Annotated in this window: 114 protein-coding genes (1 of these 114 only partly in view); 56 read left to right on the top strand and 58 right to left on the bottom strand. The window is 69.0% G+C overall.

The features are described from left to right. The 5 genes from EAH89_RS13570 to EAH89_RS33770 all read left to right on the top strand — a co-directional run. Window positions 1-258, top strand: the final stretch of a protein-coding gene (locus tag EAH89_RS13570) for a hypothetical protein (RefSeq protein ID WP_161993578.1). 270 nt of this gene lie to the left of the window's left edge; 258 of the gene's 528 nt are visible here — the last part of the coding sequence; the start codon falls outside the window, past its left edge; the stop codon is at window positions 256-258. A 12-nt stretch (window positions 259-270) separates the two neighbouring features. Then, window positions 271-813, top strand: coding sequence for a hypothetical protein (locus tag EAH89_RS13565; protein ID WP_140883917.1), 543 nt, complete (start codon window positions 271-273; stop codon window positions 811-813). Window positions 814-899: 86 nt separating this feature from the next. Continuing rightward, a complete protein-coding gene (locus tag EAH89_RS13560; RefSeq protein ID WP_241667013.1) occupies window positions 900-1,325 on the top strand; it encodes a hypothetical protein in 426 nt (141 codons plus the stop codon). A gap of 5 nt (window positions 1,326-1,330) precedes the next feature. Beyond that, entirely contained in the window at window positions 1,331-2,011 is a 681-nt protein-coding gene (locus EAH89_RS13555) for an HNH endonuclease signature motif containing protein (RefSeq protein ID WP_140883915.1), read from the top strand. After that, the gene (locus tag EAH89_RS33770; protein WP_241667012.1) at window positions 2,008-5,070 is read left to right on the top strand and encodes an ATP-binding protein; all 3,063 of its coding nucleotides are present in this window, start codon (window positions 2,008-2,010) and stop codon (window positions 5,068-5,070) included. Before EAH89_RS13555 ends, EAH89_RS33770 begins: the two co-directional genes overlap by 4 nt. Before the next feature lie 54 nt (window positions 5,071-5,124). Here EAH89_RS33770 and EAH89_RS13545 read toward each other — a convergent pair whose 3' ends face one another. After that, the gene (locus tag EAH89_RS13545; RefSeq protein ID WP_140883914.1) at window positions 5,125-5,334 is read right to left on the bottom strand and encodes a hypothetical protein; all 210 of its coding nucleotides are present in this window, start codon (window positions 5,332-5,334) and stop codon (window positions 5,125-5,127) included. Window positions 5,335-5,427: 93 nt separating this feature from the next. Between EAH89_RS13545 and EAH89_RS13540 the strand changes: the two genes are divergently transcribed. The 14 genes from EAH89_RS13540 (at window position 5,428) to EAH89_RS13475 (ending at window position 18,023) form a co-directional block, all read left to right on the top strand. Next, window positions 5,428-5,901, top strand: a complete 474-nt coding sequence (locus EAH89_RS13540; protein ID WP_140883912.1) for a DotD/TraH family lipoprotein — start codon at window positions 5,428-5,430, stop codon at window positions 5,899-5,901. Beyond that, entirely contained in the window at window positions 5,894-6,859 is a 966-nt protein-coding gene (locus EAH89_RS13535) for a type IV secretory system conjugative DNA transfer family protein (protein ID WP_140883910.1), read from the top strand. Before EAH89_RS13540 ends, EAH89_RS13535 begins: the two co-directional genes overlap by 8 nt. Continuing rightward, the gene (locus EAH89_RS13530; protein WP_140883908.1) at window positions 6,856-8,022 is read left to right on the top strand and encodes a type IV pilus twitching motility protein PilT; all 1,167 of its coding nucleotides are present in this window, start codon (window positions 6,856-6,858) and stop codon (window positions 8,020-8,022) included. Before EAH89_RS13535 ends, EAH89_RS13530 begins: the two co-directional genes overlap by 4 nt. After that, a complete protein-coding gene (gene icmT / locus EAH89_RS13525; protein ID WP_140883906.1) occupies window positions 8,022-8,270 on the top strand; it encodes an IcmT/TraK family protein in 249 nt (82 codons plus the stop codon). Before EAH89_RS13530 ends, icmT begins: the two co-directional genes overlap by 1 nt. After that, window positions 8,267-8,707: a hypothetical protein gene (locus EAH89_RS13520; RefSeq protein WP_140883904.1), complete on the top strand. Its 441-nt coding sequence runs from the start codon at window positions 8,267-8,269 to the stop codon at window positions 8,705-8,707. The genes icmT and EAH89_RS13520 overlap by 4 nt, the downstream gene beginning before the upstream one ends. Then, a complete protein-coding gene (locus tag EAH89_RS13515; protein ID WP_140883902.1) occupies window positions 8,704-9,213 on the top strand; it encodes a lytic transglycosylase domain-containing protein in 510 nt (169 codons plus the stop codon). Before EAH89_RS13520 ends, EAH89_RS13515 begins: the two co-directional genes overlap by 4 nt. Before the next feature lie 130 nt (window positions 9,214-9,343). Next, on the top strand, window positions 9,344-9,835 hold the full coding sequence (locus EAH89_RS13510) for a hypothetical protein (protein WP_140883900.1): 492 nt from the start codon (window positions 9,344-9,346) through the stop codon (window positions 9,833-9,835). After that, a complete protein-coding gene (locus EAH89_RS13505) occupies window positions 9,832-11,082 on the top strand; it encodes a secretion/conjugation apparatus DotM-related subunit (protein ID WP_140883898.1) in 1,251 nt (416 codons plus the stop codon). The genes EAH89_RS13510 and EAH89_RS13505 overlap by 4 nt, the downstream gene beginning before the upstream one ends. Next, the gene (locus EAH89_RS13500) at window positions 11,082-11,579 is read left to right on the top strand and encodes a hypothetical protein (protein WP_140883896.1); all 498 of its coding nucleotides are present in this window, start codon (window positions 11,082-11,084) and stop codon (window positions 11,577-11,579) included. Before EAH89_RS13505 ends, EAH89_RS13500 begins: the two co-directional genes overlap by 1 nt. Window positions 11,580-11,589: 10 nt before the next feature. Continuing rightward, entirely contained in the window at window positions 11,590-13,905 is a 2,316-nt protein-coding gene (locus tag EAH89_RS13495) for a type IV secretory system conjugative DNA transfer family protein (RefSeq protein WP_140883895.1), read from the top strand. Then, complete coding sequence (locus EAH89_RS13490; RefSeq protein WP_140883893.1) at window positions 13,902-14,819, top strand: winged helix-turn-helix domain-containing protein; 918 nt, start codon at window positions 13,902-13,904, stop codon at window positions 14,817-14,819. Before EAH89_RS13495 ends, EAH89_RS13490 begins: the two co-directional genes overlap by 4 nt. 270 nt (window positions 14,820-15,089) lie before the next feature. Next, complete coding sequence (locus EAH89_RS13485; RefSeq protein ID WP_140883891.1) at window positions 15,090-15,632, top strand: AAA family ATPase; 543 nt, start codon at window positions 15,090-15,092, stop codon at window positions 15,630-15,632. Between the two features lie 188 nt (window positions 15,633-15,820). Then, complete coding sequence (locus tag EAH89_RS13480) at window positions 15,821-17,344, top strand: AlbA family DNA-binding domain-containing protein (protein WP_140883889.1); 1,524 nt, start codon at window positions 15,821-15,823, stop codon at window positions 17,342-17,344. Window positions 17,345-17,567: 223 nt separating this feature from the next. Next, the gene (locus tag EAH89_RS13475) at window positions 17,568-18,023 is read left to right on the top strand and encodes a hypothetical protein (protein WP_140883887.1); all 456 of its coding nucleotides are present in this window, start codon (window positions 17,568-17,570) and stop codon (window positions 18,021-18,023) included. A gap of 253 nt (window positions 18,024-18,276) precedes the next feature. Here the strand turns inward: EAH89_RS13475 and EAH89_RS13470 are convergent, their stop codons facing one another. The 3 genes from EAH89_RS13470 to EAH89_RS13460 all read right to left on the bottom strand — a co-directional run bounded on the left by EAH89_RS13470 (window position 18,277) and on the right by EAH89_RS13460 (window position 19,686). Next, a complete protein-coding gene (locus EAH89_RS13470) occupies window positions 18,277-18,759 on the bottom strand; it encodes a c-type cytochrome (RefSeq protein ID WP_194152330.1) in 483 nt (160 codons plus the stop codon). 22 nt (window positions 18,760-18,781) lie between these two features. Continuing rightward, window positions 18,782-19,255: a GlcG/HbpS family heme-binding protein gene (locus tag EAH89_RS13465; protein WP_140883885.1), complete on the bottom strand. Its 474-nt coding sequence runs from the start codon at window positions 19,253-19,255 to the stop codon at window positions 18,782-18,784. 83 nt (window positions 19,256-19,338) lie between these two features. Further along, window positions 19,339-19,686 (bottom strand): DUF983 domain-containing protein, encoded by a 348-nt coding sequence (locus tag EAH89_RS13460; protein WP_161993577.1) that lies wholly within the window; start codon window positions 19,684-19,686, stop codon window positions 19,339-19,341. Between the two features lie 132 nt (window positions 19,687-19,818). Between EAH89_RS13460 and EAH89_RS13455 the strand changes: the two genes are divergently transcribed. Then, on the top strand, window positions 19,819-21,234 hold the full coding sequence (locus tag EAH89_RS13455; protein ID WP_140883881.1) for an aminotransferase-like domain-containing protein: 1,416 nt from the start codon (window positions 19,819-19,821) through the stop codon (window positions 21,232-21,234). Window positions 21,235-21,433: 199 nt separating this feature from the next. On the opposite strand, the gene mobF is transcribed toward EAH89_RS13455, so the two are convergent. Further along, window positions 21,434-24,541, bottom strand: a complete 3,108-nt coding sequence (gene mobF / locus EAH89_RS13450; protein ID WP_241667011.1) for a MobF family relaxase — start codon at window positions 24,539-24,541, stop codon at window positions 21,434-21,436. After that, window positions 24,541-24,858, bottom strand: a complete 318-nt coding sequence (locus tag EAH89_RS13445; RefSeq protein WP_140883877.1) for a hypothetical protein — start codon at window positions 24,856-24,858, stop codon at window positions 24,541-24,543. Before EAH89_RS13445 ends, mobF begins: the two co-directional genes overlap by 1 nt. Before the next feature lie 802 nt (window positions 24,859-25,660). Between EAH89_RS13445 and EAH89_RS13440 the strand changes: the two genes are divergently transcribed. From EAH89_RS13440 to EAH89_RS13420, 5 genes are all read left to right on the top strand, one after another. After that, entirely contained in the window at window positions 25,661-26,470 is an 810-nt protein-coding gene (locus tag EAH89_RS13440) for a DEAD/DEAH box helicase family protein (protein WP_140883875.1), read from the top strand. Next, complete coding sequence (locus EAH89_RS13435) at window positions 26,470-27,126, top strand: hypothetical protein (protein ID WP_140883873.1); 657 nt, start codon at window positions 26,470-26,472, stop codon at window positions 27,124-27,126. Before EAH89_RS13440 ends, EAH89_RS13435 begins: the two co-directional genes overlap by 1 nt. 520 nt (window positions 27,127-27,646) lie before the next feature. Continuing rightward, window positions 27,647-28,051, top strand: a complete 405-nt coding sequence (locus EAH89_RS13430; RefSeq protein WP_140883871.1) for a hypothetical protein — start codon at window positions 27,647-27,649, stop codon at window positions 28,049-28,051. A 13-nt stretch (window positions 28,052-28,064) separates the two neighbouring features. Next, complete coding sequence (locus EAH89_RS13425) at window positions 28,065-28,481, top strand: hypothetical protein (protein WP_140883869.1); 417 nt, start codon at window positions 28,065-28,067, stop codon at window positions 28,479-28,481. Window positions 28,482-28,616: 135 nt separating this feature from the next. After that, window positions 28,617-28,814, top strand: coding sequence for a hypothetical protein (locus EAH89_RS13420; protein WP_140883867.1), 198 nt, complete (start codon window positions 28,617-28,619; stop codon window positions 28,812-28,814). Here EAH89_RS13420 and EAH89_RS13415 read toward each other — a convergent pair. Together EAH89_RS13415 and EAH89_RS13410 are read right to left on the bottom strand one after the other, a co-directional pair. After that, a complete protein-coding gene (locus EAH89_RS13415; RefSeq protein ID WP_241667010.1) occupies window positions 28,783-28,989 on the bottom strand; it encodes a helix-turn-helix transcriptional regulator in 207 nt (68 codons plus the stop codon). The two genes, EAH89_RS13420 and EAH89_RS13415, sit on opposite strands and share 32 nt — an antisense overlap. 494 nt (window positions 28,990-29,483) lie before the next feature. Continuing rightward, window positions 29,484-30,227 carry a hypothetical protein gene (locus tag EAH89_RS13410; RefSeq protein ID WP_140883865.1) on the bottom strand — a complete coding sequence of 248 codons (744 nt, stop codon included), beginning with the start codon at window positions 30,225-30,227 and terminating at the stop codon, window positions 29,484-29,486. 1,338 nt (window positions 30,228-31,565) lie between these two features. Here EAH89_RS13410 and EAH89_RS13405 point away from each other — a divergent pair. Then, window positions 31,566-33,431, top strand: a complete 1,866-nt coding sequence (locus EAH89_RS13405) for a reverse transcriptase domain-containing protein (RefSeq protein WP_140883864.1) — start codon at window positions 31,566-31,568, stop codon at window positions 33,429-33,431. 174 nt (window positions 33,432-33,605) lie between these two features. Here the strand turns inward: EAH89_RS13405 and EAH89_RS13400 are convergent, their stop codons facing one another. Further along, on the bottom strand, window positions 33,606-33,866 hold the full coding sequence (locus tag EAH89_RS13400) for a hypothetical protein (RefSeq protein WP_140883862.1): 261 nt from the start codon (window positions 33,864-33,866) through the stop codon (window positions 33,606-33,608). A gap of 136 nt (window positions 33,867-34,002) precedes the next feature. Between EAH89_RS13400 and EAH89_RS13395 the strand changes: the two genes are divergently transcribed. After that, window positions 34,003-34,563 carry a hypothetical protein gene (locus EAH89_RS13395; protein WP_241667009.1) on the top strand — a complete coding sequence of 187 codons (561 nt, stop codon included), beginning with the start codon at window positions 34,003-34,005 and terminating at the stop codon, window positions 34,561-34,563. Between the two features lie 40 nt (window positions 34,564-34,603). Here EAH89_RS13395 and EAH89_RS13390 read toward each other — a convergent pair whose 3' ends face one another. From EAH89_RS13390 to EAH89_RS13355, 8 genes are all read right to left on the bottom strand, one after another. Next, window positions 34,604-34,810, bottom strand: coding sequence for a hypothetical protein (locus tag EAH89_RS13390; RefSeq protein ID WP_140883860.1), 207 nt, complete (start codon window positions 34,808-34,810; stop codon window positions 34,604-34,606). 156 nt (window positions 34,811-34,966) lie between these two features. Further along, complete coding sequence (locus EAH89_RS13385; protein ID WP_140883858.1) at window positions 34,967-35,365, bottom strand: hypothetical protein; 399 nt, start codon at window positions 35,363-35,365, stop codon at window positions 34,967-34,969. A gap of 2 nt (window positions 35,366-35,367) precedes the next feature. Then, on the bottom strand, window positions 35,368-35,571 hold the full coding sequence (locus EAH89_RS13380; RefSeq protein ID WP_140883856.1) for a hypothetical protein: 204 nt from the start codon (window positions 35,569-35,571) through the stop codon (window positions 35,368-35,370). Window positions 35,572-35,647: 76 nt separating this feature from the next. Next, on the bottom strand, window positions 35,648-35,926 hold the full coding sequence (locus tag EAH89_RS13375; RefSeq protein WP_140883854.1) for a hypothetical protein: 279 nt from the start codon (window positions 35,924-35,926) through the stop codon (window positions 35,648-35,650). Between the two features lie 105 nt (window positions 35,927-36,031). Next, window positions 36,032-36,556: a single-stranded DNA-binding protein gene (gene ssb, locus EAH89_RS13370; protein WP_140883853.1), complete on the bottom strand. Its 525-nt coding sequence runs from the start codon at window positions 36,554-36,556 to the stop codon at window positions 36,032-36,034. Window positions 36,557-36,964: 408 nt separating this feature from the next. Beyond that, window positions 36,965-37,987 carry a deazapurine DNA modification protein DpdA family protein gene (locus EAH89_RS13365; RefSeq protein ID WP_140883851.1) on the bottom strand — a complete coding sequence of 341 codons (1,023 nt, stop codon included), beginning with the start codon at window positions 37,985-37,987 and terminating at the stop codon, window positions 36,965-36,967. Window positions 37,988-37,989: 2 nt separating this feature from the next. Beyond that, window positions 37,990-38,502, bottom strand: coding sequence for a hypothetical protein (locus EAH89_RS13360; protein WP_140883849.1), 513 nt, complete (start codon window positions 38,500-38,502; stop codon window positions 37,990-37,992). Window positions 38,503-38,684: 182 nt separating this feature from the next. Beyond that, window positions 38,685-39,179: a hypothetical protein gene (locus EAH89_RS13355; RefSeq protein ID WP_140883847.1), complete on the bottom strand. Its 495-nt coding sequence runs from the start codon at window positions 39,177-39,179 to the stop codon at window positions 38,685-38,687. A 129-nt stretch (window positions 39,180-39,308) separates the two neighbouring features. On the opposite strand from EAH89_RS13355, the gene EAH89_RS13350 reads away from it, so the two are divergent. Further along, entirely contained in the window at window positions 39,309-39,860 is a 552-nt protein-coding gene (locus tag EAH89_RS13350) for a hypothetical protein (RefSeq protein WP_140883845.1), read from the top strand. A gap of 21 nt (window positions 39,861-39,881) precedes the next feature. Here EAH89_RS13350 and EAH89_RS13345 read toward each other — a convergent pair whose 3' ends face one another. From EAH89_RS13345 to EAH89_RS13325, 5 genes are all read right to left on the bottom strand, one after another. Then, window positions 39,882-40,220: a hypothetical protein gene (locus EAH89_RS13345; RefSeq protein WP_140883843.1), complete on the bottom strand. Its 339-nt coding sequence runs from the start codon at window positions 40,218-40,220 to the stop codon at window positions 39,882-39,884. A 157-nt stretch (window positions 40,221-40,377) separates the two neighbouring features. Continuing rightward, window positions 40,378-42,186, bottom strand: a complete 1,809-nt coding sequence (locus EAH89_RS13340; RefSeq protein WP_140883841.1) for a DNA cytosine methyltransferase — start codon at window positions 42,184-42,186, stop codon at window positions 40,378-40,380. A 103-nt stretch (window positions 42,187-42,289) separates the two neighbouring features. Continuing rightward, window positions 42,290-42,994 carry a hypothetical protein gene (locus EAH89_RS13335; RefSeq protein WP_140883840.1) on the bottom strand — a complete coding sequence of 235 codons (705 nt, stop codon included), beginning with the start codon at window positions 42,992-42,994 and terminating at the stop codon, window positions 42,290-42,292. A gap of 228 nt (window positions 42,995-43,222) precedes the next feature. Further along, a complete protein-coding gene (locus EAH89_RS13330; protein ID WP_140883838.1) occupies window positions 43,223-43,504 on the bottom strand; it encodes a hypothetical protein in 282 nt (93 codons plus the stop codon). 150 nt (window positions 43,505-43,654) lie between these two features. After that, window positions 43,655-44,377, bottom strand: coding sequence for an LPD29 domain-containing protein (locus EAH89_RS13325; protein ID WP_140883836.1), 723 nt, complete (start codon window positions 44,375-44,377; stop codon window positions 43,655-43,657). Window positions 44,378-44,576: 199 nt separating this feature from the next. Between EAH89_RS13325 and EAH89_RS13320 the strand changes: the two genes are divergently transcribed. Beyond that, window positions 44,577-44,837 (top strand): hypothetical protein, encoded by a 261-nt coding sequence (locus EAH89_RS13320; protein ID WP_140883834.1) that lies wholly within the window; start codon window positions 44,577-44,579, stop codon window positions 44,835-44,837. Between the two features lie 37 nt (window positions 44,838-44,874). After that, entirely contained in the window at window positions 44,875-45,198 is a 324-nt protein-coding gene (locus EAH89_RS13315) for an HU family DNA-binding protein (protein WP_140883832.1), read from the top strand. 52 nt (window positions 45,199-45,250) lie between these two features. Here EAH89_RS13315 and EAH89_RS13310 read toward each other — a convergent pair whose 3' ends face one another. From EAH89_RS13310 to EAH89_RS13245, 14 genes are all read right to left on the bottom strand, one after another. Beyond that, the gene (locus EAH89_RS13310; protein WP_140883830.1) at window positions 45,251-45,439 is read right to left on the bottom strand and encodes a hypothetical protein; all 189 of its coding nucleotides are present in this window, start codon (window positions 45,437-45,439) and stop codon (window positions 45,251-45,253) included. 251 nt (window positions 45,440-45,690) lie between these two features. Continuing rightward, window positions 45,691-45,999, bottom strand: a complete 309-nt coding sequence (locus EAH89_RS13305; protein ID WP_140883828.1) for a hypothetical protein — start codon at window positions 45,997-45,999, stop codon at window positions 45,691-45,693. A 64-nt stretch (window positions 46,000-46,063) separates the two neighbouring features. Then, window positions 46,064-47,818, bottom strand: a complete 1,755-nt coding sequence (locus EAH89_RS13300; RefSeq protein WP_140883826.1) for a ParB N-terminal domain-containing protein — start codon at window positions 47,816-47,818, stop codon at window positions 46,064-46,066. 410 nt (window positions 47,819-48,228) lie between these two features. Beyond that, a complete protein-coding gene (locus tag EAH89_RS13295; protein WP_140883824.1) occupies window positions 48,229-53,313 on the bottom strand; it encodes an N-6 DNA methylase in 5,085 nt (1,694 codons plus the stop codon). A gap of 378 nt (window positions 53,314-53,691) precedes the next feature. Further along, window positions 53,692-54,351, bottom strand: a complete 660-nt coding sequence (locus EAH89_RS13290) for a hypothetical protein (RefSeq protein ID WP_140883822.1) — start codon at window positions 54,349-54,351, stop codon at window positions 53,692-53,694. 286 nt (window positions 54,352-54,637) lie between these two features. Then, entirely contained in the window at window positions 54,638-55,282 is a 645-nt protein-coding gene (locus tag EAH89_RS13285; protein ID WP_140883820.1) for a DUF6927 domain-containing protein, read from the bottom strand. A gap of 52 nt (window positions 55,283-55,334) precedes the next feature. After that, window positions 55,335-55,799: a DUF6876 family protein gene (locus EAH89_RS13280; protein WP_140883818.1), complete on the bottom strand. Its 465-nt coding sequence runs from the start codon at window positions 55,797-55,799 to the stop codon at window positions 55,335-55,337. A gap of 169 nt (window positions 55,800-55,968) precedes the next feature. Next, window positions 55,969-56,979, bottom strand: coding sequence for a phosphoadenosine phosphosulfate reductase domain-containing protein (locus EAH89_RS13275; protein ID WP_206667548.1), 1,011 nt, complete (start codon window positions 56,977-56,979; stop codon window positions 55,969-55,971). Next, window positions 56,976-57,950, bottom strand: a complete 975-nt coding sequence (locus tag EAH89_RS13270) for an ArdC family protein (protein WP_140883816.1) — start codon at window positions 57,948-57,950, stop codon at window positions 56,976-56,978. Before EAH89_RS13270 ends, EAH89_RS13275 begins: the two co-directional genes overlap by 4 nt. A 143-nt stretch (window positions 57,951-58,093) precedes the next feature. Next, window positions 58,094-58,429 carry a DUF5983 family protein gene (locus EAH89_RS13265; protein ID WP_140883814.1) on the bottom strand — a complete coding sequence of 112 codons (336 nt, stop codon included), beginning with the start codon at window positions 58,427-58,429 and terminating at the stop codon, window positions 58,094-58,096. Window positions 58,430-58,439: 10 nt separating this feature from the next. Then, entirely contained in the window at window positions 58,440-58,787 is a 348-nt protein-coding gene (locus EAH89_RS13260; RefSeq protein WP_140883812.1) for a hypothetical protein, read from the bottom strand. Between the two features lie 158 nt (window positions 58,788-58,945). Continuing rightward, entirely contained in the window at window positions 58,946-59,329 is a 384-nt protein-coding gene (locus EAH89_RS13255; RefSeq protein ID WP_140883810.1) for a hypothetical protein, read from the bottom strand. A gap of 116 nt (window positions 59,330-59,445) precedes the next feature. Then, window positions 59,446-59,775: a hypothetical protein gene (locus EAH89_RS13250; RefSeq protein WP_140883808.1), complete on the bottom strand. Its 330-nt coding sequence runs from the start codon at window positions 59,773-59,775 to the stop codon at window positions 59,446-59,448. Beyond that, a complete protein-coding gene (locus EAH89_RS13245) occupies window positions 59,772-60,167 on the bottom strand; it encodes an XF1762 family protein (RefSeq protein WP_140883806.1) in 396 nt (131 codons plus the stop codon). The genes EAH89_RS13250 and EAH89_RS13245 overlap by 4 nt, the downstream gene beginning before the upstream one ends. A 155-nt stretch (window positions 60,168-60,322) precedes the next feature. Between EAH89_RS13245 and EAH89_RS31235 the strand changes: the two genes are divergently transcribed. The 3 genes from EAH89_RS31235 to EAH89_RS13235 are packed head-to-tail and all read left to right on the top strand — an operon-like array spanning window position 60,323 to window position 64,871. Then, window positions 60,323-61,732 (top strand): site-specific integrase, encoded by a 1,410-nt coding sequence (locus EAH89_RS31235; RefSeq protein ID WP_161993576.1) that lies wholly within the window; start codon window positions 60,323-60,325, stop codon window positions 61,730-61,732. After that, entirely contained in the window at window positions 61,729-64,317 is a 2,589-nt protein-coding gene (locus EAH89_RS13240) for a site-specific integrase (protein ID WP_161993575.1), read from the top strand. The genes EAH89_RS31235 and EAH89_RS13240 overlap by 4 nt, the downstream gene beginning before the upstream one ends. Then, window positions 64,314-64,871, top strand: coding sequence for a hypothetical protein (locus tag EAH89_RS13235; RefSeq protein WP_140883802.1), 558 nt, complete (start codon window positions 64,314-64,316; stop codon window positions 64,869-64,871). The genes EAH89_RS13240 and EAH89_RS13235 overlap by 4 nt, the downstream gene beginning before the upstream one ends. 166 nt (window positions 64,872-65,037) lie before the next feature. Here the strand turns inward: EAH89_RS13235 and EAH89_RS13230 are convergent, their stop codons facing one another. The 8 genes from EAH89_RS13230 to EAH89_RS13200 form a co-directional block, all read right to left on the bottom strand. Beyond that, window positions 65,038-65,490: a hypothetical protein gene (locus EAH89_RS13230; RefSeq protein ID WP_161993574.1), complete on the bottom strand. Its 453-nt coding sequence runs from the start codon at window positions 65,488-65,490 to the stop codon at window positions 65,038-65,040. A gap of 3 nt (window positions 65,491-65,493) precedes the next feature. Continuing rightward, complete coding sequence (locus EAH89_RS13225) at window positions 65,494-66,084, bottom strand: hypothetical protein (RefSeq protein WP_140883798.1); 591 nt, start codon at window positions 66,082-66,084, stop codon at window positions 65,494-65,496. 56 nt (window positions 66,085-66,140) lie between these two features. Further along, the gene (locus EAH89_RS13220) at window positions 66,141-66,509 is read right to left on the bottom strand and encodes a hypothetical protein (RefSeq protein WP_140883796.1); all 369 of its coding nucleotides are present in this window, start codon (window positions 66,507-66,509) and stop codon (window positions 66,141-66,143) included. Continuing rightward, complete coding sequence (locus EAH89_RS31230) at window positions 66,506-66,679, bottom strand: hypothetical protein (protein WP_161993573.1); 174 nt, start codon at window positions 66,677-66,679, stop codon at window positions 66,506-66,508. The genes EAH89_RS13220 and EAH89_RS31230 overlap by 4 nt, the downstream gene beginning before the upstream one ends. A 200-nt stretch (window positions 66,680-66,879) precedes the next feature. Beyond that, window positions 66,880-68,121: a hypothetical protein gene (locus tag EAH89_RS13215; RefSeq protein ID WP_140883794.1), complete on the bottom strand. Its 1,242-nt coding sequence runs from the start codon at window positions 68,119-68,121 to the stop codon at window positions 66,880-66,882. 59 nt (window positions 68,122-68,180) lie between these two features. Further along, entirely contained in the window at window positions 68,181-70,232 is a 2,052-nt protein-coding gene (locus tag EAH89_RS13210) for an ATP-dependent helicase (RefSeq protein WP_140883792.1), read from the bottom strand. Then, complete coding sequence (locus EAH89_RS13205; protein ID WP_140883790.1) at window positions 70,216-70,554, bottom strand: hypothetical protein; 339 nt, start codon at window positions 70,552-70,554, stop codon at window positions 70,216-70,218. Before EAH89_RS13205 ends, EAH89_RS13210 begins: the two co-directional genes overlap by 17 nt. Next, window positions 70,551-71,504 carry a DUF3991 and TOPRIM domain-containing protein gene (locus tag EAH89_RS13200; protein ID WP_241667008.1) on the bottom strand — a complete coding sequence of 318 codons (954 nt, stop codon included), beginning with the start codon at window positions 71,502-71,504 and terminating at the stop codon, window positions 70,551-70,553. The genes EAH89_RS13205 and EAH89_RS13200 overlap by 4 nt, the downstream gene beginning before the upstream one ends. Before the next feature lie 840 nt (window positions 71,505-72,344). Here EAH89_RS13200 and EAH89_RS13195 point away from each other — a divergent pair. Then, entirely contained in the window at window positions 72,345-74,018 is a 1,674-nt protein-coding gene (locus EAH89_RS13195) for a recombinase family protein (protein ID WP_140883788.1), read from the top strand. Here the strand turns inward: EAH89_RS13195 and EAH89_RS13190 are convergent. From EAH89_RS13190 to EAH89_RS13150, 9 genes are all read right to left on the bottom strand, one after another. Beyond that, window positions 74,015-74,344, bottom strand: a complete 330-nt coding sequence (locus EAH89_RS13190) for a hypothetical protein (RefSeq protein ID WP_140883786.1) — start codon at window positions 74,342-74,344, stop codon at window positions 74,015-74,017. The genes EAH89_RS13195 and EAH89_RS13190 overlap by 4 nt on opposite strands. Beyond that, window positions 74,341-75,027, bottom strand: coding sequence for a ParA family protein (locus EAH89_RS13185; protein ID WP_140883784.1), 687 nt, complete (start codon window positions 75,025-75,027; stop codon window positions 74,341-74,343). The genes EAH89_RS13190 and EAH89_RS13185 overlap by 4 nt, the downstream gene beginning before the upstream one ends. A 278-nt stretch (window positions 75,028-75,305) precedes the next feature. Continuing rightward, window positions 75,306-78,596: an error-prone DNA polymerase gene (locus tag EAH89_RS13180; RefSeq protein ID WP_140883782.1), complete on the bottom strand. Its 3,291-nt coding sequence runs from the start codon at window positions 78,594-78,596 to the stop codon at window positions 75,306-75,308. A gap of 7 nt (window positions 78,597-78,603) precedes the next feature. After that, window positions 78,604-80,064 carry a Y-family DNA polymerase gene (locus EAH89_RS13175; protein WP_140883780.1) on the bottom strand — a complete coding sequence of 487 codons (1,461 nt, stop codon included), beginning with the start codon at window positions 80,062-80,064 and terminating at the stop codon, window positions 78,604-78,606. A 43-nt stretch (window positions 80,065-80,107) separates the two neighbouring features. Continuing rightward, the gene (locus EAH89_RS13170) at window positions 80,108-80,344 is read right to left on the bottom strand and encodes a hypothetical protein (RefSeq protein WP_140883778.1); all 237 of its coding nucleotides are present in this window, start codon (window positions 80,342-80,344) and stop codon (window positions 80,108-80,110) included. Window positions 80,345-80,497: 153 nt separating this feature from the next. Continuing rightward, complete coding sequence (repC, locus tag EAH89_RS13165; RefSeq protein WP_161993572.1) at window positions 80,498-81,772, bottom strand: plasmid replication protein RepC; 1,275 nt, start codon at window positions 81,770-81,772, stop codon at window positions 80,498-80,500. 364 nt (window positions 81,773-82,136) lie between these two features. Beyond that, window positions 82,137-82,520: a hypothetical protein gene (locus tag EAH89_RS13160; RefSeq protein ID WP_140883774.1), complete on the bottom strand. Its 384-nt coding sequence runs from the start codon at window positions 82,518-82,520 to the stop codon at window positions 82,137-82,139. Window positions 82,521-83,066: 546 nt separating this feature from the next. Further along, the gene (locus EAH89_RS13155) at window positions 83,067-83,498 is read right to left on the bottom strand and encodes a type II toxin-antitoxin system VapC family toxin (RefSeq protein WP_140883772.1); all 432 of its coding nucleotides are present in this window, start codon (window positions 83,496-83,498) and stop codon (window positions 83,067-83,069) included. After that, window positions 83,498-83,752 (bottom strand): type II toxin-antitoxin system Phd/YefM family antitoxin, encoded by a 255-nt coding sequence (locus tag EAH89_RS13150; protein WP_140883770.1) that lies wholly within the window; start codon window positions 83,750-83,752, stop codon window positions 83,498-83,500. The genes EAH89_RS13155 and EAH89_RS13150 overlap by 1 nt, the downstream gene beginning before the upstream one ends. Before the next feature lie 211 nt (window positions 83,753-83,963). Here EAH89_RS13150 and EAH89_RS13145 point away from each other — a divergent pair, with 211 nt between their 5' ends. From EAH89_RS13145 to EAH89_RS13130, 4 genes are read left to right on the top strand one after another with little or no spacing between them, the layout of a single operon-like run. After that, a complete protein-coding gene (locus EAH89_RS13145) occupies window positions 83,964-84,419 on the top strand; it encodes a nuclear transport factor 2 family protein (protein WP_241667007.1) in 456 nt (151 codons plus the stop codon). An 8-nt stretch (window positions 84,420-84,427) separates the two neighbouring features. Next, window positions 84,428-84,976, top strand: a complete 549-nt coding sequence (locus tag EAH89_RS13140) for a sigma-70 family RNA polymerase sigma factor (protein WP_140883767.1) — start codon at window positions 84,428-84,430, stop codon at window positions 84,974-84,976. Next, window positions 84,973-85,839 carry an anti-sigma factor family protein gene (locus tag EAH89_RS13135; protein ID WP_206667547.1) on the top strand — a complete coding sequence of 289 codons (867 nt, stop codon included), beginning with the start codon at window positions 84,973-84,975 and terminating at the stop codon, window positions 85,837-85,839. Before EAH89_RS13140 ends, EAH89_RS13135 begins: the two co-directional genes overlap by 4 nt. Window positions 85,840-85,858: 19 nt before the next feature. After that, a complete protein-coding gene (locus EAH89_RS13130; RefSeq protein ID WP_140883765.1) occupies window positions 85,859-86,848 on the top strand; it encodes a YncE family protein in 990 nt (329 codons plus the stop codon). A 56-nt stretch (window positions 86,849-86,904) separates the two neighbouring features. Here EAH89_RS13130 and EAH89_RS13125 read toward each other — a convergent pair whose 3' ends face one another. Then, the gene (locus EAH89_RS13125) at window positions 86,905-87,453 is read right to left on the bottom strand and encodes a hypothetical protein (RefSeq protein WP_140883763.1); all 549 of its coding nucleotides are present in this window, start codon (window positions 87,451-87,453) and stop codon (window positions 86,905-86,907) included. A 221-nt stretch (window positions 87,454-87,674) separates the two neighbouring features. On the opposite strand from EAH89_RS13125, the gene EAH89_RS13120 reads away from it, so the two are divergent. The 7 genes from EAH89_RS13120 (at window position 87,675) to EAH89_RS13090 (ending at window position 94,286) form a co-directional block, all read left to right on the top strand. Further along, window positions 87,675-88,880: a molybdopterin-dependent oxidoreductase gene (locus tag EAH89_RS13120; protein ID WP_140883761.1), complete on the top strand. Its 1,206-nt coding sequence runs from the start codon at window positions 87,675-87,677 to the stop codon at window positions 88,878-88,880. Between the two features lie 11 nt (window positions 88,881-88,891). Beyond that, entirely contained in the window at window positions 88,892-89,281 is a 390-nt protein-coding gene (locus tag EAH89_RS13115) for a hypothetical protein (RefSeq protein WP_206667546.1), read from the top strand. Window positions 89,282-89,568: 287 nt separating this feature from the next. Beyond that, on the top strand, window positions 89,569-90,645 hold the full coding sequence (locus tag EAH89_RS13110) for a molybdopterin-dependent oxidoreductase (RefSeq protein ID WP_206667545.1): 1,077 nt from the start codon (window positions 89,569-89,571) through the stop codon (window positions 90,643-90,645). 38 nt (window positions 90,646-90,683) lie between these two features. Then, window positions 90,684-91,217: a DUF4142 domain-containing protein gene (locus EAH89_RS13105; RefSeq protein WP_161993571.1), complete on the top strand. Its 534-nt coding sequence runs from the start codon at window positions 90,684-90,686 to the stop codon at window positions 91,215-91,217. A 520-nt stretch (window positions 91,218-91,737) separates the two neighbouring features. Continuing rightward, the gene (locus EAH89_RS13100) at window positions 91,738-92,547 is read left to right on the top strand and encodes a universal stress protein (protein ID WP_140883756.1); all 810 of its coding nucleotides are present in this window, start codon (window positions 91,738-91,740) and stop codon (window positions 92,545-92,547) included. A 58-nt stretch (window positions 92,548-92,605) separates the two neighbouring features. After that, the gene (gene crcB, locus EAH89_RS13095) at window positions 92,606-92,992 is read left to right on the top strand and encodes a fluoride efflux transporter CrcB (RefSeq protein WP_140883754.1); all 387 of its coding nucleotides are present in this window, start codon (window positions 92,606-92,608) and stop codon (window positions 92,990-92,992) included. A 187-nt stretch (window positions 92,993-93,179) separates the two neighbouring features. After that, window positions 93,180-94,286: a YeiH family protein gene (locus EAH89_RS13090; RefSeq protein WP_140883752.1), complete on the top strand. Its 1,107-nt coding sequence runs from the start codon at window positions 93,180-93,182 to the stop codon at window positions 94,284-94,286. Between the two features lie 31 nt (window positions 94,287-94,317). Here EAH89_RS13090 and EAH89_RS13085 read toward each other — a convergent pair whose 3' ends face one another. The 3 genes from EAH89_RS13085 to EAH89_RS13075 are packed head-to-tail and all read right to left on the bottom strand — an operon-like array spanning window position 94,318 to window position 97,023. Then, on the bottom strand, window positions 94,318-95,208 hold the full coding sequence (locus tag EAH89_RS13085) for a LysR family transcriptional regulator (protein ID WP_140883750.1): 891 nt from the start codon (window positions 95,206-95,208) through the stop codon (window positions 94,318-94,320). A gap of 25 nt (window positions 95,209-95,233) precedes the next feature. Then, window positions 95,234-95,710 carry a hypothetical protein gene (locus EAH89_RS13080; RefSeq protein ID WP_140883748.1) on the bottom strand — a complete coding sequence of 159 codons (477 nt, stop codon included), beginning with the start codon at window positions 95,708-95,710 and terminating at the stop codon, window positions 95,234-95,236. Window positions 95,711-95,721: 11 nt separating this feature from the next. Next, on the bottom strand, window positions 95,722-97,023 hold the full coding sequence (locus tag EAH89_RS13075; protein WP_140883746.1) for a sulfite oxidase: 1,302 nt from the start codon (window positions 97,021-97,023) through the stop codon (window positions 95,722-95,724). A 100-nt stretch (window positions 97,024-97,123) separates the two neighbouring features. Here EAH89_RS13075 and EAH89_RS13070 point away from each other — a divergent pair, with 100 nt between their 5' ends. The 7 genes from EAH89_RS13070 to EAH89_RS13040 all read left to right on the top strand — a co-directional run bounded on the left by EAH89_RS13070 (window position 97,124) and on the right by EAH89_RS13040 (window position 102,931). Further along, window positions 97,124-97,633, top strand: a complete 510-nt coding sequence (locus tag EAH89_RS13070; RefSeq protein WP_206667544.1) for an RNA polymerase sigma factor — start codon at window positions 97,124-97,126, stop codon at window positions 97,631-97,633. Continuing rightward, on the top strand, window positions 97,630-98,310 hold the full coding sequence (locus EAH89_RS13065) for a hypothetical protein (RefSeq protein ID WP_140883741.1): 681 nt from the start codon (window positions 97,630-97,632) through the stop codon (window positions 98,308-98,310). Before EAH89_RS13070 ends, EAH89_RS13065 begins: the two co-directional genes overlap by 4 nt. Before the next feature lie 213 nt (window positions 98,311-98,523). Then, complete coding sequence (locus EAH89_RS13060; RefSeq protein WP_140883739.1) at window positions 98,524-99,525, top strand: tyrosine-type recombinase/integrase; 1,002 nt, start codon at window positions 98,524-98,526, stop codon at window positions 99,523-99,525. A gap of 164 nt (window positions 99,526-99,689) precedes the next feature. Continuing rightward, a complete protein-coding gene (locus EAH89_RS13055; protein ID WP_140883737.1) occupies window positions 99,690-100,280 on the top strand; it encodes a hypothetical protein in 591 nt (196 codons plus the stop codon). Next, a complete protein-coding gene (locus tag EAH89_RS13050; RefSeq protein ID WP_140883735.1) occupies window positions 100,277-101,071 on the top strand; it encodes a segregation and condensation protein A in 795 nt (264 codons plus the stop codon). Before EAH89_RS13055 ends, EAH89_RS13050 begins: the two co-directional genes overlap by 4 nt. Window positions 101,072-101,543: 472 nt before the next feature. Next, the gene (locus tag EAH89_RS13045; protein ID WP_161993570.1) at window positions 101,544-102,182 is read left to right on the top strand and encodes a tetratricopeptide repeat protein; all 639 of its coding nucleotides are present in this window, start codon (window positions 101,544-101,546) and stop codon (window positions 102,180-102,182) included. Between the two features lie 71 nt (window positions 102,183-102,253). Beyond that, window positions 102,254-102,931, top strand: a complete 678-nt coding sequence (locus EAH89_RS13040; RefSeq protein WP_140883731.1) for a hypothetical protein — start codon at window positions 102,254-102,256, stop codon at window positions 102,929-102,931. A 31-nt stretch (window positions 102,932-102,962) separates the two neighbouring features. Here the strand turns inward: EAH89_RS13040 and EAH89_RS33080 are convergent, their stop codons facing one another. After that, window positions 102,963-103,088, bottom strand: coding sequence for a hypothetical protein (locus EAH89_RS33080; RefSeq protein ID WP_277753820.1), 126 nt, complete (start codon window positions 103,086-103,088; stop codon window positions 102,963-102,965). A gap of 803 nt (window positions 103,089-103,891) precedes the next feature. Between EAH89_RS33080 and EAH89_RS13035 the strand changes: the two genes are divergently transcribed. The 4 genes from EAH89_RS13035 to EAH89_RS13020 all read left to right on the top strand — a co-directional run. After that, window positions 103,892-104,134, top strand: a complete 243-nt coding sequence (locus EAH89_RS13035; protein WP_206667543.1) for a hypothetical protein — start codon at window positions 103,892-103,894, stop codon at window positions 104,132-104,134. Window positions 104,135-104,208: 74 nt separating this feature from the next. Beyond that, on the top strand, window positions 104,209-105,705 hold the full coding sequence (locus EAH89_RS13030) for a DUF6880 family protein (RefSeq protein WP_241667006.1): 1,497 nt from the start codon (window positions 104,209-104,211) through the stop codon (window positions 105,703-105,705). Between the two features lie 417 nt (window positions 105,706-106,122). Continuing rightward, window positions 106,123-109,320 (top strand): DISARM system SNF2-like helicase DrmD, encoded by a 3,198-nt coding sequence (drmD, locus tag EAH89_RS13025; RefSeq protein WP_277753819.1) that lies wholly within the window; start codon window positions 106,123-106,125, stop codon window positions 109,318-109,320. Continuing rightward, on the top strand, window positions 109,320-112,401 hold a 3,082-nt coding region (locus EAH89_RS13020), incomplete at its 3' end, for an Eco57I restriction-modification methylase domain-containing protein (protein WP_140883727.1). The genes drmD and EAH89_RS13020, both read left to right, overlap by 1 nt.

The following is a 112,401-nucleotide window of genomic DNA, read 5'->3' as shown; positions in this document are numbered from 1 at the left end:
CAAACTGCCACTCCCATCGCCGTCCGCGCGTCGTCGCCGGCAGCACCGGCCGCGAACGACGGTGTACGGCGACGCTACCGGGTCCAGGCAGCATCGCCCGGCCTGGCGATGCTGTCGGAGGTGGACCGCACCGGAGAAACCGGATCGCAGCTGCAAGTGGCCGTCGGCGACGATGTGCCGGGTTACGGCAAGATCACGGCTATCGCTCAGCAGGGCAGCAGCTGGGTGGTCCGCGCCGAGCGCGGCAGCATCCAGTAGGAGGGGCCGCACATGCAGGGCTTCGTCAACTTCGCGGCCGACGTCGGTGTTGCGATTGCCTACCTGGTGCCGGCCTTTGCCTACCTCATGGCGATCGGCACCTTCCTGTTCGCAGGCTGGGGCTTCTGGCAGCAGGCCCAACCCGCCAGTCCGTTCCGCGGCAAGCCCTGGATCCCCGTCGTCTCGCTGTTGCTGAGCGGCGTCTTCGCGGCCTTTCCGCGCATCCTGACGCTGGCCAGCAACTCGGGCGGTGGCTCCGTCACGATCGGGACCGGGGGTGCCTTCGGCTACGTTCCGGCGGCGGGGGCTGGTGGCGTGCTCGGCAGCACGCCTGCCGAAACCGTCGTCAACGTGGTGCAGGTGTTCCAGGGTTTCTTCCAGGCCTTCGGCGCCATGATGGCGCTCCTCGCCGTGTTCGCATGGTGGAGCGTCATGCGAAGCGCCAGCCGGCGAAGCATGGGAAGCTGCTTCGTGCAGTTCGCCTTCGGGGTAGCCCTCATCAACGTGCTGCCACTGTCGCGTTTCCTGGCCGCGATTTTTCGCGCCAACACCTGAAAAAGGCCGGCGCCGTGCGCGCCGATTTTCCCGATCCTACATCCAGAGGCGCCACACGGTTCCTCGACAACAGGAAAGCGATCCCCGTGAAGTCCATCAGCTCCGTCATCGTCACCACCCACCGCCGGTCGCTGAAGGCTGGCACCACCCTGCTGGCCGCCGGCGCGGCCCTGCTCGTTTCCGGCGAAGCTTTCGCCCAGGCGGCCGGTACCGGCATCGGCGGTCAGGTCGGCACCATGGCCCAGGAAGCCACCACCGCCGGAGGCAACATCGGCTCCATGGCCATGTACCTCGCCGCCCTGCTCTGCCTGATCGGCGGCGCCTGGGCGCTGTGGCAGTCCCGCCAGCCGCAGAACCGCGAGGGCGGCAAGGTCGCCATGGGCCTCGCCGGCATCGTGCTCTGCGGCCTGTTCGCGACCGGCGGCGTCTGGATCGGTAAGGCCGCCCAGTCCGCCTCGGGCGGCGCGGCCACCATCACCGGCACCAACGCCCCCGTCACCTTCGGGAACTGAGCCCGGTGCGCTTCCTGCCGCTCTCTCTGACCGCCCACCCCACCGCCTGGGGTCCGGGTTCGGCCGGCACGGAGCGGCAGGACCCTGCCAAGGTCGCCGACGCCCCCTGCCGGTTCTGCGGCGCCTTCGCCGCGGGCCGGCAGGAAGCGTTCCACCTCGACGGCGACCACACCAACGACCGCTCCGACAACGTGGTCCCCGCCTGCACGCTCTGCCACCTCGTCCAGCACCCCGACGTCGCCGCCCGCCAGCGGTCCGTCAGGCTGGTGTGGCTGCCGGAGATGAGCCAGGCGGCGGTTTTCATGCTGGCGCGCACCGCACAGCTTGACCTAGTCGACGCCAAGGCTGATCCGACCCTCGATGAGCCCCCCGCCAAGTCCAGTGGAGTGGTGGATGCGGCATGGAGCGCTTTGTCGGCGCTGCGGGCGCGAGAGGAGCAGGCACGATCCCGGCTGCTTACCAATGATCCGAACGTGCTCGGCGCAGCCCTGCTGGCACTGACACCGCGGGCATTCCGTGGACGGTCCAACCTGCTGTCGGGCATCCGCATGCTGCCGACCGGCCGCATGCTGGTCGATGGCAAGGATATCTATCCCGACCTGCTTCGGGCCTGGGCTGGGCGGCCCGATCCGAAACTTAAGCCCTCACCTGTTTCCACCTCAAAGCCGTCGAGGAAAGCCGCATGATCGGCGCCATCTCCCGCCTGCTGGCGGGTATGTCCCTCACCCTCAAGCAGCCGCTCGGCTCGTTCTGCGATGTCGAGACCACCCACGGCAACGCCCTGGTCACCAAGCACTCCGACTACCTCAGCGTCATACGGATCGAGGGCATGCGGCGCATGGCCACGCGCAAGGACGTCGAGCGCATCGCACTGGCCCAGCGCGTCGACCTGTCCGGCGCGTTGGAGGAGCCGGGGCATGCCATCGTCGGCTGGTTCATCTCCGACCCTGACCAGTCGGCGGTGGAGATCGACCGCCTTAACCTCAATTCGTGCCGCACTATCGCTCGCGAGCTGGGTCTCAACGTATCCGACGTGCTGAACGAGCGCGCGGCACTCTGGCCGAAGGTGATGCGCTGGGAAGCAGCCTACTACGTGCTGTGGACACGTCGCGCCGTCCTGACCAAGGAGGAGCGCAAGCAGATGGGTGAGGAGCAGGCCGCCCTGGCGAAGGCCGGTCCGCGTACCGGTGGCAGCCAACGCTACTACCTGCGGTCCGACGTCATGGCTGCCAGGCACGAAGCGTTCGTGCTGCGGGTACTCGGTGCGCTCAACGGCAACGACATCGCCACGCGCGAGCTCGACGCCCACGAGGCCCTGAAGCTGACGCGCGAGGCGGTGTACCGGGAAACCTCCGGTTCGGACTGGAAGGCCACGCTGATGGGCGACCGGGTGATGCCGCGCGCCACAGAAGAGGGGAGCCGGAAGCCCGACGCGGCCCCCGGTATGCTGTGGCCGGCAATCCGCGACCAGATCTTCCACTCCGACGCCGAAACGCAGGGCGGACAGAGGGTGCGGATCGGCGACAACGATTACGCGCACGTCGACATGGCGGTGGGTCCCGAGGACCCACGTCCCTTCGTGGAACTCTCGGCCCGTCTCGGCCAGGATCGCGTCCCCTGGCGCGGGGCTATCGTGATCGAGGGCGGCGGTCGATCGGCGATGCAGGTCAAGGAAACCGCGGCGATCTTCCTGTCGATGTTCCCCGGCAACGGTGACATTCGCCGCGCCTTCGACGGGCTACGGCAGGAGCGGGACACCAATGGCCACATCGGGGTCAGGCTGCGCGCCTCGTTTGCCACCTGGGCGCCGACGGGAGAAAGCCAGAAGCTGCGTCGGCGTGCCTCCACCTTGACGCAGCGGCTGGAAGGCTGGGGCAACTGCAAGGCGACCAGCATCGCGGGTGACCCGCTGGAAGGGACCCTGAGCAGCGTTCCGGCGCTGTCGCTAGCCTCGACCGGCACCCCGGGCATCGCACTCCTGGGCGACGCCTTCGCAATGCTACCGTGGAATCGCTGCGCCTCCCCCTGGGAACAGGGTTCGGTGCTCTTCACGCGGCCGGACGGCGCCATCTGGCCTTACGAGCCCGCCGGGAGTTCTAAGCGACCGCTGGTATGCGACATCTTCGTAGCCCCGCCAGGCTCCGGAAAGTCGGTGCTGGCCAACACCATCAACCTCGGGCTGTGCCTGAGCACCGCGGTACTGGGGTCCCGGGGGGCCAAGCTGCCGCTCATCGGCAAGGCCGATATCGGACCCTCCGCCCAGGGGTTCGTGCGGCTGGTACGCGAAGCGCTCGGCCCGGAGCGGGAGCACGAAGCCATCTTCGTGACCATGCAGTTCCGGCCGGGCTACGAGGTCAACATCTTCGACCTGCAGGTCGGCTGCCAGTACCCGCTGCCGATGGAGAAGGCCTTCCTGCAGAACTTCCTGTCCCTGGCCACCATGCCCCCCGACGTGACCACCCCCTTCGAGGGGCTCAGCCAGCTGATTGGCTACGTCATCGACGAGGCATACCGGCTCTGCACGGACGTACCCGGCGGCTCGCCCAAGCCCTACCGGGCCGGGGCGGAGCCCGCCGTCGATGCCGCACTGGCGCGGCATCGGATTGTGCTGGAGCACCCGGAACCGTGGTGGCGCGACGTGGTGGACGCGCTGATCGAGGTGCAGGAATGGCGGCTGGCCGAGGTGGCACAGCGCCACGCCGTGCCGACGCTGGAGGATCTCGTGGTCGCGGCGCGGACCGACCAGGTGCGCGACATCTTCGACGAGCTGAAGATCGCGGAAACCAGCGAGGACGCCATCGGGCTGTTCGAGCGCTATATCTACGACGTCATCAAGAAGTTCCCGACGCTCAATGCGCCGACCAAGCTGGACTTCGGCCCGGCGCGGATCATCGTGCTGGACCTCGCCGCCGTTGCACCGACCGGTTCGGCGGTGAACGATCGGCAGACCGAGATGATGTACCTGCTGGCCCGCCACATCCTGGCGCGCAACTTCACCCTGCACCCGGACTATGCCGAGTACGTGCCGGAGAAGGTGCGGGACTTCCAACGCGCCCGCTTCAGCGAGATCCAGGAGGCGGTGAAGCGGCTCGACTACGACGAGTGGCACCGCACCAAGGGCAGCCCGCAGGTTCGCGCCCAGGCGGCGCTCGACGTCCGGGAGGGGCGCAAGCACAATCTGCAGCTCGGCTTCGCGTCGCAGCGCCTGAACGACATGGGTGAGGAGATCGTGAGCCAGTCGACGGGGCGCTTCATTCTTGCCTCCGGCGACGAGAAGGAGCGCGAGCAGATGATCGAGCGCTTCGGCCTGAGCACGGCCAGCGCCGACGTCGTGCGCTACGCCCTGAACGGTCCCGGGCCGAAAGGCGCGCCGTTCCTGGCGGTCCTGCAGGCCGGCGGTGCCAAATACGAGCAGATGCTGATGAACTTCCTCGGCCCCGTGGAGCTGTGGGCGTTGAGCACCACCCCGGGCGATACGGCGCTACGCAACCGCCTCTACGCCGCGGTCGGTTTCTCCGAGGCTCTGCGCCGGTTGGCCAGGGTGTTCCCCCGTGGCTCGGCGGTGAACGAGATCGACCGGCGTAAGAACGAGAGGCTCAAGCGCGGCGAGTTGGACACCCGGGCGGAGGCCGGTGTGGTGGATGAACTCGCGGCCGAGATGACTGACGGCAAGGGCCTGGGCATCGTGCTGCGCGACCTGGTGCAGGACAACGGCCCATCGCGGACGATGCTTGCGGCGGAATAGAACGAAGGGAAAAGAAGCAAGGTGTGTTCACGTTGAACACACCTTGCCACCAGCTCAACGATTGGCCGCTTTGTTGGTCCCGACGTTCTCGTGCCACTCCACCGGTAGGCCATCCCACTCGGCAAGCTGCTTACCCGGCCACTTCTTTCGGACGTAGACCACGAAGCCCTCGGCCTTGGCCTCGACATAGCCGGATTTGCTGTCCGTCAGCCGCAGGTGCTGCGTCAGGGCCTCGGCCTGCTCCTTCATGTAGTTGTCGCTCACGGTCGCAAACTCCTCTCGTGCGATGATGAATATAGGGACGGCCCGTTCGCGCCGAATTCCCGCAGTCTCCATCCCGACGAGGTGGAGACCCCCATGGCAAGCACACGACTGAGGTTGGCACCGGCGCTCCTGGGCCTCATGGCCCTGGCAGGTTGTGCCGGCAGCGGCCCGACGACCGAGATCGTCACCACCGGGATGCCCAATCCCGAGACTGCCCTGCGCCGGTCCATGGAGCAGGTGAGCCAGCACATGGCGCAGCTGGGCGGGCTCAATCGCCCCACCCTCGCGGCCGGCCAGGGTCCCGTGGTCCCCGAGGAACTGCGCCGTCCCGTTGCCTTCACCTGGAGTGGCCCCCTGGCGGACGGCGTGCGCAAGCTCGCCGGCACCATCGGCTACACCGTGGTCGTTTCCGGGGTGGAGCGACCGCAGCCGGTCCCGGTGACGGTGAACCTACCCTCGACCACCCTGGTCGATGCCTTCGCCGCGCTGGGCGAGCAGGCCGGCGCCTATGCGACCGTGCAGCTCGATCCCGCCACCCGCACCGTGCAGGTGATGCACCATGTCTGAGCCGCGTCGCAGGGGCCGCCGCTCCATTCTGCTGGCCGCGACTGCCTTGGCAGCCCTGGCCTTCACCCCGGCCGCCCACGCCGAGGGAAGCGTCAGCTTCCTCTCCAGCCCGCCGATGCCGGGGCAGGCGCAGTACGAGGCCGCCTCCCGCACCCTGGCAGACCAGCTGAACCAGCCGATTACCGGCGCCGGCACCCTGCCGGTGGTGGAGGGCGGTGACGCGCCGCCCTCGCTGGAGGCCCTGCAGGCCGCCCGCCCCGGCGATCAAGTCGGTGACGGTCTCGAGGCCGGCCGTGCCGAAACCTTACGCCAGGCCGGCATGGCCTTCGGCGCCCAGGGCGGGCTGGCAGGTCGCTCCTTCGCCATCAACGAAATGCTCCGCCGCTACGAGGCCCAGCTCACCAGCACCTACGACTTCCGCCCTCTCGTGCTCTCGGTAGGTGGCGGCCAGACCATGATGCGCCCGCCCATCGTCTCCGAGGCGCAGATGGCCTTCGCCCTGGGCGAGAACGGGCAGGTTGCCCGGGAAACCTCGTGCATCTTCGAGATCACGCGCGAGGCGCAGCTGACGTCTGCCCCGCCGGACTGGCGCTCCTACCTCGTGCGCTCCTGGGGCACCCCCGCCCGCCCGGCGGACGCGGCGCTGCCGCGCACCCGCCAGGAGGTGAAGTACTGGGACAAGTGGGTGGCCGAGGGCTGGGCCCAGGGCGAGAAGCAAGCAGTCAACATCTTCCTGTCCGACCTCGGCCGTCTGCAGCGCGACCTGGTGGGCATGGCGCGCTTCCGGGTGCTGCTGCGGGCCGGTCTGGTCGAGGAGCCGCGGATCGCCTTCGAGACCAGCAACGCTGAGGGCGGCCGTTCGCGGCTGGCCATCGGCGACCGCACCGTGAGGATCACCGATCAGCCTGGTCTGCAGCGCAACCCTCGCCGCTGGCAGCCAGGAGCCGGATGCCGATGAACGCCATTTCGCAGATCGAGGGCTCTGGTCCTCAGCCCGAGGACGGCTGGCCGGAGGAAGGCCTGCGCTGGGTCGAGGACCCGCGCAAGCATGCACCCGGCCTGGATGCCGTGCTGGTCTGGGCCCACCGGGTCGGGGCTTCGCGCATCGCTTTCCAGACCGGTGATCCGGTGTGGATCATGGTTCATGGCCGCAACCACAAGGCCACCCGGGCGGTCCTGACCGAAACCGAGGTGTCGGTCATCACCAACCACCTGTATGGCGCCGACGGTACGGCCCGCCTGCAGGGCGGGTCGGACTTCGACGTTTCCTACGCCATCGCCGTCACCCGCTCGGAACGGCTGCGTTTCCGAGTCAACGCCACCCCGATTCACACCAGCCGCCGGAGCGGCGCCAACCTGGTGTTGCGCCCCATCCCCGACATGCCGCCCAGCCTGGAGGCGCAGCGGGTCGAGCCGGAAATCCTCGCCAGCTACCGGCCCCGCGGCGGCTTCGTGGTGGTCAGCGGCTCCACCGGCTCGGGCAAGTCGACGCTGATCGGCGGGTTCACGGTCGCCAAGCTGATGGACCCGAACGGTCACTACAACATCGTCGAGGGCGCGGCGCCGATCGAGTTCCTGCTCGACCGGCTCAAGGGACCGACCTCCACCATCGCGCAGACCGAGATCCCGCGTGATCTGCCGACCTTCGAGGCCTTCATCCGCGGCTGCTGGCGGCGGGAAGCCACCGACATCATCGTGGGCGAGAGCCGCGACGGCGCGACCATGTCCGCCTCGCTCAACGCTGCCATGGCCGGCTCCACGGTGACCACCACCATCCACGCCGATGACCTGGCGCTGACCATTCAGCGCATGGTGGCACTCTGCCCCGGCGACGAGCGCGACAACCTCGTCACCTCGATCGCGCAGTCGCTGCGGCTCATCATCAACCAGCGTCTCGTGTTCTCCACCGACGGCCGGCGCACCGCGCTGCGCGAGTTCCTGGTGTTCGATGCGCCGCTGCGCCGGCGATTGATGCAGACCAACCCAGGCGACTGGCCCGACCTGATCCGCACCACGCTGGAGCACCAAGGGCAGTCCTACGACAAAGCCATTGCCAAGGCGCTGGAGGAGAGAAGGATCAGCCCCGCGGTCGCCGAAACCGAGATGAGGAGGATCGGCTGATGTGGCGCAACACCGCCCTGCCCGTGCGTATCCTGATGCTCGACGCCCGGGCCTGCCTGCCGGTGCTCTGTGTGGTCGTCTACTGGAGCTGGACCACGCTCTACATCGCCCTGCTCGGCACCGTGTTCTTCGGGGTCATCAGCTTCTTCGGGCTGACCATGCCCGCGCTGGTTCGCGTGGTGCGCCGCTGGCTGGTGGGCCGGCTGCGCCCGGCGGTGCCTGCCTGGAAGCGCCGGAGGCTGGCATGAGCGCACCCCTGGACCTCGGGACGGTCGGCCGCACGCTGCAGCGGTTGGTGGAGCGCGACGGGCGCCCGCTCGTGCTCCGCGACGCGGCCACCGGCCTCGACCACCGGCTGCCCGCTTCACTGGTGGCCGCGCCGGAGGGGCTGATGCCTAACTTCCTGGCGGCGGCCAACGTGGTGTGGCGCGCGGCGACCGGACGGCACCTCGGAATCGAGCAGGAGCGTGATCCGGAAGCGTTGCTGGGCTACCGGGTGAAAGGCATTCGCGGCGAGCCGTTCTCGGTGGTCATGCTCTCGGCGATGGAAGCCATTGGCCGCAGCGGCACTCCCAAGGCGCTGCTGGTCAACGACTTCGACGCCCTGTGGCATCAGCTTCGACCGCTCGGGGCCTCAAGCTCCGGCAAGACGGCACCCGGTCGGGCGCAGGGGCCGACACCGTGAGGACGCTGCTGCTAGCCGCGTTGGCCACCGGAGCATTGGCCGCATCACCGGCCAGCGCCGCCGTCTCGGACGGCACCGTTTCGACTGTGACGGCGTGCATCCAGGCCGCAGCCGCGCTGCACCGGGTGCCGCCGGGAGTGATCGCTGTGCTGCTGTCGGTGGAGGGAGGCTCGATCGGGCGGGTGAGCCAGAACACCAACGACACGGTGGATATCGGCCCGATGCAGATCAACCAGATCCACCTGCCCACCATCGCCCGGCGCTGGAACACCACGCCTGCTGCGGCGCGGGAGGCGTTGCTCAACAACTTCTGCGCCAACGTCGAGGCCGGTGCGTGGATCTTGCGACGGGAGATCGACGGCGCCGCGGGCGACTTCTGGGAAGGGGTCGGCCGCTATCATTCGCGCACCGAGACGCACAAGACACGCTACCTACGCAAGGTGTTGGAGCACGTCATGCGGCTGCAGCGTCTCGCGGTGCCGACCGAGCGAGTTGCAGCCCGGTAGCACCTTGCTTCCCCAAGATGGACCGCCCTGAGGGAGGGCGTAGCGGTCCTTCTTACGGGCAGCCCATCCACTAGGGGCCGTTCGCGCCGCCTGTAGGCAAAATCATCGGATCGCCACTGGAGCCACCCCGATGCACCTTATGTCCGAACAGGCTGAACCGGCCCATCCGCTGCGCAATGGAAACGCCGCCGCCATTCGGTGTCTCCTGATGCGGCGCGCCGAGGGCGTGCAGGCGGCCTATCATGGCGAACGGCTCGCCGCCCGCGCCACTCGCCTGCTGACTGCCATGGCGCCAGTGCTGGCTTGGGTGCGGGACCATCAAGCCATTCGTCTCACCGACGAGGTGGTCGGGTACGCGATGCAGCTCCATGCGGTAGCCTCGCTCGCGACCCAGCGCGTCTTTCTGGCACAAGCAGGAGGCGCTGGCTGGGTTAGCGAACTTCCGGTGCGGGAGATGCCCGAAGCTCTCGTCTACCCGCTCAACGCCTACCTCGAGGATCTGCCAGGGTACGATCCCGGCCGCACCTTCGAGGATCAGCAGGGGGACGAAGCCAGGCGTCAACACGGTATGGTGCTGTTCATGGTGCTTCCATCGTGGAGCACCGGAGGGCTGCCGACGTGAGCGGCAGCAAGGGAGCCGGACGTTCCGGCTGGGCGTCGAGCGACGACTACACCTTCCTCAGCCTCATCATCATCGCGATCGGCCTCGGCATCGGGGGCTGGATGCTGTGGAACCTTCACCACGCCGAGGTGGTGGAGGCAGTGGCCACCCTGCAGTTGTGGAAGATGTCGGCCCTGGCCGGGGTGACAGGAAAGCTAGAAGGCCTGTCGCGGTTGGTTGCCCAATCTCGCTATTCAACGGTGACCTTCGACGAACTCGTGGCCATGTGCGGCCTGGTCAACAACGTGATCCGTGCTCCGGTCACTGCGCTGATCGCTGCTCTGGCAATCGTCTGTTTCGTCTGGGCACCGCCTGCCCGCTTCAAACGCAAGCTCGATCTCGACGGCTTGGCCAAGGAGCAAGCCAGCTTCTTTCGGGCCGCCAGTGCCTACCTCGGCCGAGGTTTGCGTCTGGTGCCGCTCGGTGATGGCCAGCCGCGGCCAGCCGATCCTGCCTTGCACGCCCACGAGTGGGTCGCACGCCTGCCAGAAATGAAGGAGGCCGAACCGCCAGCCACCGGGGGCACCCCGGGCGAAGCCAAGAGGAAGTGGACTAAGCGCAAGGCTTCAGGCTCGCCGGTCTACGACGCCGCCAGGATCACCACGGGGTTGATCGCCCAACTTGGACCTGTCTGGCGCGGGGCAGCGGCTGCTCGCCCTCCTGCCCGCATCATGTTCGCGGCCATCAGCCTGCATCTCGCGGGCCGTCGAGAAGAATGTCTGACACTCCTTGGCGACCTGGCGGAGGCACTGGCTGCTGACGGCGAACACGGCCCGGCCGGTCCGGATCAACCCCTGCAGGCTCCGCCCGGAGTGTTGGCATCTGCCGACGCCGTGATCTCGGACGGAACCCTGCGCATTCCGGCCGAGGCTGCCGCACGATGGCACGCCTTCGAGACGACGGCCCTGATGGGCTTGCTCAACCTTGCGAGGCTGAACTGCGGCGTACTGGCGCCGCCGCAGTTCAACGGCCTGAAGCTGATGGATCGTAACCTCTGGTACGCCCTGCACTCGCTCGGTTTCCCCGGACACGGGCCGGGACAGAACTCCCATCCCAACCCCCGCGTGGAAGCCATCGGTGCCCGCGCACACTGGGAGAATGAGCGGCAGGCACGCTGCGCTCTGTTCAATCCAGAAATCTCAGCCGCCCTGCATGCCGTTCGCGCCGCTATCGAGCAGCATCGCCTGGAACAAGAGGAGCAGGCGTGATGGCCAGCAGCGACGTGCGTGATCGAGCGGACCGCGGTTACTCTCGCGAGGTGCCGCTTGGAGATTGGGCGGGCAATGTCGGTGGGCGACCGGAAGGGATGCACATCCACCTCCACCTCGGGGAGGGCCCGTCTGCTGGCAGGCGTCGGCCCTTTCTGATCGGCTCATTGAGCCTTATCGCTCTGGTGGTGGTTTTCGGTGCCGGACAGTTCAGTGCTTCGCGGCCCGCCAGCCGCACCGCTGAACTGGAACTCCCGGCCGACCTGGCACTCGCGCGCCGCATCGGCCCGTTGCAGGCGCCGGCCTTCGTTCCTGTGGTGCCGGCAAACCCGGCCGGTTCGTTGCCAACCCTGCCGCAGCTGCCTCCGGCCTTGCAGCAGCAGCTTGCACAGCCGCCGCGTATCGTGCTGCCCGCCACTGCCCCGGTCGCTGCACCGCAGGCGGCCGCCGCACAGCCGGGGGCGGCACCGCGCAACGCCTTCGGCCTGGAACGTTGAGGCCCATTCGATGATTCGGCGCGAGATCTCCGGGCCACAGAACCAATTCGAGCGTGGCGGTGGCATGGGCTACCGCGACGTGCGGCCGCTCACCGTTCGCCTCGCCGAATTGCTCGGAAGCCAGTTTTCAGGTCTCGCGCTGGGAACGGCGGCCGGGGTTGCCTACTTCTATCCCGCAGCGATCGACCTGCTGGTGCCCGCATCCCTGGCCTATGCGGGCTGGGTGATGCGGCGCCGGGTTAAGCTGCCGCTGCGCCTACCGCGTAGTGCCAACTGCCTGGACTGGAACTATCCCAGCCCGGTCGACCGCAAGCCGCAGCAGGCTGCGGGCTCCATCTTCCTCGGCATCGACCAGGTGACCGGGCAAGAGCTCTGGATCACCAACGAGGACGGGCGTCAGCACGGCACGATCCCCGGCACCACCGGAGCGGGTAAGACAACTGCTATCCTGAGCCTGCTGGCCAACTCGCTGACCCACGGCTCGGGGTTCGTGCTGGTGGACGGCAAGGCAGACAACAAGCTGTACGGCGAGGTGATGGCCATGGCCCGGCGTTTCGGGCGTGAGGACGACGTGCTGGTGCTGAACTTTCTCGTCGCATCGGGGATCAAGCAGTCCAACACCTTCAACCCCTTCGCAGCCGGTAACGCCGACGCGATCCGCGAACTGCTGGTGTCGCAGCTCGGGGAGCAGAAGTCCGAGGACAGCAACGGCGTCTTCCGCACCCGAGCCGTGGCCCTGATCGCCACCATCACCCCGGTGCTGGTGTGGATGCGTGACAGGCAGGGCGTACCCATCAACATCGAGACTATTCGCTTCGCCCTGGAACTGCGCTCCATCTACACGCTAGCGATGCACCGCATTTTCCTGACGCGCGATAAGATCAACGGGGATGTGTCGAAGATCCAGGCCACCGATATTCCGGAGGAGATCATCTATCCGCTGAAGGCGTATCTCGGCGAACTGCCGGGCTACGATATCAGCGTCCCCTACAACGAGCAGAAAGGTGACGAGCCGTCCAAGCAGCACGGCTTCGCGCTGTTCTACTTCACCGGCGTGTTCTCACAGCTCTCGGTGAGCCTCGGGCACATCTTCAAAGTGCTGTCGGGCGACATCGACATGCGCGACGTGGTGCTGAACCGGCGCATCCTGGTGGTGAACCTTCCGGCCCTGGAAAACTCCGACGACACCTTAGCCGCACTGGGCAAGATCGTGGTGGCCTCGCTGCGCGGCATGCTGGCGCAACTGCTCGGCGCCAAGCTGGAGGGCGACAGCAAGGAGATATTCTCGCTCAAGCCTGGCATGGGCGAAGGCCCGTTCCACGTCGTCTTCGACGAGGTGGCGTACTACGCCACCAACGGCATGGACCGCATGCTGGCCATGGGACGCGGCCTGAATATCATGTTTTGGCTCTGCTTCCAGGAGGTGTCGGGCATCTGGGCGCGGCTGGGCGAAAAGACCGCATCGTTGCTGGGCAACGCCAACCTGACCATCGCCATGCGGCAGCAGGACGCCAATCGCACCCGCGAGTGGATCGAGAAGACCGGCGGCGAGACGGAGGTCACCCAGGCCACGTCTTTCGTGGCAGGTGAGGCCGGGCAGTACCGCGAGGGTCCATCGGCCGAGGTTCGCAAGGTCAACCGGGTGTCGTGGTCTGACCTGCAGAAGCTGCTGGAAGGTGAGGCCATCGTCATGCTGGGCGGGCGCCGGGTGTACGCCAAGCTGTTCTACGCCGACGTGAAGGCGGACGGCCCAATCCGTCGCAACCGACCGCTGATCCTTGCTGGCTTGCCTCGTGACGGAAGCGAGGCAGGCGATACGGTCAAGGATGTGATCGTGCAGTTGGAGGGCGGACAAGTGCCGCGCAACACCGAGCCTCAAGAGGATCCCGTGCTGTGCGCCATGATCGAGGCTTTCAAGGCGAGCACGGCGCCGACCGCAGGGGGGCGGATCGCTGCTGCTATCGCGGCAGCGGGCAAGGCGCCGCGTCCCACCCCGGCCAATGACGATCCGCCGGAGCCTCCTGTCACCACGAGCCAGCCCATGCTGGAAGACCTCACCGCTTCTACGGCTGAAGAGACCGCCAGTGCTAAGGATCAAGGCGCTTCTCCGACGTGGGGCGTCGTAGGCGACAAGGCTGCTGCGGCCGCCATAACGGCTATCGAAGAGGCGTCCGGCGCTTCATCGGCGGAAGCAGCACGCACCGGGCAGGCCGTTGCCCAGGTGCTTGCCGAAGCCACGATCCTCGCCTTGCCTGAGCCACCGGCGATGACCAGTGAGGACCTTGCCGCCAATCTGAAGCGGCTGCTTGAGCGGGTGGCAGCGTGACCGTCGCGGATCATCCCAGCGTCAAGCCGGTTCTGGCAGCTCTGCACAGGCCAGGGACGCTGGCCAGCCTATCTTCCGATTGTGGCCGTACAGTCGGCGAAGTGACCCATTCCCTGCTTCTGCTGCTTCGAAGCGGCCGCGCGGTCGCTTACTGCCGCGACCATTATATCCTGCGTGATCTGCACATCGACTACATGGACAAATCATCGGCGGATGGTCATTCGGCAAGCCGTCGCATCATGGCAGCGCTGGGCAGGGCGGAGACGAGCACGACCGATCTCCACGAAGGCACCGGGCTTCCGGAAGATGAAATCCACAAGGAGCTGGCCGCCCTCAGTCGAATAGGCGCGGTGACCAGCGCCCGGAGGGGTCAGGTCAGGTTCTGGTGGCGCAGTGATGCTCTCGCAGCGAAAGTGAGCCGGCGACGCAGGGTGGAACACATGGCGGCGCAGGGAGCAGCACTGGCCCTGTTCGAGAAGCCTTGTCGCAGTGGTGAAGTGGCACGACTGATTGGTTACCGCGCCAGCGTGATGAACAACCTTCTGCTGGATCTATTGCACAACGGCCAGATAACCCGTGTCGAAAGGGGACAGTACGCGCTGTCCACAGCCACTTCACCAGCCACGGCGGTCGTGCCACGCAGCCATAGCTGGCCGGGCGGCTGCCGACCTCAGCCTGTTCGGGACGCGATCTTGCTCAACCTTACCGAGCCACGCCAAGCCGTAGATATCGCCCGCGCGATCGGCCGAACCGTGCCCAATGTCACGGGGCATCTGCGCGCGATGATGGAGCTCGGCTTGGTCGAGCGGGTAGGATATGGCCGTTATGCTCTGCCGGGCACGCCGGGTTTGCCGCCCGTCGAGCAGCGCAGCTTCTGTAGGCCGGGTACGCCTACGGCCTCGGCGAAAGCCTGAAATCAGCAATCCTTCTGGCAGGACTGAGCACAATGGGTAGGAACCTGTAGGTATCCCGCTCACCCTCAGCACCAATGCTTGCGCTGCCTCAGCCCCTAAAGGGATGGGGCGTCCACCTGAGAATGGCTACTGTCCACCCTCCCCGGCGCTAGCCGCGACCGGGGAGGGACATCTCTGCACCCGACCCAAAGCGGTCCAAGGAGGCGAGCGGCATGGTATCAGACACCGATGTCTCTCCTCGCCTTCCAGCAATAACCGAAGGACCCCCGTTTGCAGGATCAACCACACTTCTTCGTCGTCACGGGCGGTCCGGGTTCTGGCAAGAGTACCCTGATTGAGGCCCTAGCAGTTGGTGGCATGCGCGCAATGCCCGAGGCCGGAAGAGCCATCATTCAGGATCAGGTGGAAATCGGCGGCGCCGCCCTACCCTGGGACGACCGTCTCGCTTTCGCAGAACTCATGCTCGGTTGGGAGCTGCGTTCCCATCGAGAAGCCCGTGGCCACCCGGGAGTCGTCCTGTTTGATCGCGGGATACCCGACGTGCTGGGGTATCTGAACCTGTGCGCCTTGCCGGTGCCGCCGCATGTCCGCAAGGCAGCCTGCACCTTCCGGTACAACCGCCAAGTCTTCATCGCGCCGCCCTGGCCAGAGATCTTCGACCAAGACGCGGAGCGCAAACAAACGTTTGAAGAAGCGCAGGCGACCTATGAGGCGATGGTCAGCGCCTATGGCGAGCTTGGCTACGAACTGACGCATCTCCCCAAAAGCTCGGTCGAAGACCGCGTCCGCTTCATCGTGGATCGGATCAGCTAGGTCTGCTTCCCACCGACCCCGGCGCTAGGTCTTACCGGCGCAGCTACCGCAGCAGGCGACCCGAAGCGGACTCTCGTAGCCAAACCTGCTGCGCGTGGTCGACAGGAAAATGTTGCGGTGACGACCGGAAGCTCCGACATAGGAGGGCCTTCGTGGCAACAACTCACAGGCCTCGGGACTAGACTAAGTTGGCCAAGCGGACCATCACCAACGACGAGATCGCCCTGATCAAGGCGATGGTCACCCGGGGCATGAAGAACCGGGACGTCCAGTTTTTCTTCAATCGGCCGGATCGAGCAGTGAACTCTGGCCGGATCACCGGCATTGCGTCGGGGACCTACAGCGATTCCGCCAGCATCCAGGCCGCGTCGGACAAGGATCTGGATGCGTTCCTGGCGACGCAGAAGCCGTCCTCGTCGGTGCCCCTGGTCGTGGCGCCCGCCAGTGCGGTGCCGTCCAGCCCGCTTTCCGAAGCGACGCTCCAGCAGATGTTTGCCAAGGGGAGCGGTGGAATCTGGCATCTGGCCGCCGGGGAGACCGACCAAGCCGAATGCAAAACGAGCTTCGGCCTGAAGCATGCCACTCCGTGGCTGAAGGCTGTCGCGGCGCTGGCCAACAATCGCGGCGGCTACGTGTTCCTCGGCGTCGGCGACAAGGATCCGAAGGGCGCACACCCGGTACTGGGCCTGCCTAGCGACGACTTCGCCAACCTGGACCCGGCCGAGATCGCCAAGCGCCTGCGGTCCACCTTCGACCCGACGCCCCGCTTCCAGAAGGCGGTGTTCAAGGTCGGCGGGAAGATCGTCGGCGTGCTGCATGTCGATCAGCACCCCAGCCGCCCAGTCATCGCCTGCAAGAACGAGGGGCAGGGCGACATCCGGGAGGGCGACATATTCTTCCGCTACCCTGGACAGTCCACACGGATTTCGTACTCGGACCTGCGCGCCATGCTCGACGAGCGGGATGCCCAGGCGCGGGCGGAGATGCTCCCGATGATCCAGCGTCTCCTTGCCCTCGGGCCGGAGCACGTGATGGTCGCCGACCTCAGGGAGGGCAGCCTGCTAGACGGCAAGCGCACCATCGAACTCGACCCGGACGTCATCAAGGAGCTGAAGTTCATCAAAGAGGGCGCATTCGACGAGAAGGCCGGAGCGCCTGCGCTTCGCCTGATTGGCGACATCCAGGCATCCGCATCCGCGGGGGCCAAGAAGGGGTTGGTGACCCGTGCCGACATGCGGAAGGACTTTCTGACCGAGGCGCTGACCGCCGACCCTATTGATTACGTCCGCTGCGCGATTGAGGTCCCGGGCAATGACTGGCTGCCCATCAGGTATTTTGGGCGTCGAGCGGAGATGTCCGACGCCGAACTCATCAGATTCGTGAAAGCGAACGAGAAGGCGACCGGGGCTCAGAAGAAGCTCTACGTCGCCCGCTTGTCCTCGCCGGATGCCGCGTATGTGGCTGCGGCTGGCCCTGCGCACGACATGCTGGCGCGCCTCTCCGCCGGTGAAGACGTTACGCCGGGCGACGTAGCCCAGGCGCGCCTGGTGGCGCTCGCAGTCCAGGGGCTGACGCGCCCCCTTGTGGTTTCCCCAGCCAAAATCCGGCCCATCCTCATCAAGTGCTACGAGCTCATTGATGCTGGCTCGGACGCCTTCGCTAAGACAGCAATCCGCAAGGCGATTGCGCGGCTCGATGAGCTGTCGGCGTAGGCTCGCCATCCTCCATCAATCGATCTGATGAAAGTCTGTCAACGGCGGTCACGCGGGCCTCGCCGTCCGCGATGGCCTGCAGGCGGGCGGTATCCGGTTTCCGCCCCACCCGGCGCTAGACCCCGACCGAAGAGGCTACCGCCGCCGCCGACCCGAAGCGGACACCGTGCCAAGCCATGTTAATGCTCGGAGCGCATCCGGGAAACAGAGGAAGCGCATTACCATGAGCCTCTATCAGCGGCCTGCCCTGGTTCATCCGGACTTCGGCGGCATCGAGTGCTTTGGGTCATACTGGCAAGGAACGCTTGTCCTGAATGATTTCGAAAAGCCTTTCAGGCTTATCGTCCGTGCGAAGCAGGAAGGGCCGTCGAGCGAGCAGGCCACGGCCATGTCTACTCTTGTCACCAGCCTCGCTTCGATCAGAAGGGCAGCCACGGCCCCGATGACTGAACTGCACCGCGAGAGTGAGCTTCTCCCGGACCCTGCCGGGATGTCTGGAGACCGGATCTGGTCCTACCTGGAGCCAGAGCAGATCGAGGTGTCCGACGCCAGATACTATCGTAACGGCAATGGGAGCATCGCAATCCTGCTGATCTTCAACTCGACGCAGAACATGGATTTCTCGCCAGCCATCGAAACGACGGACGGTCGCTTCCGTCAGGTTCTAAGCGGGACGTAACCTGCACGGGCCAGTTCACAGATCGGGCTAGGACTGCTCCCAACCCCACCCGGCGCTTGGCCCCGACCGGGGCGGCTAGCGCCGCCCCCGACCCTTTTCGGACCTACGATGAACATGCCGCGGCGGCTGGCTGATTCCGGTCAAGGGGGCACGGCCGTCGCGTTCAATCCCCCAGGTAGGCGGCCAGCTCCTCCGAAACGCCCAGGAAAAAGGCCTCCTTCACCGGTGCCTCCCCTGGCTCGGGATGCACGTCCTACGGCGAGGATGGACTGAACAAGGGTGCCGGCCCTTCGGTGTCGAGGTAGGCGATTAGGTCGGCACGGTCCCGCGCGGCGGGGATGCCCTGAAAGGCCATGCGCGTTCCCGGCACCGTCCCGCGCGGGCTTCGTAGCCAGTCATCCATCCGCTCGACATCCCATCGGCCGCCCGCCGATCGCAGGGCGGCCGAGTAGCCGTAGCGCGGACGATTGCCCGCGACGGGCGCTCCGAGGACGCCGTAGAGGTTCGGGCCGTCGAGGTCCGGAGAGCCTTGCCGGATGGTGTGGCAGGCGGTGCACTGGTGGAACAGGCGGGCGCCCCGGCCTGCATCGGCGTCAGCCAGCAGGGCCGTGATGGGGGTACCCGGGTCTACCTGCGGGCGAGGATCCGGGCTTTCCGACCAAAGGTAGAGGGTGGAAAGCCCGATCACCGCGCAGCAGGCGGCGGCCGCGAGAGCGTAGGACCGGCGCATTTCCATCTCGGGCGAAGCCGGTGATCGGTCAGCGCAAGAGGGCGGCCTGGCCTGCCTCAGCGACGGCGACGTCGTGCTGCGGCGTGTCGACTGACACGCCGATGGCGCCCACCACCTGCCCGTCCACCAGCAGCGGCAACCCACCCGCCATCATGCTGAAGCCCGCCGTGATGGCGGCCGGACGTGCGCCGTTGATCGCGTCCTCGAAGGCCGCGGTCGGGCGGCGGAAGAGGGCGGCGGTGCGCGCCTTGCCCGGTGCGATCTCGGCCGAAGCCGGCGCCGCGCCGTCGAGGCGCACCAGGGCGAGCAGCGCTCCGCCGGCATCGGTCACGGCGATGGAGCCGGCCCACTTGTTGGTCAGCGCCTCCCGCTCGGCGGCGGCCAGCACCGTCCGGGCAGCCTCCAGTGTCAGGACCGGCTGACGGGGCAGGTCCGCGGCGTGCGTCCCTACGGCAGGCAACAGGAGCAGGGTTGCCACGAGGGCAATGGCGGGACGGTTCATGACGTTCTTCCAGTGCGAGCAGTTCGGTGAAGTCTCAGGCAGACAGGAGGCTTCGACATCGTCGGACGAGCGACCCAGCAGCGCTACTGCCGCGCCGTCTCGCGCGTGATGCCGTTGGCCCAGCAGAGGCCAACCACGGCCCCCTTCATGAAAGGCATCGTCGCCAGGGTCAGGGCAGTGATCAGGGGCAGCCAGACCGCGAACATCACCCACATCGGCGGCGACCAGGCCTTGTCCATCATGAACACGAAGGGCACGAAGAGGTGGCCGACGAGGAATAGGGTCAGGTAGGGCGGCGCGTCGTCGCAGGGGTAGGCCGTGTTGTCCGCCCCGCAGGCCTCGCAGTCTTTCACCTTCATGAAGCTGCTGAACAGGTGCCCCTCGCTGCAATGCGGGCAGCGCAGGCGGAGGCCGCGACGCAGGCCGGTCATAACCCTGGACTCTCCGCTTACTGCCTTCTCCGCTTCCACCGTCCCGCTCCTTGCCATACAATCTTTAGTTCGATACATACAATTTGTCTTGGTGACGCCCGGTAGATACGAATTGAATGGATTGTACGCAACATGAACCCGCCCGATGATCCGCATGGCTGGGTTCCAAAAATCGAGGACGGCACCGGACCGATCTACCTCGCCGTGGCCGACGCGATCGGGACGGCGGTCGCGCGCGGGGAGCTGCGGGCCGGCGCCCGCCTGCCCACGCACCGCGCCCTCGCCGGGGCGCTCAGGGTGGACCTCACCACGATCACCCGCGCCTACGCCGAGGCGCGCCGGCGCGGCCTGCTGCAGGCCACGGTGGGGCGCGGAACCTTCGTCCGCGCGGGTCTGCCGGCCGTTGCGGGCGAGGAAGGCGGGCCGGAGCGGGTGGTCGACCTCGGCATGAACCTGCCCCCTCACCCTGCCGATCTGCCGCTGCCGGAGGTGATCCAGCGCGGCCTCGACGCCCTCCTGGCCGACGCCGATCCGGCCAGTCTCCTCACCTACCGCGAGGGCGCGGGGACGCGGGCAGAGCGCGCGGCCGGCGCGGCTTGGCTGCGCCCGACCCTCGGCGAGACCGACCCGGAGCGGGTCCTCCTCTCCCCCGGCGCCCAGCCCGCGCTGCTGGCCGCGCTGAGCACGATGGCGAAGCAGGGCGACGCCGTCCTCGCCGACGCCCTGACCTATCCCGGCATCCGCGGCGTCGCCGACGCCCTCGGCCTCCGGCTCGTCGGCGTCCCCGGCGACGCCGACGGCATGCTGCCGGACGCGGCGGAAGCGGCCTGCCGGGCGCAGGCTGCGCGGGTGCTCTACCTCACCCCCACGATCCACAACCCTACGGCGGCGACCATGCCGCCCGCGCGGCGGCGCGCGATCGTCGCGGTAGCGCGGCGCCAGGGCCTCCGTATCCTGGAGGACGACGCCTACGGCCTGCTACCCTCGGAGCCGATCCCGGCGCTCGCCAGCCTCGCGCCCGAGATCACCGTCCACGTTGCAACGCTGTCTAAGGTGCTCTCACCCGTGCTCCGCGTCGCCTACCTCGTCGCACCGGACGCGGCGGCCGCGCGGACGGTGTCAGCGGCGCTGCGGGCGGGCGTGCTGATGGCCTCGCCGCTGCTGAGCGGCCTGATGACGGCCTGGATCGGGGACGGCACGGCGGGTGCGATCGTCTCGGCCGTGCGGCGGGAATGTGCGGCGCGGCAGCAGATTGCGTCCGGGATCCTGCCGCCGGGGGGCTTCGACGCGCACCCGGAGGGCTTGCACCTCTGGCTGCGCCTGCCGCCCCACTGGGACCGCCTCGACTTCGCCGCTCACCTCCGGCGCCGAGACGGGCTCGCGCTGGTGCCGAGCGACGCCTTCTGGATCGGCGAGGGCCGGCCGCCGGACGCGGTGCGCGTCTCGATCGGGGCCGCGGCGAGCCGGGATGTGCTGCGCCCGGCCTTGCAGGCCGTGGCGACCGCGTTGGGCGACGGGACGTCCCGATCGTTCCGCGAAGTCGTCTGAAGCAGGAGCTGACGCGGTCAGTGTTCCGCCGATGCCGGCACCGGCGAGGAGGAGCCCCTACCTCCTTCCGTGGCAGCATGTCCCGTCCTGTCCTGACAGCGTGACCATCGGCCGATGGTGGAGGTTCATAGGTCTGCTTTCCACCCCATGCAGCGGTTTGTGGATAAGCTATCCCCTGAGCCGTAGATGGTTCTCTCCCCTACATACCTGGGCCGGAGGCCGTAGGCTTTGCTGGCGTGGCTACCTGCTCGATGCCTCTGCGAGACACCTCTGCTTCAATCCTGATCCCCCGGAGGTGCTTCTCGGCCGCCGTGACGGCCCCGCCCCGGAACTCCTGGATGACGGTGTCCAGCGCTTCCATCAGGCGGGGCAGCTCCGACCGGACCGCCTCGGCCTGCCGGTGCAGCCGTGCCTCCCGCCCGAAGTCCCGCCCTCGCACCTCGTCCATCTGCACCCGCTGCTCGAAACGGATGAAGGTATCTACCGCCGCCTCACGGGCCTCGCGGGCTTCCCGCAGCAGGTCGACGCCCAGAGGCTTGTAGGGCTTTTGCGAGAGGTCCTCTCCCACCTTGCGCCACAAGTCCTCGCTAGTAATCGGTGTGGCGTCGCCCAGCGCCTTGCCGCGACGAATGGCCTCGAAGGTGGCGGCCTCGGCCACCATGGTCCAGCTGGTGCCCCGGGCTCGGCTCTCGGCCACATAGCCCTTGAAGGAGGTCACGCCTCCCGTACCGCGCGGCAGGGCGTTGATGTGCTCCTGCGAGGTGATGCCCTGGGCCGCGTCGATGGTCAGGGCATGGCCGTGTCCCAGCAGGAACCGACCGGTCGTGCTGTCCTGCAGACGCCGCCACTCGACGAACCCCGTCGTACCATCCTTGTCGCGCAGCACCAGGCCTTCTGCCCGCCGCTCCGTGACGGTGACGACGTCGCCGTTAGCACCGATGAAGCCCCCCTTGTCGCCGATCGCCGCCCAGGTCCGCCGGAACAACCGCACCTTGTCGCCGGTGGCCAGGGCAAGGTCGTAGGTCTGCCCTCGCTGGTCGATGGCCAGGAGCACCGCCTCATCGGTGCCGATCTCGCCCCTGGCCTTCATCCGCCCCCGGATGGCGCGGCTGATGTCGGCCACGTCCTCGTTGGTCGGCGCCGAGATGGTGATGCCCAGCTTGGACCCGGCGGCCGCCAGTACGTCGCGGCGGGCCATGTAGAAGTCGGCGATCTGCTCCACGACTTGGTCCTGATCGCCGCCCAGCAGGCGGGCCGAGCCGTCGCCCCGGTCCCGTTTCATGGCCAGTGCATCCTCCGCCTTCCCCGAACGGAACAGGCCGGCGATCTGGCGGTCTTCGGCGCTGGTCTGCCGGACCGTGCTGAGCAGCTCGGTCTGCTCCGAGACAGGCAGAGCCCGGCGCATCAGCTCCACGGCGTCGCCGGCCTCGATGGACTGCGCCTGCTCGCGGTCGCCCAGCACCTTGATGGTCATGCCGGTACGGGCCTGCGCCTCCAGCAGCTTGAGCATGGCCCGCGGCGCCACCTGACTGATCTCGTCCACCACCAGCACGGTGTTGCGGGTGGGCACGAACTCGCCGGAGGCGATGGACTCCACCAGGGGGGACATGGCCACGGTGCGGCGGATACCGGCGTCCTTCAGGGCCTCGGCCTGTCGCCAGGCGGTGGCCGCGCCGATTACCTCCCGGCCGCCCGCATCGAAGCGGGTGTCGGCATGCCAGGCGGCGACCAGGGGCTGCAGCAGGGTGGTCTTGCCCGACCCCGCGACGCCGGTGAGCATGGACAGCGCGCCACCCTGGCCCAGGGCGTAGATGGCCGCGCGCTGTGCGGCGCCGTGCTCAGGATCGCGGGTGAAGTCCAGACCGGAGGAGCGGATGGCGGCGGTGATGGCCTCGGCCGACAGCGCTCCCGAGCGGTCACGAGCGGCGCGGTGGGCCTCCGCCTGCAGGGTGTCCTCGATGCGGACCTGAGCCGAGTTGGTCACCCGTACCTTGTCGCCCGAGAGGCCGGCGACGAGGGCGACGTGCTCGCCGCGCAGCTGGATACCGCGCCGCTCGATCAGGGCCACCACCTGGTCGATGTCGTCGGCCCCCCCGGCGATGCCGGTGCCGATCAGCCCGCGCACGGCGTAAAGGCGCAGCTTGTCGTGGTCGATCACCGCGGCGGTGTGAAACTCCGTGGCGAGGTGCTTTGCCGCGAAGGTGTAGGCACGGTCGAAGCGCTCGGCGTCGGTGAGCGGCGTGCGCTCTGCCCCTTCCATGACGGTGGTGTGCTTCCAGCCGATGTCCTCGGCCTGCGCCCGCCAGATCTCCCGGTCGGTGGCTTTGCCGGTCTTCTCGAGCCGGGCAGCCAGACCGGTGACGGCGAGGATCTTGAACTTACCCTCGGCGGACATGGCATCCCAATCCAGGCCCTGGCTCTCAGCATAGGCCTTGGCCGAGCGCTCGACCTGCCGGCGACCTTTGGAGAAAAGGTCCGAGGCTTCCTGGGGGATGGCGTCTAGCACCACAGCCTGCTGCTGGCTGTCGTAGGAGGTGCGGATGCCGAGATCGCGCAGGTGCTCGGCGAGCCGGGCCTGAAAGTAGCCGCCGAATTCGTGGACCCGGGCATGGAGACGCTGGGTGTCGAGGGAGCCGACCCGACCATCCTCGGTGACGACGGCATTGAACAGGGCGTTGTGGATGTGGGCGTGCGGATCGCCGGCGACGGGCACCTCGGCGAGGTAGGTGGGCCCTTCGGTGCCGTCGCGGACGGTAACGGTAGGCCGGGCGGTGTGGTGGCGGAAGCTGACCCAGCCAACGGCGCCAGGGTCGGCACCCTCGGCACCACCCTTCCCCTTGCGGGCCCAGCCCAGCTCACGGGCGACAAACCGCATGGTGGCATCGTTGGCACGGTCGATCGCGTGCCAGATGGCGGCACCCTCGGCCGGAGAGGCGGCGAACTCGGCTGCCAACGTGACCGACTTATGTGGGGCAAGGGTCAGGTCGTAGGCGCTGACCTCGCGCTTCTGGTCTGACCAAGCCTCGCCGTTGTCGGCGCGCTTGGCCTCGAATAGCCGGTCCAGCGCCTCGTCCTTGGGCAGCCGGGTGGTGTCGATCCCCAGGGTTGCGGCGATCGAGGCGGGCATGTCGGGGCGCCAGACCGCCCTGCCGTCGCGTCCTGTATAGTAGGCGGTGAGCCGTCCGCCCGGGTCGAGATGCTCACCGGGGGTGATCGCCGGGTCGCGGGCTGTCTCCGGCGTGCCCTCGGTGAAGTAGGCCCGGAGCAGCTTGCCAGCGCTGGCCGCGGCTAGCTTGCGGAAGGTCATCACGAGCGGAGGTCCCGGTCGCGCTCGGCGCGGAGCATGGCACGGGCGATCAGGGGCGGCAGATCGACGCCGAGGGCGAGCGTGCGGTCGTCCACCCGGGTCAGAACCAGCCCCTGCTCCCGCAGCAGCGTGATGATGGCCATGAGCATCTCGTCGAGCGACGGCCCCTCCTTGGGCGGGGGCGTCACGGCCTTGGTCAGTGCGGTCAGCTGCTCGCCGATCGCCCGCAGCATGGCGGACTGAGAGAGCAGGATCTCGCGGGTCGAGAGATCTTCGCTGCCCGTTTGCGCCGATTGGGGGTGAGTTGAGCCGTCCACGGGGAGCCTCCTGGTTGAGGAGGCACAGTCCCACTAGGCGGCGCAAACGGAGAGCGGGCAGTGAAGGAAAGACGATCGGGCCGCAGGCCCGCGCACATCGGGTGCAATGGTGTATGGACCCACTCTCTCCCGCTACACCTGCCCTACACTGTCTCTACAGATCCTCTACGCCAGAGCTACAGCTGGCCTACACCCCGTCTACACCCGGCAGGCCAAAATTCTGCGGCAGCGTCCACGCCGTTTGCGCCGATGCGCGGTAGCCAGAAGGCATGAGACGTAAGCGCGATCGAAAGCTGACGAAACAGCTGGCTCGAAAGATCGAGGAGGGCCGCAGCCCTCTCTACGTCTACATGCTGGATAACTACGACGACCTCAGTGCGAAGCTTGATCGACCTTCTCCAATGTGGACAGCGGTAGCTGCGGCTATCGCTGATCGGGGTGTTATCGGCGCGAATGGCGCTCCGCCAACTCCGGGCAGCGTTCGGTCGATGTGGAGATGGGTAAAGCGCGAGAAGGCGGAGATGGCTGAACAGCCTTCCACTACTCCGCAGCACCGCAAGCAGCCGAACCGGTCGCCGCGGGCCGCTTTGCCAATGCCTGGGATACGGGCAGCAGCATCGCCCGCGCCTCCGGTCCGCGCACCACCCCCACCACCTCCGCTTGCTCAGGCTTCTTCAAACAGTCCCTCGGATGGGACCGCACCGACGGTTTCTCCTGAGGTCCAAGCGAAGCTCGACAAGCTGCGCGGACAGCTCGCCAAGGCTGACCGGTATCTCGGCCTACCAATCACAGGGAAAAACTCATGAGCAAGACCACCAAGGCGACGGTCCAGACCGACAGCGGCCAGCCCATCCTTCTGATTGCGGTCGGTAGGCAACGGGTGGGCAAGACCGTGGTGCTGAACGCCCTCGCGCAGCACTACCAGGAGCGAGGCGCTGATCTCCGGATCTGGAACGCGGACCTGCTGAACCAGACGCACTCGATTTCGAAGTTCCACACAGATGCGTTGATAGCTCCGCCCGGCAACTTCGAGGACACCAAGGCCTGGATCGAGGAGCGCCTGCAGGACCAGATCGCGAACCGCTACGATGCCATTCTGGATGTGGGCGGCGGCGAAACGGCGTTGAACCGACTAGCTGAAGAAGTTCAGCTAGTAGAGACGATGGAACTGCATGGCATCCGGCCAGTGGCGTTGCACGTCATCGGTCCGGACATTGCTGACACGGACTACCTGAACAACTTTCTCAGGACCGGCCTCTTCGCACCGGCTGCCACCATTCTGGTGATGAACGAGGGACTGGTGACCACAGGCCGCTCGGCCAATGTCGCCTTCGCCCGAGTGCAACAGCATCCGGTGGTGCTGGACGCCCTAGCAAAAGGAGCCGACATCGCATTGCTCCCGGCGCTCGGCTGTATGGGACAAGTCACTGACCGGGGACTGACGTTCTCGGCTATGGCCAGGGCCGAGCAGGCTCCAGGCCATGAAAAAACCTCTCTGTTCGATCAGGCACGAGTTGGGCGCTGGTGGAACGTACAGATGCCAGAGTTCTTCGGTTCGCTTCGCTCGGAATGGATGCCGCGCGTCCCGGCCGCCGTTGAGGCCGCTGAGTGATGGACGGCATGACAGTCAGTCCCGGAACCGCGCTGGTCGTTCGTGGCGAGGAAGCCCGGCAGCGGCTTGAGGAAGCACTGCAGGGCCTGACTGCGGCGCTGGAGGAGTTCAACATCCTTCCCGGGCACCCGGAAGCGAAGTTCGTTGCGACCATGGCTGGGGCGCAGCGCTCCTTCGGCAACATGGCGGTAGCCTTCGGCGAAGACCTCCGGGGTGTCGTCGCAGCTGCTCAGGGCCTCAATGAGGCTCAGATGCAGCGGCTGGAGGTGATGATCGCTCTGGCCGACAGCACGATCCGCCAGACACAGGCGGCAGGGGTGGCGGCCGAGGCCGAGGCGGAGAAGGCCCTCACGAAGGTCATCGAGTACATCGGACCGGAGATCTCGAACGTGCTCCGGGATACGGTCGTGGTGAAGGAGCTGACCCACAACAAGCGGCTGCTCCGGCGGGAATACCTCAAGACCCTGGCAATTGCCGGGCTCATCTTCTCGGCGGGCTACTCGGTCCATCTCTGGCAGAGTTGGGACGCGACATCAGCCATCGAACGGTGTCGGCAGAGCATGGAGGTCAACGCGGCCGGGCGAGGATACTGCGCTGCGGATCGGATGTTCGCAGCCCCGGTGACAGCCGCCCAACCCTCCCCGCCCCCTCGGTGAAGCAAGGAGCCGGGCCCTGCTCACGGACCCGGCTCCGTTTGCGTCGATCACTGAGAGAGTGGAGCCGGTCGCAGAGGAGGCGACGGTGATGGCAAGAAGCCGAAACAAGGAATGTCAGCAGAGGCTACGGCCTGCACTGGCAGCGTTGTGCTTGGCCATGGTGCCGGACCTAGCCATGGCGCAGGCAGGGCCGGTGACGATGAGCGGGGTTCCGGAACAGGTGATCCCTCGAGTGATGGAGATCGGCCTGGGCTCCTTTACCATCGTGCCTGATCCAGGTGTGGTGAACCCAAGCACTGGGGGAGGAACCGGAGCTACCGGGGACACGGGTGGGGCAACCGAAGCCGGCGCCAGTGTCGCTCTCGACACCATGAATTCCCGCAGCTGGGGCGCGTCGGCGAGCGAAGGCGCTACGTCGGTCGGGGTAAATCCCTCCGCCTTGGCGGCGACCTGCATGGTGGAGAGTGGATGCCAAAACGTCGCCGCTCGATCTGGAAGCCAGATCCGAGGGGCATTCCAGATGCTGGACAGCACCTTCGAGAGCGGGCTGACGCAGGCAGTCCGCTACAACCCGAACCTGGCCGGCACGATACAGCGAGGGGTCGACGGCTCGATGGACCCGGGGAACCAAGCCATATCGGCGGCGGCGACCCTGCGCAGCGAAGCTGCCAAGTTGCAGGCGGCAGGGATCAGCAATCCAACGGTCCTCGACGTCCGTGGCGGTTACAACTTTGGGGGGCTTTATACGGTCCCCCTTGCGCAAGCAGGGGATACCCAACTGATGTCGGAGGTGTTGAGCCGGTATACGCCGGCGCAACTCCAGGGGAATGGAATTGGCCAATCGACGACGGTAGGACAATGGCGGGCTAGTGTTGCGGCCAAGATGGGGGACGCAGCTTATCAACCTGTCCTGACAGGGATCTAAGGGGAACAACGACGTGAAAACCACGATTGGTGCGATGACCGCGATCTTCCTCGGAGCGATGAGTGCCGTGGCAGTTGCCCAGCCACGTCAGCCGCTCACGGTGACGGGCCACGTTCAGGGCTACAGCTGCATGATGCTGAACCTGACGAATGAGCAGTTGGCCGATTGGGAAAACGCTCCTGCAGTGCTGGCAGAGCCGTCGCCGAACGCTGCCAAGCTCGGGGTCGCGACGGCCAACGTCATCGTGGCGAGCCCGAGGCACGAAGTGAATGGCTATCTGCAGATGCTGCACATGGACGGCCGTCCGGGTTGGATTGCGGCCAACAAAGTCGTTCCCTGGCGCAACGTCAGCAACCCGCAAACCCGCTGTATCCCGGCGATGATGTCGAACAATCGCCTGGGCTTTGATTACATCAGGCCCCGTGGCTAGAGTGTAGAAAGCGGGTGCGGAAAAGGGGGGTCGCAGCACTGCTGCGGCCCCCCTTCACGTTTTACTCGGTTCTCTGGTTCACTATGAAACCGCGTTCCACGGCACATTCTGGCTAGATGGCACAGGAGATCTGAGATGTTTGCGAAGCTCGTCAGCAAAGCCCCTCCGGGATCGCTCTGGTTCGCCGCCGGGGCAGTGTTCTGCGTCCTCGGCGCCCTGCTGGCATCTGGTCCTCAGGCCCGTGAAGTGGCCCAGGTCGGCTGGTGTGGGGCGATTGGCTTTGTGGTGCTGATCCTGGCCTTCAGTGACCGGAAGCATCCCGACCGGGGCTGACGATGCGCGGTCCCGGATGGGCCGCGACGAACGCCGCGAGCATGGCGAGCCAGGCGGCCACATCCGGGTCGATAGGACTGCGTCCGTTGATCCAGCGACGGATGGTGGTCTGGTGACGGCCGGTGCGTCGGGCCAGTTCGCGCTCGGTCCAACCGAGGGTGATGAGCCAAGCCAACAGCCGGCTGCCCGAGACAGGCGAGTGAGGAAGCAAGGATGTGTGTTCGCTTTGAACACACTCGCCAACTTCCGTTACGGTGAACCAAGAATCTGACAGAGCGTCGGGCATTTGTGAAGAGTGCTCCGGTTCGGCGCGAACGGGATGCGCTGCGATGAGGCTGGTCCGTGGTCGTCGCCATGCGCCCTGGCGGGGCCGGGTTGCGCTGGGCGCGGCGTCGCGAAGCGGCGTTGCGACCAGGGCGGCCCTGCCCTGCCTGAGGGGGCATGGCCCGCGTGACAGTGCAGCCCGTGCGTCACCGTGACCCCGAAGGGGTCGCCGCTAAAAAGCCCCGGCGCGAAGCGCCGTCCGCAGATCCGCGGCCGGGCGCCATGCGGGTGTGGTGGGAGCCGGCCAAGTTGCGGGGGGTCCAGGAGGGCAGAGCCCGGAGGGCGGCGCCCCCCTGGCCGGCGGTGGCAGGAAGGGCGGGGACCGAAGCCCCCGCCCGGTGTGCCTTACTTCTTGAAGGCGTCCATTTCCTCGGCGGCGGAGCGGCGGGAAACGGAGCGGGTGTTGTCGGGGCGGCGGGTGTCGTAGGGCTTCCACGTCTCGCCGGTCAGGTGCTCGAAGGCGTCAAGCGCACCCTCGGCGGCGGCGAGGAGGGTTGCGGCCTGGATGCCCATTTCCCCGGCGAACTGGCGGGCGCGGGTGGCGCGGCTGTCGAAACCGGAAACCCCCTCGCGGTCCTCGTCGCGGTCCTCGTTGGCGATCTTGGCGGTGAGGTCGCGGGCCTGCGTCACCTTGTCGCTGTAGAACTTTCCGGCGCCGTAAGCGGAGCCGACGAAAGCGCCGCAGATACGCTGAAGGTGCATCGCAAGAGCGCGCTCGTTGAGGGTGTCGGTAAGGGCGGCGGCCTGATCCCGGATGCCCTGGTCCGTGGTGGTGCGGACGTGGAGCATGTCCACACTCTCAAGGGCGAAGGTGCGGGAAAGGTTGTTGGCGAGGCCCTGGTGGGGGCAAAGGGCCACGGCGTCGGCCATGGTGACGGGGCCGCGCTGCTCGGGGGCCGGGCGCTTGGCGGGCTGCTGCGCGGGGGTGGAAGCCGGGGCGGCCGGGGCAGCCTTGGCGTCGGGCTTCGCCTTGCCCTTGGCGGGCTTGCGGGGGGCGGCGGCCTTGATGGCCTGACCCATGGCGGTATCGGTGGCGGCGCCCTTGTCGGAAGCGGCGGCGGCGGCGATGTTCTGGATAGCCTGGGACATGATCGCAATTCCTGTCTCTGGTGAGGCCGGGGGGTGGGGTAGCAGCCCCGCCTTCCGGCCGTTCCCTCTCTCGGGAACAAGAGAACCTTATAAGTATTCGCGGTCGGTGTCTATAGTAATTTCAGCCGCTTAGACTGCGTCATCCAAGTATTAGGAAACTAATCAGACTTTCCTGAGCGCCCAGAGTGCAGAGGGCGGAGCCCTTTGCCCACCGGAGGTCCACGCGTCCGACGCCCCCCTTCAGGGGGGTCGAGGTCGCGTGAACCCAGTAGTGGAGGCGCGCCATCTGGTTTGTGTGGATCAGCCTTTCCCTCGCGCAGCTCTCAGGTAGTAGGAGCGGGTTCCGTCTTGGTGCGCAGGCGTGGGTGGCTGCCCCGCGACGATGGCGTGGCGGGTGCGAGGCGCCGAACTCTCCATAAGTATTCGATCTTTCGAATACTTCGATACCGACATTTATGCCAAGCGAATACTTGCCATGCCAGCGGCGCGGGGTCGCCACCCTAAGCCTGCGTACCTGGGCGGGGCCCGGTCCTACTACCGCCCGGAGAGATGGGCGAGGGAAAGGCTGATCCACACACGGCGCGCCGGAGCGGGCCACGGGCACCCCGTCAGCCGTCTTGGCGCCAGTCCGTCGCCATCAGCACACCATTTGGACCTTGGGCACGCCGAGTGCCTTCCAGACCGCGCGAGGGATCGTTACCCGAAGGGCGTGCGCCGTTGTGGCGCGGAGGAGAAGGGAGTGTTCGAGAGAACGAAGCTTGCTGACAGAGCTTCTGCCCACCCGACTTACCGGTGCCGGCGACGGCTGAAATCCCGAAAGGGGAACGGGACCATAGCATGTCGGGGCAACATCCCAGGCCGGGCGCCGCAGCCTGGCGGAAGGATCGTGGGCAAGGTGCGCATGGTGAAGGCTTGATTGCTTCAATCCAAGTTTCCGAACGGCCAGAAAGGGTAGGCGATGGTGAACGCGGCTGACACGCCATCCCGCGCAGGACAGGAGGTCCCAGCCCGGGCCGCCTCTCGCCAGCATGCGCGGCGTAACCCCAGTCAGGGGACCAAGGAGACGAACTGGACACCTAACCGCACCGCAACTCCCCACTCGCGCAACTACGGGATCGCCTACAGCAGGCCCTCTCCGGGACCTGTATGGCGACGGAGCCGTCGTAGTACCCAAACGTCCGGGGTAATGCCCGGGACAGCCGTCCACGGGCGGACAAGCATGCGTATAAGGCCGGGTGACCGGACCGAAAGCGCCTCGGCTCGGGGGAAGGACGATGCCGCCAACAACGGCATGAGCAGCTCAAGCAGACTGGGCCCACGGATCGAGAGGCTCTGCTGATGCAGGCCGCTATCATCGAGAAGAGGATCGAGTCACTGCCGGCCTTGTCACGGTCGGGCAAGCGGATCAATGGCCTTCACCGCCTCATGCGGTCCGCTCATCTTTACGAGCGGGCCTACGTCAGGGTGTCCCGTAACACGGGCGCGCTGACCCCAGGCATCGATGGCGAGACCTTCGACGGCATGACGCTGGAGAAGCTCGCTGGACTTGCCCGGCGTGTGGCAGAAGGCTCCTACCGCCCCCGCCCGGTCCGCAGAGTGTATATCCCGAAGGCCAACGGCAAAATGCGGCCGTTGGGTATACCGACGATCGAGGACCGCCTCGTACAGGAGGTGGTCCGGACCATCCTCGAAGCGATCTACGAACCTGTGTTTCTCGAACAATCGCACGGGTTCCGCCCGGGGAAGTCCTGCCACACTGCCCTGGAATCCATCCGGGACACCTGGACGGGGTGCAAATGGCTGATCGAGGTGGACGTGCGCGCGTTTTTCGACACCATCGACCATGGTATCCTGCTCAAGCAGCTCGCGAAACGGATCGATGACCATAGGTTCATCGGCCTGATCAAAGGCATGCTCGAAGCCGGCTACTTGGACGACTGGGTGTTCGAAAGAACCTACAGCGGCACGCCTCAGGGCGGGATCGTCTCGCCCTTGCTGGCCAACATCTACCTCCATGAACTCGACGTGTTCATGGAGGAGATGCGCGCAGGCTTCGATCGGGGCACACGGCGCAAGCCACATCGTGCCTACACTGCGATGGATGCGCGCATACGCCGCCTGCGCTGGAAGATCGACGCCCTCCGCGCTGCTGGCGCGGGGGAGGCCGAGGTCCGCGAATGCTTGGAGCGGATCAAGGCTGTCGTGCAGGAACGACGGACGGTGCCGTCCGTCGATCCCATGGATCCCAACTTCCGCCGGCTCCGCTACTGCCGTTATGCCGATGACTTTCTGATCGGCGTCATCGGCAGCAAGGCGGAAGCTCGCGAGGTAATGGCGTCCGTCCAGGCTTTCCTGGCGGAACGGCTAAACCTAGCGGTGTCGCCGGAGAAGAGCGGGGTTCACGCCGCGTCGAGAGGAGCACCTTTCCTGGGCTACCATGTAGCCACTTGGACATTGCCCTGGGCTGGACCGATGGTCCGCCGCGTGGGGCGGGGTGGCCGGTCCTTGCGGGTCCGGTATCGCCCGAGCAGTGGCAATGTCCGGCTGCGAGTGCCCCGGGACAAGGTGACGGCATTCTGCCGTCGGAAGGGCTATGGCGTCCTTGCCACGCAAGATGGCCGCCAACGCCCGCAGTTCCTGGATTCCAGCGACGCCGAGATCGTCATGGCCTTCAACTCGGAGTTCAGAGGGTTCGCCAACTACTACGCTATCGCCAACGGCGCGAAACCGTCCTTGGGAGTGCTGGAACTGGTCGTGTTCCGCAGCCTGCTCAAGACGCTGGCGATGCGCCATCGCCGGAAGGCATGGCGGGTAAAGGCGGACCTGAAGATGGGAACGGACTACGGGATCAGCTACGTGGTCCGGGGCAAACCTCGCGTCCTGAAGCTATGGCGGCTGAAACACCTCAAGCAGGCAGCCTGGCCGAGTCCGACCGTGGACGTCATCACGGTCGGCAACCGGCTGGCGATGAGCCGGAACGACGTTGTCGCCCGACTCAACGCCGAAACCTGCGAGGTCTGTAATACGACGAACGGGCCGTTCGAGGTGCATCACGTCCGCCACCTAAAGGACATGGAAGCGGCTCCGATGACTCTGTGGAAGCGATCAGCACGGCTGCGCAAGACAACGGTCCTGTGTCAGCGGTGCCATGTCGCATTGCATGCTGGCCGGCAGCCAGCGAGAGCGGAGAGCCGTGTGCATTGAAAGGTGCATGCACGGTTCGGAGGGGGGCGTAGGGGCGTTCTCGCAGGAGACGACCCGCGCCTACCCAACCGAGACCCCGCTTGGGGGCTCGGGGAGGCCGTTCTCACGGCCGAGTAGAGCGCGGTCACCGCTCTTGCGGGGACGCGCCCAGACCTCGCAACAGCCCGGAGGTGTTCAGTCACCGGAGGCGACGAGCCCGCCCGCGGCCTTCCAGCGCCGTTCACCCGCTTCCCGGTGCTCGGCACAGTACCAGACGCCAGGGATGCCCTTAATGGAATCGCTGCCGAACCCGAAGGTTCCCCACCGGCCACAGTCGGGGCAGAAGTGCTCGAAGGGCTGGCCCGGCTCAACGCGCACGACGCCCCGCCGACGCTCGTCGGGCTGGTCGACGGGTGTGTCCGTCAGGGGCCGGTAGGGAGGTCGGTTTTCATCCAAGGCAGGCAATCCTTCGTTCCGCGCGAGATCCCGCGCCCCGGGAAAAATAATCGTTCAGCATCAATGATTTACCTTGGAGGAGCTCTGCGGGGTCAATTAGATTCAACCCAGCAAGACAGACGACATGGAGGCTAGCGTGGCTGGATCGAACAACGTGGTGCAGTTCCCGCTGCGGCGGGTGCTGCCGGAGCAGGTGGCGAAGGCGTTCGAGGGCGTGCCCGACGTGCGGGAGGTCGGCAACATCGCCGAGGCCTTCCAGCTCGAGATGCCGTCGCAGGACCTGCGCGACCAGGTGGAGGCGAGCGTAGCGGCGTTCGTGCTGAACAACGTGCCGCCGGAGAAGGGGGCGCGTCGCGAGGCGGCCCTGCGCGACCTGCTGGCGACCTACGCCGAGCGGGCGGAAACGGCGGCCGAGGTGGCGCGCGATGCCTGGGTGACGGCGGAGGCTTCGCAGGAGGGGGTGGTACTACGGCAGCAGGAGCAGGGCACGGACGCGGCGCTGGAGATCCTGTCGCAGCGGGCCAATGACCTGACCGAGCAGGCGGCGCAGCTGACGATCACGGCCTACGGCTTCTCGGTGGAGCGCTCCGCGGCGGCACGGGTGGTGGCACTGGCCCAGCGCGGCGAGGAGTGGAAGCCGACCAGCCTGCGCGAAGCCGAGATCGCGGTGTTCGGCCTCGCGGTGGTGGGCGGCTGAGCGGCAGCTACCGGCGGCCCGGATCCTATGATCCGGGCCGTCAGTGTTCCTGCATTGCCTCCAGGCGGTCGCTGGCCCGGCGATCGGCAACGTGGGCCTCGCGCAGGAGGCGGGCGCTCTGGGCCGTGTTGAGCGGCTCAGCGTCGGCGCCCTCCCGTAGCCGCTCGGCCTCGTGTTGCCAGCGGCGGATCTCGGCCAGGCAACCGGCTTCGGCGGTGCGCGGGACGGTGGGAGGATGATGGAACACGTCATGCTCTCCGGTGACCGGACGTGCAGGAAGGGCAGCACGCGCGCAAAAACGCGCCTGCCCCGGTGGGCGAGCGGACCATGGCGAACCTCGGTGTGAATGGTGGAAGCGGCCGGTCGCGCGCCGATGGCGACGACTGGCCGGTATGCGGCGCTGTCAGGCGGCGCGCCGCTGCCCCGACCGCGAGAGGCTGGGCAGGGTCGGATAGCGGTTGTCCGGTAGCCCGAAGCCCTCGTCCTCGTGCAGCTGCAGGAGGCGGACTGTGACGCTCTGGCGGCGGCCATCGCGCAGAGAGCGCAGCACGGCCAGGTCGGTGCGATTGGCGGCATAGACGCTGAGCCAGTGCCCCGTGGCGGGATCGCGCCGGGCGGCGTGGTACTGGCCGTTGAGGAAGCCCTCGACGATCCAGGGGGTGCGGCAAACGGCGGCGCGGCCGAAGCGAGCGCGCCAGTAGCCGTCGTCCTGAAGGTAGAAGATCGAGCCGAGGGCGATGGTGCCGACGCCGAGCGGGTTGTCGCCGCCCTGCCGGCGCTGCGCATGGTACTGGCGTAGCATCGTCACGCCTCCCAAGGATTGCTGTCGTCGCGGTCACGGCGAAGCTCAATCAGATGCTCGATGGTGAGTTCGGCGTAGGGCGCGAGAGGCACGATCATGGCTTCCGGCTCGGCGATCTCGCGAGGCTCGGAACCGATCCAGAGCAGGAGAGGATCGGCATCGTCGGGAGCGTCCAGGTCTTCGACCTGGGCGAAGAAGGTTTGCATGGGGGCGTCCCAGCCAACGGAAACTTCGGTCCGTGACCGACGCGCGGGGATGTCGTGGCGGCTCATGTCAGCCGGCTCAGAACGGGATTTCGCAGTCGTCGAAGACGGGCTGCGGCGGGGGCACGAAGCCGGGTGTGCTCAGCCGGTAGCCGTCGTAGCCGTAGCGGTCGCACATGACGTTGGCGAAGCGACCGGCGGCGGTGCGCGAGGCGAAGTGGTAGGGGTGGCGGGACGTCTTGACGTGGCAGCGACCGTAGAAGCCCTCGAAGCCCTCCTCGTGGACGTCCTCGAAGAGGATGGTGGTCAGCGCCGGTGGGCGCGGCAGGGCTACGGAGGCGAGCAGGCTGGTGGACATCGCTGGAATCCTCGCGCGCCGGGCAGGCCGTCAGGCCACCCGGTGGGATGGAAGGGACCGGAAGGAGAGGCGCCCGGCGCCCCGAAGGGCGCCGGAACACGGGCGTCAGAACGGGACGTCGTCGTCCAGGTCGGCCTTCGGCGCGTCCCAGCTGGAACTGCCGCCGGCACCCGCACCCGCCGGAGCGCGCTGACGGCCGCGACCACGGCCCTGGGCCGGGCGCTCGCCGCCCTCGGCAGAAGCGCCGGCCTCGCCGCGCGCCTCCCGGTCGCCCGACTGGTTCGGACTGCCGAGCATGATGAGCTCGCCGCGGAAGGGACGCAGAACCACCTCGGTGGAGTAGTGGTCAGTGCCCTGGGCGTCGGTCCACTTGCGGGTCTCGAGCTTGCCCTCGATGCTCACCAGGTCGCCCTTGCGCAGGTACTTTTCGACCACATCGCGCAGCCCCTCGGTGAAGACCGACACCCGGTGCCACTCGGTGCGCTCCTTGCGCTCCCCGTTGCCGTCCTTCCAGCGCTCGCTGGTGGCCAGGCTGAAGCTCACCACCCCGCCCCCGTTCTGGAAGGTGCGAGCCTCCGGGTCATTGCCCAGGCGACCAATCAGCAGAACCTTGTTCATCGAGCCGGCCATCGTCCGATCCTCTTCGTTCATTCTCCCCGAAGAGGCTTCCGGCCCGTGCCGGTCGCGTCTCCTCGGGTGCGGTCGAACAGAGACGCGGTGGCGGGCGGTCCTACCCCTGAGGCATGTGAGGGAGGGGGTTGGGGTTGCGACGCAGCGGGGCATCGCCCCGCGCACGGCGCGGCCCCGGCCTCTGACCGAGAATGCCGAACCGCAGGCGCTTTCCCCGGCTTCGGGGAAAGCGGGGGTAGGAGCGGCCGACACCGTGGCTCAGACCGCAGCAACACGAGGAGATGCGGCCGGCACGGGCAGGCAACCGACACATCTCTCCCCACTCTCGTCCTTCGGACATCTCCCCCGCTCCTTTCGGGCTATCTCTTCTTCCCCTTCTCCTCTCTCCTCCCCTCCTCCCTCCCTCGCTCAGGCGGCTTCGGCCGCCGCCTCCGGATCGGGCAGGTCGTCCATGAAGGCCCAGTGGTAGGCGCTCAGCGGACCGAGATCGCCCCACTCCACCTCGCCCGTCTCGTGCAGGGCCCGTAGCTCGTCGGCTGCCGCGGCGACCCGGGCCTCGATCGGATCCACCGGGGACTCTGGCAGGGCGACCGGGAAGAAGGGGGAGCGAGCCCCCTGCCCTGGCTCCGCCAGCAGGGCCACCTGACGGCGCTGGAAGGCCACCATGTGCCGGGCGAGGAAGGCGTCGGTCTTGCTCTGCCCGGCGGCGAAAGCGGCCCGCCGCGCGGTCTGCCCGTAGGCCTGACTGTCGACGGAGGCCACGCGCGGGTGGTCGCGCAGGGCGTGCATGGCCTCGGATTTGACCCCGTAGAGATGCAGCCTCGCCGGGGCATCCCCGAGCGCCCGATCCAGCGTGTCGACCACGCGCAGCACCCCGTCAGGGCCGCCGACCTGGCGACGACAGACACTGCCAACGCCGAGCACCGGGGCGTGCTCGACGTCCGGCAGGCGGTCGAGGCAGCGCAGGTAGTGGTCGGGGCGCCAGCCCTGCACCACAGGGGCGAGGCGGTCGGCGATGCCGCGCTCCTCCGCCTCGCGGAGGCAGCGGATGTAGAGCCGCACCGTGCCGGCGATGCGGTCGAGGATCTCGGCGTCGTCGCGGGCGATCTCCGGCTCGACGCAGAGATCCATGGCGGAGAACCAACGCCAGGGCGCGGTGGCAGCGAGGTCCATGTAGGCGGCCACGGTCCAGGGATAGAAGCCGTAGCGGGCCATCGCCACGAAGCCGGCAGAGTCCAGGGCGGCGTCGAGCCCGGCGAGACGCCGTAGCGACCGGTGGTCGAAGCCCACCCAGTCGCGGACGCCGATACGATCCGGGCGCCAGATCGAGAAGGCGTTGGTGCTGAGCAGCACCGGCGTCCGCAGGCGCCGGGCAGCAGCGAGGAGAGGCCCGTCCGCGAGGTGCGACAGGCCGAGCAGGAACTCCGGCACCGTCAGAACAGCGACGGCTGGTCGGAGGCCCAATCCGCGGCACGCGGGCGGGACAGCTCGGCGACCAGCGCCTTCTCGGGCTGGTAGCGGGCCTGCAGGCGGTTCAGCAGGGCGCGCTCACCCGCCTCGGTCTCGCGCGCGAGGGTGGCGCGGAGGCGGGCGACCAGCCCGGCCGAGCGGAGCCGCGCGATTACCGCGCGCTCCAGGTCGGAGAAGGTGAAGGCCGGGCTGCCCCAGCACGGGTGGGCGGTCAGCTCCTCGAGAAAGCGCAGCTTGTCGGCGGTGGAGGTGAAATACTCCGCCCAGAACCCATGCACGTCGTAGTGCGCGATCATGCCGAAGTGCTGGCACAGCACGCGGTAGAACTTCAGCGTGAAGCGCTTGCGCGGGAAGTCCTCGGCGATGAAGGCAAGCAGCTGATTGCCGAAAGCGGCCTTGGCCGCGCCGTCATCGAACTTGGTGACGGTGAAGTCCTCCGCGTGCAGCGGCGGGTTTTGGAAGCTGGCAACAGCCATGGTGCTTTCTCCTCCGTGGGGGTTTCACTGAACCCCTCACGGCGGGCGCGGCGTCGGTGGCCGGGGCAAGGGCGCGCGGCTTCGCGCGGGTGGCGCCAGCCGCCTTCCCTTGCGGCGGACGACGCGGCGCGGCAGCACTCTCCTGCTGTTCTTCTCCGCACCGATACGCGCGCTGGGCCGTGTCAGGTGGCTCCGCTGCGGAACACCTTGAGAGCTTCCTCCTCCGGCATGGCGTTCAACCATGCCTTCACCTTCCACTTCACTTTGATCTCCTCCGAGGCCAGGAGCTGCGCCAGCCGATCGGCCGTCAGTGGCTTGGTCTGCATGATGCCGGGGCCATCGGTCAGGGTGTAGAGTGCGCGGTTCTTCAATGAGCGCTTCAGATCACGCCGTGCGATCCAATCCGAAAGCAAATCGTCCACGATCCACTCTGCGTCCTGCACGATCATGTGCGGCTCGCCGCCCGTGGATGTACCGATGTCGACCTGCGGGAGGGTCTTGCCGTAGTCGTCCAGGCGTACCCGCAGGGTGTTCGGCAGCACGTTGGTAGGACCGCCGGTCCCGTGGTTCTGGGCGTAGCCCTCCTTCCTGCCGTCGATCCAAACGTCAGCGTGGAAGTTGCTGGTTTCCTCGCTCAGCTGGGCGCTGTAGCTGACCTTGCGAAGTTCGATCTTCATGGTGGCTTCTCTGCCCCAGAGGCCGCGAGGCGCCGGCTCGGCTGTCGGCCGAGGTGGCATCGCCCGACGCCGCGCATCCCGGCCGGTCCGTGGCCCGTTGAAGGGGCAGCACGGATGGGATGGGAACCGATGACCGAGGCGAAGGATGGAAAGGCGATCAAGGTGAACCGGGCGCCGGTGCTGACGCTGTGGGCCGCGGTGGTGGCCGAGCGGCTCGGGCACGACCGGGACGCCGCGATCACGCTGGGCCGGGCCGTCGCCGGGTCGAGTGCCCGCGTGAAGGCCAAGGCCATCGGCATCGCCGAGGACGCGCACGAGGCCGGTGATCTCCGCGACGAGGCGCGCAAGCAGGGTCAGAGCAAGCAGCGGCCCAAGGCCGTGCATCTGCTCGGCCGCGACGTGCCGGTGGTCGAGGAGAAGGGTGCGCTACGCGCGCTGGACCACGACAAGGCGGCGTCGCCGAAGGCGGCGGCCGGCTATGTCGAGCGGGCGCTCGGGGAGCATCTGCCCGCCGTCAGGAAGGCGATGGAGGACCTGGCGGGCTCGATGGAGCCGGAGGAACTGAACCGGGTCGGCTTCCGGCTCTACGAGCACTTCCGGCCGGAGGTGCCGGCAGGAGCCAAGGGCTGGGGCGCCAAGGGCGTGCTCGACCTCGGCAAGATCCGCTCGGCCGATGGCTAATCAGCCACCTGTGCGCGGCGCCTAGCTCTGATCCCAGGCGACGATGGTCAGTCGCTGGTCCGGCGAACAGGCGTCGATCACCGAGGGACGCATGGTGACGTACCAGGCCTTCACGATCGCGGCGGCGGCCAGGTCTGGAACCGCTCGCACTGCGGGAAGAATATGGCGGGCGTCGGCGCTGTAGATCCTGGGATAGCCGTCGGACCGGAGCAGCACCGCGTCGCCGGTTTTCAGTAGCTCCTCGAATGGGTCGATCCCCATGGCGCCGGTGGTCCAGGTCGCCAGGATGGTGTCCCGGTCGAGGTTGCGGTTCCACTCCTCCGGCGTCTGCGTCGTGACGCTGATCTGCCAGCCTGCCATGCCTGTTTCCTTCTCCATCGCCTGGTCCGGACTGTCGCACGGACGCGGCGGGCTGGCTGCCGAAAGCGCATCCTCGGCGCGGTCCTGCCCGCGAAGCGGTGCAGGATGGTCTGCCAGAAACGGCGGGTGCGGGCCGCCAGGGCGGGGTGCGGCCGCATCACGCGGCGTCCTGCGGCTGGCGCACGGACAGCGCCACGGCCACCGGCCGCACCCAGATCGGCAGGGTCGAGAGCATGAAGCCCTCCCCCAACCAAGCCAGCAGCAGCGTCCGGCCCATGGTCTCGGCTATGGCCTGGGCGGCGTCGGGCGGCACGGCGTTGCCGATGCGCTCGCGCCAGTCGGCGTCGCTCAGCCCATCCAGTTCGGCCTGCTCCTCCGGGTCGATCAGCGACTGCAGGGCGCACAGCTCGGCCGTGGTGAAGGGGCGGTGCCACGTCCCGTCCAGTGCCCGGATGCGGGCCACCACCCGGTCCGACGCCCCCGGCAGCGTCGGGCGGGGGTCGGCGACGCTCCAGCGGCCGTTGTCGTAGCCGGCCGCCGCGCTGACCGCGCCCGTGGACTGCTGCCACGGAACCACGCCGTAGTGCCCGGCGCCGTAGTAGTTGTCGCCCTTCTCGCGCTCCATGCGAGGCCGGGGGTCGGCCACCGCGAAGGTGCCGTTGGAGGGCAGGCTCTCGCCGGCCACGGTGCCGGAGGTGGCGTCCCAGGGCACCACGCCCAGGGCGCCGGAGCGGCGCACCTCGCCGCGCGGGTCGGCGACGCACTGCCCGGTGCCGTGGGCGCCGGTCACCGCCCTCCCGGCCCCGTCCCAGGGGACGATGCGGAACTCGTTGGAATGCTTGGCCGGGCCGGTGTGGCGTGGGTCGGCCACGGCGAAGCCGCCGGCCCCGACCGCGGCCTTGCCGATCACCACCTGGGAGGGCTGGTCGAAGCGCTTCACGCCGTACTGGCCGAAGGCGGCCACGCCGTCGGCGCGGCGGGGATCGGCGACGCTGTAGGCGCCGTTGGACGGTCCGGAACGGCCCGCCACGGTGCCGGCCGGCTCCTCCCAGCGGTTCACGCCCAGCACGCCGCCGCGCCAGTCGCCGCAGGGGGCGAGGGCGTAGTCGCGCAGCATGCCTTCCTCGACCGCCAGCTTGCCCAGCGAGCGCCAGTCGCTCCCGGCCTCGACGAAGGCGAGGCGCACCCACGTCGCCCAGTGCAGCATCGGCACCCGGTGCATCGGCCCCGCCTTCGGATCGCCCGGCAGGGGCATACGGGACAGCACGTCTCCCACTCCGTGCAGCGAGCGCTTCGGCGGCTTGTACAGGAACGGCTTCACCTTGGCCGCGTGTCGGGCGACGAGTAGGAACCTACGGCGCGACTGCGCCAACCCGCCCAACTCTCCGCAATCGTGCGTGGTCTCGGCCACGGCGTAGCCGTAGGCGCGCAGCAGGCCGGAGATCTGGTCCAGCAGGTGCCGGCCACGCGAGGCGATGCGCGGCACGTTCTCCAGCAGGATCAGCTCCACCGGATCGTCGCGGTAGGCTTCCAGCGCCAGCCAGATGCCGCGCAGCGTCAGGCGGTTCAGCGCCTGGTACTTGCGGGTCTTGCTCTTGGTCTCGCTCAGCAGGCCGGAGAAGCCTTTGCAGGGCGGGGAGGTGAACAGGACGTTGGGGCGCTCGTGGCCGAAGGCCGAGCGCACGTCGTCCACGGTAGCCTCGCGCCAACCGGCCGGCGGCTCCTGGCCGTGGAAGTCGTGGTACTGCTCGCGGTCGAACAGGTCCATGCAGGTGCCGGGAACGCCGGCCAGGCGGCCGAAGTCGCGGATCGCCGCAGCGTCGACGTCGATGCCGCCGAGGCAGCGAAAGCTGGCGGACAGGTTGCCCACCCGCGAGGTGGCGCGATTGAAGCCGCGGGCTCCCCCGCCGAGGCCGGCGAACAGGTGGGCGTGCAGGATGGTGGCGTGGCCGTGCTCGGAGATCATGGCGCGAGGCTCCAGAAACGCGAACGGCAGGGCCTGGGCCCTGCCGCACGCGACGTCGGTGATGGATCGGGGGTGTGGGGTGAGGCGCCGCGGCGCCCCGGGTTCAGTGCAGCGTGGGCAGAACCGGCGCCCGCGGGAGCGCAGCCGCGCGGCGCATCCCCTCCTCGGCCAGCTGTCGTGCGATCGGCAACACCGGCGCGAGCCCGGCCATCCGGGGCGTCAGCTCGGCGAGATCCGCGCCGGGGTGCAGCCGCTCGAACGCCTCGACGGCCTCGACCTCGTTGCTGGCCTGCACGGTGCCGGTGACGGCATCGCCCACCGATGCCGTGCCCCGGTAGCTCCACTCCAGCCGGAGCGGCTCAACCGGCTCGGCCGGCGCGGCGTCGAGGCGCTGCACGGGGGCGACGAACAGCTCCAGTCCCTTGCGGCAGACCAGCACGTCGAGCCGGGTGTGCAGCATCTCAGTCGAGCAGGAGCGCGCCTCGAGGAGGTCGTCGCCCGCGATGGCCAGTGCGTCGAGCAGCGCGGCACGGCTGTTCGGGCTTTCCCGCACGATCAGCTTGTGGACGCAGGCCCAGCGCTGGGCGACGCCGGCGTTCGCCCGCCGACGCGGGCCGCTCTCGGTTTGCCCGACCGACCAGCCCCAGCCATGGTCGTTGGCGCTGACCTCGACCACCAGGGCCGGGCGGTCGGCGTGGCGGAAGGCGTGGCCGGTGCCGGGGAAGCCCTGGATCGGGCTCCAGCCGTCGTTGGATAGGCCGAGGTCCTCGGCCGCCGAGCGCAGGGCGCGCTCAATCAGGGTGCTCATGGGGGTCAACTCCCGTAGGGGATGCGGTGCGCCGGGGACGAACCGTCTGTTCCGGTCTTCTCGTCCTCGACCCCTCCCCCGCGGGCGTGCCCGGCACACGGGGGCAAGGGCGAGCAGAGCGAGGGAGCGCAGCGACGCACCCTTGCGGCCGGGGGGCGGGCGCGGCAGGCGCTTCCGGGTCCTTTTCTCCTCCCCGTTTCTCCTGCTCCAGCCCCTCTCCGTGGATCCTTACGTGGCCCGCCAAAGGCGGCGCATGGTCCCGCCGAGATAGGCGAAGGCGAGCATCCCCACGGCCATCAGCACCGCGCCGAAGATCCCGAAGAACCACGCCGTGGTTGTCATCAGGGCGCCCGGGTCGGCCAGGTGGTCGCAGATCTCCTCCTCCGAGCGCCACGGACTGGCAGCCGCACCGGCGGGCAGGCCCTGCCGAGGCAGGTTGGCGCAGGCCTCCCGAAGCAGGGACGCGCTCGCACGAACCTGCGCGGCCGCTGCCGAGGTGGTCTCCAGCACAGGCTGAGCCTGCGAGACCGAGGGGAGGCAAAGAGCGGCGAGGACCGGAAGCATGTGGCGGCAGACGCGCATGAGGAAGATTCCTTGATGGGGTTGTGCCGCTCTCCATCGGGAAGATCGGCGCGAACGGAAAACCGGAGGGCCGTTCCGTCAGGGTTCGCGTCGGCAGACGACGTACTGGGCACCCCCGAACGCCTCGCACCAGGCCGAGCGCGCGGTCTTGTAGCTGTCGTCCATGCCGTCGAAATGGCCGCCCTGGAACGGCATGGCCACGGTCTCGATGGCCTTCTGCTCCGGCCCGCCGGGCCAGCGGACGTAGATCGAGCCGTGGTCGGTGTTGCGCACGGAGAAGCGCACACCCGGGAAAGACTGCCGTAGCTGGACGCGGATGTTGGCAGCCGCCAGCTTGCCGCTGTGCCGGTCGTCACCCTGTCGCAGGTGGGCATGCTCGGGTGCATGGCGCAACCGGTGCAGCTCGGCGGCGTGCGCCTCGTCGGCGGCCGCCTTCTCGTCCGTCCGGCGGGCGTCCTCGGCTTCCGCGTGGACGATCGCCGCGGCGATCTCGGCGGCGTTGCCGCAACCGCCGAGCAGGCGCCAGCCCGAGCCACGTAGGATGGCCTCGGGCAACCGGAGGGTGAAGGAGCCGGACAGGAAGACGATGTCGTAGGTCTGCCGCCCGCCGGTCTGGGCGAAGCCGCCCAGCACCGGGCGCAGCGGAGCAGGCCGGGGATCGTCGTGGACCGCGAACACGAAGCCTTCGCCGCGGTCGTCGAGCCTGGTCGAAACACGCGTGCCGATGCCGATCATGACCGGGGCGGTGGTCGCGGCCACCGGGGTAAGGCGGGCATTCGGGAAAGCGAGGACGGTGGTCACGGCGGTGATCCTTCTGCTGCGTCTCGCTTCTCCGAGACCTCAGCCGAGGGCCGCGCCGCCCCGGGCGGGGCAAGGGCGCGCTCGCGCGGGCGTCAGCCCCTGCCCTTGCGGCGGTCGGGGTGGCGCGGCAGGCCCATCCTATCCTCCCCTCTCCCCTCCTTCCTGGGCTATGCTGCCCTCTCCATCAGCCTTCGATGCCGTGACCCTTTCCGAAGCCCTTGCCACCCCAATCGTCGATCTCCGGTCCTTCTGGCTGGAGGCGCGTTGCTGCGGCCGACATCGGTCGCCGATGTGGTTCCACGCCGCGAAACGGCCACGCGACCTGCTGTCCGATTTTGCCTTCGAGTACGCCTGCCCGGAGTGCGGGGTGATGCCGGCGCTCACTCTGCTGCGCTCGGAGCGCACCGGAGCGCCGGCCCAGGGCTGGCGGCTTCATGTGTGCGAGGTGTTCGAGGACTGAGGTTTCGCACGGGCACGCCGCACGCTAGAATCCAGCAATGTCAAAGCGCTTCCTCACCGACGTCATCCAACAGTCCACCGACCTGAACGGCGTGACGTCCGGCCGCTTGGCGGCCGACATCATCGCCGCGATTAAGGCCGAGATCATCGAGACCGGGCGCTTCTCGCTGCCCGACTTCGGCTCCTTCACGGTGCGCGAAACGCCGAAGCGCTCGGCGCTGAACCCGCGCACCGGCGAGAAGGTGGCGGTGAAGGCCGGGGCGACGGTGAAGTTCAAAGCCTCGCCCTCGCTCAAGCTGGCGGCCTTCGCCGGGGCCAAGAAGGCCAAGCGCAAGGCGACGAAGGCCGCCAAGGGCGACTGATCGCGCATCCATTGCGCGGTTTGCCGCCGGCCGAAGCCGGCGGCGCCCGCCGTCAGGCGGGTTTGCGATCGTCGGCGCGCTCGCTCTCGCGCTTCCAGCCGAGTTCCAGCTTCACGAAGCCCGGAATGGAGAGCGTCAGACTGGCGTTGATGGTGGTCTTGCCGGTGAGGTGCCGCAGCAGGCGGCGGATGGTGCGCCCGGCGCTGCGGGTCAGGGTCTTGAGGTAGGTTGCGGTCTTCATGGTGCCGCTCCGTCGTGTGGTTCTGCCGTGATCGGCGGAGACGACAGGCGGAGCGGCATGGGGCGCGTCACCCCGAAGGGGGCGAAACAACGTGGAGCACCGTCAGGTTGAAGCGCCCCGGGACGCTCCGCAGGCTCCGCTCACAGATCATGGTGGGACCACAGGACGGGGCGGGTGCGCCCTGACGACCGTGCGCGATCAGGCCCTGGCGGGCAGCGCTTCCACGTCCCCCGCCGGATGCCCGCTCATGGTTAGGCGACCCCCATCTCCTCGGCGGCCTCGGTGATGGCCTCGTTCGCGGCGTTACCGGGATGGGCTCCGTCGTCGTAGGCATCCCGCCAGAGGCGATCGGGCAGGTCCATCAGGCCGACCATGACGCGGCCCGAGATGCGGGCGTTGGCCACGCGCAGGAAGCCGTAGAAGCCAAGGTGGCCCCCGGCGTACTCGAACAGGCGGTCGTGGGTGTCCTGGGCACCCGGGGTGTGGTGGATCGGTTCCTTGCCGGCGAGCTGGAATGGCTCGGCGGCCGAGCCGCGCGCGGCGACGGCGGTGAAGGCCATGGTGCTTCCTCGGGTCGGGTGATCTGGAGAGAGGGAGCCCGGCCTCCTGGCCGGGCCGCGTCGATTAGGCTGCGTGCGCCGCGGGCACCCCAGCCTCGCCGGGCGGCGGCATAACGCCGGCATCGGGGCTTTCCTCCTCGTCGCCGTCGAGCAGGTGCTCGGGGTTCTCGATCCCCTCCTCGTCCTCGGCACCGTCGTCGTCAGCGGCGTGGCCACCTCGCCGCAGGGTGGCCATCTCGGCCTCGCGGGCGCGGTCGGCCTCCGCCTGACGCCGCTCCTCGTCGGTGAAGTCGAACCGCACCAGTGGGTGCAGGAAAGTCCGGCCCTTCAGGTGCTCGACGATGGCGGCGCGGGTGGCCTTGCCGGTGGGGCGTGGCAGGACGCTGGTGGCGGTGGCGGTGCGCTCGATCGCCGCCTTGCTCAGGTTGCCGAGAAACTCCTCGGTGGCCGTGGTCGGTAGGTAGGCGTCGGCGTCGACCGCGATGCCGGCGACGCGTGCGACGGTGCCGGAGGAGGAGAAGCCGACCCGGCACGACAGCGCCTGGCGCAGCATGCCGCGCGCGGCAATGCGCAGCGTGGCCGGGTCGGCCGTCAGCACGCCGCCCTCGGTGATCGAGGCGGCCAGCGAGCCGCGCTCGCCGCTGCCGATGTCGTTGCCATGGGCCCCGGAGCGGACGCTGACGTTTTTCCCGGCCAAGGCCAGCACCAGCAGGCCGATCAAGGCGTCGTCACCGATCTCGGCTTCGGCGAAAGCGGTGTGCAGGGCCTCGGTGCGGAGGTCGCCCACCATGGCCTCGCCCTTCTGGGTCAGGTCGGGACGGACAGCCTTGGGCGCTACGTAGTCCTCGCCGGTTCCGCCGCCCGTGGAGGCACGGCGTTGCGCCGGCTCGGGCATCCGGAAAAGAACGGTGTCCACCTCGAAGGTGCGATGGTTGACGTAGTAGCCCACCGTGTCGTTCGGGCCGGGCCTGGAAGAGTAGAGCTGCTGCGCTCGGGACGGGAGTTGCGGGCGGTGATACTCGTCCATCCCCACCATGACCCCGCCCTCGGGCAGGTTGGCTTCCAACCAGGACTGTTGCGCCTTCAGGAAGGCGTCGGCCTGGGTGGTGAAGCGCGGATCGCTGTCGCCCGGGGCAAAAAGATCATCCTCCCAGACGATGCCGAAGGCTTCCGTCTCGGCCTCGCCGAACTTCGCCAGGGAGAAGGAGACGCGGCGCTTATCCAGCCCGTGCGAGATCATGTGCCAGTTGGCACGCTCGTTCTTCTTCGGCTTCTGCGACTTCCACACCGAGGCCTGCTCCTCGGCCGAGGCGAGGCCGATGGTGCGGAGCTGTTGCTCGGTGGGCATGTCGCCGCGGGCCATCTGCGTCAGCATGGCCGGCAGGAAGTGCGTCATGTGGCGCAGCACGTTCACCCGGCGCACCGACATATTCAGCGCGGTGGCGATGGCCTCCGGGGTCCACTCTTCGCTGACCAGGGCCTCGACGGCGCGCCACTGATCGACCGGGTTCATGCCGGCGCGAACCATGTTCTCGGCGAAGGCGCGCAAGCCGTCGGCCCCGGCCACGGCGTCGTCACCGTCCTCGCGGATCAGGACGTGGATGCTCTTCAGCTTGGCCTTGATGGCCACGTCGCGACGACGATGGCCGGCGATCAGCACCACCTCGCCGTCGCGCTCGCGCGCGGTGGGCGGCTGCAGGATGCCGACGGCCTGCACGTTGGCCAGCAGCACGGCGTCGGCCTCCGGCCCGGCCGTGGTACGGCGGGGGTTCTCGGGGTTGTCGCGCAGCTTCTTCGGGTCGATCTCGATGAGCTTCATGGTCGGGGCTCCCGCTCCGCAGAGGTTCCTGTCTCCCCATTCCTGGGTTGACCCCTCCCCGGCAGCGACCGGACGGGCCACGGCACCACGGCGGGCGAGCGGCCCTGCCCCGGCGCGGGACGCGGCCCGCGTAGCGGGGTGCGGCCTAGCGGGGCCGGGCTGCGCAGGCGGCCGTGGAGCGAAGCGGTGCCGGGGCACGACCGGGTGCGACCGCTTCTCCCCTCCCCTCCCCTTTCCTCCCCTCCTCCATCGAACCTCCCTGCTGCGTTGCACAAATTCAACTGCCCGTCCGACGCCGATGCCTATCTTGTGCAGTGCAGCAACCGGCTTGCCGATGCTGAATTTCTTGGACGTTTCCTCCCTAAACTCGGGCGGCACCCTCGGGCGCCGCCCTTCTTTTTGGCCTGATGTCAGGCCGCGGCGGAGAGTGTCTCCTCCTTCCCCGTCTGGGCCAGGGATGCCTCCAGCTCGGCCATCTCTGCGTGCTTGGCGTCGAGGTCGGCCTGGAACTCGAAGCCCTCGCCGAGCCGCGCCTCGTAGGCCGGCAGCTGCCGCTGGGCCTCGGACAGCCCCCGGCGGTACTCGGCAAGCTCCGCCTCGAAGCGCCCGAGGTCGTATTCCAGCCGCGACACCAGCCCCAGGGCGGTGAGGTCGTCCTCGACCCGCACCTCGTGCTCGCCGCCGGTGCGGGTGAGCAGCAGGTGGATCTCCAGGTCGGCACCCTGGCGGTAGCGGCGGGCTTCCAGCTTCAGCGGGAAGCCGCCGATCTGCCCCAGGTCCCAGTCGCCCTTGCGGCCCTCGAACTGCACGGTGCGGATGAACTTCAGCAGGGCGGCACCGCCCGCCTTGCGCTCGGTAAAGGCGCGCTCCTCCACCTCCATGCGGAAGTCGTCGCCCCGGGTGGAGACCCGCCGCGCCAGGTCGGCCTCGGTGTCGGCGATGGCCTGCGTCGCCCGCCCGATGGTCGAGCGCGCCTCGGCCACCCGGCGCCGCACGGCGTGCTGGTCGTCGAAATGCGCCGCGCGCAGGCGGTCCAGGCGTGCCAGCTCGGCCTCCAGCCCGGCCTTCTGCATCAGGCGGGGGTCGCCGGAGGCGATGGCCTTGGCCATGGCGAACTGGTTCGCCTGGCTGCCCACGTCCTCCAGACGGCGGATCGAGCGGTCTCCGCCGAGCGCCGCCGCGATGAAGCGGGCCTTGCGCTCGTTGTTCTGCCACATCTGGGCGTCCATCGAGCCCAGCGTGGCGTAGGCGTAGAGACCGATCTCCTCGTTCTGGTTGCCCTGGCGCTCGATGCGCCCCTCGCGCTGCTCGATCTCGGACGGCAGCCAGGGCACGTCGAGGTGGTGCAGGGCGGCCAGCCGGCGCTGGGCGTTCACGCCGGTCCCCATGGTGGCCGACGATCCCAGCAAGAAGTCCATCTGGCCGTTGTTCATGGCGTTGAACAGCGACTGCTTGGCCTCGGACTTCTTGTAATCCTGCATGAAGGCGATGCGCTCGGCCGGCACGCCGCGGGCGATCAGCCCCTCGCGGATCCAGCGGTAGGCCGAGAAGCCGCGCGTCGCCAGTGCTCCCTCGGTTCCCAGGTCCGAGAAGATCATCTGCGTGGCGCCAGGGGTGGCGTGCGGCGAGCCGTTCGGCTTGCGGAAGCGGCGGTCGCGGGTCTCGGACCAGATGCGGAAGGCGTTCTCGATGAGCAGGTTGAGCTTGTTCTCGGGCTCGTCGTCCTGCTCGGGCACCACGAAGCGCAGGTCGATGGCGGCGTGCCGGCCGTCGGTGATGACGGAGAGCAGGATGTCCTGGCCCTTCTCGGGCTTGCCCTTGCGCGCCTCGATCGCTGCGATCCGCGTCGCCAGGGTGCGCTGGTAGTCCTTGAAGGCCGGGCTCGCCGGGGCGGTAATGATCTGGCGCTTACCGCCCGCGATGGCCGGCAACTTCAGGTACTGCCGCAGGTCATCCTTCGACACCACGTCCGCGACGGTGCGGAACATGGCGATCAGGTCCGCGACGTTGACGAACTCCGAGAAGCGCGTCACCGGCTTGTAGTTGCCGGAGGGCTGCAGCTCCAGCTCGGTGCGGGTGTCGCCGAAGCTGGAGGCCCAGGCGTCGAACTCCTGGATGCCGCGCTCCTCCAGCATCTCGGGCTGCATGAAGCGCTGCAGCGTGAACATCTCGCCCAGCGTGTTGGTGATCGGCGTGCCGGAAGCCAGGATCAGCGCCCGGTTCGGGTTGATCGTGCCGACGAAGCGCGACTTCACGAACAGGTCCCAGGCGCGCTGCGAGCCGTCCGGGGCGATGCCCTTCAGGCCGCCCATGTTGGTGGCGAAGCTCAGCTTGCGGAACTCCTGCGCCTCGTCGGCGATCACCTGATCCACGCCGATCTCGGCGATGGTCAGCATGTCGTCCTTGCTAGTGGAGAGCGCCTCCAGCTTCTCCTGCATGCCTTCCTTCATGCGCTCGATGCGCTTGCGGGCGATGCGGTCGTCGCCGTCCAGGCGCTCCAGCAGGGCGGAGTAAGCGTCGAGCTGCTGCTGCACGAGGCCGCGCTCGAACTCGGCCGGGGTGGCGATGAACTTGAAGGCCGAGTGGGTGATGATGATGCAGTCCCAGTTGGCCGTGGCCGCCCGGGCCAGGAAGCGGCCGCGCTTGTCCTTGGAAAAGTTGGTTTCGTCGGCCACCAGGATGCGGGCACCCGGGTAAAGCTGCAGGAACTCGCGCGAGGCCTGGGCCAGGCAGTGGCCCGGCACGGTCAGCATGGCCTTGCCGATCAGGCCGAGGCGCTTCTGCTCCATCACCGCCGCGGCGATGGTGAAGGTCTTCCCCGCCCCGACCGCGTGGGCGATGTAGGTCTGGCCGGAGGCGATGATGCGCCAGATCACGCGCTTCTGGTGGGCGCGCAGCCCGATCACCGAGGAAGCGCCGGGCAGCTGCAGGTGCTCGCCGGAGAAGTGCCGCGGCACCAGGCTGTTGAAGGCGTCGTTGTACAGGCGCACCAGCCGCTCGGCGCGGTCGCTGTCGGTCCACACCCAGCGCTCGAAGGCGCCCTTGATCTTGGCCAGCTTGTCCTTGGCCGCCTCGGTCTCCTGGGCGTTGATCTGGCGGTGCTCACCCTGCTCGTCGCGCCACACGTCCCAGATCTGCGGAATGGAGGCGTTCAGGGCGTCGTCCAGCAGTTCGCCGGCGTGCCGGCGGTGCGTGCCCCACTCCGAGGTGGCCGAGGCCTCGCCGGCAAAGCGGCTGATCTCAATGCTCCAGTGCGCCACCTCGACGGTGTGCCGCACCATGGTCGTCACTCCCATCACCTCGCGGATGAAGTCGGCGATGTCGGTGGCCGGCAGCCACGGCGCGCCGAGCCGGGCGGTGATGTCGGAGGGGCGCAGGTCCTCCGGCTGCACCCGCTCCAGGGCGGTTACGTTACGGGCGTAGCGCTCGTCCAGCACGGATGCGGCGCGGGCAGCAGCCAGCTTGCGGCGGACATGACCGGACAGGTACTCGTCGGCGGTCTGCCAGGCCTCGAAGCCCTCCGTGGTCAGGCCGGGGTCGAGGAACACGGTGTCGCCGAGATCGGCCAGCACCGTGGCGCGGTCGCGGCCGATCAGCTCGCCGATGCGGTCGAGATCCACCACGGCTCGCTCGGCCAGGGTTACGGCGAGGGCGTCGGCAGCGGACACGATCACCGGCTCGGCCGGGGCGTGGATCACCCGGTCGGTAAAGATCGGGCCCTTGGTCGCCTCGCCGCTCTCGAGGTCATACTCCTCGATCGAGGACACCAGCCAGCTATCGGGATCGTCCAGGAAGGGCTGCAGGTTCGGGCGGCGCACGCTCTCCCGCACCTCCCCCGTGGCCTCGTCCGTGCTGGTCGAGACGTTGGTCAGATTGATCGGACCGAAGCTGCGCACGAAGGCGCCGTAGGCGGCGCGCAGCCGGACCTGGGCGGCGCCGAAGGGCTCGTCGCGCTCCTGAGCGCGGATCACCTCGCGGACGGCGTCGCGGACCGGAATAAGGCCGCGGATGATACGTGCGTGCTTGGCGAACAGCCCGACCGTGCCCTTACCCGACTTCACCGCCACCTCCTCGGCGCGGCCGTCCACCACCTGCAGCAGCGTGCCGTTGTCGCCCAGCAGGTAGCTGCCCTCCTTGACCGTGGCGCCCTCGGCGGCGGTGCCGACCTGCAGGGTGGGTCTGGCTACCCGCACCGGCGCCGTGGCGGCGTGCGGGGGCTGGTGGATGCCCTCGGGCAGCCGGGCGGTGGCCTCGGCCAGCGCCGCCTCCAGGTCGCGGCCGTCGCGGGCACAGTCGTAGGTCAGGCCGAACTGGCTGCTGGTCCAGCCGTGCCGCCCGAGCACCATCTCCGGGTGCGCCGCGAAGTAGGCGTTGACGTGGATCGCCGCCTCGCCGTCCTCCGCCGGCACCACCTCGGCGAGGTGGGCCCACTCCACCCCGTTCGTGGCTGCACCGCGCTCGCGGCGCTGCAGGAACAGCACGTCCACCACCACGTCGGTGCCGGCGGCGGCGGCGAAGGCGCCGGCCGGCAGGCGGATGGCGCCCACCAGGTCGGCCATCCCCGCGATGTGCTCGCGCGCCTTCGGGTCCACCTTGTCCATGGTGCCGTGGCTGGTGACGAAGGCGGCGAGGCCGCCGGGCCGGAGGCGCTCCACGGCGCGGGCGATGAAGTAGTCGTGCAGCTTGAGGCCGAGCTTGCCGGCCGGGTCCTCGGCCCGCACCGTGCGGTCGGAGAAGGGCGGGTTGCCGACCGCGAGGTCGAAGCTCTCGCCCAGCTTGGCGCGGGTGAAGTCCTCGTTGCGGATCCAGGCCTTGGGATACAGCAGCGCCGCGATGCGGGCGGTGATCGGGTCCATCTCAATGCCGGTGACGGCGGAGCAGTCCTCGATCCCTTCGGGGCGCAGGGCCAGGAACTGGCCGGTGCCGCAGCCCGGCTCCAGGATCGAGCCGCGCTGGAAGCCCATGCGGGCCAGTCCAGCCCACACAGCGCGCACCACGTACTCCGGCGTGAAGTGGGCGTACTGGGTGCAGCGACTCAACGACGCCAGTTCCGCGGCCGACACGGCCTGCTCCAGCCCGTCACCCTGCTCGGCCCAGCCCTCGCGCCACGCCTCGCCGGGGCGGCGGAACAGGGTGTTGGCGAGGTCGCCGGCGCCGTAGCCAACGAAGCGGGCCAGCACCGCCTGCTCCTCGGCCGTCGCCGGCCGGGTTTCGCCCTCGATCCGCTGCAGCAGGCGGATGGCCGCCAGGTTGTCGGCCGCGCGGGCCTTCCAGCCGGCGGCGAGGCCGCGGTCGCCGGCGAGGCGGAAGTCGCGGGCCACCACGCGCGGGATTGCCGGGGCGATCGGCGCCTTGGGCGCATCGTCCTCGTCGTCGTCCTCGCCCAGGGCGGGCAGCAGGCCGCCGTTACCACCCCCGAACAGCCCGAAGGGCGAGGTCAGCGCGGTGCTGTCGAACAGGCTCAGCTGGGCGGAGGCGGGGGCGGTCTTGGCCATGGCGCGGGGTTCCCGTGCGCGCACGCGCGAGCGCCCGGCGGCCCATGGGGGGCGGCCGGGTGCGCGTGACGCGATGCTGGTGGTGAGTGGGGACTCTGGTGGGGGCGACGCCCTTGAGGGGCGCCGGTCGAGGCTCAGGCCGGGTCGGGGATCATCCCCTATCCCGATCCATCTTCTTCCTCGTGACCCCTCCACGCCGGCCGCCCGGTCCGGGGCGGAGCAAGGGCGCCGCGCAGCGGCGGGAGCGGAGCGACTTCACCCTTGCCGCGCGCCGGGCCGCGGTGGCAGCGGTTCTCCTTCTCTTCTCTTCTCTCCTCTCCGCTCCGCTCCGCTCCGCTCCTGATTCCTCTTTTCCCCCTGAACTCACCTGATGCGACGTCACACGAACAGGTCCGATTGGACGCTGCGGCGTCCCTCGTGCATCGCCGTGAGCATCAGCCGGTAGGCCTCGGTCGTCTCGGATTGTCGGCGGCGCTTGAGCCCGGCCTTGCTGTCGTTGCCGTCCCAGACGGCGCGCCAGCCGGTGACGCCCTCGCTGGCTTCGCCGATCAGCACGAACCGGGCCCGGCCCTTCACCGGCATCTCGACCTGGATGTGGCCGCGCGCGTGCGCGGGATCGCCCAGTCGGGTGATCCGAGCCTTGAGGCCCCTCCCGGTCAGGGCGGCGAGCATGTTCGGGATGGAGTGCGGGTCGGCCCGTACCGCTGGCGGCGGCGGCACGCGGCGGCGCCGCATCGCCGGGTCTGGGTCGAAGTCCTGCGGTCGGGGTCGCGCGAAGCACGAGGGGTTGGCCACTGGATCCACCCAGAGATCGGCCATGGTGGGCGGCGCGTTGGAGCGCCTCGCCCACTTTGCCTCGGACAGCATCCAGGCCTGCTTGCCCGGGCTGAGCGCGATCCGCTCGGCGCAGGCCTCGAACTGCCGCTTGAGGCGGATCTGCATCTGCCACTCCGCCTCCGGCACCGCCGCGACCGCGCGGGCCAGGGTCTGCAGGCGGTGCTCGAAGTCGTCGCGCGTGACCGGCTCCCGGCCGGGCACGCGGGGGCCGTGCAGGATCTCCCGGCCGCGCTCGCGGAGCTCCGCCCGCGCATCACCACCTCGACGGCGATGACTTCGTCGGCGAGGAGCGGCCCCTCCACCTCGCCGACCAGCGGCAGGCCGGGGCCGGTGCAGTGCAGGAAGTGCTGCCGGGCGATCAGATTGTAGAGGCCCTCGATCACGCGGCCGTCGCGCAGCGTCAGGCGCAGGCGCGAGCGGTCCTCCTGCCCGTCGAGTGGATGCAGGCCCGGCTCCGGCAGGACGTCAGGCACGTCCTCCCAGGCCATCACGGCAGCAGCGCCAGTTGCATGGCCGGCGCGGCCAAGCCAGGGGACGGAGCGGCCATCGCCACGGCGAGAAGGCGCTGGGGCAGTCGGCACAGGAAGCCGTGCCCGACTGGCCGGAAGACTGGCCCGCGCCGTCCGGCAGGTGTCGACACGACCTCGAACTCGGTCGCGATCACCATCCCCTTCTGAAAGCCCAGCGGCTCGGTAAGGTGGAGCCGCTGCCCCGGCTGGAATCGGCGGGCAGCGGCGGCGGCCTCTCGCCGCCCGGCAACGGCGGCGACGACACGCGCCCGCCAGTCGGCCGCGCTGCCCGGGTCCGGGATCTCCTCGACGGGGGATAGCAGCGCCATGATGCGGGCCGGGCAATCCACCTCGCACGGGCCGCTGCACTCGCTCATCGACTTACGCCCGAAGCCGTCCCGGGCGTTGTTGAACACCAGGATGACGGCCGCGAAGGTGTAGGTCCGGCCGGCGTACTCGCCGGTGCGGTGGCTGTGGCGCACCGCCATGTAGACGGCGCGGCCAATCTGCGAGGCGGCGAGCACTTCGCTGCGGGCAGCGTCGGTCTCGTTGGTGTAGAGCCGGGTGAGGTAGTCGGTCGGCGTCTCGTGGGTGAGCGGACGATCGGCAACGAGCCAGCCCATCGGGGCCTCCTCTTGCACGGGGTGGGAGGGAATCGGGCAACCGGAAGGCGGCTCAGCGCTCCGAGCGCAGGGCGACCAAGCCGGCCTCGACGCGGAGCGCAACCGCGGTGAGCGGGAAGTCGGTCCAGGCGATGGCCCGGTCGTGCAGCACCCGGCCGCGGCCGTCGCCGCAGGCGAGCGCGGCAGAACGGTCGCGGGACACGCCCAGCGTCCAGATCTGCACCGTCAGGCGGCGGACGGCAGGATCGTCCTGGGCCGCGCAGACCTGATCCAGCAGCCAGAAGCAGCCGGCCTCGTTGGCCAGGTGCATCACGCCCTCGGTGAGCTGCAGCGTTACCCCTGCGTGGTGGTGCCGCCCGGCCGGCTCGGCATCGCGATAGCCGGCGAGGTCCTGGCGCAGCCGCTCGGCGAAGGCGACCTGCAGGCCGACGCCAAGCCACTCCATGCGATGTTCGTCGTCGCTGCCCTGGAAAATTGCAGGGGCAGATCGGGAAAGGATGTCGATGCTGGCGCTCACGGCCCGGCTCCTCGGTTCCGGCCCCTTCATTCCTGGGCTTCTCCTCCCCGGCGCCGTCACCCGTGCCGGGTGGGGCAAGGGCGCGCGCAGCGCGGGAGGCGGCAGCCGACGCACCCTTGCGGCGCCCGGTCGGCGTGCGGCAGGTCGTTCTTCCTCGTCTCTTCCCCTCTCAGGTCGGACCGGCGGCCCCGCCGAAAGCACCCGGCGGTAGAGTCCACGCCGAGGGCAGGCCGAGGATCGGTAGGTTCCAGGTCTCGCCGAGGGCGAGGGCCACGAGGTCGGGGCGGGCCAGGGCAGCCGGATAGGGTCGGCCGAGGTCGGCCAGGGTGCGGATCGAGCGGGCGCGCTGGATGGTGCGGCCGAAGCGCTCCTCGTAGACCGCGATGCGCTCGAACAGCGTCGGCGCGATCAGCCGGATGGTGGCCCACTGCGCGGCCGAGCCGAAGATGCAGGCCATGCAGGACAGGCGCGACCAGCCGAGCTCGTAGGCCGGGTGCGGCCGCACGCCGTGGCGTTGCAGGATGTCCCACACCCGGCCCTCGTCCCAGCCGTGGACCGGGCGCCAGTGGTCGACGTGGCGCGGCCGGCGCGAGCCGCCGCGCGTGTCGGTGCGGTGCGGCTCGAAGGTGGCGTAGCGCGCCCGCGCCGCGCTCTCCCCCGCCCGCTCGCCGGTCACCACCAGGGTACGGCGGCCGAGGAAGCGGTCCTGCCCAGAGATGGAAGCGGCGCCGACGCCGATCTTGAGCGCCGCCGAGCACCAGCGGACGGACAGGTCGGCCGAGGTCTGGGGAAACAACAGCCGGGTGTTGCGCGGGCCGGCGCCGCCGGTCCGCATCACCCCGTGGGGTGTCTCGAACAGGATCGGCGCCGTCGGGGCATCTTGGCGCAGCATCTCACGCTCGAAGCCGCCCGCGCGCCAGGAGCGGAACAGCGGCAGGCCGAAGGCCGCCGCCTGGGCGGCGACGTAGGCGCCAGTCACCGGCCAGTCCATGAAGGCCGGCCCGTGGCCGTCCACCTCGTGGTGGTGCAGCTCGATGCGCGCTGGATCCACGCCGCGCTCCAGCAGGTCGAGCAGACACGCCGTGGCGTCCTTGCCGCCGGAGGTGAACAGCACGACGTGGTCGTAGGAGCGTAGGTCGGGGGCTTCCCCGACCTCGCGCGTCAGCACGGCGGTGCTCACGCCTCCTCGGCGGCCTCGTCGCGCCGCGCCTCCTCGGCCGCGGCGCGGGCATGCTCGGGATGGAAGCCGAGCAGGTAGTCGGCCATGCGTTGCGCCTCGGCCGCCGCGCGGAAGATCTCGCGCTTGTCCTGCTTGAGGGTACGCAGCCAGGACGCGACGTAGCTGGCGTGGTTGGGGATGTCGCAGGGCAGACCCAGCTCGGCGCCGACGAAGCAGGAGGTGAGCTCGGCCCGCAGTTCCTCCTGCGCATAGGCGTGGCTGCCGAAGCGGCCGGTCAGGTCGCGGTCCAAGCGGTGTTTGGCGCCCGAGGCGTGCGCCAGCTCGTGCAGGCCGGTGGCGCAGTAGCCCTGCGGCGTGGCGAAGGCCGCGCGCGGCGGCATCTGGATGTGGTCGGTGGATGGGCAGTAGTAGGCGCGGTCACCACCCTCGCGGAACACCACGCCGCTCTCGCGCATGATGATCTCGGCCGCTTCTGGCGTGCGCAAGGGCGCGTCCTCGACGGACGGCGCCTCGAAGGCGGGGATGCCGTCGACCTGTGAGGCGTGGAACACGGTGTAGGCGCGCAGCACCGGCACGGTGCGGGTGCCGCCCTCCCCTTCCCCGCCGGCATCGGGCGCGGCGTCGCCGTCGCGCAGGGTCAGCTTGCGAAAGAAGAACACGCGCGAGCCGCGCTCGCCGCGGCGGACCTGCCATCCCTTGCCCTCGGCCTGCTTGTAGGTGAGCCAGCGGGGATCGCTGCCGGCGAAGCCCATGCCTGTCATGCCGAGCAGCAGCACGTTGATGCCATGATAACGCCGGCCGGTGACGGCGTTGCGCGGCGACAGCGGCCCGGCGCCGGCCTTGTCCTGATCCCAGGGACGGCGCCACGGCACCGTCCCGGCTTCGAGGGCCGCGACCACCTGGTCGGTGATCTCGGCGTAGTGGTCGCGGGGAGCCGGGCGCTCGGACGGCTGGCGGCGGGACTGGGCCATCGGTGTTCCCTTTCATTTTCTCGGAACACCTCCCTGCCCCCGCGTCCGGGGTGGCCGGGGCAAGGGCGCGCGCAGCGCGGGAGCGCAGCGACGAACCCTTGCGGCGGCCATCCCCGGGGCGGGACGGCTTCTCCTCCCTCCCCTCATCCTGCTTCCGTCTGCTCCTTCTCCTTCCCCTCCTCCGTCTCCGTCGTGATCTCCTCGACATCCCAGTCGAACACCGGGAAACCGTCGATCTCGGCGGCGTCGCGGTCGAACAAGAGGTACTCGCAGCCGTGCTGGCGGGCCTCCTGAAACAGGGCCCACAGCGTGTCGGAAATCTGCGGCCGTTCCTCGCAGGCAAAAACGAACCAGCCGTAGGGCGTGCTGGCACAGAGCAGCTCGCCGGTATCGCGACCGGCGCAGGCTTCGAGCAGGGCCCTGTCCTCTTTCGTGAGGTGGGCGTTGGACAGGTCGAGAAAGCGGCGGACGACGCTCATCGGGTGTTCCTCACCGGCTCGCATGGACGGGAATGGCGATGGGGCGGGCTGCCGGAGGGAGCCGCACGGGCAGCGCGTGCAGGCGGTCCCAGGTCAGCGCCTCGCAGGCGCTCATGCGGCCGGTGCGCAGCGCGATGTGCGAGCGCGTATAGTGCGAGCGATGGAAGCCGCCCTGCGCCGGCAGGCGGCAGCGCTCCCCCTCCGGTGCGCCGCAGGTCGGGCAGCCGACGGCGATCGTCGGATCGGTGTCGAAGGTCACGCTACAGCGGGTGCAAGCGATCGGCTCGCCCGCGTCAGCGGCGGGGATGCGGGTGAACAGGTCCGGCCCAGGGCGGGCGGCGAGGCGGCGGATTTCCATGGCGGTGTTCCTTTCCGAACACCTCCCGGACGGCCGTCGCCCCGCGCCGCCGGGGCAAGGGCGCCGCGCAGCGGCGGGCCGTCAGGCCCTCGCCCTTGCGGCGGGGGACGGGGTGCGGCACCCCTCCCCTCTCGCCTCCTCTCTTTCCTTTTCCCCTCTCAGGCCGCGAGCGCTGCGGGCACGGCTGCACCCGAAACCGGTGGACTGACCAGCTTGCGGTAGGTGGCGTCCTCGCCGGCGTCCTCGCGCAGGAAGGCTTGGTGGCCGAAGGTCCCCGCCTTCTCGGCGGCGTCGAAGCCGCGCGGCTTGCGCTGGCCCTTGGCCATGCTGACGGAGATGTCGAAGCTGGCGCCTGTGTTGGCGGCCAGCACGTCGCGGCCGAACTCGGCCACGGCGCGGGTGATGCCGCCCAGGCCCTCGACGGCGAGACGGCGCTGCGGGCCGCCGCCGCCTACGCAGAGGCCGATCTGCGTCGAGATACAGCCGGCCTCGCGCACGCGGCGGCCGGGATAGGCAGAGAGGATGATGTTGGTGGTGGTCACGGGGTGGTCCCTTTCTGGGTGAGCTCGTTCGCCGAGGCCGGTTCCTTCCGCCTCGACCCTCCCGCCGCGGCCGGACGCGGAACGGCGGGGCAAGGGCGCGGCGCAGCCGCGGGCCGTCAGGCCTTCCCTTGCGGCGCTGGGTCGCCGTGCGGCACGGCTTCCTCACCGCTTTCCTCGCCCTCGCCGATCGGGCTTCTCTCCTGCATCTCCCGGGCGTGGTCGGCCTCGGCCTCCAGCCGGCGCATGATGAGGTGGCGAAGTCCTGCATCGGCCTCATCGCGCAGCACGCGATCGAGCAGCGCGGCCGTGGCGCGGCAGGACAGCTCCAAGCCATCCTCGGGACCGAAGCGCTCGGCCATCTGGAAGCTGAGGGCGCCCAGGGCCTCGGCGGCACGGGCCAGGTCGAGCAGATCGGCCGCGCTCCACAGGATCGGCGGCCGGTTCATGCCGCCGCATCCAGGCTCAGGGGCATGATGTTCGGCAATACTGGTGGTCGGGGAACCGGGCGGCGGGGCCGCAACGCCCGGCTCCAGCGGTGCTTGTCGATCAGCGGAGCACGGTCGGTGCGCGCCCGCGTCGGGCTGTTCCATGACCGGCCACGAACGTGGGCCTCCGTGATCCAGCCGCAGGCGCGGAGACTGCCGCCCTCCTCATCGGCCCGGGTGTAGGTCACGATGCGCTCGAAGCCGCGGGCTTCGGCCTCCCTGGCGGCCCAGCCGTACAGCTGCGAGCAGGCATTCCAGGCCAGGGGGCGCGGGATGTCGCGGCGGATGCACAGCCGGTTCACCTCGACCGTGCCCCGACCCATAAGGCCGCGGGCGACCGGGTTGCCGACCATCACCATACCCTACACCGGAGTGACGACATCCCGGTCTGCGTTCGTTTTTTGATGTATCTTGCCATGTGTCTGCGACGTATGCTCCCGACGAGCCCGCCCCCCGCACTCCACGGCAAGGGCGGCAGTGGTCCGAGCAAGGCCTGAGAGGCCCCTTGATGCCAAAGTACACGCGCGTCCGCACGGCCAGCGACCTCTTCCCCGTCCACGTCGTGGACCAGGACGGCCTCCCCCACGTCGAGCTCACGGCTTATGCCTGCCGCTCTCCCCGGCACCACTCGCCCCGGACCGCGTACGCCTACACGAGTGAGGTCGTCGCTTTCGCCTCACGCGCTGAGAGCGATTTCGAAGTGCAGCGCCAGGGCTGGCGCTTGCTCGGGTCGCCGGAAGAGGCGCGCCGCGTCGTCTCCCACGTGCTCGCAGTGGAGATGCGGTGCGCGCTCATGGTGGCGCGCGACCGCCTGGGCTTTCAGACCTGCTCGGTCAAGCCCACTTGGCAGACCGGTCGTGGCCTGGAGCGCCTGCTCGCGGCGCTGCGGTCGTTCTACGCAGTCCTGCAGCTGCACGGCTTCTACCCGCACGCTAATCCGATGGAGGCTGCCGGCGCCCGGGCGGCTATCGAGGCCGAGGCCCGTGCCGAGGCCGAGGCGTTCCGGCGCGCGCACGGCCGCGAGCGGATGCCGCTGGAGAGCGGCGTGGACGCGCCCCTGCCCGCTGCCGAGCGCCGCAGTTCGGCGGCCTACTTCCGGCTGCGCGGCGAGCGCTGGCTGCCGACCTTGCTCGACGACCCGGCTCTGATGAATGACGTGCTGGCCGCGGGCGAGCGGTGGGGCTGGTCCCTGCGCGAGATGGCGCTCGTGCGCGTGCTGTTCGACGCCGGCCCACGCGTCGGGGAGGCTTGCTCGCTGACGCTGGCCGACTGGCGCCCAAGCGGGTTCCTGCGCGAGGTGCTCGCGTGCAACAAGGGCAGCCTGGGGCGGCGGACCAAGCGGCTCATCCTCGGTGACCGCACCGTCAAGGTGCTGCGCCGCTACGTGGACGAGGAGCGCTCGCGCCTGGACCCGCGCGGCCGCGGGCTGGCCGACTTTCGACGCGCGGACGCCGCCGAGCTGACCGGCGAGCCGCTGTTCCTGACCGCGGCCGGCACCGCGCTCGACTCGGATCACTTCCGCCGCAACTTCTGGACGCCCGCACTGCGCGCCTCTGGGATCTCGCTGCGCTGTCACCAGGTCCGACACTGGTACGTCACCCAGGCCCTGAGCGCGCTCGCGGCCGGCGCGCGGTCCGAGGCGCAGCTGGTGCACGACCGCCAGGCCTTTCGCGAGCTGATGGCATGGCGGACCAATATGCTGCCGGTCTACGATCAGGCGATCCGCCGGCACGACCTCCCGCGCACCGCGGCCCGCATCCATGCTTGGATCGACCGGCGAGGCCGACGGCCTGCTGCCCGCAAGGAGGGCGGGTCGGGGGCACGAGGGACGGTTCCGCTTGGCCTGGCTTCGTCCGAAGCCGCCGCGATGCTGGACGAAATGCTGAGCGGCGGGGGCGAGCCGCGACCGCGTCCTTGAGCAACAGGACCAAAACCTGGCCCGGTCGTCAGGCGGCTGCGATCTGGTGTGCTCGCCGGTCGGTGGAGCAACGGGCGACAGTCCACCGCGCGCTGGAGGATGTTCGCGCGTCTGGCATGCCGAAATCGCAGGTAGAACTCGCGGCGGCGACCGGCATTAGCGTGGAAGCGTTCCGCAAGCACGAGCGCACCTACTTGCGCGACATCAAAGCCGAACTCCTGACCCGCGTGGTCCAGGACGAGGAGGCATGCCAGGCCTGGATCGCGCTCTACCGCTGCTTCGCCACGCGGATCAAGGCGGCACGGGAGGTCCGCGCGTTGCAGCGACGGCTGGTGCGCCTCTCCATCGAGAGCCTGGACCGGGCCGGCAAGCCGATCACGTATACCGCGGTCGATACCCTCACCGGCCTCGGCTCGCAGCGTGTCGCGGCAGAGCTGCGGGCGTGGGAGGTCGAGACCGGCCGCAGGAGGTCGCGGGCCAGCATGTGGCAGCCGGTGACGCTCGCCACGGTGCTGCCACTGATCGACCCGGCGCTGCACCACATGCCGCTCACCTTTCTGGACGACCCGCGCGCCCACCGTCCGCTTAGCGCCACGAGCCTGCGGATGATCTGTAGCTTGACGCCGCAGGGATTGCGGAACACTGCCTTCTTCTGCCTCACCCTCGCCGAGGTCGGCCACAGCAGCGACTGGTGTTTCTTCGGGGCGCTGGCCGGGTTCCTGCCTGCACTAGGCTTGGCCGACATCGATGCGCTCGATCCGGACACCTTCTATCCCGCCTTCCACGACGGGCAGGTTCTCCCGGACGTCAGTGCCCCGTCTCGGGCGCATTGGCTGCAGGTCTATTTCCGCCTGCTGCGCAGGCAGCAGAGCTACTTCGAGCGCCTGACACCCGAACAGGCCCACGGCCTTGCCCCATTTCGGCTGCAAGCGGTCACGAGCGCAACCTTCTGGCACCGCAGCCTGCTCTACAAGCAGGTCGATGAGGAGAGGCGGAAACGACGCAAAGCCGCCACCGCAGCCGTGCACGACAAGTTCTATCTGTTCCGCGACATCGCCGGGCGGCGCGTCAACCAGCTCGTCCGTCTGCGCCAAGCGTTCCGGGACGCCTGTGACCGCGCCCGTCGCCATCCCGACACCTCCTTCCCCGTAGCCTTTGCCTATACCGAGGAGGTGGTTACCCCCACAGGGTCGGCGCGCACCGTCACGCACCGCTTTCGGCTCTGGGACGGGCACACGCTCCGCCGCCTCCATGCTCCAGTCGCGCCCAAGCAGTACTACGCTGCTCGCGAGGCTGTAGCCATGACGGGCTACGATTGTGGCGCCGACACCTTGTTCGTCTCTTACGAGGGTGCCTCGGCAGGGTGCGAGACTGTGGAGCAGGCCGGGTTCTGGTTCGCGGACCTGGTTCGGTCCGGCGGGCTGAACTACGACCCGGATCCTGCTTTTCTTGCCGCCCACGGCTACGCGGTGGCCGGGGCGATCTTCCCGCCGGCCCGGCCGGACTGGCCCAGGAGCGTAGGCAGATGGCTGAAGCGCGTTGCGGCCGACCTCGGCCTGCTGTTCCTGCCCGTGGACACGCTAATGGCGGCCGGCCTGATCGGCCACGCCGGCTTGCAGATCATGACCAAGACCGGCGCGCGCGTCGGCGAGGTGCTGCAGATCCGCCTCACCCGCGAGCATCTGACGCGGGCGGAGCTGCCGGGCGGCAAGGAGGTAATCGCGTTCCGCGCGATACCCAAAGGGCGCGGCGCGGAGGAGCCGTTTTACATCGACGATCGCTGCCTCAAGGCGCTGCACGCCTGGTTCGCCTTCCTGCGCGAGCACGAGGGCAGGGCCGCGCCGGTGCCGCCGTTCCACGCGCTCCGCAGGAAATGCGAGCCGGCACCCTACCTGTTCCAGTTCGGGGGACGGCACTTCGAGCCAAGCGACATCAACGCCTGCATGCGCATCCTGCTCCACGGCGTCGGCGTCTCGACAGCCCAGGGCGAAACCGTGCGGCTGAGCGCGCACCTGCTGCGCCACGGCTTCGCCACCGAGATGCGGCAGCTTGAGGTGCCGCTCGATGTGATCGCGCTGCTGCTCAAGCAGCGCGACGTGGAGGTCACGCGCTACTACGCCCAGCCGACACCGGCGCAGCTGATCGACGTGCAGGAGCGCATCTTCCTCGACCGGCTCGACCTCACGCGCACCCACCTCCGGGCGCCTGCCGCGATCCGCCGCCAACTGGAGGACGCGCGCGGCGGCGTGGGCGCGCTGGTGCCCGTGGTGGGCGGCACCTGCACCGTCGCCAACATGTGCCCTGCCAAGTTCGCCTGCCTCGGCTGCGCGGGCAACGCCCCGGACCCGGCCAAGCGGGCGCAGGTGGAGGAGTTCAAGCGCATCTACGGGGACATGGTGCAGCTCGCCTCCGGGCAGGGGCTGCGGGCGGACGAGCGCAAGGCACGCGAGGTCGTCGCGGGCTGCGAGGACATGCTGGCCGAAATGGCGCTGATCGAGGCCGTCGAACGCAACGGGGAGCAGGCGGCGGAGGTGCAATACGCCCAGGCCGACCAGCATTCGGACAATCGGGGAGGCCGCCGATGAGGGCCAGGGCACGCAAGGCAGGCTCAGGTGCCGAGCGGGAGCCGCCCGCCGCGCTGCGTCCGATCTACGACGCCCGCCGCGTGCGCAGCGTCGCCACGGTCCGGGCTGCAGTCACGGCACTGGCGGCGGATGGTCGACGGGTGACGTTGGCCGCCATCGAGCGAGTGTCGCGCGAGCTGCCCGAAGGTGCGGTCTCGGCCAAAACGGTGCTGCGCAACCCCGAGTGCCGAGCGCTCTACGCCGCGGCTGCTGGGGCCGGCACCAGGCGGACTACCCGCTCGGGCCAGCGCGCGCTGCGGGCCGAACTGGCCGTGGCCAGCGACGGCGGAAAGGATGGGACGCCCATCGCCCCGTCCACCACCGAGCTGCGCCGCGCGCGGCGGCTGGACCGGCGCAGCAAGGAGGAGTTGGCGGCTATAATTATCCGGCTTGAGCGCGAGGTCGAGGAACTCCACCGCCACAATGCCAACCTGCGGGAAGTTTTGCTTCGGAACGGCCTCGGGCGCAGCAGACAGGCCGAGACGGAGCTGCCCACGGCAGGGCTTTCGACGTGACGCGCGTGAAAAGGAAGGCTGCCTTCCGGCCATCAACGGCGGCTGGCATAGGGGAAGTGTCGGGAAGCCCACGGTGTTCGTTGGGCATCGGCCAGGGCCTTCCGAGGATCGGAGCACCACCAGGGTGAGGCCGCGCCACAGTATTTGGCCTGGTCCGAGCCATCAGTTAGAGACTCATGGATAGAGGCCGGTCACCCTTCGAAAAAGGGTTTGACAGCGTCACTCCGTACAACACACCCAGCAGCGTGGCCCCGTTGGTAATGGCGGCCCCGTAGCGCCAGGCGGTCGGGGCGGCGTTGTGGGTGTGGTGGCGCCGCACGAAGTCGGCCGCGCGAGCGAAGCTCACTGGCCGGATCTCGGGGTTCCAGTCCAGCAGCAGCTGGCCGCAGCCGGTGTCGGCCACCCGGCGCAGGCCGTGGCCGAGCAGAACCTCAGCCCCGAGATGGCGCAGCAGGTCGCGCGCCCACGCCGGGTCCTCGGCCATGCCGGCGCACACCTCCTCATGGGCCGTGAGGCAGCAGGTCTCCAACAGGAAAGCGTGGTCGGACCACGCCTGCGCCAGTTCCAGCACCGGCGGTTCGCCGCAGTGGCAGCAGGTGGTGGGGGCTTGCCGTGCCACGGCTCAGGCTGCCATCCGGCCACAGCGCGCGGCGCAGTGGCGGTGCAGCTCCCGAACCATCTCGCCGATGCCCGCGACCATCGGGCCGAGGTTCGGTGCCTCGGCCGAGCAGCGGATGCGATGGTGTTCGCCGAAGTAGCTCTCGCCGATACGCGGCTCCAGCAGCACCACGCCGCCCACCTTCAGGACCCGGGCGAGCCGCGTCAGCAGCAGGGCGACGTCCTCGGTGCGGCCTTCCTGATCCTGCAGGCGGTCCATTGCCCGCCGGAGGGCGGGGATCGACTTGCCGTAGCGGCCGAAATCCGCCGCGGTGAAGACGTCGGCGTGCTCGGGGGTGTAGCCGTAGTGGATGCCGTAGGCATCGGTGCTGCGGTCGTCGATCTGACACGTCCAGCGCAGGCCCTCGTGCAGGATCGGGCGGGGCGTGTCGTCCCAGCGTACCAGGGGGTGAAGGTCGCCGTACCGGGCGGGCACCGCCTCGCTCCGCGTATACATGACCAGGGCCTCGATGTGCGCGTAGGCGCCGTCGCGCGAGGCGTGACCGAGGGTGGGCCGCAGCACGAGGAAGTGCGGCAGCTGTGCCGGAGTGGGCATGGCAGTTCCTTTCGGATCAGGATGAGGAGGGCAGTCGGGAGGGCGCGGGGCGCCCGTCAGGTGTCCGGGTCGAGTATCGGGAGAAGCGGCGGCAGGGGCTTTGTCAGCAGGGTACGAACCCGCAGTCGCCAGTCGGCGAACCACTGCACGAGGTCGGCGCCCGACACCGGCTCATCCTCGTCGAATGCCTCGGCCTCGAAGGCCACGGCCTCGTCCAGCAGGCGCTTCATGCCGGGGGAGCGGGCGAGCAGCGCGACGTAGGCCGCGGTCTCGCCGATGCCGCGGTCGGAGCCGTCATGGACGATGGCGACCTCGACGGGCGGGCTGCAGTCGGTGCGGATCAGGCAGAAGCCGTCCGCCATCACGTCCTCCAGCACCCGGACGGTGAGATGGCCGTCTATCTCGGGCAGGATGACGGGGCTCACCGGCGGGCCTCCTGAAGGGCCGGCACGCGGACGGTGGAGGCGTGCTGCGCCAGGAAGCCCGGCAGCACGGCGCCGCCGAGCAGGATGGCGACGATGAGGATCAGGCCGACGGCGGCTTCGATGTCCTGCCGGCGGCCCTTACGCCTGGCGATGCGCTCTGCGAGATCCATGGATCCCCTTCCTTCTTCTGAGTCTTCTTCTCGAAGACCCAGCCCGCCGGCCGCCCCAACCGGGGCGAGGCCAGGGCGCCGCGTAGCGGCGGGAGCGCAGCGACGAACCCTTGCCGCGCTCCGGGAGAGGGTGGCAGGGCTCTCCCTCCTCCCTTCCCTATTCCATCCTTCTTCCCCTCTGCTTCCTCCTACTCAGAGGGTTACGCCGCCTTCGCCACTGGCCTGGAGTGCAGGTCGAGGTTCTCGCGTCGGACCAGTTGCTGGTCGATGGGCAGGACAGGCTCACCCAGCTTCCACGCGAGCTTGTCGCGCCAGGTCAGGCGCCGCAGCGGCAGATCACGCGGCAAGCGCAGCGGCAGGTGCTTACGGGGTCCGTGCGCCCAGTACATGGCCTCGGTATCGAGGTAGTGCAGGGCCTCGTCGCGCGTGAGGAACACGACACCCTGGTCGAGCAGAACCCGATGGGCGATCGCGGTGGCCGGCAAGGCATTCAGGTCCGCGTCGGTCGGCCGCAGCGCCACGCCGCGCAGGTCGCCGTAGCCCAGGTCCTCCCAACGGTCGGGGTCGTAGTGCCGGCCGACCGTGAGCTGTTTGCTGACACCGTTGCCGTAGCGCGACGGCAGGAAGACGATGGGCACGCTGAGATCTGCCGGACGCGGGGCCGCTCCGGTAACGGGCAGGGGATCATCCAAGTCGCCGTTCGCCAGCAGTGCCAGGAACTCGTCACGGCAAGGTAGAACTCCCGTGGGAAAGTGCTCGATCCTGGCCTCCAGGAAAAGCGGGGACTCGGGAGGGCAGGCAGGGTCCGCGCTCAGCGCCTTCATCATGCTCTCGGCGAGCACGAGGCTTTGGCGGTGCGTCTCCACGGACAAGCCCCTCGCCCGACCAGCAGATTCGACCATGTTCGTGCCGATCCAGTGCAGGATCTCGTTGCCCATCTCCTCGTGACGACGGGCGAAGCGCGGCCGACCTCGATCGGGGTCGAAGCCGAGTTCGGCGCACAAGTCGCGGTACTCCGGCGTGGTCCAGTCGTAGCTCTGCAGCTTCCTCAACCGGGCGAGCAGCGGGTGCGCGGCGGTCATCTCGTCCATCGGCGAGGCGTACTGAAGGCAGAAATTCGCCAGCACCGGCGAGCCTAGAGCGACGAGGAGCTTGACGGTCACGGTCCAACGCGAACCCTCGCGGTCGCAGTGGAACCAGGCGACGTCGTCGGCCCCGCCGTCCAGGAAGTCGTCCGCCATCTTCCGGTCCGTCGCGTTGGGCAGCCAAGTCACCAGGTCCGCGATCTGGCGCGAGGCGCCGGACGTCGTGGAAGGCTGCAGCAGCGACGCGCCCCAGCGCCCCTCGTCGGGCATCCACGTCGAGATCCGCACCCGGCCGAGCCCGGTGGTGTTCAGCGCGTAGCGGGCGCGACGGCTCGCGCGTGTGTCTTTGTCGTTCACGTAGCTTCTCCGTGGGATGGTGGACAGGAAGGGCGGGTGCGCCCACGAGGCGCACCCGCTCATGTCGTCGGCCGGGAACGCAGGCCGGCGAGCATCTCGTTGAGGGCGTCCATGCCGGCTTGGCGGGGCGAAATCCGCGCTGGCCGGCGTGCCTCCGGGCGCAGCCAGCCCTCGTGGCGGTTGTCGGCGGGGATATCGTCGAGGAAGGGCGAGGGATCGACGTAGCCGCGCCGGAACTCGGCGTAGGTGACGGACACCCGCTCTTTGCCCCGGGTCAGCGCCACGTAGGCGAGACGCCGCTCCTCGGAGGCCTCGCCGTACTGGCTGGGGAATACGGTGGTGTTCCACGCCGGCAGGAAGACGTGGGCGAACTCCAGCCCCTTGGCCCGGTGCAGGGTGAGCAGCTGCACCCGCCCCTCGGTGTTCTCGCTAGGCGCGGCGCTGGCCAGGGCGGCATGCTCCAGCAGTTCGGCCGCCGAGTGGAAGTCGCCGGCCAGCAGCACCAACTCGCCCAGGTTCTCCAGCCGGCCTTCCACGGTCTCGGCCCGGCTGTCGCGCAGCCACTGCCGGTAGCCGGTACAGTCGAGCAGCATGGACACCCGGTCGGCGACGGTCGCTCCGGCGTCGGCCGCGACGGCGCGGATGGCGTCGGCGAAGGCTCCAGCCGCCCCCCTGACCTTGGGCGGCAGCTCGGCGGTGTGGCAGGCGGCGAGCAGTGAGGAACCCCGCCACTCGGCGTCGCGCTCCAACAGGTCGAGCGCCTTGGGGCCAATGCCGCGCGGCGGGCTGTTGCAGGCGCGGCGGAACGCCTCATCGGACTGACAGTCGTCCGGGCAGGTGGCAAGGCGCAGCAGCGCTAAAGCATCCTTGACCTCTGAACGCTGGTAAAAACCGACGTCGCCGACGAGCACGTAGGGCACCTTGGCCCGCAGCAGTTCCTCCTCGATGCCGCGCGACAGGTGGTTGGCGCGATACAGGATGGCGATGTCCTGCCAGCGCACGCCTTCTGCACCGCGCTTGCGGATCTCGGCGGCGATGCCGATCGCCTCGGCCTCGTCGTTGCGGAACTTCACCACCTCGATCGGCTGGCCCTGCTCGCGGGTGGTGCGGAGCGTCTTGCCCAGCCGGGTTTCGTCGCGGGCGATCACCGCGTTGGCCGCGGCCAGGATGTGGCCGGTGGAGCGGAAGTTCTCCTCCAGCTTGACCACGGCGGCGCCGCGGAAGTCGCGCGTGAAGCGGCGGATATGCTCGATGTCGGCGCCGCGCCAGCCGAACACGCACTGATCATCGTCGCCCACGGCGAAGATCTCGCCGTGGTCCTTGGCCATCAGCCGGAGCCAGCGGGACTGGGAAGCGTTCACGTCCTGGTACTCGTCGGCCAGCAGGCAGGAGAAGCGACCGGCGAAGCGCAAGCGGCGCTCCTCGTCCTTCCCCATCGCGACGGTGGGCCAGAGCAGCAGGTCGCCGAAGTCTGCGGCGTTGGCCTCGCGCAGGCGACGCTGGTACTCGGGATAGATGCGCGCCGCGGCGCGCAGCCCGGAGGCGTCGGCCAGCGGGTTGGAGGCCAGCATCGCCTCGGCCCGGATGATTGCCTCACCGGGGATGATGAGGTTGTCCTTGAAGCGGCCGATGTGGCCGGCCACGGCCTTCACCGGGTCCTTGGCCATGCCGTCGTCCTCGCCGGCCTCGGCGCCCATGGCCTTCATGGTGCGCTTGAGCAGGCGCTTGCTGTCGTCGGCGTCGAGCACGTCGAAGTTCTCGCGCAGCCCGGCCATCTCCGGCTCCTGCCGCAGCTGGCGGGCGCCGAGGCCGTGAAAGGTGCCGATCCAGGACGGCGCCGTCTGCCCGCCGAGCAGGGCGACGATGCGCTCGCGCATCTCGCCGGCCGCCTTGTTGGTGAAGGTCACGGCCAGGATGCGCTGCGCCGGGATGCCGCGCTCGGCGATGCGCAGGGCGACGCCGGCAGTCAGGGTCTTGGTCTTGCCGGTTCCGGCCCCCGCCAGCACCAGCACCGGCCCGTGCATGCCGGCGGCCTCGCCCTGGGAGCGTGTCAGCCCGGCCACCAGGCGGGCGCGATCGACGGGGACGGAGATGTCAGATGCGATCGGCATGGCAGTTCCATCCGTGGCAGAGCACCAGAGCGGCCTCGGGGCCGTCGTCGTGGTCGAGGCTGAGCAGGGTGAAGGCGTCGTCCAGCAGCCAGCGGCCGTCCTCGTCGCACTCGCCCGCGACCACCACGCCTCGGTAGTGGTCGGAGCCGTTGTCGGCCTCGACCAGCACCGGCCGGTCGATCGCGGCATCGCCGGTCGGCGGGACCGTGCAGCGGGCCTGCAGCTTCGGGGGTAGCCGGAGGAAGGCGGCGTGTAGCGCCGAGGCGAGCGCTTCCGCCTCCGCGCTGGGGGCCGTGGCGGTGCTCTCAGTGGTGAGACTCATGCCCCCCTCCCCTTTGTCAGGATGTCATTCCAGTCGTTCAGCCCGCCGGGTGGCAGCAGGCGCTCGCAGCGCACGCCCGCCGCGGCGGCACGCTCGGCCAGGAAGGCGGCGTAGCGCTCCCCCGGCGGGTCGTTGTCGGTCGCCGTGGCCAGCAGGGCACCCGGGAGGGCGGCCATCCCGGCCAGCAACAGGTCGAGGGCACGAACCGACCCCGGCCCCATGCCCCCCGTGGTGGCGACGTACAGGGTGTCGCCCTGCAGGCGCTCGATGGCAGCGAGGCTGAGCGCGTCGATCGGCGCCTCGGCCACAGCCAGCCGGCGCGGGCGCATCGTGCGCGAGGGGATCCAGCCGGGCATCCGGAACAGGGTTTTGTCGCCGCCCTTGGCGAAGCCGCGGAACTCCGGCCCCCGCATGTCGAAACCGGTCAGCGCCCCCGCCTCGTCGCGGTGGGCGAACCAGGCGGTGCCGTAGGCGCCCTCCCGGATGGCGTCGGCCGCTGCGGCGGCGCGCAGCACCGGGCCGGGCAACCGCCGGACCTCGGCGAGGTAGCGCCAGGCGCGCGAGCCTGGGCGGAGCGGCTTGGCTGCCGACCAGCGCTCGGCGGCCGGGGCGCCCCCCTCCCCGCGCGAGCGCACCCGCTCGTGCTCGGGGAAGCTGGGCTGCAGCCCGACCATCTCGCGCAGCAGCTTGCGGGCGTGGCCAAAGTTCAGATCCGGTCGCAGGTGCTGCACTAGTCCGAACACGTCGCCCTTGGCGGTACTGCCGGCATCCCACCAGCCGTGGCCGCCGTGGTTGACGATGATGATCTCGCCCTGGCCGCGCCGGTACTTCAGGCATTCCCGGGTGCTCTCGGCCTTATCCAACCTCCATGGCGGCGGCATGCGTTCCAGCAGCGCGGCGCAGTTCACACCTTCCCGCAGCCGCTGCAGCTCTTCGTCCTGACCACTCATCCCTCGGAATCCTTCTCCTGGATTCCACCCGCCAACCGCGAGGCGGGCGCGGGACAAGGGCGTGGCCGGGGTCTGCCCCGGCCCGGGAGCGCAGCGACGCACCCTTGTCGCGCGTCAGCCGCTAGCGGTAGCGGCTTCTCCCCTCCTCTCCTGCTCTCCACGCCCTGCGGTCTCCTGAACCTGTCTGGCGCAGGATCGGGGAAAGTGGCGCAAACGGGGAAAGCGCCTTCTTTGCTTAGGTGGTGCACACTCTGCCCCACCGGCGGCTACACTCAGAGCAGCCATACCAGAGTGACGATACGGCAGTTGCAGTTCTGGTAGGCGATGGTGATGGGCGAAGTGGGGCAGCTGAGTTCCGAGGCTACTAGGGGCTGAGCCCGCAATCGGCGTCGAGTGGTGAGGCTATGTACCTTCAACGCAAAGTGGGTGCTCTGCTGACTGACATTGCATTCTTGCTGGATCTGGACCATCCGAACGCAATCCACGGGCTACGCTTCAGCGTTCCTGTTTCATTCTCTGGCCTACGCCGGGCTTCGTCGCGCCGGTCTCGGCGACTACCGACCGATTGAACTGCGCCCCTGGTCAGGCCTTTTCGGGCGGATCTGCCGGAGGTTTCGCCCCATGCTGCGTCGCGGTCGGCTCGGCGCCCAGAGCCCAAGCTGGGCGGTCAAATCGATTTCTTTGCGGACCCGCGACGGGCCGAGCCGGCTGGACCAGGTCTACCGCCGGCTCCTGGCGGACGGGCTACCGGTGGATGCGCCGTTACCCGCCGACAGCAGCCAGATGCCACTGCGACGCCCACTGCCCGACGTCGCCCACGACAAGCCAGGGAGGTAAACCATGCGTGCCGCCATTTACGCTCGGGTATCCACCGAACGCCAGGAGCGTCAGCAAACCATCGAAAGCCAGCTCACTGCCCTGCGTGCCTGGGCCGTCGAGCAAGGCCACGATCTCGCCGCCGGGCACGTCTTCCGCGACGAGGGGTATAGCGGCGCGCGGCTTGATCGTCCGGGCCTGGACACCTTGCGTGATGCTGTCCGCGATGGGGCTGTCGAGATCATCGCTGTGCTCACTCCCGACCGCTTGACCCGCAAATACGCTTACCAAGTGCTACTGCTCGAGGAATTTCGGCGTGCTGGCTGCGCGGTGATGTTCCTGCAACATCCGATCTCCGACGATCCGAACGACCAGTTGCTGCTGCAAATCCAAGGCGCCATCGCCGAGTACGAGCGCGCTGTACTGGCTGAGCGGTTTCGGCGTGGCAAGTTGCAACGAGCCCGGGAAGGCCAGATCATCGGTGCCAAAGCACCCTACGGCTACAGGTACGAACCCCGCCGCGATGGCCGGCCAGGCTGTCTGGTCGTTGATGAGGCAGAGGCAGCGATGGTCAGGCAACTCTACAGCTGGGTCGCTGATGAGGGGCTGTCCGTGCGCCAATGCGGCCATCGTCTGAACGAGGGGCCCTGGGTGACAAGGTCAGGCCGAGCGTTATGGTCGCTGTCAGTCGTGTACCACATCGTCTCTGATCCTGTGTACGCAGGCACGGCCTACGTCAACAGACACGAATATGTCGTGCCCGAGCACCACCGACCGGCGACGCGCCGCACTGGAGAGCGAACGAGCCGGCGTGCGCGACCGCGTGAACAGTGGATCGCCATACCGGTGCCACCGCTCGTGGAACAGGACACCTGGGATCGGGCGCAGGCGCAGATGGCGCGCAACGCCAAGCTGTCTTTCCGACGAAACAAGAAGACCAACTACCTGCTGCGCTGCCTGCTGAAATGCGGCAACTGCGGCCTTGGGATCCACGGTTGCGTCTTTCCTGGCTCCGCTGAGCGGCGGCCCTGGCGCTACTACCGGTGCTCGGGGAAGGATCCACTCACGCGTGCGCGTGCGACGAAATGCCCGCGGGCGTGTATCGATGCCAACGCACTTGATCAGGTTGTCTGGGACCACGTCGCCGGCCTGCTCGGCGACCCTGAACGGCTGTTGGCGCAGTTCGAACGCTTCGCGACCGAAGCCAGCGTGGTTGAGAACGCGCCCCGCTCGGCACAAAGCCAGATCCATCAGCGGATTGAACGCATCGAGCGTGCCGATCGCCGCTTGGTCGAAGCTTACCAGGCGGAAGTGATCAGCCTCTCTGAGCTTGCCGAGCGGCGCGAGGCGCTGGCTACCCAACGCAGATTGGCCGAGCAGCAACACGCCCAGTTGCGGCGCCTGCAGGAACAGCATCAGCGTACGCTCGCAACGTTCGAAGGCCTTTCGGCTTTCAGCTCACGGATTACCGCTCGGTTGCAGACGACGAGCATCGCCGAACGGCAGGCTATCTTGAAGCTCGTTGTCGAGCGCATCATCGTGCATGACGACCATGTCGAGATCGAGCATGTCATCCCGCTGCCCAAGCCAGGCCCTGATGCCGGTAGCCGCACTTGCTTGCCCGTCGCAAGATTGCGTTCGGATGGTGTGCAGGCGACGAAAGAGCGGCCTGCAGTCAGGCTTCTGAGCACTTACTAAGTGATGCCGTTTCGCTTCATGAGTTCCTCAACACCTTCCCAATACGAAAGACGGTGCTCCTCACAGAACTTTATGAAACGAGCAGCTACGGCTTCGGGAACTCGCATGTTGATGGCGACTGTAGGCCCGATATCTTTTCGCTTCCGCAGCACTGTAGCTCGGGTATTCTCTCGCGGCACGAAGCCTAGCGCTGCGCCCGCCGCATCAGCCCGTTCAATCGCAACGGGTTCTGACCTTGAATTATCAGCGCTGGGGGCAAACTTTTTGAGCTTGTCTGCGGTAGTGGGCTTTCGCGCGGCTGTAAAACCGAAAGGATCATCGGTCATGGCACGGCGCCTTCAGCCGGCTGCGGTGAGAGCACGTCCACCACCTCATCGGCGAGGCGTTCAGCGTTACGGATGGCCTCTGGAAGGCCATTCACCTGCGTAGGGTCAAGCTCACTCACTGCTAGCTTGCGGACGAACATAGCTTTGAAGGCTTGTCGTTCGTTGAGGTGCGTCTTGAGCAGCGGCAAACCAGCACCTGCAAGTGCGCTGACGATCTCCTTCTCAATCCGCGTCGTGATGGCCGGGTTTGTTCTCGTGAGCAGCACACGGAAGGGTATCGTGCGGTCGCCTAACGCTTCTTCTTCCTCATGAATGAGTTGTACTGCTCTTCCTGCTTGCCGTGCATCTACGCCGCTAGCCTGCAATGGAATGAGAACTAGATCGGCCTGTGTGATAGCTCGAGAGACTAATCTGCTCGCAGTACCTTCCAAGTCAACTATGACAAACTGACGTTGCGCACGGTGGTCCCGGATCGTTCTAATAACTGTGCTCTCGGTGATGTCACCTATAACGTCGAACATGATTGCTGATTGACCAGACCGCCATTCAACGATCGGCCGGTTCGGGTCAGCATCTATCAATGTTACACTTGCCCCCATCCCTGCGAAGGTTTGCGCCAGGATCAGAGCAGTTGTGCTTTTACCCGCTCCTCCCTTTGGGTTGGCGACCACTACAACCGGCATACTGCCTCCAAACAGCCCAGACACATTCCATGCAACATGTAGCAATGGCAGGCGTCATGTAGCAAGCGCATTCTACATGTAGCTTCATGTAGCTATCAATAGTTGTACCACGCTACATGGTGCTACATGGTGCTACATGTTGCTACATGTTGCTACATGGTGCTACACAAGGCTTTAACATGCTACATTGGTGTAGCATTTGCTACATGAATATAAAGGACTGATTTAAAACCTTTTAGGTGACCACCCCACCATCAGTGGCGGTGGCGTTCCTGCAGTCAGTGGAAGTCCCGACTAGACGGTAACTTGGCCCGACATCGTGCTGATCCTGGATCGGGGCGCCTTACTTCGTCGGCGTGGCCAACAGCTCGGTCACTCCAACCTTCGGGTACACCACCCTGCATCAGTCCGCTTAGTAGGTCGGAGCGATCCTCCAGCTTGCGGCAGATCAGGTGGGTGATCGGCACTTCCGCTCGCTCGGCCTCGCGTTCCACCCTCGCCTCGACTACCAGCAGCCGGGCGCCGATCAGCGCAGCGCGGTCGCGTGTGCCGACGTCGGTGTAGACGACGAGGTTGGCGGTGCCGTGCTCGTCCTCGACCGTAATGAACACGATGCCCTTGGCCGTGCCGGGTCGCTGCCGCATCAGCACCATGCCCGCCAGCCTGATCCGCTGCCCGGCGCGCATGCCCTCGAGGTCACGGGTATCCTGGCATCCAAGCTCTCGAAGCTTCGGCCGCAGCAAGGCAACCGGGTGCTGCCGTAGGCTTAACCCGGTCGCGGTGTAGTCCAACACCACCGACTGCCCATCGGCCTCGGCTGGCAGGGCAGGGCAGGGCTCGCGGAGGAGAGGCGGGTCACCGGCCGCCGCTGCCTGGGCGGCGAGGCGCAGCAGGGGAGGGGTGTCGTTCTCGACGCCCTTGGCGTCCCACATCGCCGCCCGGCGATCGAGACCCATCCCCGCGAAGCCGTCCGCCTCGGCCAGCGCCTCGATCGCCTTGCGGCCGACCCCGGCCCGGCGCACCACCTCGTCCACCGAGGCATAGGGCGAGCCGTTGCCGGACCGCCGTGCCTCGGCCACGCGCTTGCCGTCCTCGGCCGACAGGCCGGCGGCCATCCTGAGCCCAAGCCGGAGGGCGAGGCCCTCGGCGCTGCGGGCCTCCGGCTCCAGGGTGCAGTCCCAGCGGCTTTCGTTGACGTCCAGCCGCCGCACCACCACCCGATGCTGCTGGGCGTCGCGCACGATCTGCGCCGGGGCGTAGAAGCCCATCGGCTGGCTGTTCAGCAGCGCCGCGGCGAACACCGCGGGGTGATGGCACTTCACCCAGGCCGAGGCGTAGGCCAGGTGGGCGAAGCTGGCGGCGTGACTTTCGGGAAAGCCGTAGGAGCCGAAGCCCTCGATCTGCTTGAACACGCGCTCGGCGAGTTCGGGGTCGTAGCCGCGGCGGACCATGCCGCCGACCAACTTGTCGCGGTATACTGCCACGCCCTGCGTGTACTTGAAGGTGGCCATGGCCCGGCGCAGCTGGTCGGCCTCGCCGGGCGAGAAGCCGGCGGCGACGATGGCCACGCGCATGGCCTGCTCCTGGAACAGCGGCACGCCGAGCGTGCGGCCGAGTACCTGCTTGAGCTCGTCCTTCGGGCCGTGCTCCTCGCTAGGGGAGGGGTAGACCGGCTCCTCGTCGCCCCAGCGGCGGCGTAGGTAAGGATGCACCATGTCACCCTGGATCGGCCCCGGCCGAACCAGCGCCACCTGCACCACCAGGTCATAGAACTTCGAGGGCCGCAGGCGGGGCAGCATGTTCATCTGCGCCCGGCTCTCGACCTGAAACACGCCCAGGGAGTCGGCCCGCCTGAGCATGGCGTAGGTGTCGGGGCAGTCGCGCGGAACATCGGCGAGGTCGAGGTCGGCGATGCGGTGCCGGCGCAGCAGATCGAAGCCTCGACGCAAGCAGCTCAGCATGCCCAGCGCCAGGATATCGACCTTGAGCAGGCCCAACGCCTCGACGTCGTTCTTGTCCCACTCCAGCACCGTGCGGCCGTCCATGGCGGCGTTGCCGACCACCGCCATCTCGATCAGCGGCCCGCGCGACATGACGAAGCCGCCGACGTGGGTGGCGAGGTGCCGGGGGAAGTCCTGGATCTCCTCGGCCAACTCCAGCGCCAGGCCGAGCCGGCGATCGGAGAGGTCGAGGCCCTCGGCCGCGGCGATCTCGGCGAGGCTGCTGTCCCGCTCAGGCCCCCAGCTTGCCTTGGCCAGGCGCCCGGTAACGTCCTCCGACAGGCCGAGCACCTTGCCGACCTCGCGCACCGCCGAGCGGCCGCGAAAGCGGATCACGGTGCCGACGATCGCCGCACGGTCGCGCCCGTAGCGGCGGTAGATGAACTGGATCACCTCCTCACGGCGCTCGTGCTCGAAGTCGACGTCGATGTCGGGCGGCTCGGCCCGCTCGGCCGACAGGAAGCGCTCGAACAGCAGGTCGTGCTTGGAGGGGTCCACCGCGGTGATGCCGAGCACGTAGCAGACGGAGGAGTTGGCGGCCGAGCCGCGCCCCTGGCACAGGATGTCCTGGTCACGGGCGAAGCGCACCACCTCGTCCACGGTGAGGAAGTAGGGCGCGTAGTCCAGCCGCTCGATCAGCCGCAGCTCGTGGTCGATGCGCCCCTGGATGTCGGCGGGCACGCCGCGCGGGAAGCGGCGGCCGCAGGCCTCGGCGACGCGGCCCTCCAGCGTCTGCTGCGGCGTGCGGCCGGGCTCGATGATCTCGTCGGGGTACTCGTGGCGCAGCTGCGACAGCGAGAAGCCACGGCAGGCCTCCAGCACACGGAGCGTGTTGCCCGGCGCGGCGGGCGCGCGGCGGAACAGCCGCGCCATCTCGGCCGGCTCCTTCAGGTGCCGCTCGGCGTTGGGCTCGGCCAGCGGTCCGAGCCGGTCCACCGGTCGGCCGAGGCGGATCGCCGTCAGCACGTCGGCCAGCCGGCGCCGAGAAGCGACGTGGTAGCGCACGTCGTTGGTCGCCAGCAGATCCACACGGGCGAAGGCGGTCATCTCGGCCAGCGCCTCCAGCCGGTCCTCGTCGATGTCGTCGAAGCGGATCGTCGCCGTGCACAGCAGCGGCAGCGCCAGCCGGGAGCGCAGTGCCGGGGCATCGGCCCGCAGGCGGTCGGCAAAGGCGGCGTTCGGGCGGACGGGGGAGACGGCGGCCATGCACCAGCCCTCCGCGTGCCCGATCATCTCGTCGCGGGTGAGGGCGCACTCGCCCTTGGGCGAGCGCATGCGGCCGAGCGACAGCAGCCGGGTCAGGCGGCCGAACGATGCCCGATCGGTTGGCCACACCAGGTACTCTGCACCATCCTCCAGTTGCAGGCGGCAGCCCACGGCGTAGGCGATGCCGGCCTCTCTGGCGGCGACGTGGCCGCGCACGGCGCCGGCCAGGCTGTTGGTGTCGCAGATACCCACGCCGGCGTGGCCGAGCACCGACGCCGCGACCACCAGCTCGCCGGGATGCGAGGCGCCGTCCAGCAGGGTGAAGTTGGAGCGGCAGCCGAGCTCCGCGTAGGCAACGGACACCGCGCGATCAGTTCATGACGCCGTGGAGGAACCAGCGGGCCGGGGCAGACGGGAGATCCATGCCGAGCCGGCACACCCACAGCCGGCTGCCCTCCTCGGTCTCGACCCGGAAGTAGTCCCGCCGTGGACGGTCGTGCTTGTCGCCCCACCATTCCGGCTCCAGCCGCTCCGGCCCGGCAGCGTGCCTGATACGGTGAACCCGGCCGTCCAGGCGCAGCCGGGCAGGGGGGCCGTCCGGCACCTCCGCCAGCACGGCGAGCTCCTTGGGCTGCGGCAGCAGACGCACCGGTCGGCGGCGATCCTCCCACACGTCCGGCTCCTCCGGCGTGGCGTAGGGATCCACCATCGCCACGGAGTCCTCGGGCCAGTGACTACCGGTGGCTGCCACGCGCCACACCACGGCACGTTGGCCGATGCGGTCGATCAGCTCCGACAGCATCCGCTGCTGTTCCCCTGCCAGGGCGGCCACACCAAGACTGCCGATCAGCTGGCGGGCCTGTAGGGCGTTGGTCTCTGTGGCGCGCAGGATCATGCGCTCGAAGCCGAGGTCGGGCTGCAGGGTGCCGAGCGGCTCGGCGAACAGCCGTCGCAGGTGGGCGGCGTCACGCGAGGAGCTGCCGATGCCAAGGGCCACCTCCTGGACATCGCCGTCGACGCGGAAGGCCAGAAGGCTGAGGCGCCGGGCGCCGCTACCCGACTCCTCGAGCGTGGCACACAGCTCGTCCAGCAGCGCGTCTACGGCGCGGTCGATCGCCGGGCGGGTGACGATCGGCTCCAGAAAGGCGCGGACCGCCAGCAGGGCAGGGGGTGGCCGCACCAGCGTCAGCGGCCGCGCCCTTGCCCCCGAAGCGAAGTCCAGCGCGTCGAGCAACGGCCGGCCGAACCGCCGGGTCAATGGCGCCCGTGGCTGGCGCAGCACGTCGCCGACCGTCAGCAGCCCGAGCCGGGCAAGGCCGGTCGCGATCTCGCCGGGAAGCCGGAGCGCCGCGACCGGCAGGGCGCCGATCGCCGCCAGATCGCCGCCGACGGGCACCACCACGCCGCTGAACCCGGCCCGGACCATGGCCGCTGCGGCATCGGCGTTGCCGGCCATCGCGACTCGCGCCCGGTAGCCGGCCCGGCCGAAACAGCGCTCCACCTCGGCCAGCATGGTCCTCTCGCCGCCGAACAGGTCGGTACAGCCGGAAACGTCGAGGATCAGCCCGTTCGGGGCATCCAGTGCGACGATCGGCGTGAAGCGCAGCGCCCAGTGCCCGAGGCGCTGCAACAGGTCCGCCTCACCGGGCGGATCGGCGGCTCGCAGCACGAGGTCCGGCAGCATGGCCTGGGCATCGGCCAGGGCCTGTTTTGCGTGCAGGTGCGGGGCGTCGACGCAGACCAACACCCGCCGGTTGCCCACGGCCTGCCACGTCGCGATCGCCTGGCCCGCGAGGCTCGGCTCGCGGCGCCGAAGCGCGTCCACCGCCAACCACGGCAGCTGCACAGCGACGAAGCGACGGGCGTTGCCCGAGTCACCCCGCACTGTGCGGACGCCCCCTCGTGGGTTTGCGCATCAGGACAAAACCGGCCCGCTCCAGATGCTGGGTCAGGTGCTGCGCCGCCAATCCCGCGACCATCTCGCCACCATGCGGCCTTGGCCGTCCTCGCTCGTCGTAGCGCAGTGCGTAGGACAGTGCCTCGGCCACCTCCTCGGGACGAGCGGGGGTCAGGGAGTTCTCGTTGGATTCGTTCGGAAAATGGTCGGCCATGCCGCCACCCTATCGGGCGAATCTCGAACAAAACAAGAACTGATTCCCAGGCTGCGCGCTGGCAAAGCCGCGAGATGAGGCTCCATGACTCGCGGAATGCCTGCGCCGTAAGGCTTTGCGCGGTCGGGTGAATCCTGCGTGGCAGCACGGAAATCAGCCCAGCAGCCGGCCGAAGCTGCCCTGCGCCACCTGTCCTCGGCGAGTCGCCTTACCCGGCCGCCCGGCCATGTCCGCAAGGCCGTGCAGCGTCTTGTCGAGCCGCAGTTCACCCTTGAGGTGTTGCTCCACCATCTTCCGGAGGTAGCCGGTCGGGTTATGAACCATCTTGGCCGCGTGCTTGGTCGCGATGGTGCCGACCACGATCGCCGCGCCCCGGCCGCCCAGCACCAGCTGCGCCTGTCCGTAGGTGTGCGCCGAGATCTGCAGGTGCTGCCTCACCACTTGGCTGGCCTTCTCGACGTCCGACCAGTCCGGCCGCGAGGAACTCACCCAATCCCGGTAGGCAGGGACGAGGTGCAACAGCACTTCCGGGTTCATCGGGAAGCCGCGGAGCAGGTCGTCCTTCGCCGCGCTGGTGGCTGCTACGACGGGCTGTGTCGGAGTGCCGACCTCACCACCCACTCCACCTTCCTCCTGAGCCGGGCGAGAGCCTTCCCGTGCAATTGCTTTAGCAATCATGGTCTCAGTAGTAGTTGTAATAAGGGTGTCCGTCAGGGAACCCTGGGGTTCCTTATCAACGCATTCCACAGGCTCGACAAAAGCCTGGATGGCATCGGCTACCCGGTAGTGCAGAGCTTTGAGACGCGCCTCGATCGGCACGAGGCGCCGAGGATCGGAGACGCCCTTGGCCGGCTGCGCCAAGGTCTTCGCCTCGGCGGCCCAGACGAGCCAGTCGCCTCCTTGCAGCCCGTTCTCGATGCCGTGGTCGGTCATGGACAGCACGCGCCGCGACCAGGCGCTGCACTGGGCGCGTAGCGCCTTGGCCTCCTGCAGCAGGGCCTCGTACTCGGCCGAAGCGGCCAGAAACTCGGGCATCCGCTCGCCCACCGGGCTCAGGTCGAAGCCGCAGGCCTGCAGGATTTGCTGGGTGCGCGGGCAGCGCCGGCCCCAGCGCTTGCCGGTGCCGACGTCGATCGCCCGGATCAGCCCGAGGTCGATCAGCTTGCGAATCCGCTTCTTGAGGCCGCTGAGGGACAGGTCGAGGTGGCGGCAGAGCTCCTCGTTGGAGGGCCACACCACCCGTGCCCAACCGGCCTGCCAGTCCGCCTTCCGGCTGTAGCGGAAGAAGGTGTCCACGGTGCCGGGCACCCAGCGCGGGAAGCCCATGGCGGGTACGGCCGCCTTGAAGGCGGACAGGACCCGGCCGCGGTCCAGCTCCTCCAGGATGCCGCTCAGGCCGGCGGTGGCCTGCAACTCGGCCTTGGTCACCACCCGACGCCCGGTTTTCGGGTGCAGGGGGACCTCAGAATCTACTCTCGGCATAGCTCGCTCCTCGCGAGCGCGCAGTCGCACCGTCGACAAAGCTTCTCCGTTGCCAAGCGAAGTGTCGCTTGACGAAGGGCGGGCTCAATCCTAAATTGGGGGCTGACAGTGGTCCCAATTTAGTTTTTCAGTGCGATACGGCTGGTGCTTGGCGGCACCGGCCGTTTTCGTTTTTAGCGCGCTATAGGTTGTGTCCTCACAGGACGGTTGAAGAATTGCCCGGAAGCGTTGGCGGACGAGTCCGGACGATGAACATTGCGGGCAACCGGCGGATAAAGTCCAGCCATAACGCTCCGCAAAAAGATGGAAGCTAGGCGGCCAGCACTCGCTGCAGCATGCCAAGTCGACCGAGATAGCTGTGGAAGGCGGTCATCACGACAGCTGCCCTGGTGACGCTATGCACGTTGGCAAGGTGATCCACCCCAGCCTTCAGCTTCTCATCTAGCCAGAGTGACTTTCGCGCTCTGCCTGATGGGGGTGCCAGAAAGAGGATCTGCTCCCCCGCCTCAACGCGCTGGATCAGTTCGGCAATCGCCTCTTCATGAAGGTCGCGCGCATAGAGGCGCTTGTGGTCAGGGCCACCCTGCCGGTTGCGACTGTCCACAAGCTGCTGAATGGCATCCATGAAGCCTGGCGGCAGCGGCGCATCCAACTTGGCCATGCTCGCCGTTCTGTCGGTCAGGGGGCGGACCATCCTAGCGTTCCACGGGGCTCCTGCCCCTGCGCATGGGGCATACGGCGTTGCTTCTATTCCGCAGCATGCCCGAGAAAGGCCTAAAGAGCCAGAATCCTTGTAGTTTGATGCTGAAGTCATCTGGCCCTCGTTTTGCGCTTCATCGCAACAGGCCACGAGATACTGGCCTTTCGACGCGAACGAGGATGACCCGGATGGGGCCGCCTACTGCCGCTCGCGACCCCACTTTGCACTACGCCCCTATCAGGGGAGCCTAGCGCAGACCCTGGGCAGAAACGGACGTGCTGCCCGGTTAGTCGGAATGATCGTTCACCACCCTACCCAGCATCAGGTCGTGGCCGGAAAGGGGCATGGACGAGGTACTTCAACCTTGATCCGCCGACGCGCCACGCCCGCCGATGGCGCGACGAGAGCGCCAGTCTGGGGCGCTAAGCCACCTTTCCAGCCCCTTGAGCGGCCGCTGAGCGGCCGTTGAGCCGCAGATATCTTACAATAACGCCCCGGGGGGTAGGTAACGGTCAGACGAGCCAACGGTCGAGGTAGGGGCTAACCGGCTTCCTCGCTCATCCATGGGTTCAGGAGAGTGACACCGGTCGCCAGGAAATCCCGCGTGTTCCGGGTGACGATCGTAAAGCCGTGCACCAGACCGGTTGCCGCGATCAACGCATCGCGTTCGGCTTTGGGATCCGGCACATGTAGCCGCGCGCACCGTCGCGCCACGCGGTAGTCGATCGGCAGGATCCGTGGCTGGAACGCTGGCAGGACCTGCTCGTCCAGCCAGCGTCGCAGCATTGCTCCCTGGTCGGGATCGCGGTGCTCAACCTGCAGAACGCCGAGTTCAAGCTCAAGCAACGTAATGGCCGAGAGGAACAGGCTCGCGGCCTCCACGCCGTCGGCCCAACGCGATACGGCAGGATGGGCCTTTCCCGACCGGACCTTGCGCAGTTCCGAGACGACATTGGTGTCGAGGAGGAACATCAAGCCAGATCGGCAGGCTGCAAGCCGATGCGGACCAGCGCGGGGTCGAAGTCGATGTCCTCGCCGCCGGGCATCGCCAGCAGGTCGGCGATCCCAGCAGGGGTTCCGCGGAGGCGCTGGTAATCCTCGAAGCTCAGCAGAACATGCGCCGGTCGACCTCGGTCGGTGATGACGACAGGTCCGTGACCCGCAGCTTTCTTGGCCCGCCCGGTGTCCTGGTTGAACTCCCGACTGGTGAGGGTCGTGATGACCATAGCAAACCCCGCGCGAATGTAGAAACGTTTATACTATGTGGTTCTCCTGCATCTGCGTCAACAACCAAGATTCGACCAACCCCCTGCGCTTTCGTCATGAACACGCCTGTCGAGGCCCTTGAAGGTCGGTGAGATTTTCTGGAACCCACGGGAATAAGCGGCCGCGAGCGGTGTCTTACCGGCATCAACTCCGATGCGAGGCACCCTGCCGATGCTCTATCCCCGCCGCCGCTCCCTTGGTCTTCTGGCCATGGGTGCCCTCGTGCTGGGAACGGGCTGCGCCACCCTGCCCAGTCCCGCCCAGGCCGGCCCTGCCGCGGACATGGCCCAGCGCCGCATCGCGGCTATCGCGGCGGGTGACACCGCGGCCGTGATGGGCAGCTACGCCGACAACGCCGTGCTGGAGTGGGTCGGTGGCCCGCTCGATGGTCGCTATGCCGGCCAGGCCGCCATCGGCGGAGTCTGGGGCAAGTTCATCGCGGCGCAGGGGCCCATGCAGACCCGGGTCGGTCAGGTGCTCGAGAGTGCCAACCCGCGCGGGCAGACGGTGGTCGCCGACGTGGCTTTCGCTGGCCGCATGACCGTCAAGGTACGTTACGTCATGACCTACCGCGAGGGCCGGCTGGTGAGCGAGACTTGGCAGGTCGATCCGAACCTGCCGGGCTGATCCGGGCCATGTTCGGGCGAGGCAGGGCGGCCGATACGGCCGACGCGATCGAGCGCCACATCCCGGCGCTGCGACGCTTCGCCTGGGCCCTGCTGCGGGACGGCACGGCGGCCGACGACCTCGTGCAGGACTGCCTGGAGCGAGCCCTATCCCGTTGGCACCTGCGCCGGGCAGAAGGCGACTTGCGGGCCTGGCTCTTCACCATCCTGCACAACCTGTTCCTCAATGGCCGTCGCGGCGCAGGACGCCGCGGCGACGTCGTGCCCGTGGAGGGGGATACCGGGGAGGCATTCGCCGACGAGGCCGCCGGAACCGCAGCGGAGAGCCTGCTCGTCTGGCGCGATGCCCTGGCCGGGCTGGCCGCCCTGCCGGAGGAACAGCGCGTTGTGCTGCTCCTCGTAGGCGTCGAAGACTTCTCCTACGAGGAGACGGCCCGGCTGCTCGGCGTGCCGCTGGGCACGGTGATGTCGCGGCTGAGCCGGGGACGGGCGCGGCTGCATCGGCTGATCGAGGGCGAGGACGCGCCCGCGCGTCCGGCCCTGCGGAGGGTGAAGTGACGCACGATCCGACCCCGATTGGGTCTTTCCCGGTCACCGAGGACGACCTGCAGGCCTGGATCGACGGGCGGCTGCCCTCCGGGCGGCAGCGCGATATCGAGGCCTGGCTAGAAGCCAACCCCGAGGCGGCGGCGCGCTGCCGTGCCATGGCAGCCGAGCGCGAGGCCCTGCGCGCGGCGCTCCGGCCTTCCCACGACGCGCCGATCCCGGCCCGACTGCGGGTGGCGCATATTCAGGCCCAGCAGGACCACGCGCGGGCCCAGGGCTGGCGCCGAACCGCCGCCGTCCTTGCCTGGGTAGTGCTCGGCGCGGGGCTGGGCTGGGCCGGGCACGGCCTCGTCCCCGCCGGTGCGCCGCGCCCGGTGGTGGCCCAAGCCGGGCCTCGTCCCATGGTGGCCGAGGCGATCGCTGCCCACCTGGTTTTCGTGGCCGACGCGCGGCGTCCGGTGGAGGTGGCGGCGCAGCAGGAGGATCTGCTGCTGCGCTGGCTTTCCAACCGCCTGTCGCGTCCCGTCTCCGCGCCCAACCTGGCAGCCCAAGGCTACCGCCTGATGGGCGGCCGACTGCTGCCCGGTGCTGGCGGCGACCCTGCCGCCCAGCTCATGTACGAGGACGCCGCCGGGGCGAGGCTGACCCTCTACCTGCGCGCTGACCGCGCTGAGGAGGGCGAGACCGCCTTCCGCTTCACCGACGACGCCGCCGGCGGCGTTTCCGGCTTCTGGTGGGTGGATCGCGGCTTCGGTTACGCCGTGCTCGCCCAGGGGATCGACCGCCCGGCGCTGCTGGGATTGGCCGAGGCCGTCCACCGCCAGGTCCTGACCACCCCGGCTGCCCCGAACGGGCGTCCGGCACCGAGCCTCTGATACGAACGGGAACCCCGCCATGACCACTCGCCTCGCGCGTCCACGCGCCCTGCTGCTTGCCGCCGGCTTCCTGCTTGCCGCGGCGCTGCCGGCCCTCGCCGCCGGCTTCGACGGAGGTATCAAAAATAACTCCCTCGCCCTCAGCCCCGACGAGGGAACGGCCGTCGTCTCCTACAGCGACGACCCGGTGGTGATCGTCTACGACATGGCCGCAGGGCGGGTGCGGCAGCGGCTGGAGGGCTTTACCACGCCGCGCAACATCGTCTTCTCGCCCGACGGCGCCCGTTTCTACGTGTCGGACAGCGGAACCGGGCGCGTAAGCGTCTTCGAGACCGCCACGCTGCGGCAGGTCGACACCCTTGCGGCCGGTGCCGGCGCCTTCGGCACGACCCTCTCGCGTGACGGCGCGCGCCTCTACGTCAACAATCAGGCTGCCAGCACCGTCTCCGTCTTCGATACGCGCAGCGGGCGGGCGGAGGCGGTGGTGACCGGTCTCGCCCAGCCGCGCCAAGGCGTGCGCCTTTCGCCGGACGGCGGGACGCTCTTCGTCACCAACTTTCTCGGCGACAAGATCACCCTGATCGACACCGCGACGAACCGGATCACAGGCGAGATCACCGGCTTCGACAAGCTGCGCGCCATCTCCGTCACCGCCGACGGCGGCACGATCTACGCTGCCAACAGCGGGCGGAACACCGTGTCCGTGGTGGATGTGGCCGCCCGGCGGATCGCCGCGGAGGTGCCGGTGGGCCGCGACCCTTACGGCGCCGCCCTGACGCCGGACGGGCGCTACGTCTACTCGGGCAACCTCCAGGACAACTCGCTCTCCGTCATCGATACCGGCACCCGGGCGGTGGTGGCAACGGTGACAGGGCTGCAGGAGCCGCGCCAAGCGATTGTCTTCTCGCGCGATGGGGCGCGCGCCTACGTGCTGAACCGTGACCTCGGCATCGCCGTGGTGGACCGCGCTGGCAATCGGGTGGCGCGCACCCTGTCGCCGGGCGGCTGATGCGGACGCACTGCGGGCGGCCCGGTGGCCAACTGGCCGCCTGGGCCGCCTCCACGTCAGACCGGCAGGTCGTGCGCGTGGACGTGGTGGGCGGCGTTCCGCTCCAGAATGTCGAGGGCACGCCGCTCCAGTTCCGGCGATCGGGTACGGACCCAGAGCAGCTGCCCGCCCTCGACTGTCTGCTGCGCCTGGTCCGTCGCGCGGCGGCGGGCCAGCATCACGGCCAACAGGGTGCCCAGCACCGCGCCGACCCCGCCCGTGGCCGCGGCGACACCGGCGGCCGCCAGGGTGGTGGCGCCCGCTGCCGCCGCAACCCCACCCCCGCTCATCGCCGGGATGATCGCGAAGCCGCCGATCAGCGATCCCTCCGCGTTGCCCAGCGCCTCGGTGCAGAAATGGTCCGTGCGCGGCGCCGCGGGATCGTCCGCCAGCTCGACGGACGTCTTGCCCGAGGCGGCTCCAGCCTCGGCCAGCAGGCTCAGCTCGCATCGCGCGAAGCCCGAGGTCAGCAGTTCGTCAACAGCCCGCTCCAGCGCGGGGTAGGTGTCGAACAGACCGACCACCTCGCGGATCGTGCGGGGCTCAGCAGGCGCTTCGATAGTCATGGAATCCTCCGTTCCTCGGCCTGCCTAAGCTCGGGGTCGGGTGCCGCCGTGACCAACACCGTGCACCGATCAGTTCCATCGCGATGCGTGATGATCCCACGGGTGGAGCGTTGTTCAGCCAAAGCGATCACTCCGATCGCCATCATGACTTGGACCGTCGATCCAGGAATACGCACCTTGGTCACCGGGTTCTCGATGCGAAGGGCAGGGGAGAAGTAAGGATGACAAGCAGCAGAAGGCACCTGCTCGGTGGCGCGGCCGCCCTTGCCGCGGCATGGGTCAGCGGTGCCCGAGCGGCCGAGGTGGATCTGAACCTGCCCGGCGGCGGAGGGGTACGGCCCCTGATCACGGACTACCCGCAGAAGGGCGCGATGATCCTGCAGCGCACCCGCCCGCCGCTGCTGGAAACGCCCTTCGAAGTGTTCGACGAGGGCACCTTCACCCCGAACAACCGCTTCTACGTGCGCTGGCACTGGGCGGTGATCCCGACCGAGGTAGACGTGAACGCCTTCCGCCTGGAGGTGAAGGGCCACGTCAACGCGCCGCTCTCCCTGACGCTACGGGAGCTGTACAACCTGCCGCGGGTGGAACTGGCGGCGGTCAACCAGTGCTCGGGCAATTCCCGCGGCCTGTTCCAGCCGCGCGTGCCCGGCGCCCAGTGGGGCAATGGCGCCATGGGCAACGCCAAGTGGGTGGGTGTGCGCCTGCGCGACGTTCTGGACCGTGCCGGCGTCCGGGCGGGCGCCACGGTCGTGCGCTTTGGGGCGCTCGACCAGCCGGTGGTACAGGAGGGTCCGGACTTCATGAAGTCCCTCGCCCTGGACCACGCCCGCGACGGCGAGGTGATGATCGCCTACCTCATGAACGGCGAGCCGATGACGCTCAACCACGGCTTCCCGATCCGCCTCATCGTGCCCGGCTGGTTCTCGACCTACTGGGTCAAGGCGCTCAACAGCATCGAGGTGCTCGACGGACCCGACGAGAACTACTGGATGAAGACCGCCTACCGCATCCCCGACACCCCCGGGGCCAACGTGCGCCCGGGCCAAACCGGCTTCGGGACGGTGCCGATCAACCGCATGGTACCGCGCTCCTTCGTCACCAACCTCCGGGACGGCGCGGGCCTGCCGATGGGGGCGCCCGCGCCGCTGCGCGGCATCGCCTTCGGCGGCTCGACCGGCGTGCAAGCGGTGGACGTGTCCACCGACGGCGGTGCCTCCTGGCAGCCCGCAACCCTCGGCCCGGACGAGGGCAAGTACGGCTTTCGCCGCTGGGAGGCGGGCTTCACGCCCACAGCACGCGGCGAGGCGCGGATCATGGTGCGCTGCACGAACAACGACGGTTTGGCCCAGCCAGCCGAGCCCAACTGGAACGGCGGTGGCTACATGCGCAACGGCATCGAGACCACCTCGGTTCGGATCGGCTGAGGAGCAGGGGCATGTCCTTCCAGAACGTCTGCTACGGCATAGTGGCGGTCGCGGGGATTTCCCTCGCTCTCTTCGGCAAGTCACCGCCGGCGCCGCCCGCTCCCTACCCGCCCACGCCCGAAGCCCTGCGCTTCGCCGCGGCCGAGGCGGCCTATCCCTTCCACAACGCCAGCATCGAGCTGCCGGCGGGGGATCGACAATTCCAGGGGCCGGGATCGGAGGTGGCGAACGCCAACTGCCTATCCTGCCACTCCGCCGGGATGGTGCTGAACCAGCCCCCCCTCAGCCGGGCCGTGTGGGAGGAGGAGGTCCGCAAGATGCGCACTGCCTACCACGCTCCCGTCGCGGAAGTGGATGTGGGCCCGATCGCTGAGTACCTAGCCGCGATGCAGGCGCGATAGTGCCGTCACTACAGGATAGCCGAGGGCTGGCTCGAATAGGCAGTTCGGCGAGCTTTGATCGTCACAGGGTTCGCGCCAACTCTGGATCGAAGGGTTCTGTCGCGCAGCTGTGACCGTCGTGACTACGACGTCGACATCACCCTGTCCCTTACGAACGGACGGTACACCCGGGCAGATACGGAGACCAACTTATGATAAAGCGACGTGCGCTGATGCGTGGCACTGGTGTGACAGTACTGGCCGTTGTTTCCGGTCTGCCGGGTCGATCTGCCAAGGCGCAGTACGCGATGGCTGCGCCCGACATGATCGTACACCGAGGTTACCCGCTCAACGCGGAACCGAGGGGTGAGGTGTTGCGCGCCGCCTTCATCACGCCTCAGCGAGACTTCTATATCCGCTCCCACGGCACGATCCCAAGGTTGAACGCAGCGGATTACCGGCTGCGCGTCGGCGGCCAAGGCCTGACCTCTCAGGAACTATCCCTGGACGACTTGCGCTCCCGCTTCCCGCAGCAGCGCGTCACGGCCGTGCTGCAGTGCGCAGGCAACCGGCGTGCCGACATGGGGCTCGTCAAGCACGTCTCCGGCGACGCTTGGCAGACCGGTGCGATCAGCAACGCCGAGTGGGGTGGGGTGAGCCTGGGTGACGTGTTGCGCGCGGCCGGCGCCAGGGAAGGGGCCGACCTCCACGTCGCCTTCGACTCCCACGACGAGATTGAGGAGGAGGGAAAGCGCTTCCGCTTCGGCGTCTCTATCCCGATTGCCAAGGCGCTCGCTCCCGAAACCCTCCTTGCTTTCACTATGAACGGCGAGCCGCTCGCGCAGCAGCACGGCTTCCCGCTGCGGGCAGTGGTTCCCGGCTACGCGGGCGTGCGTAGCCCGAAATGGCTGGCGGCGATCACCGTCCAGGACCGACCCTCCGCCAACCGTATTCAGGCGGAGGAGTACATGCTCTTCCCACCGGATATGACGAAGCTGACGGAGGATTTCGGCAAGGGCGTCGTCATCAACGACATGCCGCTCACCTCCGCGATCCTGGAGCCCTCGGCCGGGACGCGCCTGCCAGCCGGTGCCGCACGCCTGAGGGGTTACGCACTTGCTACGGGCCAAGCTATCGCGCGAGTCGAGGTCTCAGGGGATGGCGGTCGGACATGGGCAGCTGCCGAGATCGAGCGGCACGCGGACGCCCCCTGGAGCTGGACCTTCTGGAGCGCAGCCTTGAACCTGCCGCGGGGCGAGCACGAGTTGGTCGTGCGGGCGATCGACGGTGCCGGCCGGTCCCAGCCTGCTACGGCCGAGGAGATCTGGAATTTCCCGGGATACCTCTGCACCGCCTGGCACCGCATCCCCGTGACCGTAGGCTGAGACAGGTGATGTCGATCCCATCCAGGCTCGGAAGTTCCATGAACAAGCTGCTGATCATTGCCATCGCTCTGGCGCTGGGCGTGCCCGCCCCCGCCCACGCCCAGTCCATCGGGGAGCGGACCGGCCTGAACGCGCTCACCGGTGTCAGCCCCTCCACAGCCGACTTCGTACGCGAAACGGCGATAGGCGACATGTTCGAGACAGGATCCAGCGAGCTGGCCGCCATCCGCGGCGACGCGCCGGCCCGCGCCTTTGCCGCCCGCATGAACGAGGCGCACCAGAAGTCGTCCTCCGAGCTCGCCCTGCTGGTGCGGTCGCACGCGACTGGGACTACGATCCCGCCCACGATGGATGGCAACCGGCAGGCCATGCTGACGCGGCTGCGCGGCCTCATGAGCGACGAGTTCAACCGTCAGTACCGAGACGATCAGGTGTCCGCCCACCGGGACGCTGTCTCGCTGTTCCAGCGATACTCCGAGGGCGGGGACAACGAGAGGCTCCGGACCTGGGCCCGCAACATGTTACCCGTGCTGCAGGAGCACCTGGGGATGGCGCAGGAACTTGCACGCTGACCAGGGGTTGCCGCGAGCGGCGTCCGGCATTGCGTCCCGGGATAGCCGGACTCGTTCTGCCGACCGGCCCTCTCGCCGTCGTATGCGGACCTGCCCTGGCGCAGGCCCCATCCATCCGTTTGGGCGAGCGGCTCATCACTCAGCCTCAATTTCTGGTCGGTGGAGACGGTACGCCTGTTCGTCATGGTCGAGCACGCGCGAGTGGTCGGCGGTGGAGCCCCATGCTGGCTCGACGTGATCGGGACGCGGGCTCGTTGTACTTTTGATCCTGCTGGCGATCGCGGGACAGGGCACCGGCCGCGTTCAGTCAAGCCATCAAGAGCGGCGATTGGTTAGAGCGCACCCTTGCGTTAGAGCGGATCGGCCCGCTCGTTCGCTTTCCGGGATATCCTCTTCCATTAAGCCGGGCCCTGAACTCCACGCTCCCGGCACGGAAGCGGGTGTGGGCCTGATCGCCGAATACTTGGCTTCGTTGCAACGGCCCTGAACGGTGGGGCACGCAGGGGATGGAGGCGTCGCAATGCCCATGTTGATCCTGGCTGTCGTCCCGGAGCCCGGCACGGCGCGCGCTTGCCTCGAGCACGCTGCGCTGGCTCAGACTGCAGTGGAGGATGCGTGCCTCGTCGTGCTGCATCCCGATGTGGACCCCGAGCAGCTGGTGGCGACACCCGAAGAGATCGCGATCCAGCAGTTGCGCGAGGCACGCGAGGGGTCGGCCGTGTCACGCGCGGCGGCCGTACGAGCCGTCTTCGACAAGTGGGCTGCCGCGTCGCCCAGGGGCAGGGAGGCGGAATGGCGCGAGCGGCCCGGTGCCGTTGCTGAGGCTGTCAACTCGGCGGCGGCCGAGGCTGGGCTGATCGTCCTGGCGCGCCCGCACAACCTCGACGGACAGGATGCCCTGCACGAGGCCATCTTCCACGCTGACCGGTTGCTATTGCTGGTGCCTAACGCCCCCTCACCGGCCGCCCTGGCGCACTTCGCCCTGGCCTGGGAGCCGGAGGATGCGGCGCGGCGTGCCCTCGCCGCCGCACTGCCATGGCTGCGCCAAGACGCCCGGGTCACGGTGCTGGTGGCGGGTGGGAAGGGGAACCGGCCGGACGGATCTGAGGCGATGGAGCGGCTCCACGAGGCCGGCATCAGGGCGGAGGTCCTGCCGCTAGAGGAGGGCAAGCCGGTCGGCGCTGCTCTGCTCGGCGCCTGCGGCCGCATCAGCGCCGACGCGCTGCTGATGGGCAGCTACGACCGTCCGGTCGTGCTGGAATGGCTGTTCGGCGGCGTGACGCGGGACGTGCTGCGCGACGCGGCGCTGCCGGTCCTCATGCACCGGTGAGGGGAAACACCATGGGCAAGGTCGGCCACCCGGCGCCGGGCGAGGGGCGCCCCCGGCGATGACGGGATACCTGGCGGTGTTCCTCGGCGCCGGGATCGGCGGCGCGCTGCGCCACGCGGTGAACCTGCTCGCCGCCCGCCTGCTGGGCACGGACTTCCCCTACGCCACGCTGACGGTGAACGTCCTGGGCTCGCTCGCGATGGGCGTGCTGATCGGCTGGTTCACCCACCGCGCGGACCCTGGGCAGGCGTGGCGGCTGTTCCTCACCACCGGGATGCTCGGCGGCTTCACCACCTTCTCGACCTTCTCACTCGACGTGGCCGTGCTGCACGAGCGCGGCCAGACCGGCACGGCCTCGTTCTACGCCTTGCTGTCCCTTCTGGTCTCGGTCGCCGCCCTGTTCGCCGGGCTGGCCGTGGTTCGCGCCCTGTTCCGTCAAGCCTAGCCGGAGGGCTAACGGGGCGGGGCGAGAGCCCAGGAGCGTCGGCGGGGTCGGACCGCGACGGCCTGATCCGAAGCGAGCCGATCGTCCTACCCATCCATCCACGGGAGTGATCGATCCGAGCGCGAAACTGCGTTGGAGCCGATCGCTCTGCCCCGCCACCTTCCGGGCAGCACCAAGGACCACGCCCGTGAAGACTGCGACCCTGCCCCGCCCCGAACTCGCTGCCGCGCCGGCAGCCACCTCCTCCCTCCTGCTGCGCGTCCTCCCCGGCGTGGGTCTCTGCGTTGCGGTCACCCTCGCCGCCCTGACCCTGGAGCACGCCGAAGCCGCCCTGTTCGGCCGCGCCTGGCTGGAGGCGCTGGTGCTGGCGATCCTGATCGGCACCGCGATCCGTACCGCCTGGGCGCCAGGGGTGCGCTGGCGGCCAGGCATCGAGTTCTCGGCCAAGACCCTGCTGGAGGTGGCCGTGGTGCTGCTCGGCGCCAGCGTCAGCGCCGCCACCGTGCTGGCGATCGGGCCCTGGATGCTGCTCGGCATCGCCAGCGTCGTCGCGGTCGCCATCCTCGCCAGCTACGGAATCGGCCGTCTGCTCGGGCTGCCTGTGCGCATGGCACTGCTGGTGGCCTGCGGCAACTCGATCTGCGGCAACTCGGCGATCGCAGCCGTCGCGCCCGTGATCGGCGCGGACGGCGACGACGTGGCGGCCTCCATCGCCTTCACCGCCGTGCTCGGCGTGCTCGCCGTGCTCGGGCTGCCACTGCTCGCGCCGCTGCTGGGGCTCTCGGGCCACCAGTACGGCGTGCTGGCAGGGCTAACCGTCTACGCCGTGCCGCAGGTGCTGGCGGCGACCGCGCCGGTCGCCGCGGTCGCCGTGCAAGTCGGCACCCTGGTCAAGCTGGTGCGCGTGCTGATGCTCGGGCCGGTGGTCCTCGTCCTGTCGATGCTGGCGCCCCGGCTGCGGGAGGAGGCGGACGAGCCCGCCCCGCACGTCACGGCGGGCGACCGCCCGAAGGCCGGCCGGCCGCCGCTGCACCGGCTGCTGCCCTGGTTCATCCTCGGCTTTCTTGGGATGATCGCGCTGCGCTCGGCGGGCGCCATCCCGGACGTCGTGCTGCCGCTGCTGGCGACCGCCGCCACCGCGCTGACGGTGGTCTCGATGGCCGCCCTCGGGCTCGGGGTGGACGTGCGAGTGGTGGCGCGCGCCGGCGGGCCGGCGACGGCGGCGGTGGTGTTGTCGCTAATCGTGCTCGGGGCGATCAGCCTCGGCCTGATCCGCCTTTCCGGCGTGGCGTGACGCGGGGATCCGACGCCTCGGCCCGCGCGACTCAGCCCGGTCCCGGCGCTCGGATCAGATCGAGCAGCGCCCCGGCCGCCTGGCTGCGGCGCCGCTCTTGGTGCCACAAGGCGCGGAAGGCGCGCGACGGCATCGGCAGCGGCACGTGGTGCAGCAGCCCGGCCTCGATCGAGGGGGCGGCGACGGAAGCGGAGATCACCGTGGCGCCCATCCCCGCCTCCACCGCCGCCCGCACCGCCTCGTTCGACGGCAACTCCAGGGCAATGTCCAGCGCCGCCGGGTCCTGTCCGGCTTCGCGCAGCCACGCCTCAAAGGCGGAGCGGGTGCCGGAGCCAGCCTCGCGCAACACCCAGTCCCCAGCCCCGGCGAGCGACGCCGCGGCGGGCGGCGCCTTCGCCCAGGGGTGATCCGGCCCGACCACCAGCACAAGCTGGTCGGTGGCGACGGTGAGGTCCTCTAACTCGGAGCCGTCGAGCGCGCCCTCCACGAAGCCGATCTCGGCCGTGCCGCCGCGCACGGCGGCCGCCACCTGCGCCGTATTTCCGATGGAAAGGCGTACGGCGACGCCGGGATAGGCGCGACGGAAGCCGACGAGGTGGCGCGGCAGCCAGTAACCGGCGACGGTCTGGCTCGCCATCACCGGCAGGGTGCCGCGCACCAAGCCGCCCAGCTCCGCCAGGGCGAGCTCCGCCGCCTCGATACGAGCCAGCACGGCGCGCGCCTCCGGCAGGAAGGCGTGCCCCTCCGCGGTCAGCTCGATCCCCCGCCCGACCCGGTGGAACAGCAGCACGCCATGGCGCTGCTCCAGGGCGGCGATCGCGGCGCTGGTGGCCGACTGCGCCAGGTGCAGCGCCTCCGCCGCGCGGGTGACGTGCTGGCGCTCAGCCACCGCCACGAAGACCCGCAGCTGCTCAGGGGTCACGGTGACGCGTTCCCCTTGGTGCGCGTCATTCGGTCAGGAAGGGATTGCGTGCGCGGGCATTGTTGCGACGGGCCGGAAAGGCAGCGGCAAGGTAGTCCACGATCAGCACCCGCGCGTCCGGCTCCAGCGGAGTCATGTTCTGCTTCTCGACCATCCAGTCCATCAGCGTGTCCCACCGCTCCCTCGATAGGCCGGAGCGGCGGATGATTGCGGTGGAGTGGCAGGCGGTGCAGCGCGCGAAGGTGTCCTCGCGCCCATGGCCGGGCGGGAGGGCGTCCTCGGTCTCGGCCGGGGTCTGCACCGCCGCCAGCCGGGCGTTTTCTGCCGCCACCGCGGCCGCGCGCGCCGCCTCTGCCCGTTGCGTCTCCGCGTAAGCCAGGGCCATGGGGGTGGGCGGGTAGGGCGCGCGGGCCTCGTGCCGCCCCCACCAGCCCGCCCTCTGGCCGGCCAAGGTGAGCGACACCAGCACGAACAGGCCGACGATCATCCGGCTCATGGTCATGGGGCGGTGCCTCAGCCGACGAGGATGGCGGCGCGGCCGATGGCGTTGGCGCCGTAGCCCTGCGGGTTCCAGTTGGCGGCGACGTGCGGCTGCATCCGCCCCTGGGCGTCGGTGGCGCGGTGCCACACCTCGAAGTAGCCGTCGGACGGCAGCTCCGCCGCGCCGCTCCAGCGCTGCCAGCTGTAGCGGTTCGGCGGCGGCTGCAGCGCCACCTCCTGCCAGGTGGCGCCGAAGTCGACCGAAACGTGCACCGCCCGCGCTTCCTCGTCGCCGGCCCAGGCGTGGCCGCGTAGCTCGATCCGGCGCGTGCCTGCCGGCAGGCGCGCGCCGTGCGCGAGGTTGGTCAGCACCGAGCGCACTGGCATCGAGGTCATGTCGGCGAAGGTGGCGCCGTCGTTCTGCGAGCCCGGCACGATCGGCCGCACCGGCAGGCGGTACGAGGTGCCGCCCATGCCCTGCCCGCGATGCGGTTCGGCCAGCAGCGTGACCCGCGTCAACCACTTCTGCGACAGCGATCCAGGCCAGCCCGGCACGATCAGTCGCAGCGGGTAGCCGTGCAGCTGTGGGATCGGCTGGCCGTTCATACGGGTGGCGAGGATGGTGTGCTCCTCCATCGCCTTGGCCACCGGCATCCCGCGCGAGATGGCGGCGCGGTCGGTGGCGCCCGACAGGTGCGGGTCGGCACCGAAGTGGCCGGTGAAGCGGGCTGTGTCCTTCGGACTGGCGGCGCGGATCATGTCGCGCAGCCGTACCCCGGTCCACTCACAGTTGGAGATGGCGCCGTTGTTCCATTGGTTACCGCGCGTTTCCGGCACGAAAGCCGAGCGGCCGTTGCCGCCGCACTCCATCTGCAGCCGCAGCGTCACCGCCTCGAAGCGGGCTTCGAGGTCGCCGAGGCTGAGGTCGAGCGGGGTGTTCACCTCGCCGTCGAGCTTGAAGCGCCACGTCCCCGGATCGGCGGCGAAGCGCTCGGGGATGCCGCCGTTATTGCGGACGAACATCTTGTCGGCGGGCGTCACGTCGTCGTCGAGCAGCGTCTCGGGGGTCTCGGCGACCAGGGGCCGCTCGCCTAGCAGCAGTAGCGGCGCCTTGCCGTCCATGCGCAGCACCGGCGCGTCGCCGGCCGGCTGCGCCAAGGCGGCGGGCAGCAGTCCCCCCGGCATCCGGCTTCCGAAGGGCATCGCCGCCCCCAGGGCTGCGCCCAGTGCGGCGAGGGAGGCGCCTTTCAACGCCCCGCGCCGCCCCCAGGCCAGGGCCTCGGCGCGCTCGGGATCGACAACGAAGAGTTCCGCGAGGCTGCGCTCGGTCCGCATGGTCGTCCGTTCTCCCCGGGCCGCGGGAGAGCGGCCCTTTTGGAGAAGGACGGGCGAGGAGGGTGTTTTATTCCCTCTCCGTCGCCGGCATCCTGCGGAGGTGTCCAAACAGCGCGACCTGCTCGCACGCCACGGCGCGGCCCTGCACCGCTACGCCCGAGCGTTGGCGAGCGACCCCGACCTCGCCCGTGACCTATGGCAGGAGGCCGCGGCGCGCGTCCTGGCGGCCCGCCCACCGCGGGGAACGGAGACGGAGGCACGGGTCTGGCTGTTCCGCATCCTGCGAAACGCCTTCCTGGACGCCGTCAGGCACGCCCGTGTCGCGCGCGGCCACCGCTCGGCGGAGGAGGCGGTGCCCGGCCGCGACCGCTCGACAGGCGAGGCCGCCTTCGCACGGGTGGCGGTCGCCCAGGCTCTGGCTCGGCTGCCAGAGGCTCAGCGCGAGGTGGTGGCCCTGGTGGACCTCGCGGGCTTCTCCTACCTGGAGGTCGCGGCCACGCTCGGGCTGCCCAAAGGTACGGTGATGAGCCGGCTGTCCCGGGGTCGCGCCACGATGCTGGCAGAGCTGGGCGAGAGCAGCGTGGTTCCCCTGCGGAGGAAACTGGCGTGAGCGGTATGGATGAACGCTTGAACGGCCTGCTGGACGGTGAGCTTTCCCCAACCGAGGCCTCGGACACCGCCCGCGCCCTGCGCGACGACCCGGCACTCGCCGCCCGCCTGGCCGGGCTGGCGGAAGTGCGGGCCGCCGCCACCGCGATCGACGCTGGCCTGCCGGCGCCCGCCATCCCGCAGGGCCCGGATCGGCGGCGCTGGCGGCGGCCGGGAACATTGGCCGGCGGGGTCGCCCTCGCCCTGTCGGCCGCAGCGGCGGTCTTCGTTCTCCTGCCAGCGCGAGAGCCACCGGCGCTGGCTGCCCATCGCAGCTTCCTGGCCGCCGCCGCGGAGGCGATCGAAAGTGACGTTGGCCTGCCCGACCTGTCGTACGCCGGGCTGCGGCTGGCGCGGGTTGAGCCGGTCGGGGGCGGAATCTATGCGGGCTACGTCGGTCCCCGCGGCTGCCGTCTGGGCCTGTGGCTAGGCCCCCGCGGCAACGCTCCCGCCGGCGAGGGTGGGGAGTGGCGCAGCGAGACCGTGGCGCAGGCCAACGACCGGGTAACATGGATCGCCGCCGCGCCAGCGATGGACGCCGGGCGCTTTGCCGCGTTGGCGGAGGCGGTGCGGGCGGGTCCGGTCGCCAACGCGGCCCTGCTAGCCGGTGCTGTGGCCCGCTCTGCCTGCCTGTCCTGACGGACGGCGGGTACCGCGCCGAAGATGTTTGGAGGTGCCTCTTAGAGACTCTGTCATCCCTATTAGCTGCACCTAATCGCGCTGTTACCAGCCACCACTATGCACCCCATCACCCGCGATAATCCCGCTTATCACGAGTAATGTAATTGCGGGTGGCGCACCGTGCCCGCCTGAGGCAAATTCGGGCTTCCGGAGGCAGGAGGTCGAGGCGATATGGGCGGCGACGTCGCGACACGCGGGGTAGGTGAAAGCCTGCCGGAACGGCGACTTGTGCCCACCGCCAAAGGCCTCGCGGCGCAGGCCAAGGCTCGCGAGTACGCCCGCCGCTCCATGTCGCCCGCCACCTTGCGGGCCTACCGCTCGGACTGGCAGCACTTCTCCGCTTGGTGCCTCGAGGCCGGCCTCGAACCGATCCCGGCCGAGCCCTCCACCGTCGGCGCCTACCTTGCCCATCTCGGCGAGACCCACGCCCCCACCACCGTCCGCCGCCGGCTCGCCGCCATCGGCCAGATGCATCGCTACAACGGCTTCCCCTGGGAGACCGGCAGCCTCGAGATCCGCGCCACGCTGAAGGGCGTGCTCGCCGAGCACGGCCAGCCCGTGCGTCAGGCCGCGGCGATCCGCCTCGCCGACCTGCGCAAGCTTGTCGACACCTGCGACGATGGTCCTGTGGGCCGGCGCGACCGCGCGCTGTTGCTGCTGGGCTTCGCAGGCGCCTTCCGCCGCTCCGAACTCGTGGCGCTCGAAGTGACCGATGTCGTGCCCACGCCGTTCGGCCTGCGGGTACGCATCCGCCGGTCCAAGACAGACCAGGAGCGCCAGGGCGCCGAGATCGGCATCCCGCGCGGCAAGAACCCGGCGACCTGTCCGGTGCGCGCCATCGAGGCCTGGCGCGCGACACTGAAGCACCGCGCGGGGCCGCTGTTCCGCCGTATCAGCAAGGCCGGCAGCATCGGCCGCGACGCCCTGGTGCCGGACTCCGTGCGCTTCCTGCTGCTCGGACGCGCCCACCTCGCCGGCATCACCGTACCGGGCGGCGACCGCCTGACCGCGCACGGTTTGCGCGCCGGCTTCATTACCGAGGCCTACGACAAGGGTGTGCGTGACCAGGACATCATGGATCACACGCGCCACCGCGACCACAAGACCATGCGCGGCTACGTGCGGCGGGCCAAGCTGCTGTCGGAGAGCCCCGCCGGCAAAGTCGGGCTGTGACGGAGATCCGCTTTCCCTGGGATGAGGCGTCACCCACGACGCGGCTCCCCCGGGTGAAGCCGAAGGCCACGAAGCGGCCGCGCGGGCGCCCGAAGGCGGTTCCGCTCGCGCCTTCTTCTCCGCCTCCATTCGCCGATGCCGTAGTGCCAACCGCACCGAGCGGGTTGGAGATCGCGGACGGGCAGGGTTCGGTCGAGCACACCGAGTGGCTGCCATTCCAGCTCACCCTAAGTGGACCGGCCGAAGCCGTAGCGGCTTTCGCCGCTGCGGCGGCGGGCCCGGGCGTAACGCCCTGGCGGATGGACTTCGCGGCCATGGAGGAGGACGTGTTCCACCGCCTGGCGTCCCGCTACCCTCGAACTGGGCGGCTGTCGTTGGAAGGCTGCCGCGTCTTCGCGGCCCAGCTGCGCGAGCGCGCCGAAGATCGGCACCGGCAGGTCCTGATGGCAGCGGAGGGGAGCCGAGCCCGGCCGTTGGACCTACACATCCTGCTGCCCGTACCGGCGGCGGTATTGGCTCTCGGTCCTGACCACCCAGAAGCCCGGCGCTGGCTCCGCACCCACTGGGGCACCGAGGAACTGCGGCGGGTGGAACGGCTCACCTCTCCCGCAGGTCGCCGGCCCAAAGGCCAAGTGGGATTGCGGTTCACTTTCTTCGCGGCCGACGCCGCGCCGACCGCAGCGGTGCGGCGGCTGGCCAAAGCTTGGCCCGGCCTGCAGCTGGACCTGCAGTCTGCCACCGGCGACGCCGGATGACCGAGACTGAGCGGGGTGGTCCTGCCTCGGCCCCGGTCGTGCAGCTCGATGGCTACGAGGGGCCGATCGACTTCCTGCTGGAGCTGGCCCGTGCCCAGAAGGTGGACCTCGGCCGCCTGTCGATCGTGGCCCTGGTGGACCAGTACGTCGCCGTGGTGGAGGCGCCGGGGGCGAGGGCGACGCTGGCGGAGCGGGGCGACTGGCTGATCGCCGCCAGCTGGCTGGTGCTGCTCAAATCGAAGCTGCTGGTGAACGTCGACGATGAGGCGGAGGTGCCGGAGGCGGAGCGCCTGCGCGACAGTCTGCTCCGCGCCGAGCAGCGTCGACAGGCACGGGCCCTGGCGGGCTGGCTGGAGCGGCGGCCGCAGTTGGGGCAGAAGGTCTTCGCCCGCGGGGCTTTGGAGACGGCGCCCACCGCGGGCAGTGGCGAGAGCGGCGACCTGTTGGATCTCCTGCTGGCGTGCTTCGATCTGCTGGACGTGCCGCGGGCAGCGTTACGTGAAGCAGTCCGACCCTATGCCCCGCCCCCGTTGGATGTCTGGCCTCTCGCGGAAGCTCTCGCTCACCTGCGGACTTGGTTGCGCGACCACCCTGGCGGTGGCGAACTGGGGGAGCTGGTACCCGGACCGTCGGGATCCATGCTCGCCTCACCTTTGCGTTGTCGTTCCAATCTCGCGAGCGGCTTCCTGGCCGGCTTGGAACTGGCCAAGCATGGTGAAGCCTTCTTGCAGCAGGACCAGACCTTCGGACCCCTACGGATCAGGCTGTCGGCCTCCGCGCCTTCGTCCTGATCGCTCGTAACGCCCACTTATCCACAGATATGGGGGGTAAGTCTGTGCATACGCCCGTCCGGCCGACGGCCATCGCAAGGACCAAGCGGACGGCCGTCCTCGGTGTTGTCGCCCTGTACGCGGCGGTCCTGGTCGGCGCGGCCGTCGTGAACGTCGTCGTACGTGCCGGCATGAGGGACGGCGGCGGGGGCTAATTGGCCGCGGTCGACCTCGGGTTTGCGCCGCGACGGCGATCCAGTCTCCTGCCGCCGCACGCGCGCGGTGCCGGACGGTTGAACCGGACAAGCCGGGTCACGTTGAGGCGGGGGACGGGCGCAGCCACCGCGCCGGAGAAGGATGAGCCATGTTCGAGATGACCGGCCGCGCGACCGCATGGGGGGCACTCCTGCTCCTCTCGGCTCTCGCTGGATTGCCGGCCCATGCCGCGACCGACGGGTCGGATCAGAAGAGCGGTCCCGGGCCGGCAGGAGCCTTGACGGAGGTTCCGGCGGGGGTCACCGAGTGCGACCGGCTGGCGCAGCCGACCCGAGCCGCCATGGGCAACCTGCCGGCGCTCGTGAACGGGGTAAGCCTCGCCGACCTGCGCTGGCCCGCCGCCCGCGCCGCCTGCGCCCGCGCCATGGAGGAGGCGCCGAGCGAGGTGCGCTTCGTGGCCTTCGCCGCCCGCGCGGCCGACAAGGGTGGCGATGCCAGGGCTGCTGCTCGCCTCTACCGCGCGGCGGCGGACGAGGGTTACCCGTTGGCCCAGGTAAACCTGGGCGTCATGTACGAGAATGGCGAGGGTGGGCTCGGGCGCGACGACCGGGAGGCCGCGCGGCTGTATAGGCTGGCGGCGGACCAGAGCTATCCCGCGGGCCAGGCGAGCCTCGGCACTTTCCTCCTGGCCGGTCGCGGCGGACTGCGGCGTAACGAGGCGGAGGCCGCCCGCCTGTGGCGCCTGGCGGCGGATGGGGGCAACGCACAGGCGCAGAACAATCTCGGCAAGCTCTACGCCGAAGGACAGGGCGGGCTGCGGCGCGACATGAATGAGGCGGCACGGCTGTGGCGTCTCGCCGCCGAGGGTGGCGTAGCCGAGGCGCGCAACAACCTGCGCCGGGCCGGGCGGAGCTAAGTGCGGCGACGCGGCCCGGACTTGACGGGCATGCACCATCGGCGCCCTGACCACCCGCGCGCCTTGCCTGCATGACGGCGCCACTGCCGGAGATGGGCGAGGCCAAGTCGGTGCTGCGCCTCCTCGCCGCGCTGGCAGGCCTTTTCGCCCTGTGGCTCGGCTGCGACCTGACCAACACGCCGCTGCTCCTCGGCGGGCCGATGAACCTCGCCCTCAACCCGCTCGGCGTGCCGCTCCTGGCGTTCGGCCTTGTCGGCGTGGCACTCACCCCGGCCCGCGGCTGGGTGGTCGTCTGGCCTCTGGCGGCCGTGCTCGCGTTCGCCACGGCGGGGGTGAACATCTGGCGCCATGTCCCTTTCGAAGACGGAGCTTTCCAGTCGCTGCAGGCGGGGGTGCCGGACCCGGACACCTGGCCCGCCCCCGCCTTCCTCCACGCCCTAGCCCTTGCCCTCGTGGGCGTCGCCCTGGCTGCCCTGCTGCCCGGCCCGCAGCGCGCGGCTCCGCTCCTCCTGGCCTCCGCCATGGGCGCGGTTGGGTCGGGGCTCCTCCTGCTGGAGGCCTTCTCGGACGCGATGCTGGGCACGGGCCCGAGCGCCACGCTCGTCGCCATCGGCGTCCCCGCGGCCGCCCTCCTCGCCCTGACAAGGGCGCGGGCGGCTCGTCCGGCCCTGCGCGGGCTCGCCGGCCAAGGCGGCGTGCTCCTCGGGCTCTGCATCTTCCTCTGGCTCCAGTGGCGATCGGTGGGCTGACCCCCTACCGGGGTTTGCGCGGCCGATCGGGTCAGCGCCGGATCAGTCCCTTCAGCCAGCGTCCGACCAGGTCCCACAGGGGAAGGGCGAGGAGCAGCGTTTCCGGCCCGACATGCTGCGGGTCGACACCAGTCTCGGCCGCGATCGCGCTGGCCAAGCGGTCCCAGGCCTCCTCCGGACGCGGACAAGGCTCAGGCAGTACCCCCAGCAGCGACGCGTGGAGTCACCGACGGTCCACCAATCCGGCGCGTCTCGCTCGTCGAACCTCACGCCGAACTCCTTCTCGACGCGCGCAACGGCCGCCCACTCGTCACCGTCGCCGCCGAGGCCCAGGCTCTCCAGCACGGTCTTGGTATGTCCGGGGGCGCTCGGGGACAGGGACCGGAGAGGCGGGCCGGCTCCACCGGGCGTCACGGCTCGTCCCGTTCCACAACGAGACGGCCGCCTCCACGGGGCAGGAAGGGGATGAATCGCGAAATGCCGAGGGCTGGCGTCCCCGTCATGCACCTTTCTCTCCTTGCCCAGCTCGCTGACAGCCAGTGAACGCCGTCGCCCCGGGATGATCGCCCGGCGCGGGGTGCCGGGTCCAGTGACCACCTCAGGGCCATACCGTGACCGCCGCGTGGAGGGGGGAGCGAGGAACCTGACAGAGGGCGGTCCTCGACATCGTGGTGCCGCTGGTCTCTGTAGCGGTGCGTCTCGTGACCATGGCTCTGAGCAGCGGCCCAGCCCGCCAGCAACCGTCGCTCCCACAGCGTGTGTCGGGAAACGATCTCCTCCCCGACCGGGCATCACCGCGACGGTCGGTGATAGCTCTGCTCACCCGCACGCGGGGGCACTGAAGGCGAGGGCGCCTAGCTCCTGAGCCGGTACGTCGAAAAGGCCCGCACACTCTCCCCTGATTGCGGCCGCCCGCCGGCCCATGCTGAAACCACCCGCAACAGGGATCGGAGATCATGCATGGCCTGGGATCCCGCGACCGTTGCCATCCGCATGGTCCGGTCCGTCGGCGTGCTTCTCGTGGGTACCGTAGGCTTCGCGGCAAGTCTTCGCCGGCTCGGCGGTCCGGCCCAGGCTGTCGAACAGAGTGGCTGGCTGTACCAGCAGTTCGGGTCGCAGCGCGTCATGTACGGCATGCTGGCGCTGACGGGACTGATGGTTCTGGTGGGGGCGGTGCTGACGTGGAACGTTTGGAGAAAGTAGCGGGGGTGAAACGTGGTCACCCGGCTACCGATCCGATGAAGGACCGAGGCCGCCCCCGACGTGGTGCCGGGCCCATGGCCGTGATGGTCGTTGAGGACGATCGCCAACCGCGCCAGAAGCGTGGCGTGCTTGCGGGCAAGACCCTCAACGCCGCGAACCTCGAAGCGCTCGGGGCCACGCGGCTCGCGGAACTGCTCATGGACATCAGCAAGGGCAACGCCGCCGCCCAGCGCCAATTGCGCTTGGCCCTGGCAGGCCGCAGCGGTGCCGGTGCAACGGCTCTCGCCGTCACTAAGCAGCTGGTCCGCATCGGGCAGGCGAAAACCTGGCTGGACTGGCAGAAGATCAAGCCGCTGCTGGCCGAGCTGGAGGTGCAGCGCCGCGCCATCCTCGACGCGGTTGCCCCGGCCGATCCGGCCGAAGCCTTCGAGCTGCTCTGGCGCCTGGTCGGCTGCGCCGAGGGCGTGCTCGCGCGCTCCGACGACGGCAGCGGCCGCCTGTCCGAAGCCTTTCGCGCCGCTGTCCGAGACCTCGGCCCCCTGGCGCAGCGGGCCAAGGTCGAGCCGGACGCCCTCGCCAACCGTGTCTTCCAGACCCTGGCCGGCGACGAACACGGTGTCTGGAACGAGCTCGTCCCCATCCTGGCGCCCCGGCTCGGCCCGGCTGGGCTGCTGATCGTCCGGGATGCCGTGCAGGCGTGGCAGGCGGAGTCGGTCGCGACATCGCCCGGCGGCAAGCGGCAGGTGATCGGCTGGTCGAGTTCCGGTCCGATCCACGCCGACGAGGTCCAGGCTCGTCACCGGAAGCGCACGGCCAGCGTCATCCTGCAGCAGATCGCGGACGCGCTCGGCGACGTGGACGGCTTCATCGAACAGTTCGACGCCTCAGCGCGCACGACGCCGACCGTCGCCGCCGCCATCGCGCGACGGCTGCTCGGCGCCGGGCGCCTGCCCGAGGCCTGGGCGGCGTTGGAGCGCGTCGACGCGCAGCATCGCGAACAGGCATCGATCGAGTGGGAGAGGGCGCGCGTCGACGTGCTCGAGGCGCTCGGGCGGTCCGACGAGGCGCAGGCCTTCCGTTGGGATCGCTTCGCCACGACGCTCGACGCCACCCACCTCCGCGCCTTCCTTCGCAAGCTGCCGGACTTCGACGATGTCGAGGCGGAACAGCGAGCCATGGCGCACGCGCTCGCCTTCGAGGACGTCCACCGGTCGCTGGAGTTCCTCGCCGCCTGGCCCGACCTGCGGCGGGCCAGCGAGCTCGTTCTCGACCGGACCAAGGCCCTGAACGGCGACCTCTACGAACTGCTCTCGCCGGCCGCCGAGGCGCTCGAGAGCAGGTACCCGCTCGCCGCGACGCTGCTGCGCCGGGCCATGATCGGCTTCACGCTCGGTGCCGGACGGTCCTCGCGCTACAAGCACGCGGCGCGGCACCTCCACGACTGCCGTGATACGGCGGCGCGCGTGGAGGACTTCGGAGCCGTACCCGATCATTCAGCCTACGAGCGGGCACTGCGGGCCGCCCACGGCCGCAAAGTCGGGTTCTGGCAGGAGGTGGATAAGCTGGGTTGATTTTCACCCAACAGCTGAAAGCGACCCATCCACGACATTGGTGCTCCTTAGCGCAAAGTCGGAGGTGGAAGTGGAAGTGGAAGCAGACATTGCATTACTGCCGGCACAAACGGCTACCTTTCACCCATTCTCACTGTTCAGATAACGAATTGGTAATCCCAGTACCGGCCACCTATTCGCGCGCTTTGCCGCCTCACTGGGCACCGACAATTGCGAAAAACCATCGTCGGGAAATGCCTCGCCGAATAGCAGGTCATTAACTAAGAGCGGTGGTTACAGATAATTCATCTTACGCATCCTAACGGTGGTAGATCCCCGTCGTCCTACTGTCCGGACGCGATGGGCGCTCACAACCTTAGATTGCCCCTGTGAAGCTGTGGTGAGATATTGGTGCGTTGCTGGTGTTAGGAGTAGTGAGTGGTAGCTAGCCTTCCTCAACCAGGTGAGTTTGTTGAGGTGCGTGGTCGTCGCTGGCTAGTCGAGGGCCGGCCGATGTTGGAAGATGTCGGCGCAGTACGCTTGGCCTGCGTGGATGACGATGCTCAGGGCGAGGTAGTCGAGGTCGTCTGGGCAGCCGAGTTGGATACTCAGCGGGGTAACAGCGATACCTGGGAAAGTCTGGCTGAGAATGGAACCGACGATCCGGCCACCTTTGCGGCCTACCTACGCACCCTAGAGTGGAACACCGCCACAGCCGGCGATCGTGATCTGTTCCAGGCGCCATTCCGAGCCGGCATCCAGCTAAACGCCTACCAACTCCTACCCCTTCGCAAGGCCCTGCGCCTCCCCCGGGTCAATCTGCTGATCGCCGACGACGTGGGACTGGGCAAGACGGTCGAAGCCGGGCTGATCGTGCGTGAGCTGCTGCTGCGCCGACGCATCGACTTGGTGGTGGTGGCGGCCCCTGCTGGCATGGTCCCGCAATGGCAGGACGAGCTGGAGGCTAAGTTCGGTCTCGCATTTACGATCATGGACCGCGAGCACATAATCGGTTTCCGACGCACCCGTGGCTTCCTGGCAAACCCGTGGCGGGCCGGATCGCGCTTCCTGATTTCCCACAGCTTGGTCGCGGATGAGACCTACGCAGCAGGCTTGCGAGAAGCGCTAGGTGGCTTCCGGCCACGCAGCCTGTTGATCCTGGACGAGGCACACCACGCGGCGCCCTCGGGCGGTAGCCGCTACGCCGTAGACAGCCAGTTTACCCGGGCCCTGGACGATCTGGCTGGCCGGTTCGAACACCGCCTTTTCCTATCGGCTACGCCGCATAACGGCCACCCCAACTCGTTCTCCCGCCTGCTTGCCATGTTGGACCCACAGCGCTTCACCCGCGGCGTGCCGGTTCAGCCTGCCGACCTCGAGCCGGTGATGGTGCGCCGGCTGAAGTCCGACCTGCGTGGCCTGGGCGAACAGTTCCCGCAACGCACAGTGGAATCTGTACCGCTGCGCGGCCTGGCCGAGGACGCGCCGGAGCTGGTCCTTGCCCGCCGGCTCCGGGAGTATGGGGCGGTGCGGGAGGCTCGCCTCGCCCACTCGCCGACGTCAGATGCCCGCCATGGCCGGCTCGCTTTCGTCGGCCTGCAGCAGCGCCTGCTCTCCTCTGTTGCTGCTTTCGCGGCTACCTTGCGCGTCCATCAGGCCGGGTTGGAGAAGCGCGGCCGCGCGGCCATGGAAGCGGCCATGGCTTTCGCTGCGGGGGCACCTGAGACTGATGACGAGCCACTGGACGAGGCTGCTGCGGAAGCTGTGCTGCAGCTGGAGGAAGACGCCGCGACCGAGGCCGCGACCGCCGTGGGTGCCCGCGAGGCGTCCGAGGCAGAAAGGCGGGCCGAGCTGGCGTTGGTGGACGACATGCTCGCCATCGCTGACCGCCACAAGGAGCAGCCCGATGCCCGGGTGGCATGGCTGGACCGGTGGGTGCGAGAGCACATGGCGCCGGGCGGCCGCTGGAATGAGCGACGCCTCGTACTCTTCACCGAGTGGGAGGCGACCCGCCGTTGGCTGGAACGCCGGCTCACCGCCGCGCTGGTCGACCTCGATCTGGAGACTTCGACCGGGCCCCGCATCGCGGTGTTCACGGGCGTCACGTCACAGGATCGGCGGGAGGCGCTGAAACGCGCCTTCAACGCCGACCCGAAGACCGAACCACTGCGTATCTTGATCTGCACCGATGCCGCACGTGAGGGAATCAACCTCCAATCGCGCTGCCACGACCTGATCCACATCGACCTGCCCTGGAACCCGGCCCGGCTTGAGCAGCGCAATGGTCGCATCGACCGCAAGCTGCAGCCCTCGTCCGAGGTGTGGTGCCGCTACTTCGTGTTCGAGCAACGCGAGGAGGACATCGTCCTTGATGCCCTGGTCCGAAAAACGGAGTTCATCCGCAAACAGCTCGGCTCGGCCGGCCAGGTCATAGGCGACCGCATCGCCGATCGGCTTATGCGTCACGGTATCACCCGCGCGCGTCAGCAAGCAGCCGAGGTGGACGGAGAGCAGGAGGACGACCGAACCCGCCGGGCGCGCGATGACCTCGACGATGAGACTGCTCGTCGTCAGGCCCGGCTGAAGCGCGAACTGGACGACCTGCGCCGTGTCCTGGGTGCCTCACAGGAACGCGTCGGCGTCGATCCCGAGGAGCTGCGGGCTACTGTGGATGCCGCACTGGTGCGAGCACGCGGGTCGCTCAAGGGCACGGAGGCCGGACAGGCCGGGGCCGCTGAACTCTTCCGGCTCAGCCCCGATACACCGCCTTTTGACGAGCCAGGCTGGGCGGACGCCTTCGACGACCTGCGTGACCGTCGACGCCGCCGCGGCGAGCGGGTAGCGGAGTGGCGTGCAGCCAGCCCGGTGCGCGCAGTGGCGTTCAAGCCGCCAACCTTGCGAGACGGCACTGAAGCGCCCGGTATCGTCCAACTCCACCTCGAGCACCGCCTGGTGCGCCGGTTGCTGTCGCGCTTCCTGAGCCAGGGCTTCCAGGCAGGGCTACAGCGGGTGTGCGTCATCGCCGGCCAGGGTGCCCAGCCCCGGGCGTTGCTGCTCGGCCGCCTTGCCCTTTACGGGCCGAATGCCGCTCGCTTGCACGAAGAGATCATCCCAGTCACAGCACCCTGGATCGAGGCTGCTCGCGACAGCGCACCCCTACGGGCGTTCGGCGACCGCGGGCAGGAGACCACCCTTGCCCAACTCGACGCCGCATTGCGGGACCCGCGCCGGCCACCGGTGCACGCCACCGCCCGCGCCCTGACCTGGGCGCGAAAGGACGCCGAGGACCTCGCCCCCGAGCTAGCCCGGCGTGCCGAAGCGGCGCGGGCGGACGCGGAAGGCAAGCTGGCTGCGCGTGGGCAGGAGGAAGCCGCCTCACTGCGAAATCTCCTGCTGGCCCAGCGCGACCGCATCCTGCAACAGGAGGGGCAGGCAGAAGCGCCGCAGCAGTTGGACCTCTTCGCCGAGGATGAGCGTAAGCAGCTCCGCCTCGATCGAGCCAGCCGACAGAAGCGGCTCGGTGAGATCAGCGACGAGATTGAAAGGGAACCGCAGCGCGTGAGGCAGGGCTACCAGGTCACGGCCCACCGCCTCGAACCGGTAGGGCTGGTCTATCTCTGGCCGGTGACGGGCTGATGCGCGGACAGCCCGATGCTGCCCAGGACGTCAACAAGCATTGGCTCGGTGAGGTCCAACCGGTTGGGGTCGTCGTAACGGCCGGCGCACTTGCCGAGCAGGCGCTTGTGCCGGCACAGCAGAGTCGCCTGGACAGCGAGGCAGTCCGAGAGCTCCTGCGCGGTGACGACGAGGGCGCCCCCGCTTTGCGCGATCCATGGTCGTTTTTCTCGGAGGTACTGGACTGGCGTCCGTCGCAGGTCGCAGGCAGCCCCAACGGTCCTGAGATCCCAGACGCGTTGCGCATCGTGCTGCCCGCATCCGAAACGGTGCTGGAGCCGCAGCTTGCAGTGATGACGCCAGATAAGGCCGGCTGGCAGATCCTGGTACGATGCGAGGCGTCGGGGGTGGAACCAGACGCGCGGGGCTCCTTGCCGGGCTGGGAAGCCACTCCGCACCAACGGCTGGAGCGCCTGCTTCGGGACACGGGCGTTCCTACCGGTATCCTGCTCACCGACGACGCGCTGCGCTTGGTGCACGCCCCGGCCAACGGGGAAAGCAGCGGCTGGTTTTCCGTCCCGCTACGTGCGTTGGGCACCACGGCAGGGCGCACTATGCTGGGGGCACTCAAGCTCCTGCTCGACCGCATTCGCCTGTTCAACGACGCCGAGAGCCGGCGCCTGCCTGCGCTGCTGATGGCCAGCCGCCGCGCCCAGGCCAGCGTGTCCGCCACGCTCGCCACCCAGGTGCTCGGCGCCCTGCACGACCTGCTGCGCGGCCTCCACGCCGCGGCACCCGACGCCACCGCCGTCTTGGCCCGGCAGCGCCCCGAACACCTCTATGAAGGACTGCTGGCCATGCTGATGCGGCTGGTGTTCCTGCTTTACGCCGAGGACCGCGGCCTGATTCCGTCCCGGGACGACCCGGCCTCCCGCACCTTCTACGAGGCGAACTACGGTGTACGCGGTCTCCATGCCCGCCTGGGCGAGGATGCCGCCCTCCATCCGGATACGATGGACGAACGGCGCGGCGCCTGGCACCAACTGCTGGTGCTGTTCCGCTTGGTCCACACGGGCGACGGCTCGGGCTGGATGCGCGGGCGCGGCGGCAAGCTGTTCAACCCGGCCTCTTTTCCGTTCCTCCAAGGCCAGGACGTGGCGGGCGACCCTATACGGATTCCTCCGATCTCGGACGGCTGCGTCCTCCGCATCCTGGACGGGCTGCTGCTGCTGAAGGGCGAACGCCTGTCATACCGGGCCTTGGACGTAGAACAGATCGGCTCGGTGTACGAGACGGTGATGGGCTTCACCGCCGAGCCCGCCGCTGCCGCCTCCATCGCCATCGAGGCCGGCAAGCGAAACCGCACCCCGGTCTTCGTGGACCTGCCCGCCCTGCTGGCACAGCCCGGCAATGAGCGTGGCACCTGGCTCAAACAGGCCACGGAACGTGGCAAGTTCCCGCCCAAGGTGGAGAAGGCGCTCGCCGCCGCGAAGGACGAGGCCGCACTCGCCGCGGCCCTGGGCGAGGTGTTCGACAAACGCGGTTCGCCTGACGCCCGGGTCTGGCCCGCAGGCACGCCGCTGCTGCAGCCCACGGACGAGCGGCGCCGCACCGGCAGCCACTACACGCCGCGTGACCTGACCGGACCCATCGTGCGCCATGCGCTGGAACCCGCCTTCACGCGCATCAGCCCGGCGGCCACGCCGGAGGATGTCCTGTCGCTCAAGGTCTGCGACCCGGCCATGGGATCGGGCGCCTTCCTGGTTGAGGCCTGCCGGCAACTCGGGGCGCGGCTGGTGGAGGCTTGGCGCGTGCACGAGGACAAGCGCCCGGTCCTCCCGCCGGACGAAGACGAGGAGCTTCATGCCCGTCGCCTGGTGGCCCAGCGCTGCCTGTACGGCGTGGATCGCAACCCCATGGCAGTGGACCTGGCCCGGCTCTCGCTCTGGCTCGCCACCCTGGCGCGCGACCACGAGTTCACCTTCTTGGATCACGCCCTGCGCTGCGGCGACAGCCTGGTCGGCTTGAGCCGCGCGCAGGTGGAGCGGCTGGACTGGGCAGACCAGGCGCAGCCCTCCCTGTTCAGTTCCTTCGTTTCCGCGCGGTTGGAACGGGCGGCGGCGGCGCGCTCGGAGATCCGGGCGGCGGGCGACGACGTGGCACTGTTCGAGCAGGAGAGACGGCAGGCCCTGGCAGAGAAAGAGCTGGCCGACCTGCGCCGGGCCGGAAATGCCGCGGTGGCGCAGTTCTTCGGCCACGGCAAGGACAAGGCGCGCCGGACGGCGCTGGACCAGCTGCACGAGGCTGGACTGGACACGACGCGGCTGTGGACGGCGATCGACGTGGCGGCGGCCACGCTGCGCACCGAGCCGCACCCGCTACAGCCCTTCCACTGGGAGCTGGAGTTCCCCGAGGTGTTTGCGGACCCTACTCCCGGCTTCGACGCCATCGTTGGCAACCCACCCTTCGCCGGCAAGAACACGCTGATCAACGGCAACCGTGAGCACTACCTGCCCTGGCTGCAGGCGGTGCACCCGGGTGCGCACGGCAACGCGGACCTAGTGGCGCATTTCGTGCGCCGAGCCTTCGCGCTGCTGCGCCCGGGCGGGTGCTTCGGGCTGATCGCCACTAATACGGTGGGGCAGGGAGACACGCGGGACAGCGGACTGCGCGCCGTTCTGGCCGCGGGCGGCACGATCGTCCGGGCGGTGCGGCGCCTGCCCTGGCCCGGCGAGGCGGCGGTGGTGGTTTCCGTAGTACACGTGGTGAAGGGCACCATGGCGTCGCCCGTGCTGGACGGGCGGCAGGTGCGACGGATTAGCGCCTACTTGGTGGAAGGTGACCTGGACGACAGCCCGGCGCAGCTAGTGGCCAACGAGGGCAAGGTGTTCGTTGGCATGTACCTGCTCGGACTGGGCTTCACCTTCGACGACGAGGCGGTGCGCCGCGGCAAACCAGCCAGCCCGGTTGCGGAAATGCACCGGCTAATTGCCAAGGACCCGCGCAACGCCGAGCGTATCTTCCCCTACCTGGGCGGGGAAGAAGTGAACACCGACCCTCACCACGCCCACCGGCGCTGGTGCATCGACTTCGACGACTTTC

The sequence above is a fragment of the Muricoccus nepalensis genome (assembly GCF_006438825.1).
Lineage (GTDB): Bacteria > Pseudomonadota > Alphaproteobacteria > Acetobacterales > Acetobacteraceae > Roseomonas > Roseomonas nepalensis.
This window is presented reverse-complemented; position numbering and strand designations above follow the sequence as displayed.

What these genes read in the sequence shown, in the direction of transcription:
- EAH89_RS13565 (WP_140883917.1), top strand. Translation starts at nt 271, where the DNA reads ATGCAGGGCTTCGTCAACTTCGCGGCCGACGTCGGTGTTGCGATTGCC.
- EAH89_RS33770 (WP_241667012.1), top strand. Translation starts at nt 2,008, where the DNA reads ATGATCGGCGCCATCTCCCGCCTGCTGGCGGGTATGTCCCTCACCCTC.
- EAH89_RS13540 (WP_140883912.1), top strand. Translation starts at nt 5,428, where the DNA reads ATGGCAAGCACACGACTGAGGTTGGCACCGGCGCTCCTGGGCCTCATG.
- EAH89_RS13535 (WP_140883910.1), top strand. Translation starts at nt 5,894, where the DNA reads ATGTCTGAGCCGCGTCGCAGGGGCCGCCGCTCCATTCTGCTGGCCGCG.
- EAH89_RS13530 (WP_140883908.1), top strand. Translation starts at nt 6,856, where the DNA reads ATGAACGCCATTTCGCAGATCGAGGGCTCTGGTCCTCAGCCCGAGGAC.
- icmT (WP_140883906.1), top strand. Translation starts at nt 8,022, where the DNA reads ATGTGGCGCAACACCGCCCTGCCCGTGCGTATCCTGATGCTCGACGCC.
- EAH89_RS13520 (WP_140883904.1), top strand. Translation starts at nt 8,267, where the DNA reads ATGAGCGCACCCCTGGACCTCGGGACGGTCGGCCGCACGCTGCAGCGG.
- EAH89_RS13510 (WP_140883900.1), top strand. Translation starts at nt 9,344, where the DNA reads ATGCACCTTATGTCCGAACAGGCTGAACCGGCCCATCCGCTGCGCAAT.
- EAH89_RS13500 (WP_140883896.1), top strand. Translation starts at nt 11,082, where the DNA reads ATGGCCAGCAGCGACGTGCGTGATCGAGCGGACCGCGGTTACTCTCGC.
- EAH89_RS13495 (WP_140883895.1), top strand. Translation starts at nt 11,590, where the DNA reads ATGATTCGGCGCGAGATCTCCGGGCCACAGAACCAATTCGAGCGTGGC.
- EAH89_RS13475 (WP_140883887.1), top strand. Translation starts at nt 17,568, where the DNA reads ATGAGCCTCTATCAGCGGCCTGCCCTGGTTCATCCGGACTTCGGCGGC.
- EAH89_RS13470 (WP_194152330.1), bottom strand. Translation starts at nt 18,759, where the DNA reads ATGGAAATGCGCCGGTCCTACGCTCTCGCGGCCGCCGCCTGCTGCGCG.
- EAH89_RS13465 (WP_140883885.1), bottom strand. Translation starts at nt 19,255, where the DNA reads ATGAACCGTCCCGCCATTGCCCTCGTGGCAACCCTGCTCCTGTTGCCT.
- EAH89_RS13460 (WP_161993577.1), bottom strand. Translation starts at nt 19,686, where the DNA reads ATGACCGGCCTGCGTCGCGGCCTCCGCCTGCGCTGCCCGCATTGCAGC.
- EAH89_RS13455 (WP_140883881.1), top strand. Translation starts at nt 19,819, where the DNA reads ATGAACCCGCCCGATGATCCGCATGGCTGGGTTCCAAAAATCGAGGAC.
- mobF (WP_241667011.1), bottom strand. Translation starts at nt 24,541, where the DNA reads ATGACCTTCCGCAAGCTAGCCGCGGCCAGCGCTGGCAAGCTGCTCCGG.
- EAH89_RS13440 (WP_140883875.1), top strand. Translation starts at nt 25,661, where the DNA reads ATGAGCAAGACCACCAAGGCGACGGTCCAGACCGACAGCGGCCAGCCC.
- EAH89_RS13435 (WP_140883873.1), top strand. Translation starts at nt 26,470, where the DNA reads ATGGACGGCATGACAGTCAGTCCCGGAACCGCGCTGGTCGTTCGTGGC.
- EAH89_RS13430 (WP_140883871.1), top strand. Translation starts at nt 27,647, where the DNA reads ATGCTGGACAGCACCTTCGAGAGCGGGCTGACGCAGGCAGTCCGCTAC.
- EAH89_RS13420 (WP_140883867.1), top strand. Translation starts at nt 28,617, where the DNA reads ATGTTTGCGAAGCTCGTCAGCAAAGCCCCTCCGGGATCGCTCTGGTTC.
- EAH89_RS13410 (WP_140883865.1), bottom strand. Translation starts at nt 30,227, where the DNA reads ATGTCCCAGGCTATCCAGAACATCGCCGCCGCCGCCGCTTCCGACAAG.
- EAH89_RS13405 (WP_140883864.1), top strand. Translation starts at nt 31,566, where the DNA reads ATGCAGGCCGCTATCATCGAGAAGAGGATCGAGTCACTGCCGGCCTTG.
- EAH89_RS13385 (WP_140883858.1), bottom strand. Translation starts at nt 35,365, where the DNA reads ATGCTACGCCAGTACCATGCGCAGCGCCGGCAGGGCGGCGACAACCCG.
- EAH89_RS13380 (WP_140883856.1), bottom strand. Translation starts at nt 35,571, where the DNA reads ATGCAAACCTTCTTCGCCCAGGTCGAAGACCTGGACGCTCCCGACGAT.
- EAH89_RS13375 (WP_140883854.1), bottom strand. Translation starts at nt 35,926, where the DNA reads ATGTCCACCAGCCTGCTCGCCTCCGTAGCCCTGCCGCGCCCACCGGCG.
- ssb (WP_140883853.1), bottom strand. Translation starts at nt 36,556, where the DNA reads ATGGCCGGCTCGATGAACAAGGTTCTGCTGATTGGTCGCCTGGGCAAT.
- EAH89_RS13360 (WP_140883849.1), bottom strand. Translation starts at nt 38,502, where the DNA reads ATGGCTGTTGCCAGCTTCCAAAACCCGCCGCTGCACGCGGAGGACTTC.
- EAH89_RS13355 (WP_140883847.1), bottom strand. Translation starts at nt 39,179, where the DNA reads ATGAAGATCGAACTTCGCAAGGTCAGCTACAGCGCCCAGCTGAGCGAG.
- EAH89_RS13350 (WP_140883845.1), top strand. Translation starts at nt 39,309, where the DNA reads ATGACCGAGGCGAAGGATGGAAAGGCGATCAAGGTGAACCGGGCGCCG.
- EAH89_RS13345 (WP_140883843.1), bottom strand. Translation starts at nt 40,220, where the DNA reads ATGGCAGGCTGGCAGATCAGCGTCACGACGCAGACGCCGGAGGAGTGG.
- EAH89_RS13340 (WP_140883841.1), bottom strand. Translation starts at nt 42,186, where the DNA reads ATGATCTCCGAGCACGGCCACGCCACCATCCTGCACGCCCACCTGTTC.
- EAH89_RS13335 (WP_140883840.1), bottom strand. Translation starts at nt 42,994, where the DNA reads ATGAGCACCCTGATTGAGCGCGCCCTGCGCTCGGCGGCCGAGGACCTC.
- EAH89_RS13315 (WP_140883832.1), top strand. Translation starts at nt 44,875, where the DNA reads ATGTCAAAGCGCTTCCTCACCGACGTCATCCAACAGTCCACCGACCTG.
- EAH89_RS13310 (WP_140883830.1), bottom strand. Translation starts at nt 45,439, where the DNA reads ATGAAGACCGCAACCTACCTCAAGACCCTGACCCGCAGCGCCGGGCGC.
- EAH89_RS13305 (WP_140883828.1), bottom strand. Translation starts at nt 45,999, where the DNA reads ATGGCCTTCACCGCCGTCGCCGCGCGCGGCTCGGCCGCCGAGCCATTC.
- EAH89_RS13300 (WP_140883826.1), bottom strand. Translation starts at nt 47,818, where the DNA reads ATGAAGCTCATCGAGATCGACCCGAAGAAGCTGCGCGACAACCCCGAG.
- EAH89_RS13295 (WP_140883824.1), bottom strand. Translation starts at nt 53,313, where the DNA reads ATGGCCAAGACCGCCCCCGCCTCCGCCCAGCTGAGCCTGTTCGACAGC.
- EAH89_RS13285 (WP_140883820.1), bottom strand. Translation starts at nt 55,282, where the DNA reads ATGGGCTGGCTCGTTGCCGATCGTCCGCTCACCCACGAGACGCCGACC.
- EAH89_RS13270 (WP_140883816.1), bottom strand. Translation starts at nt 57,950, where the DNA reads ATGGCCCAGTCCCGCCGCCAGCCGTCCGAGCGCCCGGCTCCCCGCGAC.
- EAH89_RS13265 (WP_140883814.1), bottom strand. Translation starts at nt 58,429, where the DNA reads ATGAGCGTCGTCCGCCGCTTTCTCGACCTGTCCAACGCCCACCTCACG.
- EAH89_RS13260 (WP_140883812.1), bottom strand. Translation starts at nt 58,787, where the DNA reads ATGGAAATCCGCCGCCTCGCCGCCCGCCCTGGGCCGGACCTGTTCACC.
- EAH89_RS13250 (WP_140883808.1), bottom strand. Translation starts at nt 59,775, where the DNA reads ATGAACCGGCCGCCGATCCTGTGGAGCGCGGCCGATCTGCTCGACCTG.
- EAH89_RS13245 (WP_140883806.1), bottom strand. Translation starts at nt 60,167, where the DNA reads ATGGTCGGCAACCCGGTCGCCCGCGGCCTTATGGGTCGGGGCACGGTC.
- EAH89_RS31235 (WP_161993576.1), top strand. Translation starts at nt 60,323, where the DNA reads ATGCCAAAGTACACGCGCGTCCGCACGGCCAGCGACCTCTTCCCCGTC.
- EAH89_RS13235 (WP_140883802.1), top strand. Translation starts at nt 64,314, where the DNA reads ATGAGGGCCAGGGCACGCAAGGCAGGCTCAGGTGCCGAGCGGGAGCCG.
- EAH89_RS13225 (WP_140883798.1), bottom strand. Translation starts at nt 66,084, where the DNA reads ATGCCCACTCCGGCACAGCTGCCGCACTTCCTCGTGCTGCGGCCCACC.
- EAH89_RS31230 (WP_161993573.1), bottom strand. Translation starts at nt 66,679, where the DNA reads ATGGATCTCGCAGAGCGCATCGCCAGGCGTAAGGGCCGCCGGCAGGAC.
- EAH89_RS13210 (WP_140883792.1), bottom strand. Translation starts at nt 70,232, where the DNA reads ATGCCGATCGCATCTGACATCTCCGTCCCCGTCGATCGCGCCCGCCTG.
- EAH89_RS13205 (WP_140883790.1), bottom strand. Translation starts at nt 70,554, where the DNA reads ATGAGTCTCACCACTGAGAGCACCGCCACGGCCCCCAGCGCGGAGGCG.
- EAH89_RS13200 (WP_241667008.1), bottom strand. Translation starts at nt 71,504, where the DNA reads ATGAGTGGTCAGGACGAAGAGCTGCAGCGGCTGCGGGAAGGTGTGAAC.
- EAH89_RS13195 (WP_140883788.1), top strand. Translation starts at nt 72,345, where the DNA reads ATGCGTGCCGCCATTTACGCTCGGGTATCCACCGAACGCCAGGAGCGT.
- EAH89_RS13190 (WP_140883786.1), bottom strand. Translation starts at nt 74,344, where the DNA reads ATGACCGATGATCCTTTCGGTTTTACAGCCGCGCGAAAGCCCACTACC.
- EAH89_RS13185 (WP_140883784.1), bottom strand. Translation starts at nt 75,027, where the DNA reads ATGCCGGTTGTAGTGGTCGCCAACCCAAAGGGAGGAGCGGGTAAAAGC.
- EAH89_RS13170 (WP_140883778.1), bottom strand. Translation starts at nt 80,344, where the DNA reads ATGGCCGACCATTTTCCGAACGAATCCAACGAGAACTCCCTGACCCCC.
- EAH89_RS13160 (WP_140883774.1), bottom strand. Translation starts at nt 82,520, where the DNA reads ATGGTCCGCCCCCTGACCGACAGAACGGCGAGCATGGCCAAGTTGGAT.
- EAH89_RS13155 (WP_140883772.1), bottom strand. Translation starts at nt 83,498, where the DNA reads ATGTTCCTCCTCGACACCAATGTCGTCTCGGAACTGCGCAAGGTCCGG.
- EAH89_RS13150 (WP_140883770.1), bottom strand. Translation starts at nt 83,752, where the DNA reads ATGGTCATCACGACCCTCACCAGTCGGGAGTTCAACCAGGACACCGGG.
- EAH89_RS13145 (WP_241667007.1), top strand. Translation starts at nt 83,964, where the DNA reads ATGCTCTATCCCCGCCGCCGCTCCCTTGGTCTTCTGGCCATGGGTGCC.
- EAH89_RS13140 (WP_140883767.1), top strand. Translation starts at nt 84,428, where the DNA reads ATGTTCGGGCGAGGCAGGGCGGCCGATACGGCCGACGCGATCGAGCGC.
- EAH89_RS13130 (WP_140883765.1), top strand. Translation starts at nt 85,859, where the DNA reads ATGACCACTCGCCTCGCGCGTCCACGCGCCCTGCTGCTTGCCGCCGGC.
- EAH89_RS13125 (WP_140883763.1), bottom strand. Translation starts at nt 87,453, where the DNA reads ATGACTATCGAAGCGCCTGCTGAGCCCCGCACGATCCGCGAGGTGGTC.
- EAH89_RS13120 (WP_140883761.1), top strand. Translation starts at nt 87,675, where the DNA reads ATGACAAGCAGCAGAAGGCACCTGCTCGGTGGCGCGGCCGCCCTTGCC.
- EAH89_RS13115 (WP_206667546.1), top strand. Translation starts at nt 88,892, where the DNA reads ATGTCCTTCCAGAACGTCTGCTACGGCATAGTGGCGGTCGCGGGGATT.
- EAH89_RS13110 (WP_206667545.1), top strand. Translation starts at nt 89,569, where the DNA reads ATGGCTGCGCCCGACATGATCGTACACCGAGGTTACCCGCTCAACGCG.
- EAH89_RS13105 (WP_161993571.1), top strand. Translation starts at nt 90,684, where the DNA reads ATGAACAAGCTGCTGATCATTGCCATCGCTCTGGCGCTGGGCGTGCCC.
- EAH89_RS13100 (WP_140883756.1), top strand. Translation starts at nt 91,738, where the DNA reads ATGCCCATGTTGATCCTGGCTGTCGTCCCGGAGCCCGGCACGGCGCGC.
- crcB (WP_140883754.1), top strand. Translation starts at nt 92,606, where the DNA reads ATGACGGGATACCTGGCGGTGTTCCTCGGCGCCGGGATCGGCGGCGCG.
- EAH89_RS13080 (WP_140883748.1), bottom strand. Translation starts at nt 95,710, where the DNA reads ATGACCATGAGCCGGATGATCGTCGGCCTGTTCGTGCTGGTGTCGCTC.
- EAH89_RS13075 (WP_140883746.1), bottom strand. Translation starts at nt 97,023, where the DNA reads ATGCGGACCGAGCGCAGCCTCGCGGAACTCTTCGTTGTCGATCCCGAG.
- EAH89_RS13060 (WP_140883739.1), top strand. Translation starts at nt 98,524, where the DNA reads ATGGGCGGCGACGTCGCGACACGCGGGGTAGGTGAAAGCCTGCCGGAA.
- EAH89_RS13050 (WP_140883735.1), top strand. Translation starts at nt 100,277, where the DNA reads ATGACCGAGACTGAGCGGGGTGGTCCTGCCTCGGCCCCGGTCGTGCAG.
- EAH89_RS13040 (WP_140883731.1), top strand. Translation starts at nt 102,254, where the DNA reads ATGACGGCGCCACTGCCGGAGATGGGCGAGGCCAAGTCGGTGCTGCGC.
- EAH89_RS13035 (WP_206667543.1), top strand. Translation starts at nt 103,892, where the DNA reads ATGGCCTGGGATCCCGCGACCGTTGCCATCCGCATGGTCCGGTCCGTC.
- EAH89_RS13030 (WP_241667006.1), top strand. Translation starts at nt 104,209, where the DNA reads ATGGCCGTGATGGTCGTTGAGGACGATCGCCAACCGCGCCAGAAGCGT.